This is a genomic window from Chitinophaga sp. RAB17, assembly GCF_052114225.1.
In the GTDB taxonomy this organism is placed as follows: Bacteria; Bacteroidota; Bacteroidia; order Chitinophagales; family Chitinophagaceae; genus Chitinophaga.
Window position 1 is genome coordinate 1 of record NZ_JBFREI010000008.1, and the last position, 115,343, is coordinate 115,343.

Below are 115,343 nucleotides of genomic sequence, written 5' to 3' on the forward strand. Positions count from 1 at the left end.
AATTTGGATTAGATATTACAGGAGGCGCTTCCAGTGGCTTGTTTTCTGGCGATAACATTATCGAGTTTCTGAAATCAAGGCTGATGGTGGAAAAAACTTTACTTTCGCCGGTGAAGGATGGTGGAAAGGTTAAAAGCCTGGTAGATTTGTTTATAGAGTCATATGAACTTAACAAAGGTTGGGCGAAATATCCGAAACTAGTATCTCTTCATTATCCACCAGGAGCTGATAGGAAAAGTTTTACACTTGAACAGGATAGTATTTTAGGCGTGATTTTTACTACGCTTCTGAATGATAATCTTGAAGTTTTTAAGCCAGATAAGAAGTTAAGTTTTGTTACTGCAAAATGTGTTTCCAAGAATGAAGTGTTTTCTAAGTTTTTTGTAGAAAGATTGGTGACAGAGGCTACAGATTTTTATGTTGCAACTAAAATCAAACGCTCAAAGACAAATGTAGATAAGCTACAACTTACCGCGGACTCAATTGAATTATTACTGAATAAAAAAACATATGCTATTGCGGTTAAACAGGATATAAATATGAATCCAGCCAGGCAAGTGGCTTCTGTTGCAACTGAAGTAGCTTCGCGCGACAAAATTGTTTTGCAGACAATGTACACTGAAGTAATAAAAAACCTTGAGTTAAGTAGAATGTCAATGGCGCAGGAGACACCGATTATCCAGATTGTAGATAGTCCTATTCTCCCTTTGAAAGTTAAAAAACTTGGTAAGGCGAAGGGAATTGTTTTGGGAGGGATTATTGGAGGTTTTCTGATATGTGTGGTGCTGATTTTGAGGCGCTTATTTAAAAGCATTATGTTGCGTTAATTTTTATTAGAAATAATTACCTATTATTTGATAATGATAAATTTTTTTATATGACATCTTCACAGCACAAAATTGCTGTAATCGGTTTGGGATATGTTGGCCTGCCTTTAGCGATTGAATTTGGTAAGAAGTATGATGTATTGGGATTTGATATTAATGAAAAGCGCATTAAGGAATTATCAAGAGGAGAAGATCACACTCGGGAGGCAGATATTGATGGTTTGAAAGAAGCAATGAACTATAAAGATCAACAGAATGGGATTGGCTTACATTTTTCAAATGATATTGCATCATTAAAGTCTTACAATGTTTATATCGTTACAGTTCCTACTCCAATAGATCAGTTCAAATCTCCGGATTTAACGCCCCTGTTGAAAGCATCTGCCATGCTGGGAAAGGTTTTATCCAAGGGAGATATTGTTATTTATGAATCAACTGTATATCCTGGATGTACTGAAGAGGATTGTGTACCGGCGTTGGAAAAGGACTCAGGACTGAAATTTAATCAGGATTTCTTCTGTGGCTATTCGCCTGAACGTATTAATCCTGGTGATAAAGTTAATACCCTGACAAAGATTATCAAAGTAACTTCCGGTTCAACACCTGAGATCGCAGAGGTAGTAGATAATCTTTATAAAAGTATAATTATAGCTGGTACTCACAAAGCTCCTTCAATGAAAGTGGCAGAAGCATCTAAAGCTATAGAAAATGCCCAGAGAGATGTTAATATCAGTTTTGTTAATGAACTGGCGTTGATATTTGACCGCATTGGTATTGATACCAGTGATGTAATTGAAGCTRCCGGTACCAAATGGAATTTTCTGAAATACAAGCCAGGTTTGGTTGGTGGTCATTGCATTGGTGTAGATCCCTATTATCTGGCGCATAAAGCCCAGGCTCTGGGTTATCATCCTCAGGTTATTCTTTCTGGCAGAAGGGTAAATGATAATATGGGGATGTTCGTTGCCAATAAAGTGGTAAAGCTGATGATCAGAAAAGGACATAAAGTAGATGGTGCCAAAGCCTTGATACTTGGAGTCACATTCAAAGAAAATTGCCCTGATATTCGTAATTCACGGGTAATAGATATACATAATGAGCTTACTCAGTTTGGTGTGGTGGTAGATGTTTATGATCCACATGCGGACAAAGAACATGTGAAAGAGGAATATGCCATTGATCTTATTGATAAGATTAACGGCAGTTATGATGCCATCATTTTAGCTGTTTCTCACAATGAATTTTTGACGCTGGATTTCAGCAAAATGGGAAATGGACAGAACTCTGTTATTTTTGACACCAAATCTTTTCTGCCAAGAAATATTGTAGACGGACGCTTATAGGTTATGAAAAACATTCAAATGGTTGACCTCAAGGGTCAGTATAATAAAATCAAAACAGAAATTGACCATGCTGTGCTGGATTGTATTCAGAGCACTGCTTTTATCAATGGGCCTGATGTACAAAAGTTCGCAACAGCTTTGCAGGACTACCTGAAAGTTAAAAAAGTGATCCCCTGCGCAAATGGAACAGATGCGTTGCAGATCGCTATGATGGCACTGGAATTAGAGCCGGGAGATGAAATAATAGTACCATCTTTTACCTATATCGCGACGGCAGAAGTAATTGGTCTGTTGGGGCTTGTTCCTGTAATGGTGGATGTGGATCCAATTACATTTAACCTGAGGAAAGAAGATATTGAGGCTGCAATTACATCCAAAACCAAAGCAATAGTTCCTGTCCATTTGTTTGGTCAGAGTGCTCCCATGGAAGCAATAATGCAAATAGCAGATGCACGTCAGCTTTATGTTATTGAAGATACTGCGCAGGCTATCGGAGCTACTTATACTTTTAAAGATGGAAGAAAGCAACGGGTAGGAACAATCGGACATATTGGTTGTACATCTTTCTTCCCTTCGAAGAACCTGGGCTGCTATGGAGATGGAGGTGCTATATTTACAAATGATGAAGCACTTGGCGAAAAGCTGAAAGTTATAGCCAACCACGGTCAGATAAAGAAATATGTACATAAGTACATTGGCGTGAATTCCAGATTAGATACCATTCAGGCCGCTATACTGAATGTGAAGCTTAAGTATCTGGATGAATATGCTGCTGCACGTTTAAAAGCTGCTGATTATTATGATCAGGAACTGGCCGGGCTTCCTGGTATCACGACTCCCGTGAGAGTAGCTGATTCAACACATGTATTCCACCAATATACTTTGAAAGTAGAAAGTAACAGGGATGCATTGAAAGCATTTTTGGAAGCGAATAGTATACCTGCAATGATTTACTATCCGGTGCCACTAAATGAGCAGGAAGCATTCCGTGGTATTGGAAAGGTGATTGGAGATCTGACAGTAACACAATCTTTGTGTAAAACTGTTTTGTCGTTGCCTATTCATACTGAGTTGACAACAGAAGAGCAGGATTACATTATTAATAAGATTAAGGAATTTTTGAAAAAATAGGTTATGAGTTTTTTTGCGCATCCAACTGCAATTATTGATGAAGGTTGTGAGATCGGGGACGGAACTAAGATCTGGCATTTCTCTCACATTTTACCTAATTGTAAAATCGGAGAGAATTGTAACATTGGACAGAATGTGGTCATCTCTCCTGAAGTAGTACTTGGTAAGAATGTGAAAATTCAGAATAATGTATCCATTTACACGGGGGTTACTTGTGATGACGATGTTTTTCTTGGACCTTCCTGCGTGTTTACAAATGTTACGAATCCACGTAGCGCCGTTAATCGTCGTGGGCAATATGCAAGAACTCATGTAGGGAAAGGTGCATCAATTGGTGCAAATGCAACCATTGTATGTGGCCATGACATTGGAGAGTATGCGTTTATTGGTGCGGGTGCAGTTGTTACCAAAACAATACCTCCATTTGCACTTGTGGTAGGAAATCCGGCACATCATATTGGTTGGATGAGTGAATTTGGTCATAAACTGCAGTTCAATGATGATAATGTGGCAGTTTGCCCTGAAAGCGGGCAGGAGTATCAGTTAAGTAACAACACTGTTAAAAGGATTAAATAATGGTAGCAAAAGACGAGAAAATAAAATTTGCCGTAGTGGGTTGCGGCCATATTGGAAAACGTCATAGCGAGATGATACGTCGTAATGAAGAAGCTGAACTGGTGGCATTGATTGACGTGAAGCCCAAAGAACAATTGAATATTGATAACTATGATATTCCATTTTTTAATTCACTTGAAGCGTTTCTCGCTTCCGGAATAAATGTGGATGTTATCAATATTGCGTCTCCTAATGGATTTCATGCAGAGCATGCTTTGGCGGGGTTGGGAGCCCGGAAACATGTAGTAATAGAAAAGCCGATTGCATTAACAAAAAATGATGCTGAAAAGGTGATTTTTAAAGCGCTGCATGTGCATAAACATGTTTTTGCTGTAATGCAAAACAGATACTCGCCCCCATCAGTATGGATAAAAGAAATGGTGGATTCCGGTCGTTTGGGTGATATATACATGGTTCAGTTGAATTGTTACTGGAATAGAGATGAACGATACTATAAGCCAGATAGCTGGCACGGTACCAAAGACGCCGATGGAGGTACATTGTTTACTCAATTCTCGCATTTTATTGATATTCTCTATTGGCTTTTTGGAGATATTGAGAATATTAAAGCTAAGCTTGCCTGTCACAACCATAGCCATTTAACAGAGTTTGAAGATAGCGGATTCGTGAGTTTTGACTTTGTGAATGGAGGGATGGGATGTCTTAATTTTTCTACCTCCGTCTGGAACCAGAATCTGGAAAGTTCAATGACTATTATTGCAGAGAATGGCTCAGTGAAAATTGGTGGTCAGTACATGAATGAAGTGGAGTATTGTCATGTTAAAGACTATACAATGCCAGAGCTGGAGCCTACAAATCCTGGAAATGACTATGGTGCATATAAAGGTTCTGCACAAAATCATCATTATATCATAGAAAATGTAATAGATGTTTTAAAAGGCAGGGCAGCCATTACCACAAACGCACTTGAAGGACTGAAGGTGGTGGAGATTATACAGCGGATTTATGAAAAATGATCTGTTATCCGATAGTAGGTTACCTTGATATTTTGAATTTTTATTTGGATAAAGAGTGGAAAAGTGAGTTTACAGCAAAAAACAATTTCAGGAATATTCTGGACATTCAGCCAGCAATTTAGCGTACAGTTAATCAACTTTATTGTTCAGATTGTTCTGGCAAGATTGCTGCTTCCTTCTGAATTTGGACTGATTGCCATGCTTACGGTGTTCATTGGTATTGGAAACTCTTTGATGGACAGTGGATTGACTACTTCTCTGATAAGAACAGGGGAGCCGGACCAAAGAGATTACTCTACAGTGTTCTTTATGAATCTGATAGGTAGCGCTGTTGTTTATGCGATATTGTTTTTAACAGCTCCATTTATTGCATTATTCTACAAGCAGGACTTGTTAACTAATATTATCCGGGTTTATATGATTTCCATTATTATCCGGGGATTTGTTGGGGTGCAAACAGCAAGGCTGACCAAAGAAATGAATTTCAGGATACAGATGCTGATGCAGATACCGTCTGTTATTATCGGAGGAATTGTGGGAATTGTGTTGGCCCGGGCTGGATATGGTGTTTGGAGTCTGGTATGGATGGAACTGACACAATCTTTTCTTTTTACAATACAACATTGGTTTCGCACTGGTTGGTATCCAGAATGGATCATAGATAAAGAGAAACTGAAGCATCATTTTAAATTTGGATATAAGATTACCTTGTCAGGGTTATTGAATACATTATTCAATAATATTTATAATTTAGTAATAGGAAAGTACTTTAGCGCTACACAGCTTGGTTTCTATAACCGGGCAGATATGATCAGAATGTTACCCGTGCAGAATGTATCTACGGCTCTCAATAAAGTGACATATCCTATGTTTGCAGCTATACAAAACGATAATGTGAAGCTGAAGATGGCCTATAAGAAACTTATGTTACAGGTAATCTTCTGGATAACTCCGGCAATGATATTCCTGGGCATTATTGCAGAACCCTTATTCAGGTTTTTATTAACCGAAAAATGGTTGCCAATAGTTCCTTACTTTCGGATTCTTTGTGTGTCTGCTGCTTTGTATCCGTTGCAGGTCTATAATCTCAACATCCTCTATGTAAAAGGACGTAGTGATCTCTTTCTACGATTGGAGATAATAAAGAAGATCATCATCGCATTGGGTATACTTTGCAGCTTGCCATTTGGTATATATGGTCTGCTATATGTTCAGATAGTTATATCGGTGATTTCTTTTTACATCAATACGTTTTATAGTGGTAGAATGATTGATTATTCTATTAAAGAGCAGGTACGGGATATTATTCCAACTTTTGTATTGGCTATAGCAATAGGTTTTATCGCTTACTATCTGGATCACTTTGCTGTAAGCTATTTACGGGCCAATGATATTTTCAGAATTGCGGGCATCGGCCTGGCATATCTGGGTATTTATTTATGCGCTGGTTATTATTTGAGAATGCCAGCGATAACTGATTTCAGGCAATTAATTTTAAAGAAATGATTCCAGTTACAAAGCCTTTTCTTCCTGCTGAAGAAGAGTATAACAAATATATTCATGCCATTTGGGAGCGGCATTGGCTAACCAACAATGGGCCATTGGTGAATGAGTTGGAAACCAAATTGAAAGAATACCTAAAGGTCTCCAATATCCTGTTCCTTGCGAATGGAACCCTTGCTATCCAGATTGCATTGAAGGCTCTTGCATTGAAAGGAGAGATTATTACAACACCATTTTCTTATGTGGCGACAACTTCTTCCATCGTTTGGGAAAACTGTCACCCCATCTTTGTAGATATTGATGCTGGTACTTTTAATATTGATCCCTCATTAATAGAGGCGGCAATTACTGAAAATACTTCGGCTATTCTGGTTACACACGTTTTTGGAAACGCGTGTGATATCGATGCTATCAAAGCGATTGCAGATAAGCATCAGCTGAAAGTGATCTATGATGCGGCGCATTGTTTCGGGACAAAGTATAATGGGCAGTCAATATTTGAATATGGTGATATCAGCACCAGTAGCTTTCATGCTACCAAGTTGTTTCATACCATCGAAGGAGGGGCTGTATTCAGTAAAGATCCTTTGTTGGCAGAAGCCATGGGATTACTGAGGAATTTTGGGCATACTTCACCTGTGACTTTTGGAAGTGTTGGAATTAACGCGAAAAATTCTGAGATGCATGCTGCCATGGGGCTATGCGTATTGCCCTATATGGATGACATTTTTAAAGTGAGAAAAGAACAATGGCTGCACTATGAAGCGATGTTAAAGGGTAAGACAGGAATCCAGCTGCTTAAACTTACACTTGGTTGCGAGTTTAATTATGCATATTTCCCGATTGTTTTGGAAAACGAAAAAGCATTGCAGAAAGTAACAACAGCACTTAACCTGCAATATGTGCAGCCAAGAAGATATTTTTATCCATCTTTAAATACCCTGGAATACATTGATCAAAGCAAATGTGCTGTTTCTGAATCGGTTGCAGAGAGAGTGCTTTGTCTTCCGTTGTATCACACGCTAAAGAAGGAAGATCAGGATATGATTGTAAAGGTGATTTTAAAGAATTGTTAGTACCAGATACAGTAAACAGCAGCAGGAACGCAATAAAACGATAAGCAATGTTAGTTGTAGGAGCGAGAGGACAYGCGAAAGAAATATTGCAGATATTGGTCTCCCGGTACACCTTGTCGGAATTGAGGTTCTTTGACAATATAAATCCGGAGACACTGCTGTATAAACAATTTAAAGTCATTAAGTCGTTTAATGAACTAAGTATTTTTCTGAAACAATATCCCGATTTTGTTTTAGGAATTGGGGGTCCTACGAACAGAAAGATGTTAAGCACGAAATTAGAAGAATTAGGAGGAAACCTGGTGAGTGTAATAAGCGAAAATGCTTTGATCGGCACCTTTGATGTAAGTCTTGGTAAAGGCCTAAATATTATGAACAATGTATTTATAAGTAATAGTGTAGAGATAGGAATGGGGTCACTTTTAAATTATGGGAGCAATATTCATCATGACGTCAAAATAGGCGCATTTTGTGAAATTTCGCCCAAAGTACAGGTACTCGGTAATGTGGAAATAGGAGATAATTGTTTTGTTGGTGCAGGAGCTACACTACTTCCAAAGGTGAAAGTGGGCAATAACGTTATTATAGGTGCAGGGGCTTTGGTAACCAAAAATATACCAGATAATGTAGTAGTAGTTGGGGTTCCGGCAAGGAGTATCAGAAGTATAGACATCCAGCCAGAACAAGATTAAATAGCCTGATATGAGATATCTCCATTTAATAGATGATACGGTGTTTACAAACTTTGCTATTGCATCGTTTGAGGAATGTAATCCCGGAAATAACCGTGTTCTGATTGGGGTTAAGAATATAGATCAGCCGCTTCGCCATACTACATTATCAGATAAAATTATTGTGGCACAGCGTAGAACAAAAGCGTTTAAAGCAATAGTTGATAGAGCAGATTTTGATGTACTTGTTGTTCATGCAATGTGTATAGATAAGCGTTGGATCGTTAACAGAATAAAGGATGCATCAAAGAAAATTGTTTGGCTTTCCTGGGGAACTGATATTTATAATACACCATTTTATAAAAAGGAACTTTATCAGCCAATTACCAGGGCAGCGGCAATTCAGCAGCGTAAAAGTATTAAAGGGAAAGCAATAGCGGCATTGAGAAATCTGTATTATTTTTCTTATACTGGTATGTTTCCGGCGGCCGCCTACCAAAAGGCAGTAAGTCGTGTGAACTACTGCGCTACTGTTATTCCTTATGAAATTAATATCCTCAGAGAATTTCCATTTTTTAAGGCGGATCAGGTTTTGTTTTCATATGAGTCTATTCAAAATTTATTCCGTGGCAGAGAATATGAACAAGAATTCACAAAAGGGGATGCCATTCTTATAGGGAATTCCGTGGCGCCGGAATCTAATCATCTTGATGTGTTTGAAAAGATAAAGCAGTTCGAAATAGGGGAACGTGAGCTGTTGGTTCCACTAAATTATGGAGAGCCAGCTGATTATAAAGAAGTCGTATTGGAAAATGGGAGGAAGTTATTCGAAAATAATTTTCACCCATTACTTGAATATTACTCCTCTGACGCATACCTTTCTCTCCTGAAGCAATGCAGTACGGCTATTATGAATCATAATAGGCAGCAAGGCGTTGGTAACCTCATTGCATTGTTATGGCTCGGATGTAAAATATTTCTTTCTGAAAAGAACCCGGTATTCTTATATCTGAAGGATAAAGGATTTGCTGTTTATTCTTTTCAAGACGAGTTGAATAATACGAGTATTAATCTTCCATTGAATAATGACGAAAAAGAGCGGAACAGGAGACTGCTGATGTTGGAATACGATCATGAAGCTGTAATTAAGAAAACGAAATCACTGTTAGCGGTAGTGGAGGAAGGAAGAGTGTTGTGATTTGGTTTTTATTAATTTGGTAACAAACAACATCTAATTGCTTTATTATGAGCAGGTTTCAAAGTAAATTTACTGAGCTATTTTTATTTTTTGTTGCCATTGCTGTTTATATAATCAGTTGTTGGTGGACAGAGGACATATTTGTTTATGTAAAACTATGGTCACTGCTCACATTGCTTATTATCTACGGATATCTCCGGCTTCAAACGAAATTGATTATATTTTCGCCTATTAATTTGTTTTGTATATATTATTCGACTATTGTTTTAGTGGACTTTTACTATATGGGAAACCACTTTGACATGACACCGTATCTTGAAAAAGTGACATTGCATCACAATTATATTACACTGTTTAATTGGAGCTCGTTTTACTATTTTGTCGGTTTAATATCTATTATTTTAGGTTTCAGCGTAATAAAGCAACCAGCTTTCAAGCCTATAAAATTTGAAAATAAAGAAGTCATCAATCCATATGTACTCAACCTGGTAGTAATGGCCATGATGGGGCTTGGGATTCTTAACTTTTTCTACAATGTGCTTATATATGCTGGAGGAAACCCACTAACTTACCTGTCTCAAATAGCATTACGTAAACATCAGTTTGAGGAAGCCGGTGCTAATTCAGGCACTACCGTAGGATATATATTCTATTATATGGGAACCTACCTGCTGGCTTTTTCGTATTTGAGAAAAGACAAGAACCCGGATTGGTTATTTTGGCTCTGTGTAATTACAGGTGCCATTTTACAGGGATCAAACGGTAGAATCTATTCCACTATTATCTATTTCGTTTCTTTTATCGCAATTTTTTACTTTAGGAATGTTGTGAACAACCGGCCGCTGAAGAATAAAACATATATTGCTTCTATGGTGTTGATTCCGATACTGGCTATTGCCACCTATTTTCTCAGGTTGTTGAGTAGCCTCAAGGAGATGGGGGTACTGGATAAAGGCAACGCATTGGATATGGCAGTGGAATTTAAAGATACAATGGCTTTCAGTATTATAGATAAAGGTAACATGCCTAATACGGCTATTTTTATTAAGGTGCTGGATTCCTGGAAAACTGATCATGGCTATATGTACGGAGAATCACTCGTTTCATGGATGGTGAACATCCTGCCATCCGCTATAAAGCCGATAGGATATCAACCCAGTGCTATTATAAAAAATTTATGGTATGCCTATGTCCCCACAGGAAATCTGCCACCCACGGGAGTTGCCGAAATGTATATAAATTTTGGGCCGGTAGGACCATTTCTCGGAATGTTTGCATTGGGAGTCGCGATCAAGGCATTTTACGTTTTTGTGATCAAGTCAAGGAATTATTGGAACTATTTGTTGCTGATATTGATTTCGCTGGCTTTTATTATGATTTACCCCAAGGGGGAATTTGATAATTTAAACTTTTTATACGTATTTATAACTTACTGCCCCTTTCTGGTAGCTATATTTATCAGTCTTTTTTTAAGATATTCGGGCGATAGTAAAAAAATGAGATTGATGCATGAGTAGAATTTGTCATTTGACCAGCGTACATCAGAGGTATGATGTACGGATTTTTATGAAAGAATGCATAAGCCTTGCGAAGGAGCATGAAGTCTATTTGGTTGTCGCCGATGGAAAAGGGGATGAGGTGAAAGAAGGTGTGTATATTCGTGATACTGGAGTACTAACCTCAAGGAAGGACAGATTTTTAAATTCCGCTGGTTTGCTGTATAACAGAGCAATGGAAATAGATGCAGAGGTATATCATTTTCATGATCCCGAATTAATCCCTTTGGGGCTTAAATTAAAGAAGAAGGGTAAAAAGGTTATCTATGATATCCATGAAGATGTGGTGAGTGATATTCTTACTAAAAAATGGATTCCTAAACTTATAAGAAAGCCAGTCGCCCTTTTTTTCAAGCAGTATCAATACTATGCAGTTAAAAAATTTGATTACATCATAACAGCCACCCCCTTTATAGAGGGGCTGTTTATCAAGTACAATAAAGCCAAAGTAATCAACAATTTTCCGCAAATTCCTGAGCGGGAGAAATTTGACTATGACACAAAGAATGAACAGATATGTTATGCAGGTCTCATTTCTGAGCGCCGAGGTCTTAATCAGATGGTGGATTCTTTTGAAGAGCCGGTTGGCAAATTTATTATTGCTGGAAGGTTTGAGGAGGAAAGTTTATTGCATGATGTAGAGAAACGTCCGGGATGGAAAAATATAAATTATGTGGGCTCGCTTCCTTTCAGAGAAGCTGAACAGGTAAGAGATACTTCAAAAATTGGGTTACTATTATTTCATCCGGGCCCTAACCATACAGACTCTCAGCCCAATAAGCTGTTTGAGTATATGGAGGCTGGTCTGGCAGTAGTTTGCTCTAATTTTCCACTGTGGCGGGACTTAATAGAGAAAAATAATTGTGGTATTTGTGTTGACCCGTATAACGTATCTGGTATCAGAACCGCCATCAAGGATTTGCTTGGCGATCAGGAAAAATGTAGAGAAATGGGGCTCAATGGCCGCAAATTAATTCTCGAAAAATACAATTGGAAACACGAAGCGATTCAACTGAATAATATCTATAAAACACTTCTGAATTCCTAGTATGAAAATAGTTACTATAGTGGGGGCGAGGCCTCAATTTGTTAAAGCCGCAGTCATAAGTCGTGAGATCTTTAAAAGGAATGATGTTAGTGAGATCATTGTACATACTGGGCAGCACTTCGATCATAATATGACGGATGTTTTCTTTGAAGAGATGGAAATTCCAAAACCTGGATATAATCTGAACATCCATAGTCTTAGTCATGGTGCTATGACTGGACGAATGTTAGAGAAAATAGAAGAAGTATTGATAACGGAAAAGCCGGATTGGTTACTGGTATATGGTGATACTAATTCAACAATAGCTGGTGCGCTGGCTGCAAAGAAACTCCATATTAAAGTTGCTCATATAGAGGCCGGTCTGCGGTCATTTAATATGCGTATGCCGGAAGAAGTAAACCGTATTCTCACCGACCGGATTTCCGATATTTTATTTTGTCCAACAGATACAGCAGTTGAAAATCTTAAGAAAGAAGGGGTATCCGATAGTGTTGTCAGGAAATCCGGGGATGTAATGTATGATGCCGCACTTTATTATTCTGAAAAAATTAAAGGAAGGTCATCTATAGCTGATAGATTTGACCAGGACGGGTTCATCCTTTGTACTCTCCATCGTGCAGAGAACACGGATGATCTTCGGCGGTTGAATGACATTGTAATTGCACTGAATAGGATTAATAAAGAAACTTCGGTATTAATTCCATTACATCCCCGTACGCAGCAGATTCTGAAGAAAAATAATATTATACTGGATTGTGAAGTAATTGATCCGGTTGGATACTTCGATATGATTGCGCTTATCCAGAAAAGCAAACTTGTGATGACAGATAGTGGAGGATTGCAGAAAGAGGCGTTTTTCTTTCAAAAATATTGCATCACCATGCGCGATGAAACTGAGTGGGTGGAGCTGGTGAGTAATGGATTTAATATTCTGGTGGGTGCAAATACAGGCAGGATTAATGAAGCATATAACACATTGAAAAACATGCACACCGATTTCAATAAAGCACTCTATGGAGATGGACAGTCTGCGAAGATGATCGTGGATGATCTAATCGGTATCAGCTAGCTCCGGTATGCCTGTAGGAGGTGAAAAAAATGGCGATTTATTTAAAAATCCTGACTCATTTAATAAAGAATGAGTCAGGATTTTTTATGCATATGAAATTTATAAGCAGGGTAGTCATTTCTGATAATGAGAGAAGGGAAAAATCAGGTAATATATTCTGGCAGCGGTTTAATATTTTCTTGCTAACCAAAGTAATGTACTTGCTTCTACAAAATTGATATTATTGTCCCGGAGATTTTTATCCGAATACCTGGCTGTAATATTTAGATCTGAAGGAAGTATACCTTTGAATTTGTGAACATTCTTTCTTATTTCATCACGGATTACGCCCCCCAAACCATTTTCATACCAGTTTTGTGAAACGTCAAACCCTCTTTTATATCGAGCCAACCTTATCTCATCAGGTATCTGTCCCTCGGTAATGGAACGAAGGGCCCATTTGCCATACCCTTTATTTACCTTAAGCTCATTGGGCATTGAAAACGCGAATTCAGCCAATCTGTAATCCATAAACGGCAGCCGGCTCTCCATGCTATGGTACATAGAATTTCGATCCTCATAACGTAGTAGCGTAGGTAGGCTTGTTTTGTAGATGTCCATTAGTTGAGCATACTGTACATCATTGTTTTTATAATTCATCTGGTAAGATGTTTTTTCAATATCCAATAGTGTTTCCAGTCCGGAGGAATTGAAGTAACGCTTGCTGAACTTGATATACATGGAAAGTCTGTTTTTCTCAATCCAGAAAAGTCTTAGTAGGTTGGTACCTTGTTTGACCGCATCTTTCAACTTTTTATCTTTTAAGAATTGAAACAGCTGATAGAACTGATATTTCCTGTACCCCATAAAGAATTCATCGCCTCCTTGTCCGCCCAGTAATACTTTGATCCCATTTTTAGCCGCAAGTTTATATACCATGTTTTGCGCCATTACAGCAGGACCGGCGTATGGAGCTTCTTGTGCATCTGCGCAGGCATAAAATGCTTCAATTATTTCRTCTCGTTTTGGCCAGCAATATTGGATGTCAATTTTTATTTTCTTAGCTAATTTTGCAACAAGTGGACCTTCTGATGCAGCTGCATCTGGATGGCCATAGTGAAACCCTACTATACCCTTTTGCTGCTTTGCGGCAATAGACGCGAGTATTGACGAATCAAGCCCTCCGCTTAATGATATAGCCACCGGTACATCTGCTCTCAATCGTATTTTTACCGCATCATGTAATAATGCTTCAAGTTGATTGGGATAGTTGTTTGATGAGATCTCCTTATATTTCTTCATACCGCCATCGCGTTGTTCCTGAAGATGGTAATATTGTTGCTCGCAAACGGAAAGCTGCGAATGCTCAAGAGACACTGCAAGAAAATGGCCGGGTTTCAGTGAATAGATATTATTGTATGAAGAAGTGTTGGAATCGTCCTCATAAATATAATATCTGATTCCTTTGGATAAATAGGAGTAGTCAATGGAGGCCTGATATTTTTCTGCTATCACGCGCGTAGTAGATGCAAAAGTGAAAGCGCCTTTACCGTGATGATAGTACAATGGTTTAACTCCAAATCTGTCACGCACTATGAAAATTTTTTCAAGCCTTTTGTCAAATAGTGCGAATGAAAACATACCATTTAATTTACTAAGAAAACTGATGCCCCACATCTTATACGCTTCCAGTAAAACTTCAGTATCACCGCTTGTTTTAAATACAGCATTGTTTTTTAGCAACTCATTTTTTAATTCGAGAAAATTATAAATTTCTCCATTGAAGGTGATGCAAACAACAGATTCATGATCCCATAAAGGCTGATCAGATGCCTGGCTAAGATCAACAATACTTAATCGGTTGTGACCAAAGACTACATTGAAAGGACTTTCAGATACAACTGCTATTTTACTTTTGTCTGGGCCGCGTCTGTATTGATCTGATACAATGGCTTCAATAATTCCTCTAAGGTCTGCAATAGGGTTTGTAGGCGAAATAACGCCTGAGATACCGCACATACTTGGTTCCGCTTTTTAAAACTTATCTAATACTTCTTCCCACTAACAATCAGGCTAATGTTATTTGGCCTCAACTGTTGAATATCTTTTCTTAAGAACGTTATATGATTCATTCCCCTCTATTAGGTGAATGTTTTTTTATCTAACAGGATAGGTATAGTTTGTGGATGTAGGCGATGATACAATGGATTCCTGTAATAGCCGTGTTTTCCTGCAACAGCGTAGTTTAAATAGACTGTGTAACAAGAGATATTGTTTGTAATGAATAGATGTTAAACTGAAGAATAAATTTTTGGATGAGAAACGATTAACCAGGTAAACTATATATTTGTTACAGGTGTATTCACAATTTAAAGGTAGATGTATTCTGTTATAGAAAGAATTAAAAACAGCTTAAAACCTTTAGCGTAAAGATTAGAATTTCATTAGAAAACATTCAGGGTATGTTCTTTGTAGTATATCTATTGCTATTCGGACGTTAGGCGGCTGGATCAATACTGCTGATTATTGTTGGACATTGTGTAACTTCATCATATCGTTAGCCGTAATTATTTAAAAACTAAAACTTGCATCTCAAAAAACATTTTTATGTTATTATTGAAACCGTTAAAACCAAATCCTTTTTTTAGGAAGACCCTTGATGTTGGATTCCTTTTTTTTGCAATTATCATTGTTGTGATATTTTGCTCTCAAACAGCTGTTGCGCAGTCAGGAATGCTAACTGTGGACGGTAATAGTGTAGGAGGAGTAAAGGTCAGTAGTGGCTTAGCCTTGTTATATCCTTCTTATAAAGGAGGTTATACTTCGGGGGACTTTACCGTTAGTGACAAGACTTCGTTACTATCGGCGTTGTCAAAGGCAAAATCTGGACAGGTTGTTTTCGTAAAGGGAAATGCTACAATAGATTTGAGTACGGAGAAAAATGTCATTATTCCAGACGGTGTTATATTAGCCAGTGACCGGGGAAGAAACAAGAGCAAGGGCGCATTATTATTTACAGACAGCTATGACAAATCACCCTTGTTTTCACCCAACAGCAATGCTACGATAACCGGACTCAGGATAAAAGGTCCTGATCAGGAAATAAGAGATAAACCTTATGGTTTACCTGTTTCCGATGGAATTCAGTGTAATGGCGTTAAAAATGTGAAGATTACTAATAACGAGATCTATGGCTGGAGTCATAGTGCCATTTTTGTCAGAAATTCAGCGGTTGCCTTTATCGATCATAACTATATTCATCATAACAGACGCATAGGTTTGGGGTATGGTGTCAGCCTTGATAAAGGATCAGCGCTTATTCGTGGTAATATTTTTGATTATAATCGTCATGCTGTTGCCGGCACAGGGGTGGCTGGCACGGGCTACAGAGCTTCTTACAACCTCGTATTGCCAAATTCTATTCCATTGGAACAAGTGTTTGACATGCACGGAGGGTCAGACAGGAAAGATGGTACTAATTTAGCAGGAGATTCAGTAAACATCGACAATAACACCATCTATCTGAGGGATACTTCGGCATCACCTGCAATAGTTATAAGGGGGGCACCTGCTTTGGGAGGAACAATTGCCAATAATCAAATTATCAGAATTCTCCCTACGGCAGCAAATGCAGGATCAGCCGTATCCGACGTTAGCGCCAGAGCTTCCTCTTCTGTTAATGCCCTGTCGAAGGCGCTTCCTGTCAGTGATTCAAGAATAAAGGCCGTAGGTCAGAGAAATCTGATCCTCAATGAGAGCTCAAGCATCAGCAGAGACGGCTATATTCGTCAATATTATGTACCGTTCAACATGTCTGTTTCGGGGAACAAAATAAGTAGTAAAAAACAATGAAGAATGATGTAGTCCTTGCCCTATAGCGTTAGTGAAGAGTTTATGTTGGCTGAATTCTTAATTTAGTAATTATTAAAAATGAGCTATTTCGCACCAAAAATTGTAATTTTAGCCATTTTATATTCGTAGAAAAAACAATATGTGCGTAGTTTCCCTAATATTGGCTTGTCGGAACGAAGAACGATACATCAGAGAATGTGTTACCAGCCTGCTTAAACAGGATTTCCCCGCTGAATTGACAGAAATTCTCATCATAGATGGAAAGAGTACCGACAACACCGTTGCTATAGTTGAAGAATTGGCAAAGGACCATAAGAATATTTTCTGTTTTAGTAACGAAAAGAAGATTTCGACAACAGGATTTAACATTGGGGCCAGGGAGGCTAAAGGAGATTTTGTGATACTTATGGGAGCACATTGTACCTATCCTGCTAATTACATCAGTAAGCTTGTCAAGTACGGGAAGGATACCGATGCAGATATTGTTGGAGGAAGAGTGTATGTTAAGGCAAAACATGAGACCCCTTTATCGGTGGCCATCCGAACTGCTTTAAGTCACAGATGGGGCGTGGGTGATTCTATGTACAAGATGGAGAATACGGAAGTACAGGAAGTGGATACCGTTGCTTATGGTTGTTATAATCGCCGTGTTTTTACTAAGTATGGCTATTTTAATGAAGACCTGGTGCGGAACCAGGATATAGAAATTAATAAGAGAATTAAGAATCAGGGAGGGAAGATATTGTTGGTTCCGGATGTTTCCGTAGATTATTTTTCAGCAGAGGATCTTAAAAGTTTTTCCAGGAAGAATTATCAAAATGGGTATTGGAATCCGCTCACAGTGTATTATTCTGGTACAATTCAAAGCCTGTCATTGAGGCACTTCGTACCTTTGATGTTTGTGCTGGGATTGTTAGGGGCTTTGATTCTTGGTTTTTTGCATCCTGTTTTTTGGTGGCTTGGAGGGGCAGTATTACTTTTCTACTTCCTGTTTATTGCAACTATTACAAGAGAAATACGTGATAAAGGAACAAACTGGCTTCAGTTGATAAGAGCTTTCGCAACATTACACTTTTCATACGGTTTTGGATCGTTGATAGGTAACGTGAAAGTATTAAAGCTGGCGGTAGCCGGGAACAAAAAATAATTTATATTAATCCTGAAAATTCATACGATATTACTAGGTTATGTCAAGCCAATCAAGAATTATATTGTCAGCACCCCACATGGGTGGTCATGAGAAAGCATTTATAGTAGATGCAGTTGATAACGGATGGGTAACTCCATTAGGCCCTAATGTAGATGGGTTTGAATCCGATCTTTCTGCATTTATGGATACAAATATAAAGGTAACAGCACTGAGTTCGGGCACAGCAGCATTGCATCTGGCACTGATTATAGCAGGTGTTCAGGTGGGCGATGAAGTCATCTGTCAGAGTATGACCTTTGCAGCTTCTGCCAATCCCTGCAGATATCTGGGAGCTACTCCTGTTTTTATCGATAGCGAAAAGTTGACCTGGAATATGGACGTCAATCTGCTGGAAGAAGCGATAAAAGATAGAATAAAATTGACAGGGAAAGTTCCAAAAGCAATTATTCCTGTGCATTTATATGGTATGCCTGCGCAGATGGTCGATATACTGGAAGTTGCGGCACGATATAATATTCCCGTTATAGAGGATGCTGCAGAAGCCCTGGGTTCTTCTATTGACGGCAAGCAATGCGGGACTTTCGGAACAATGAGTATATTATCATTTAATGGAAATAAGATTATTACTACTTCAAGTGGCGGAGCATTGGTTTCCTACAATGAAGATTATACAAACAAGGCTAAATTTCTTGGATCGCAGGCAAAGGATCCCGCACCGCATTATGAGCATACGGAAATAGGATATAATTATAGGATGAGTAATTTATGTGCCGGAGCAGGCAGAGGCCAAATGATCGTGTTGGCAGATCGTATAGAAAAGCGCCGGAGCAATTATAATTTTTATGAACAACATCTTCAACTCGAGGGAGTTAGTTTTCTCTCAGAGCAAGAAGGCGTTAAAAGCAATCGCTGGTTAACCACTATCATTATCGATCCGGTTCAAACCGGAGGCATAACAAGACAGGATATTGCAGCTAAACTACAACAGAATAATATTGAATCCCGTCCTCTTTGGAAACCCATGCATATGCAGCCCATTTACCAGACAAGCCCGTTTTATGGTAATGGTACTTCAGAGCAGCTGTTTGCAGATGGCCTTTGTTTACCCTCCGGATCGGATCTCACGGATACTGACCTGAAAAGAGTTGTTAGTACTATCAGGGAAGCCATTCCTGTTTTAAATGTATAAATACAGCTATTTCAGTCAGCAATAGATTCTTCACTAAAAAGGATATACAGGTGCGTAATTTTGATTTATACAATTTTATAAAGAAGATAACAGGCAGAAAACAAAGTCTGTTGTCTGAAGACATTGCAGCAAACAAACAATTACTTTCAAAAGAGATTGACGGAAAAAATATATTGGTGATAGGCGGTGCCGGCACTATAGGTAGTTCCTTTGTAAAAGCGTTGCTTAGAAACGGAAAACCTTCCCGGCTGATTATTGTAGATATTAATGAGAACGGACTTACGGAAGTTATACGGGATATAAGAAGTAGCAATAATCTGAGCGTTCCGGATACTTTACTTACTTATCCGGTGAATTTTTCAGATCCGATCTTTGACAAAATCCTGTCGAGATATGGACGGTTTGATATTGTAGCAAATTTTGCTGCACATAAACACGTACGAAGTGAAAAGGATGAATTGTCGATTGAAGCAATGATCCAGAACAATGTACTAAAAGCCAAAGATCTACTGGATAAGTTAATGAAGCAGCCGCCATCACATTTTTTTTGCGTTTCCACCGATAAAGCGGCTAACCCCGTAAATATAATGGGCGCCAGCAAAAAAATGATGGAGGATGTGATAATGGGATATGCTGGTAAAATGAAAATTACTACCGCAAGGTTCGCCAATGTTGCTTTTTCTAATGGGAGCCTGCCATTTGGATTTATGGAACGGCTTACCCGGAGACAACCGTTTTCTGCGCCAAAGGACATCAAACGTTTTTTTGTATCGCCCGAAGAATCCGGAGAGATATGCATGATGGCCTGTTTACTTGGTAAGTCAGGTGATATTTTCTTCCCAAGATTGGATGCTGAAAAGGATATGCACACCTTTACTTTTATCGCCGAAGAACTGCTGAAGGAGTTGGGATTTGAAATCAGATATACTAATTCGGAGGACGAAGCAAGAGAGATCGCTGTTAATCTTCGGGACGATAGTAAAGCGTATCCGGTGTATTTCTTCAATTCAGATACATCTGGTGAGAAACCTTATGAAGAATTTTACACGGAAAACGAAAAAATCGACTGGTCGTCTTTCCAAATGCTGGGCATAATAAAGGACGTGCCACAGAAAAATCTGGAGGAATTGGAGCTATTGTTACTGAAATTCCAACAGCTTTTTGAAAATGATCAGCTCTCTAAAAAAGAAATAGTACACCTGCTGCAGGATTATCTGCCCGACTTTCAACATATTGAGACTGGTAAGTCTCTTGACCAGAAAATGTAATTAATAACCATACCATGTACAGAGTTATTAAAAGAATAATTGACCTGATTGTAGCGATTACCATACTATTAATTCTATTGCCATTTCTTATTCCCATCCTGTTGTTACTACGTTTCACGGGGGAAGGTGAAATATTTTATTTTCAGAAGAGAATTGGGTATAAGAACGAATATTTCAATATCTGGAAGTTTGCTACCATGTTGAAAAATAGTCCTAATATGGGTACAGGGTCCTTGACGCTTCGTAATGATCCACGTGTTACACATGTTGGCCGCTTTCTGCGTATCACCAAACTGAATGAACTACCACAAATTATTAATGTACTAATAGGTAATATGTCCATTGTCGGCCCACGACCGCAAATGAAGGTTGATTTTGATGTATACCCGGAGCACGTAAAAGAGCGTATTTACGACGTTCCTCCCGGTATCACAGGAATAGGCTCCATTATCTTTAGGGATGAGGAGAAAATGCTGTCAGAAACCACATTACCACCCAAAGAATATTATGCGCAGGTGATTGCACCTTATAAAGGAGAATTAGAACTATGGTATCAGCGTAATTTTTCTTTTTTGACGGATATGAAGATAGTTTTCCTGACAGCCTGGGTGATATTTTCCCCTGAATCAGACCTTCCGTATAAAGTTTTCAAAGACTTGCCGGCCAGGAGTTTCTAAGGTTATTAATATGGTGAAAAAGCAGTGTGAATAGACGGGCAGTATTTGAGATGCTTTCTTTACCATATGAAATGTTTATTTTTGCCATATTTGAACAGGTTTTACAATTATGAAAAAGGCACTTATAACAGGAATTACAGGGCAGGATGGCGCGTATCTTGCACAATTACTCTTGGCCAAAGGCTACGAAGTGCATGGTATTAAAAGAAGAAGTTCTCTGCTTAATACAGATAGAATTGATCATTTATATCAGGACCCCCATGAAACAAATGTTCGGCTTAAACTGCATTACGGGGATCTGGCGGATTCTACAAATCTGATTCGCATCATCCAGGAAGTACAGCCAGATGAGATTTACAATCTGGGCGCTATGAGCCATGTGCAGGTTAGTTTTGAAACCCCCGAATATACAGCAAATGTGGATGGCACCGGAACATTGCGGTTATTGGAAGCCATGCGTCTTTTGGGACTTACCCAAAAGACCAGATTTTATCAGGCTTCCACCTCAGAACTTTATGGACTGGTTCAGGAAGTACCTCAAACTGAAAAAACACCCTTTTATCCCCGCTCCCCTTATGCAGTCGCTAAATTATATGCCTACTGGATTGTTGTTAACTATCGTGAGGCTTATAATATGTTTGCCTGTAATGGTATACTGTTTAACCACGAAAGCCCGTTGAGAGGCGAAACTTTCGTTACCAGGAAGATTACCCGGGCTGTGGCAAAGATGTCACTGGGGTTACAAGACAAATTGTTTATGGGGAATCTGGATGCCCAACGTGACTGGGGACATGCAAAAGACTACGTGAAAGCAATGTGGCTGATGATGCAACAGGAAACTCCGGACGATTTTGTGATTGCTACAGGTATTACCACCCGTGTGAGAGATTTTATAGAGATGGCGTTTTCTGAAGTTGGTGTTACGCTTGAATTTCGAGGAACTGGTATTGATGAAAAGGGTTTTGCGAAAAGTGTTGCAGATCCTCAATCTAAAATCAAAGCGGGCCAGGAAGTGGTGGCTGTGGATCCAAGGTATTTCCGACCAACCGAAGTAGAGTTACTTATTGGTGATCCAACAAAAGCTAAAAAACAGTTAGGCTGGGAACCAGAATATGACTTGCCTGCATTAGTAAAGGAAATGGTAAGTGCAGATCTGGAATTGTTCAATAAAGAGAAGGTATTAAAAGACGCAGGATACAAAGTTTTGAATCAGTTTGAATAACCTGTTTATGAACCCGTCGGAAAAAATTTATGTAGCTGGTCACCGTGGAATGGTTGGATCAGCGATTCTTAGAAAACTACGTCAAAGTGGCTTCGACAACATAATTACAAGAACGTCAGATACACTGGATCTCCGTAATCAGGCAGCTGTAACTGCATTTTTTGAAACAGAACAACCAGATTACGTTATCCTCGCAGCTGCTAAAGTTGGTGGTATTGTTGCCAATAATACCTTTAAAGGAGATTTTATTTATGAAAATCTGATGATTCAAAATAACGTGATACACCAGGCTTATTTGCAAAAAGTAAAAAAATTGCTTTTTCTTGGTTCATCATGTATATATCCCAAGCATGCCCCTCAACCGTTAAAAGAAGAATACCTGCTTACCGGCGTGTTGGAACCGACTAATGAACCATATGCAATAGCAAAAATTGCAGGAATAAAAATGTGTGATGCTTACCGTGATCAATATGGTTGCAACTTTATTTCTGTTATGCCCACTAATCTTTATGGGCTGAATGATAACTACGATTTAACCAATTCTCATGTATTGCCCGCCTTACTGAGAAAGTTTCATGAAGCAAAGGAAGAAAGAAAAGAAGAGGTCGTGATATGGGGAACGGGTGAGCCGAGAAGAGAATTTCTACATGCCGATGATATGGCTGATGCCTGTTTTTATCTGATGCAAGCGTATGATCAACCCGGTCTGATAAATATCGGAGTAGGTGAGGATATCAGAATCAGTGATCTGGCGCATATGATTGCCGGTATTGTTGGGTATGAAGGAAAACTGGTGTTTGATACCACCAAACCTGATGGCACTTACAGAAAACTAATGGATGTAAGTAAGTTGAATAATCTTGGGTGGCAGGCAAGGATAAAGTTAACGGATGGAATATCAGCAGTGTACAAAGATATTCTGATGCATGGTTGGTCGAGAAAATAATTGACATCATTTTTATTAATTACGAAAAGTGTCTTTGGTTATTTCCATTAGACTTAGGGATCCATTTTTTTATTGCAAACCTCATTATCAATGAAACATTTTCTTTGGACCGCAGTAGTACTTTTACTGGGTATTAAGAGTTACGCACAGGAAAAGCTGCCTGTTCTCAATATGTATAATTCATTGAATATTCGTGAATTGTATATGGATAGTGTGAATCATCACACAGCTGTACAGCCTATTCTGCATGAAGATACTTCTGCCATGTATACCCAACCGGCTACGCAGAAGCACAGTTGGGTATATCGTAAACTGTTGCTGGAGCATTTATTTGAGTTTAGGGAAAAAGATTACAATGTTTTCATCGATTTTCTACCGGATTTCCAGGTAGGGAAAACGAGGGATGGTAGCAAAACTACCTGGCTCAATACCCGCGGAGCCAGAGTACAGGGGAATATAGGGACTAACTTTTATTTCGAAAGTTCATTTTATGAAAATCAGGGCGTATTTCCCACCTATCTCGACTCAACTATTCGCAAAAGAGGAATTGTGCCTGGCCAGGGTGGCACGAAGTTGTACAATAAAGGATTCGATTATAACAATGTTTCTGCTCTCATTTCCTATACACCCAATAAGTACCTGAATTTTACATTTGGATATGGCCAGAACGCTATTGGCGATGGCTATAGATCTTTGTTATTATCAGATATACAGTTCAGTTATCCTTATCTGAAGATAACGGCCAAGTTGGGTCAGTTTCAATATACTGCCATGTGGGCACAGTTTATTAACAGGGCTGATGAGTCATATACACAAGCCTATCAAGACATTGGGTATCCTAAAAAATGGGGTGTATTCCATTTTCTTGATTGGAATGTAAGTAAAAAATTAACGATTGGATTATTTGATGCAGTAATATGGCCGAACTCAGATTCAAGCGGGCGGAAACGAGGTTTCGATTGGAGTTATATGAACCCCATTATTTTCCTGAGACCAGCAGAGTTCTCCGGTGGATCATCAGATAATGCACTGATAGGAATGAACGTAAAATATAAGGTTTTGCCCAAAACTACTGTATATGGTCAATTATTGCTGGATGAATTTATATTGAAACAAATGTTCAGTAGTGACGGTTTCTGGGCAAATAAGTGGGGAGTACAAATGGGATTCCGGAGTTTTGACCTTTTCAAAGTAAGAGGGTTGGATCTTCAGGGAGAGTATAATACAGTAAGGCCCTATACTTATTCTTACAGAACCAATAACACGAATTATGCTCATTTCTACCAGTCTTTAGCGCATCCTTTGGGGGCTAATTTCCGGGAAGTATTGGGTATTGCAACCTATAGGCTAAACCGTTGGTATGCTAAAGGGGAATTGATGTGGTCACAATATGGGATAGATCCTGATCAGAAAACCAACTACGGACAGGATATTTTTAAATCCTATGACACCCGGGTTAACAGTTATGGTAATCATATAGGACAAGGTATCGCTACTAACTTGTTGTATGCACAGGGTACGGTTGCCTATGTGTTAAATCCTAAAAATAACCTTAGACTGGAAATGTCTCTGGCAGCCAGAAGGGAGAACAATGATCTCGCCGATAAAAAAGACCTTATTTTTAGTATTGGCTTAAGAAGCAGCTTCAGGAATCTTTATTACGACTTTTAGTAACATTAGCAGCTCTCATCCGTTTTTAGCTTAAATAGTATGAATGTGTTATCTCAATTGTCTGAATAAGTGATAACATTGTTCTCCGTTGTAAAACATTGAACTTATTTCATTAAATTATTAAGCATATGAAGCGGCGTACGTTATTCCTTCTGATTATCAAAGGATTAATTTTATGCGCATGCAACACAGTTAGCCAGGACCCGATACAGGAAACGAAAAAGTACTATGTTCAGAATCTTAATGATTGTGATAATATTCTTCATCGGTTAAGTGAGCAATTGGCTCAGGTCAATGTAAGCGTGAAATCACTGCAGGAGCAGTTTAAACAAGCAAGGCTGGCCTATAAAAGAAGCGCATTCCTCATTGACTATCATGATACGGCAATGGCACGCTTAATCAATGGTCCTCCTGTACCTGAAGTTGAAATAGAAGATAACCTAAACGAGGTTATCATGCCGCAAGGCTTTCAGGTAATTGAAGCCATTTTATTTGAGGATTCCCTGACTTTACAGGATAGAAAGCTGCTTGTGGCAAAAAGCCAGGCATTGAATAATTTTTTCAGGCGCTTACGTACAGATGCAGAAAATATGGACTTGTCGGATGCACTTATTTTCGATGCACTGAAGAGCAGTCTGATAGAAATGACAACACTCGGTTTTGTAGGTTATGATACCGACAAATCAGGGAATGCCATTATAGAAAGTGGGGAAATGCTATTTTCCCTGAAGAAAGTAACTGAAATATACCGTACACAATTAGCGGCAGTAGCTCCCAATACTTACAAGAAATTATCCCAGCTGCTTTCCAGATCGAAGGTGTATATAGAGAAACATGAGGATTTTTCCGGCTTCGACAGAATGTTTTTTATCATTAATTATGCTAATCCTATTGCCGCTGCATTAAAGGAAGCGGGCGATAAATTGGGAATAGCCGGAACGGATAATAGTAGTCCGTTAAATTCCTCAATAATAAGTGTTTTTGATAGTGAAGCATTCAGGCCCGACTACTTTACCAGTAGTGTTGATGATCAACTGACGGATAAAAAAGTGGTGCTTGGGAAGTTTCTTTTTTTTGATCCAGTCCTTTCAGGTAATAGAGAGCGTTCTTGCGGAACCTGCCATCAGCCGGGAAGAGCATTTACAGATGGCTTGAGCCGCAGCAACGGAATTGTTCACGGTAAAACTACGCAGCGTAATGCACTGACATTAATAAATGCAGGGTTGCAGCCAGCCTTTTTTTATGACAGCCGTGTAACCTATCTGGAAGATCAGATAGCTGATGTTATCTCAAACAAGAATGAGTTGAACGGCAACGTTGATGTTATTATTTCAACACTCAGGAAAAGTGATGCCTATCGAAAGCTTTTTAACGTTGCATTTCCAATGGATGGAGAAGTGGTAACCCCTTACCATTTGCAAAACGCATTAGCGTCCTATATCCGTTCCTTAACAACACTGAACAGTCGCTTTGATAAATATGTGAGAGGTGATCATTCTCAAATGAGTACAACTGAAATTAAAGGATTTAACATTTATATGGGGAAAGCTAGATGTGGTAGCTGCCACTTCGCTCCCTTGTTTAATGGTGCAGTCCCTCCCAGATTTAACAGGAGTGAAATGGAGGTTATTGGTGTACCTGTAGATAAGAATGTGAAAAAGATTGACCCCGATAAGGGAGGTTATTTGCAGCATCCTGCCTGGCCCAATTTATATGCATTTAGAACGCCAACTTTACGAAACATAGCGCTGACTGCTCCCTATATGCATAATGGCGTTTATAGCAGTCTTGAGGAAGTGATTGAATTTTATGATAAAGGTGGGGGAAAGGGTTGGGGAATAGTATTACCACATCAAACTTTATCCGAAAAGCCATTGAAATTAACTAATGAAGAAAAACTGCAATTGATATCATTCTTAAAAACAATTACTGATACTTTAAATACGCAATCCGTCCCTAACCAATTGCCTGCACTTACGTGGATGTCTTCGCCGAGAAAACCAATGTTTTAGGTAAAAGCGCGATGCAGTAATAGGGGGGGATCATTATTCTAACGTTTAGAATATAATTGTATACCCATATATCGGGCTTTGGTTGCTATAGTTAAATAATAAGAAGTATAATGATTAACGGATTACGTTACAGATTAATTCCCTATGTCTGTCTAATATTTGTTGGTTTGTTGCAAGGTTGCTCCAAGTCCGGGTTAGCAAGGGAAGTAAACCCCGGAGTGGGAGGAGAAATAGATGCTCTGGACAGCAAAGCTATACAAAATGGTTACCCGGATAAGCAATCCTACAAAGTAGGAGATAGTGTCAGTTTGTATCTTTCTTCAGACAAGTCATATACAGATAATAAAATCGCTATTTATGATGTTAATGGGGTAAGACAGTTTGATGTACCTTTTAAAAAAATTGGGCACCAGGAACCACAGGGCGAAATACCTTCTCAGGATGGGTATCAATATAGCAACCCTGTGCGCTTTGAAGTGCCAACACTAAAGAGCGGAATTTATCTTGTGGCGAATAGAATACCTATTGTTATTAAAGACAACACAGGAAGTGTTGATTTCACCGTAGTCTATCCCAGTAATACTGAAAATGCATATTGCGAATCAGGGCGAAGAAGTCTTTATACAAAGCCTAACCTTAAGAAGGTATCTTTCTTAAGACCTATTCCTCTCAGCATTTATGCTGACGGATTCCTGAAATGGGTAAACAAACAGCGCTACTCATATAATCTGATCGCAGATGTGGACCTGGAAGACTATTCAAATATAAAAGGTAAAATACTGATTATCATAGGACATAGTGAATATTGGACAAGAACGGCTAGGCGTAACTTTGACAAATGGGTGGATGAAGGAAATCACGCGCTTATATTGTCAGGCAACACAATGTGGTGGCAGATTTCATATAACAATAAGAAAAATCAGGTTATTTGTTACAGAGGGGTTGAAGAACCATCCGGGCCCGATTCACTTAGGAATGTCGTATGGACAAATGCTTTGTTGAAGTATCATACCAATCAGAGTATTGGTTGTAACTTTGACCTGGGCGGGTATGGCAATTCGGGTCAGAATGATGGTTGGAAAGGTTTTAAAATAACCAATCCTTCTTCTCCGTTATTCGCTGGGCTTAGTATAAAGAAGGGAGATATCATTAATTGTCCTACTGTAGAATATGATGGTGCTCCTCTTGAAAGTTTTGATAAAGAGGGATTTCCTGTGATTGATAATAAAGTTCTAAAGTTTAATAAAGTAGAGTTGCTGGCCTTTGATTATGGGTTCAGAGTTTTTAAAACCACCGCTACTGCAATGATTTTTAAGAAGAAGCGCAACAGTGGTATAATAGTAAATTTTCCAACAACGAATTGGTGTTCTGCCAAAAGCTTCTCTGGTAGTCAAATTCCTAAAATTACGGGTAACGCCATTGATGGATTGCTGACGGAAAAGAATCTTTTTAGTAACTGATGATGAGAAGCCAAACATGATTTTTAATTGATAGTCCTTGTATTTATGATAAATACACGCAAGCCCTTCCGCTTTATCAGCGCAAGGGCTTTTTTATTATTTTAACGCAAAGAGGGGGAGGATAATAATGGACAAAGGGCCGAAATGCTGTATTTCTATAAAAAGTTATGAGGTACGGGAAACTCCACTTATCCTATAATGAATATACGAAAAAAAACATAATATCAAATACATAATCCCCGCTTTCCTTACAGTGTTGCTGATAATTTATAACTTCGCGGTATGCATTACGTTACAGTAGAAGGGCTTACCAAATCTTTTGGGACCAAACCATTATTCAAAGACATTTCTTTTCATATAGAAGAAGGAGATAAAATAGCGCTGGTAGCGCTGAACGGCACCGGTAAATCCACCTTGTTGCGGATTTTATTGGGAAAGGATGCGCCCGACAGCGGTAAAGTATGGATACATAAGGATGTTACTGTCGTAATGTTGGAACAACAATCAGATTTCGATATGTCTAAAACAGTGATTGAGAACATCTTCAATCATGACAACCCTGTTCTGAATGCCATTAAAGAATATGAACTGCTTACAGAGGAAGGCCATGAACTGGACATCGCGGACCTTGATAAATTAACAGATGCCATCAGCAGGATGGATGAATTAAATGCCTGGCATTTTGATACCAAGGTAAAACAAATATTAGGAAAACTTAATATACACAATCTGGATCAGCCAGTGGGTTCTTTGTCCGGCGGACAGCAAAAGAGAGTTGCCCTGGCGAAGGTATTGATCGAAATTGGCTTCGAACATAAGCATGTTTTGTTGATCATGGATGAGCCAACCAACCATCTGGACGTATCCATGATCGAGTGGCTGGAAAATTATCTTGACCAGGAAAAAGTGACTTTACTACTGGTAACGCATGATCGTTATTTCCTCGACAGTGTATGTAATGAAGTAATGGAGATAGACCAGGAGCAATTATTTATCTACAAAGGAGATTATGAAAATTACCTGGAAAAGAAGGCCGCAAGGGAGGAAATGGATAAATCCAGCGTAGATAAAGCCCGCAACCTGTATCGTAAAGAGCTGGAATGGATGCGTAAGCAGCCTAAAGCCCGTACTACAAAATCCAAATCCCGGCAGGATGCTTTTTACGAGGTAAAGGAAAAGGCCAGTACCAAAGTAGCTGATCAACAACTGGAGCTGAATGTTAAAATGACTCGTCTGGGTGGAAAGATCCTGGAACTGAAGAAGGTATACAAGTCGTTCGGCGATCTCAAAATTCTGAAAGGCATGGATTATACCTTCAAAAAAGGAGAACGGGTAGGTATAGTAGGTAAGAATGGGGTCGGTAAATCCACCTTCCTGAACATGTTATTGGGTACAGAACAACCAGACTCCGGTAAGATCAACATCGGTGAAACCATTGTGTTTGGTAATTATTCCCAAACAGGTCTGGAGGTGAAAGAAGATATGCGCCTGATAGAGTTTGTGAAGAATATCGCAGAAAATTTTCCGCTGGCAGATGGTACTAAAGTGAGTGCCGCCCAGTTCCTGGAACTATTCCTCTTTCCTCCGGAAAAACAATACACTTATATTTCCAAGTTGAGTGGTGGTGAAAAAAGAAGATTGCACCTGCTGTCTATCTTATTCCGCAACCCCAACTTCCTGGTATTGGATGAACCTACCAATGACCTGGATTTGCCTACACTCAGCATCCTGGAAAGCTTTTTACAGGACTTCCAGGGTTGTGTGATCATTGTAAGCCATGATCGTTACTTCATGGATAAACTGGTAGAACACCTGTTTGTATTTGAGGGAGATGGAGAAATCCGCGATTACCCTGGAAACTATACCCAGTACCGTGAATGGCAGAAAGAGGAAGATAAGAAAAAGACTATCGCTCCCAAAAAAGAAGTAGTGCCAGAACCAGTAGTGGTAGCAGCACCTGCGGCTGAGAACAAAGGCAAAAAAATGTCTTTTAAAGAAAAAAGAGAACTGGAATTGCTGGAAAAGGAAATAGAAAAACTGGAAACAGAAAAGAAAACTATTGAAGCTTCTTTAGCCAATGGAGAACTTGCTTTTGATAAAATGGAACCCATGACGCACAGAATAGGAGAGATCATTCAATTACTGGATGATAAGGGAATGCGCTGGCTGGAGTTGAGTGAAATGAGCGAATAAATCAGTTATTCCATAAACAAAGAAGCAGGTCATTTCTGACCTGCTTCTTTGTTTATGGAATATATCGCTTAGATATACTGGTAGTGAATATTGGTAATCATTCGGGAAAAATGTAATTTAGAATAGTCACTATACTTCATGAAAAGATCAGGTACTTTTTCCGCCGCAATTCCCCAGCCCTGCCAGGAATCCTGGAGAGATATGAGCTCATCAGACGGTGGGAAATTCTGTGGTAGCTGTCAAAAGAAAGTAATTGATTTTAGCACGTTAACCGATGCAGAAATTGTCAATATCTTCAGTGGGCCATCACAAAAAATTTGTGGTCGTTTTAATCCTTCTCAACTGGATCGCATACTGGATAAGCAGGAAAGAAAGGGAAGTGTGCTTTCTGCAGCGGTATTAACCACTTTGCTGGTGATCACTGGTCTTTCAAAAACCACTGCGAGTTCGGTTAAAGTACCTTTTATTCATATACCATTTGCTGCACCAGCAGAACTAACAAAAGCAGCTATACCGCCGCCGTTCGATACATCGCGGGTTATAGTCGGAAAAATAATTGACAGCCAGGACAAAACATCCTTACCAGGCGTTTCTGTTATAATAAAAGGAACAACCTTTGGCACTGCCACTGATGCGACAGGAAACTTCCGGTTGCAGGTTCCGGAAAGTTTGCGTAACAGGGAGGTAACCCTGCAGTTTGCGTACATTGGATATAATAGAAAGGAATTACCGGTACGGGAGAATGGGCCGCTTATAATCGAAATTGAAATGGGCCCACATCTATCGGGCGAGGTAGTGGTCACGTGTATGCGTAAAGCAACTTTTCGGGAAAGAATGAAAAGAAGATGGAAGTGGCTATGGGGGCAACAATAATATTAAAATAAAAGCCGCAAGCGCCTGATATAACGCTTACGGCTATCCGATAATAATTTGTTAGCTACTTTTTGCTCTTCTCCTGCTGCATTTTCCATTCTTCCAATGCGGCTATCTTCTTATTCTGCTCAATAAGGTACAGCGTCAACTCTTCTACCTTTGCCAGCAATTTTTTATTCATGTCTCCTACATCAATGCCATCTTTTTCCACTTCAGCTGCAGAGGGAATTCCTTCCAGGTGTTGATGAGTGGCGACATATTTTTCTACTTCCGGCAAAGTTGGAAGGTGATAGTCTTTATGGAATACATAATCAGCCCAGCCGGTTTGGGTTACTTTTACCCGTTGTGCGGTAATGGTACCTTTGACCGAAAACTCTGACTGAGGACTCGTGGTGCCAATGCCTACATTTCCGGTATTGGTAATATTGATTACGCCCAGCGCCGGAGGGGTTGACCCACCTGTAGCACCAATTTTTAACAGGTTATCACCTTCATTGATCCAGAATCTGCTATCGCCACCAGATTGCATAGTAATAGATGCTTTGTTGTTGCTGGGATCATATAAACTGAATTTTCCGAAGAAGGTGGTGGTACCGATGCCCATGCCTACTTCGTTAATAGTAACACTTGTTTGATTGCTTGACGTTGTTCCCCCTGAAAGTGCCAGCGGAATATATTTGGCTACTCCCGGAGTTCTGTCAAATCCGATAATACTTGCTACTCCATTTGCAACGCCAATTTCCGCCGCAGGTCCCGCGGCAGCCGTACCTGTGAGCCAGCCTTTAAATCGACCCTGTCCTTCCCATTGATTGTTGCCGACACCGTCGATCCGCCCTATCTGATCAGTACCCGCATAGAACTTAAAGCCATTAATATTATTTCTGACATTAATGCTAAACCACATGTGTTGAGATTCAATACCCATGGCATAATCTCCTGATGCTGCCCCCAGCGCGGGATGTAGCGTGATCCTCGTACCTGGGCTTCTTGAAGTAAAGGTAGGCGCACCCAACCCAATGGGATCAAAGCTTATATTATTGGATGTTGGATTGTTTAATCTCAAACCATAACCCATAGTAACAAGTCCATTAGCGTCTATACGCATTCTCTCCGGCTGGGAGGCGCCACTGCCACCAATTCCCGTATGAAAACTCATTTCACCAGGCGTTGTAGTATATGTTCCTCCCCGGAGCCCTATTTCAGCACCGCGGTAGCTGTCTACACCAGTGGCGCCACCGAGGATACTTATAGCACCAGCTGAATTATTGGAATTGATCAGTGGCGTGGAGAAGCCTTTAGGTGCATTCACAAGCCCACTGGCCCTGGCAACACTGAAAGCTGTTCCTATAAAAGTTCCGGCATCATCATAATTCCAAAGCGCGAAATCAGCACCACTATTGGGAGTAGCAGTGGCGGCATTGGTAAGTCCGAGTGCCCAGCGTCGTTTGCCGATTACAAGAGAGTCGTTATATAGGACTAAGTGTGCCTGACCAACAGGAGAATAGGTAGCAGACGAGCGCATGTTACCAATACCATTAATCCAGAAGCTTGCTGGCTGTGCAACAGTTGCCTGGTTTTGAATTTGGCTTTTTGCTGTTAGGGAAAGGATCAACAAACCGGGTAAATAAAAGATACTTTTTTTCACAGATCTACATTTTAGGGATAAGTATTATGGCTACAAAAAACAGGTAAAAAAAACCTCCAATACACACCCAGGCGTTATTGAAGGTTTTAGTTTGTAGCCTCGTCAAGAATCGAACTTGAATCTGGAGCTTCGGAAACTCTTATACTATCCATTGTACTACGAGGCCGGAAAGTACGCAAAACTACATTTTCTAAAGTATAATCCCAAATCACATTAAAGATTGATGTTACTCTTGAATATTTTAACTGCAATGGCCAGCAGAATTACACCGAAAAATTTACGCAGTACCATCAGCCCAGCCTTGCCCAGCATGCGTTCTATATAATTTAAGCAGCGTAATACGATGTACACAATCACCAGATTTAAACAGATCCCCGCCAGGATATTGTACTGTCCGAAGTTAGCTTTTAGCGACATAATAGTGGTCAGGGTACCCGAACCAGCTATTAGTGGAAAGGCAATAGGTACCACACTACCGGCTTTGGCGTCCTGGTCCGTTTTAAAAAACTCCAGCCCCAGGATCATTTCCAGCCCGATAACAAATATAACAATAGACCCTGCTACAGCAAAGGAATGCACATCTACACTCAGTAATTTCAGAAAAGGTTCCCCTACCAGCAGGAACAGGATCATCAGGAAGCCTGAAGCCAGCGTGGCTTTGCCTGCATCTATATGACCCAGCTTTTCTTTCAGGGAAACGAGTACTGGTATGGAGCCTACAATGTCAATGACCGCAAATAAAGTAAAGGTAATAGCCAGAATTTGGTCGATACTGAACATGAATGCTAATTTGTGTAAATATAGGCAGAATGCAGAACGTTTTATGCTAGCGGCTTTCTGCTTATATTTGTTTTAATACTACTTATATGACGGAGGATATTATCATTCAGATCAGTAATAAGATCAAGGAGAAAAGAAAAGGAAAAGGCATTACTATCCAGGAACTCGCAGACCGGGCACAGGTGAGCAAGGGGCTGATATCCCAGATAGAGAACAATAGAACTGTTCCTTCACTTCTGGTGTTGATCAATATTATCAAGGCTCTCCAGCTGGATATGAACGAATTCTTCAATGAAATTGATCAGCAAACCCAGAGCGCCAAAGTAATCATCAAGCAAAAGGCCGCCTATCAGGAGTTTGAAAAAGAACCCGCTAAAGGATTTATATATAAAAGAGTCCTTACCAAAAATGTGAAAAATTTCCCGGTAGACATCGTCCTGCTGGAACTAAAAAAAGGAGCTACCCGCGCCCAGACTGTAAAAACAGATGCCTATGAATACAAATACATCATCAAAGGCTCAGTTGAATACCTCATTGACAACGAAAAATATGTGCTGGAAGAAGGGGACTCCCTGTTTTTCGATGGCCGCCTGGGGCATAAACCCAGCAATATAGGTGCAGAAAATGCACTCATCCTGGTGGTTTACTTCTTCCTCGACAGCGAAAAGTAAACTATACAAATACTTAACATTAAATTTAGTATATGTTAACATTCTGATCACATTAGAGCGCAAACTTCGCATGTAAATAAAATAGTACCAAACCTACATTTACATGCAATCAAATCTACATCGGGCGCTCATAAGGCAGCTATGCGCCTTAATATTGCTGCTATTCACTACCACCACTCTTTATGCACAACAAGCTATTACGGGAAAAGTCATCTCAGGTGACGATCGTCAGCCCGTTATAGGAGCTACAGTGAAAGTAAAAGGAGCTAACCGCGGCGCAGTTACTGATGCCACCGGTAGTTTCGCTATCTCCGCTGCCAGTACCGATGTGCTGCAAATTTCCTTTATTGGCTTCTTGCCCGAATTATACCCGCTTAAAGGCGCTACTGATGTTACCATCACCCTTCAGCCAGATAAAAAAGCGCTGGATGAAGTAGTCGTAACAGCACTGGGTATACGAAAAGAAGTAAAGCGTGTAGGTTATTCTGTACAGGAAGTAAAAGGAGCGGACCTGATCAAAGCCCGCGAACCCAATCCCATCAACGGCCTGGTAGGTAAAGTAGCAGGTCTCACTGTAGGAGCCTCTGCAGAATTACTGTCTGCCCCCCTGGTATTATTACGTGGTAATAATATAGGCCTCTATGTAGTGGATGGTGTACCTATCAACTCTGATACCTGGAACATTGCTCCGGATGATATTGAAAGCTATACTGTACTGAAAGGCGTAACTGCTTCTGCACTGTATGGCTCCCGTGGTCTGAACGGCGCCATTATGATCACTACCAAAAAAGGAACAAAAGATAAACGCGGCCTGTCTATTGATTTTAACTCCAGCACCATGTTCGAAAAGGGGTTTAATGCCATCCCCAAAGTGCAGGATGAGTATGGCCCCGGCGACCATGGAAAATATGCCTTTGTTGACGGTAAAGGTAATGGTACCAATGATGGTGACTACGATGTTTGGGGTCCCAAATTTGAAGGCCAATTGATACCGCAGTACGATAGCCCCGTAGATCCTACTACAGGAGTACGTGCCGGTACCCCCTGGATTGCACGTGGTAAAAATAACCTGCAACGCTTCCTGCAAACAGGTATGCTGAGCACCAACAACATCGCAGTGTCGTCACATACCGAAAAGGCTGACCTGCGCTTCTCTCTGTCGCATTCTTATCAGAAAGGAATTGTTCCCAACACTTCCCTGAATATTACCAACTTCAACATCTCTGCAGGCTACAACTTTTCTTCCCGCCTGCGCCTGGATGCCTATATGAACTACAACCGGCAGTATTCCAATAACTTCCCGGATGTAACCTATGGCCCCAACAGTATTATTTATAACACCCTGATATGGGCCGGCGCCGACTGGAGCATGGATGATATGCGCAACTACTGGCAGCCTGGTAAGGAAGGTATTCAGTCTATTTATGCAGAATACCAACGCTACCATAATCCATGGTTCATGACTTATGAATGGTTACGTGGTCACTACAAAACAGATATCAACGGTTACGCAAAACTGAACTACAAAATTAATGATAAGCTGGAGCTGTTGGCCCGTACACAAATTACCAGCTACGACCTGATGAGAAATGAGAAAGTACCTTTCTCTGCTCATCCTTATGGTCGTGAAGAAGGTAAGGGAGACTACAGGGAAGATAAGCGTTCCATGTTTGAAAACAACACGGACATATTGTTATCCTACACCAACATGTTCCCTCGTAAAATAGGTATTCATGCTTCTGTAGGTGGTAATGCACGTTCCTATAAATACAACTCCAGCTATGTATCTACCAACTACCTGAATGCACCAGGATGGTATGGATTTGGTAACACACGTGATCCATTGTTTGCTACCAATTACCAGGCGCCAATGCTGGTATTGAGTGCTTATGGCTATGTAGATATTGATCTGGGAAAATATGCCACTATATCGTTGACAGATCGTATCGATAAAGCATCGAATCTGCCTATTCAGAATAATGTTTATTCCTATCCGTCTGTAGCCTTAAGTACAGTGGTATCTGATTATGTAGCTTTACCTGCTGCAATATCCTTCCTGAAGCTCAGAGGCTCTTATGCCAATGTGAAGGGAGGCTTTACCCAGGCTACTATCGGTGCTACACCACTGGCAACTTACCCGCTCGGATACGGCTCTGAATACCAGTCTTCCTATGATGGTCCTATTTATAATACGCCATTCTATAACGTAACACCGGTATACCAGAATCAGGCAGGCGCCACACTTTCACAAACTATTGCCAATCCCGATCTGAAACCTTTTGCTACTAAGGTGTTTGAAACTGGAATGGATATACGTTTTCTTAAAAATCGTATAGGCATTGACGCTACCTACTTCACCAGCAAGAATGGTCCACAGATCTATGATGTGATTATATCCAGCACCACAGGGTTTGCTAAAAACCGTATCAATGGTGTGAATACACGGAAAACAGGATATGAAATCTCCCTTAATGGTTCCCCGCTAAGAAACCCCAATGGTCTGAACTGGAACGTTACGGCCAACTGGTCTACCTTCCAGGAAAAGTATGTGAGCATTTATGGTAACGAAACCAAACTGAATGCTTATGTAGGAGTAGGAGACAGGGTAGATAAGATCTATGGTACTAAATTCGTAAGAGCAGCGGATGGTCAGATCATTAATGGTTCCGATGGCCGTCCAATTGTAAACCCTACACAGCAATTCCTTGGTAATGCCAGCGCTGACTGGGTTTGGGGTATCAATAACAACTTCAGCTATAAAGGTATCAGCCTCAGTTTCCAGTTTGATGGCCGCGTAGGTGGCAGTATGATTGATTATATTCAGCAGCAGACTTTCCGCGGTGGACGTAATATCCTAACCACAGAAGGTGCTATGGGAGAAGCCCGCTACCAGGATTACAAAGGTGTGAAATCTTATCAGGGGCAGGGAGTAGTGGTAAGTAACAATGTGGCTATCCAATATGACAATAACGGTAACGTTACCAACTATGATAAACTGCAATACGCACCCAATAACACCAAAGCATTCCTGCAGGATTATATCAGCGTATACTATAAGACCAATGAAGCGAATGTGATCAGTAAAACATTTGCCAAACTCCGGGAAGTAACTATTGGGTATGCTTTGCCACAAACCTTACTGAAAGGTACTTTTATCAGAGCAGCCAGCATATCTTTTGTGGGCAGGAACCTGCTTTATTTCGCGAAGAATAAAGATGTGGACGTCGACCAGTATCCGGGTGCAGATCAGGGATCTTCTACCCTGCAAACACCTACCACTAAAAGATATGGCTTTAACCTGAATGTTAGCTTCTGATCTGTTTCAATTATTAAACACGCTTTGTATGAAATCATTTAAAATATTTACCATCATCGCTTTAGCAGGTGCTGTCCTCAGCAGTTGTAACAAGAAGTATGAGGATTACGCAGTCAATACCAACAAACCTTCTAAAGTGCCGCCAAGCCTGGTGTTAGGTGGGGTATTGGCAGATATGAATGCAGATAAACCCTGGAGCAACATTATGCGCTGGAACCAGTTTGATTGCTGCAATTACAACTACTATGGTGATCAGCGTTATGACTGGGGCGGTGCTGATTTTAACAGTTATTACTCCATGATGAACGTGCAACAAATGGAAGGGGAAGCCAGCCGCCTCGGTGGACAAGCCGTGAATCCATATAATGCACTTGGCAAGTTTTTCCGTGCCTGGTTCTTTTATCGTATGACTAACCTGGTAGGAGATTTACCAATGAAAGATGCCTTACAGGGCAAGTTGGGACTAACCCCTAAGTATGATGATCAGAAGGCGGTGTTTATGCAGATCCTGCAGTGGCTGGAAGATGCAAATACACAACTGGCGCAGCAAATAGCCAATCCAGATAAAAGCATTACCGCAGAAGGACAGTTACTGAAAGGAGATTTCTACTATGGTAATGATATGACTAAATGGCAACGTGCGGTAAATACTTTCCATTTACGTGTACTCATTACATTGAGTCAGAAAACAGCCGATGCTGATTTGAAAGTAGCGCAACAGTTCAAAGCAATTGTTAGTAATCCTACTAAGTATCCGTTGATAGAATCAATGGACCAGAACCTGCAGTTTATCTATAATAACATCAATAAGTACCCCTCCAATCCGGATAATCTCGGCTTTGATGCTACACGTTATAATATGTCTGCTACCTATCTTAATGCGTTGGTAAAACTGAATGATCCGCGTGCCTATGTCACTGCTGAACCAGCTACCGCACAATTGAAAGTGGCGCACAAAACACCGGCAGATATTACTGCTTATGTAGGAGCGGAGCCAGGTATCAGCCAGAGTGATATGTCGGCCAATATGTCTAACGTAGATACAGCGGTATATTCCGTTCGCAGCCGCAGCCGTTACTATAGCAATTATGCTGCGGAACCTGGTGTTATCCTTGGTTTTCCTGAGCTGTGCTTTAATATGGCAGAAGCCATCAACCGTAAATGGGTAGATGGTGATGCAGAGGCCTGGTATAAAAAAGGTATTAAGGCTTCGTTGGGCTTTTATGGTGTTCCTGCTGAAGCACCGGGATCTATCGTAAAAACGTATGGTGGTAAACGTTATGAAATACCATTTGATTTCGAAAACAGCTATTACAAACAGGCAACTGTTAAGTACCAGGGCGACAATGCTCAGGGGCTTGCCCAGATCCTGACACAGAAATACCTGGCCTTCTTTGAAAATTCCGGCTGGGAAGCGTATATCAACTGGAGAAGAACCGGTGTACCTACTTTCAGCGTAGGTGCTGGCACCGGTAACAGTGGTGTTATCCCTAAACGCTTTAAGTACCCTGACTCAGAGCGCTCAGCTAACACTATTAACTGGACGGCTTCCCTGCAAAATCAGTTTAAAGGAACTACAGATGATATCAATGCGAGTATGTGGCTATTAAAGTAACCCATTGATAGCTTTTGGCCATTAGCTTTTAGCTTTTAGTAAAAATGCAGCGTAGATCAACAATTGTTGATTTACGCTGCATTTTTACTAAAAGCTAAAAGCTAATGGCTAAAAGCTGTTAAACTAAACGAAGTTTAGTTTAACTTAACATTAAGTTCAGCTATTGTTAACAATGTGTTTACATTGGACCCTCACCTTTGTCCCAAACCATTCGTTACGATATGCTGAATATTCCCTGGTTACAGAAACGATTGCAGAACGCGCATCACCTTACTTTTTCCTTATATGCTGCCTTAGTAGCTTTTGGTACCTATTCCTGCATGTACGCCTTTCGTAAGCCCTTTACAGCGGGGATCTTCGAAGGCGTAACTTTTCTGGGGATAGATTATAAAATATGGTTGGTGATTACGCAAACCATCGGGTATGCCTGCAGTAAGTTTTATGGTATCCGTTTTATTGCGGAAATGAAGGGGAATAAACGGGCGAGGAGTATTATAGTGCTGATGGCCATTTCCTGGCTGGCATTGCTCTGTTTTGCGGTAGTGCCGGCGCCTTATAATATTGCTTTTCTTTTCTTAAATGGCTTCCCTCTGGGAATGATATGGGGACTGGTATTTAGCTACCTGGAAGGCAGGCGCAGTACGGAGTTTATGGGAGCAGTATTATCTATCAGTTTCATCTTTTCATCAGGATTTGTAAAGTCGGTGGGCAAAATGACGGTAGTGGACTGGCATGTAACAGAGTACTGGATGCCGTTTGTAACGGGGCTGATATTTGCATTGCCCATCGTTATTTGTGTGATATTACTGGAACAAATACCGCCGCCAAGCGAAAAAGATGAGCAATTACGAACCCGGCGTGCACCGATGAATAAACAGGAGCGAAAAGATTTTCTGCAAGCGTTCTTACCCGGTCTGGTACTGCTGATAGCCAGTTATGTACTGTTAACTGTATTGAGAGATATGCGGGATAATTTTGCAGCAGATATCTGGAAGGACCTGGGCTATGGTGCGCAGGCGGGAATTTTTACACAGACTGAAATCCCTATTTCTATTGCCATCATTGTTATTATGGGATTGCTGGTGTTTGTGAAGAATAATTTCCATGCCTTTATGCTGAACCATTTTATTGTGATCACGGGTTTTGCGATCGCCTTTATCAGTACATTATTATACAAGCAGCATCACCTGGATCCTGTGTGGTGGATGACTTTAACGGGCCTCGGTTTATATATGGGCTATATTCCTTTTAACTGTATTTTTTTCGAACGGTTGATTGCTGTATTTAAGTACGTGAGCAATGTAGGCTTTATTATTTACGTGGCAGATTCGTTTGGCTACCTGGGAAGTGTGTGTGTAATGTTATTTAAGAATTTCAGTGGAATGTCGTTGTCGTGGAGCCAGTTTTTTATGGATGCAGTACTCGGTGTATCCGTTACCGGTATTGTGATGATGATAGTGGCAGCCTGGTATTTTAAAAAAAGATTTGAATCAGTGAACAATAAAAATGCTGCAACACTAACAACAGATGTGCAGCTGGCTGCCTGATCACAGGTGTATTAAAAAAGGCAAATCGTTCATGCTATATGAGCGATTTGCCTTTTGTTTTTATAAGAGGAATTCAATTAGCTTTTTGCGTCTGTAGCATCAGCATTGCTTCCTTTCTTTGATGGTTCATCTTTGGCATCTTTGAATTCACGTATGCCGCTACCCAAACCACGCATCAGCTCAGGTATCTTCTTACCACCAAACAATAACAATACTACTAATGCTATCAGCAGCAATTCTTTGATACCTATTTCCTGCAAAAATAAAAGCGGGATATTCAGAAAAGATGTTGTCATTATATCAGATTTAATTGTGTTCTTTTATATACGGTAAATGCAAACATAAAGTTAGCACGATTTACCAGTTTTTTTGTTTTTTGGGAAGATATTTAAATATTTTAACATAATTGACTTACTGGCAATTAGTTACAAATTAGAAAATATCACTTTTACCTCCTCATTTTCCACTTGTAAATGCGAAACCCGGCCATAATCGATTTGAATATCGAAAGCATCCACCAATGCAGTATCGGTCACATGCGCTAATATACACCGGATCACTCCGCCATGTGTCACCAATACGGCATCATTTCCTTTGGCGATTACTTCTTCCAGTAATTGAATGCTGCGGGTATACAGTTCTTCATAGCTTTCTCCGCCCGGAATGTGCTCAAAAACCACGTTGTCGGCCCATTTACGGAGCGCGGTACGACTGATATTATCCCAGGGAAGCATTTCCCAGTCGCCGAAATTCATTTCCTTCAGACGGTCGTCTTTAATGTAATTGCTACCAAACAAGGCCGCAGCCAGCTTTTCGCAACGCTGTAAAGGGCTGGTATATACATCCATTGTTCTGGCAGGCAGCAGGGGCCTTACCCTGGCTGCTTCTATGTCAAAACCAGCAGCAACATCCACGTCAGATGCTCCATAACAAACGCCACTTTCTATTGCCGGTGTGGTATGCCGGATCAGGTATATTTCCATGTGAGAATACAAAAGCATAAATAAATAACGGTTTCCGATACCTGTTGCACAGCTCCCAGGCAATCGCCCGTATAACCTCCTATCCACTTCTGCATTAGCCGCACCAGGTACCAGCGGGCCAGTATCAACGCGGGAATAGTCAACAGCAGGGTGTAGTTATGCAGATAAATAATGGCGCCTATAAAAGGCAGCCAGCCCCATATAGCGGCTATTGCCAGATCAGATAAACTGATGCCCTGTGCAATAGGTTTGGCCTTACTATCGTCGTTTTCGCGTACGTACTGGTGTGTGTACACTACGGTGATGGCCATAAAGCGACTCAGTGGCTGCGCCGTAATAATAGTAATCATGACCAGCGGCAATGATAGCTCCCTCAGGGCTAAAAATTTGAGCGTCATAATCAATAAAAGCCCCAGCATACCATAAGTGCCAATGCGGCTGTCTTTCATGATATCCAGGATCTTTTCTTTTGTCCAGCCGCCACCAAAACCATCGCACATATCAGCAAAGCCATCTTCATGAAAGGCGCCGGTTACCCATACACCCATAATAATAGATAACAAAATGCTGATCATGGGCGGAGCAATGGTGCCCAGAATGTACAATAAGCCAATCATGAAACTACCCGTTATCCATCCTATCAGGGGGAGAAAACGGGTAGCTTTATTAAGCATTTCCGGTGTATATGGAACACTAACGGGAACGTGTATACGAGTATAAAACATGATAGCGGTCAGCAACAACTGCCATTGTTTTTTCATATGGTACGATTTGATACCTGCGCACTGTTAAAGCTGGCCATTTCTGCCAGAAAAGCTACGGCACTTTGTACCAGCGGTATCGCCAGTGCCGCGCCGGTGCCTTCTCCCAGGCGCATATCCATTTGTAATAAAGGTGTTACTTCGAGGTGCTGCAGCATTGCTTTATGCCCTTTTTCTTCTGAGCAATGTGCAAAAATACAATAGTCTTTTACTGCAGGCTGTATGTTGGCTGCTACCAGCAATGCTGCGGTAACAATGAAACCATCTATCACCACCAGCATTTGTAGCGCAGCAGCTTGCTGTATAGCGCCACAAATCATGGCTATCTCAAAACCACCGAATGTGGCCAATGCCTGCTCCGGTGACGCAGGCGAAGCATGTTTGGCTACCACCTGTTGTAATACAGCCCGCTTTTGTGCCAGCTGTTGTGCATTACTGCCGGTGCCTGCGCCCGCACATTCGGCTACCGGTGTTTTGGTGAAATGGCTCATCAGCAATGCTGCTGCAGAAGTGTTGCCAATTCCCATTTCCCCGAAGCCTACAATATTGCAACCCTGTTCGTGTAATAGTTTTACTTCTTCCGCACCCGCCTGCATTGCAAGTTTACACTGATCGAGCGACATGGCAGGCATATGCAGGAAGTTCTGCGTCCCCATGCCCATTTTGCGGTCTTTCAATAGCGGATGTGGTGCAAAAACATGGTTTACACCGGCATCTACGACGGTCAATTGCAGGTGATGCTGACGGCAAAAAACATTGATTGCAGCACCGCCCTGCAGAAAATTATTCACCATCTGCGCAGTCACTGCCTGTGGAAAAGGGTTTACCTGTCCATCAGCGGCAATGCCGTGGTCGCCTGCAAATACAATAATAGATGGGTTTTTGATAACAGGTGTCAGTGTATTCTGTACAAGACCTGCCTGCAATGCAATCCCTTCCAGCTTTCCCAATGATCCGGGCGGCTTGGTTTTCTGATCTATTTTATCCTGTAATGCTCCTCTCAATTCCTGTGACACAGGTGTTATACGGATATTGCTCATCATGCGGGTGAATTTATTACGCTTCCTTTTTTATGACTACGGGGATACCGGATACCATCAGCACTACGGTGTCGGCTATACGTGCAATGTATTGGTTTACCCAACCCTGCAAATCTGTAAACTGTCGCCCGACTGCAGTTTCCGCATGTACGCCCATGCCTATCTCATTGGTTACTACAATAAAAGTACCGGCCTTTTGTTGCAGTGCATGTATTTCTGCTTTTATAGCTTCGAGGGTACTGTTCACATCATATGCCTGTTGCTCAAAGAAATTCGTAAGCCATAAGGTAACACAGTCTACCACTACGGTATGTCCATCCAGTGGCAAACGGCTTACATACAATTCCTGTTCATAGTTGATCCACATGGCGCCCCTCTCTGCCTTGTGCCGCTGTATCCGTTGTGCAAAATCATCATCCCACACTTTGGCGGTAGCTACATATATGGGGTGCGCACTCAGTGATAGCGCCATTTCCTGCGCATACCTGCTTTTACCGGACCGCGCACCACCTGTAATTAGAATCAGCATGTAGCTTTTAGCAGTTAGCTTTTAGATAAGTAATTGTTAAAGCATTTTGTCAGCGTTGTAATATTTAGCTTTTAGCCATTAGTTACCGGCAGTTTCCTGCTAAAGCTAATGGCTGCTAGTTAAATACTGGCATCGCCGGGAAGAAAAAGCCGGTGTAGGTTACGCTTTTCTTCAGGCCACCACTGGAAGCATCATAGATGTAAAGTGCATTATCTTTATAATTGTCGCCATAGCCCGATTTTACATCTGTTACTACCAGCGTGTTATTACCAGGGTTATATCTTACGGCGGCGCCAATCAGTTCGCGACCAGCCGGAATAGTAAGGAATGGAGTGGAAAGGGAGGCGCTATTACCTACGGTATATTTGTAGATTTCTCTGCCACCAGCTCCCCAGCTATTGGTTTTGCCAATGAATAAGGCATTTTCAACAGAAGAGGCAGTCAGCATACCAGCATTCCATGCGCCCCAGGAACCGTTCACGGCAAATGGAACAGCAATGGTATCTACTCCCAGTGTTTGTGCATTAATCGCAAAGAGTGATTGGCCCTCTGCAGCCCAGATACGACCATCAGGTGTTGTGGCAAAACCTACATCTGCCTTATTAAGCACTTGTTTGGCCACACTGAAATCATTGATGTTTAATGCCAATACCCCATCTGTCTGGGACATTACAAAAATATAGGCACCCGCCTTAATCAGGCCGCCTATTTGTCCGTTTACATTGTTTATTTTGCTACCTGCGGTCAATGCGTTCAGGTTGATAGGATACAGACCGTTAGCAGTACCAATAAGACCAGTACCGGTATTTACACCCAGGAAGGAATTGCCATTGGACGGCAGTTGATCGATACGGCCGGTTTCTTTCATGGTGCCGGCATCTGCTACTACTAAACCTGCTCCATCTTTGGATACGAGGTAAATTTTATTATTGAAAACGGCGCCATACTCTGTAGTGGTGCCTAGTGTTTTACCCGGATTATTACGTTGAAATACATGCTGGTAAACGGAATCTTCGCCGTTGCGGTAGAAGTTCACATCACCCGGCTCATGTCCAAACCAGCCTTCATTTACCAGGAAAAATCCATTTTCAAATTTACCCAGCACTTTTACCTGGTAGTAATAGCTAGCCATGGCATTGCCGGAAATTATTTTATAAGAGATGGTATAATCACCTCTTTCTGTTGCGGTAAAAGTAAAAGTTGAGTCAGTACTCTTCTGTACACCATTCACCAGCCATTGGAAGGTTGGATTTTTAACATCTGCCAGCTGAGGATTCAATACCCTGCTGTCACCAATATAGATCGTGTCTTTACCATTTTTTAAACCCGGAGCTACAATCTGAGGAACGACTACTTCTGCCTGGTTATCTTTTGAGCAGGAGGCTAAACCCGCTATAGATATGGCTGCTACAATAAAAGAAAGTTGGAATTTGCGTGAAATGCTGCGCATGTTTAGTTATTTATTTACGTATGTCTTGTTTTCGTATGGGTATTACAGTTAGTGACTGTATTGATGGTGCCTGTACAGAATGCTGATGCAGAAGAGGGAAATCCCTATAATAATTTAGAGATTTGGAATCAGACAAATGTAGTCATCTGCCCAATATCCAAATCTCTAAAAAACAAATTCAAAATATTATTGTGCAAAACGCAGTCTGCGTTTTACCACTTCAAAGCTGCCGAAGAAAATAGTGCTGTAGATAAGATTGCCTACCAGGGTATACCACATGTAAGGGATGGCCTGGATATAGCAACTGCTGAAGCCCGCCAGATCCTTAGTGTAAGGCAATCCGGTCAGCAGATTGGTAGATCCGCTGATCCACACACCAAAGTTGGATACCAGGAAGTGAATGAGTGCAGCGCCGGCAGAACCCATCAGGATATTTACCACACTTGCTTTTTTGATCATCAGTTGTCCCAGTAATACGATCAGCACAAAGCTGGCGTAGTTCCAGATCCAACCCTTGTACAGTAAGCCATCTGCATATTGCTTATGGAAAAACTGCATCAGGATAATATCACTGATGAATAAGGCCAGTAAAGGAAAAGCATATGATTTCCACTTTTGTGAAAAGGAAGCACCGCCAAATAAGGCCATAGCGCCAACAGGCGTGAACATAGCTATTGGTGACATGTTCGCATCAGCTCCCAACAAGACGCGTATTACACCTGCTGCCAGAATGAAAAGCAGCAATACACCAAAGCGCGGATTAAGATTCTTTAAAGACATTATGTTGGTTTTAATGTTTACAAATTGACTGTGATGCCGGTGGTAAAGTTAAACCGACGTGAATTATAACCGGAAATATCAAAATACTGATAATCTGTAATATTTCTAAATCCGGCGAAAATTTTAAGCAAGTTACCAAATTTATATTCACCGTATAAATCCAGGGTATAATAATCCCCCATTGGTACTTTGGCTTCGAACCGCTGTCCGGTATACTTATATGTAGCCGACACATACAGGGCCGGAGTGGCCTGATACCCTAAAGTCGCATTCACCGCATGTTTAGGTATTCTGTACAGGTTGTAGTAAGAAGTATCTTTTTTGTCCTGTGAAACGGTAATACGGCCATCTACATAGGTATAATTGGCAGTTAATACTAATCCCTTTGTAATCAACCAGCTAGCTTCCACTTCGGCCCCATAGGCCTTTTGCTTGTTGGCATTCCGATACTGGCTGACCATGGTGGCCGGATCATAAAAGAAGATGATCAGGTCGCGGGTTTCTCTTGCAAAACCGGTTACCCGGAAGTCTAACCGGTTATGCGCCACATTGGCCTGGTAGCCCGCCTCGTAACTGGTAGTAGTCTCCGGTTTCAGTCCGGTGTTGCCGTACCCGTTTGTATATAACTGATACAGGGAAGGTACACTGTAAGCAGAAGATATATTAACAAATAGTTTATGATGATCATTGATCAGGTAAGACGGGTTAATAGAAATGGTTTGGTTATTACCATATAAGTTGTGGTAGTTAAACCGCCCGCCCAGTTCCAGGTTAAAGCCCCCGAGGTTGTGTAACAGCAGGGAGGCAYAGAGGCTGGTTTGATTGGTATGGGAGCTGTCCGGAGACAAAGAGGTAGTATCCGGCCGGGGGCTGTAGAATGACTGCAGATAGTCCTGTTGCTTCATATTGGAGCGGGTATACGAGGCGCCGCCGATCAGCCGTATCTGGCTCGTCACATCCCAGTTCACATAGGTTTCTACCTGGTGGGTATTAGCCGTAAACAGGGTGCTGTCAAACTTTGCATAGGCAGTGGGCACCTGGAAGGAAGAGTCGTTTACCACTGCGCGTTTGGTGCGCTGATAGCTGTACAGCACGTGCCAGGACCCATTCTTAAAACGGTATTCACTACTGAAGCCATTCAGCAGGTACTTGGAGGTACCGGTATAATCTTTATCATCCACATAGCGATCTTCATCCAGGGAATGATGATAATCGTTCCAGTTCAGCAGGTACTGGAAATTCCAGCGGGAGCCGGCACTCAGTCCCAATTTGGCAAATACGGCGTTTTGCCGGAAGCCATCTTTATCAAAACCAGCCTTGCCGGTAGAGTCATATGCGTCAGAGAAACCATCGGTCTTTTCATGCTTATAGCTTACCAGGTAAGAAAAGCGCTGTATGTTGCCATGTACGTTCACATTGCCCTGGAAATCACGGTAGCTGCCGTAACTGCCGTTTAAGCCCACACCAAATTTCTTATCTCCGCTTTTGCGGGTAATAATATTGATCACACCGGCTACGGCGTTGGAGCCATATAATGTAGACTGGCTGCCACGGAGTATTTCAATTCTTTCTACCTGGTCCGGGGTAATAAAATTAAGGTCAAAGCTGTTGTTGGACTGAGAGGCATCGCTAACCGGTAAGCCATCTACCAGGATCAGCGCATTACCACTGGCAGCACCACGCATAATTACAGACGGTACGGTACCAGCCGTATTTTCCGATCCTATTAATACCAGTCCTGCCTGCTGGTTCAGGATACTGGCAATGCTCTTGCCGCTATTCTGTTGCAGGTATTCATGAGAAAGAATGGTAACTACTTTGCCGGTTTCACTGGCTTTTTGAGGGCCTTTGTTGGCTGTTACAGTAACCTCATTCAACTGACTAATCCGGCTGGAATCCTGTGCAATAGCAGCTACGTATAGCAGCGTAAAAAGAAAAGTAGTGTAAAGTTTTAATTGCATCCGCTAATTTTTTATGTAGAAAAAACTAAAAATGCAGCGAAGATAAAAGTTAGCTACTTCATCTACGCTGCATTTCTAAAAGCTAAAAGCTAACTGCTAAAGCTTATCCCGGCATCCGGGAAATATATTTATCCATTTCTTTAATCTGGCTCACGATCTGTGCAGTGGTCGGCTTTTGTGCCTTGGCTCTGCGGAAGTATTCTTTGGCAGATTTGAAGTCACGGCGGCTCATGGCGATGGAGGCCAGGGTTAACAGGGCCGCAGCCGTGTTTTCCTTGTCAGGCAAACCTTTACGCATGGCGATTTTCAGGTTCTGGTCAGCCGTTTTTAAATCATTTTTCTGATAGGCAATGGTGCCCAGCTGAAAGTATTGCATGCCTTCGTATTCCTTCATCGGACTACCGGAGTTAATACTCTGACGGATAGTAGATTCAGCTTTATCGAGGTCATTGGAATACATGGCCATGTTGCTTTGCATAAAGTAATATACAGAGCGGATAGGTTTGTACAGCAGTTTAGGGAACTTCACCTGGTTCATCAGGGCAGTAGCCCTTTCAATATCTCCGGCTTCCACGGCTTCCTGTACCATTCTCATGGGACCAAACATCACGTGTGTAACCAAACATACCAGTGCCAGCACCAGCACAATGGTAGCTTCCCACCAGCCTACAGTTAAGCCCAGTGCAATACCGCCTGCTAATAATATAATACCTATCGGGAGGCGATATAGAATAAAAAAATTAAATGCTTTCATGAAAAAACAGTTCGTAAATCACTAATAGAGGGTGCAAAGATAAATAAAAAAAACACCTCATGGGTTTTCATTTACGACGTTTCAGATTCGCCATAGCAATAGCACTTAATATGATCACCACCCCCAGTATCTGCAGGGCAGATACGCTTTCATGCAGAAAAATGGTGGCGGCCAGCATAGCTACCGGTAACTCCGCCGCACTGAGGATAGCGCCCAGGGATACCCCTGTTTGCGGCATCCCTTTGGAAAAGAGGAAAGGAGGTAGCACCGTACCAAAGAGTGCCAGGGGAATTCCCCATATCCACAGGTTGGTACCGGTAAAACGGCCGTTAAACAGATAAAGCGGGGGAAAGATCAGGGAGATAATAACAAATGCCCCGGTAACCAGCCACGCGCTTTTCAATACCGGCCCAAGCGATGCGGCTACCCGGCCACTCACCACAATGAATACAGTGTAACATATGGCGGCCAGCATCCCAAAGCCTATTCCTTTCCAGTTAAGGGGCGTTTCTCCCGCGTTGAATACCCCACCTGCCAGCAATGTACCACCCAGGATAAAAAATACCGCCAGCCATTGTATAGGAGTAGGCCGCTTTTTGTAAATAACCCACTCGGCGAGCATGCTCATCCAGGTAAACTGCATCAGCAGTATAATGGCTACACTGGCCGGAATATATTGTACACTCTGATAATAAGTAATACTTACCAAACCTGTGGAACTACCCAGTATAAAACAAGTACGTGCATCTCTATTATTAAGTCCATAGGTTTTACGGCCCGATAATAAATGAAGCATCCATAATGCCAGCATACCGAATCCCGCCTGCACACTGCACAATTCTCCTAATGTATATCCCTGGTGATACCCTGATTTAACGATCGTTGATAATATCCCAAAGCTGCAGGCACCCAATAGTACCAGCAGTATACCTTTCCACATAAACAATTGTTTTAGGGTGCGAAAGTAGATGAATTTTGTGTTACTCCCTTTGAACAGGAGTAACACAAAATTGGTTATTTCTTCTTTTCCAGATTGGGCAAAAGTGCAGTGAGGATTCCTATTAAAGGAAGATACGCACATACTTCATATACATAGGAAATACTGGTGGCATCGGCTAAGCGGCCCAGTAAAGCAGAACCTACACCAGCCATACCAAAGGCAAGACCAAAGAACAGACCGGCAATCATGCCTACTTTACCTGGTACCAGTTCCTGTGCATATACCAGGATAGCAGAAAATGCAGAAGAGAGTATAACGCCAATGAATACACTTAATACAGCAGTCCACATCAGGGTAGCATGTGGCAGCAATAAAGAAAACGGCGCCACGCCCAGAATAGAAATCCAGATCACATATTTGCGGCCAATACGATCACCGATGGGGCCACCAATGAAAGTACCTGCTGCTACAGCAAACAGGAAGATGAACAGGTATACCTGCGCACTTTGTACCGATACATGGAAACGATCCATCAGGTAAAAAGTATAGTAGCTGGTCATGCTGGCCATGTAAAAATATTTGGAGAAAATCAGCACCAGTAATATACCCAGGGAAAAAACAATCCGGGTGTTAGACAGGGTAGGTTGATCCGGCTGCTGTACTACTTTCTTCGGCTTAATGCGATGCGTATTGTTCAGGTACCATTTGCTGATGTTCAACATGATCACAATGGCAATTAATGCGGCCACGGAAAACCAGATCACATGGAATTGACCGAATGGTACAATCACCATGGCTGCCAGCAGGGGACCAAGTGAACTACCGGCATTACCCCCCACCTGGAATAATGACTGTGCCATACCATGCTTACCACCGGATGCCATGTAAGCAAGTCTGGATGCTTCGGGGTGAAATACCGCCGATCCAATACCTACCAGTCCTACGGATACCAGTACCATAGGGAAGCTATGTGCCATAGACAAGCTGACGAGTCCTATCAGGGTAAAGCCCATACCAATGGCCAGTGAATAGGGTTGCGGCTTTTTATCGGTGTACAAGCCTACCAGCGGCTGTAGCAAAGATGCCGACATCTGGAACGTGAGGGTAATTAAACCTACCTGTGTAAAATTTAGTTTCAGTGAATCCTTCAGTACAGGATACATAGCGGGGATGAGCGACTGCATGGTGTCGTTCAGGAAGTGGGTAAAGCTTAATGCCAAAAGGATAGACAGCACCGTTTGCTGTGCTACCTGCTGTGCAGCAGCTTTGGGCTGATCGGTAAATGTTGTTTCCATTTCTGTTCTTTTGAGATCAGATCATCTGATGTTTAAGGGTAAAAAATTATTTAAGCCGGTGATGGTTTTATTTCCAAAACCAGTGCGGTTAAGTTTAAGCATATATCTTTTGTAAGCCGGACAGGCTTGCGTCCAACGCTTTTTAAATAAACAAAAACCAGTTCAAGTTAACCTGGATCCAAAGCAAGCCTTCGTCACTAAATACTTCGCGGTACGTCACTGATTTTGGTGGCCCAAACCAGTGCCCTCTTTGGATCTTTATCTATAATACTTTGCAAGAGCGCATCATGGTAATGCTGGGTTGTTATAAAACTATTAGTGTTGGTATAACGCAACAGAAACGAAGTCTTTAAGTGCTCTGATACGGTTCGGTAAAGGTCGCGCATGATCTCATTCCTGCCCGCTTCTGCAATCGCATTATGAAAATTGATATCCGCCTGTATACAAGGTTCCAGCTGATTACTGGCGGCATATTCAAAGCGCTTCTTCAAAAAGCCCTTCATTTTTTCTATATCCTTGTTATTGCGATGCATCGCTGCCTTCTCCGCAATTTTTACTTCCAGTAAAAAACGCACTTCATTCAGGTCTTCAAAATCTGCCCGCTGCAGCCGCTGCGATAAAGCCTCTCCGGGACCCGACTGAGACAATACAAAGGTGCCGAGCCCCTGCTGTACACGTACCAGTCCTCTGTGCGCCAATATTTTCACGGCCTCCCGGATGCTGGATCGCCCAACGGAAAACTGTGTCATCAGCTCCGGCTCAGTAGGGAGTTGCTGCCCCACTAAGTATTTGCCGGCAACGATTAATTCCTGTAGCCTGTCTGCTACTTCCTCAGCCAGACTGAGTCGCTTTAAAGGAGAAATGTTTAAATTCGTCATATCATCTGATGATTGCAAAGATAAGCGCTTTTTTATTTTTTTTATTTTTTTGAGAAGATTTTTTGGGAGATTGTTTACTGAAAACAGATGGATACACTGCTAAATACCTTGCAAAACTGGCCTTCCTGGCTGCTATGGATTATTTTCCTGGCGGAGAATACTGCTATTTTAGTAGGAGTACTTGCCTGGGGGAACAGATTGCAGCGGAAATCCCATCACATGTTTGCCTATACCCGGAGGCAGTGGCGTATTGCAGCCGTTACCACCATCCTCAATACTGTCATCACCTATGCAGGATACTGGCTATGGACACAGGACGCCATCCGCCTCACCACCGCTTTTTCAGGCAGGATCTTACTCGATGCCTGCTTCCTTTTTTTCGCCATGGATTTCCTGATGTATGTATTCCATTATGTGATTCATAAAACGCCCTTGTATCAGCTGCTGCACACCTTACATCATAAAGCTGTTGACCCGGAACCGATAGATCTGTTTATTTTGCATCCACTGGAAACGCTCAGTTTTGGTGCTTTATGGCTGCTGTTATTATTATTGTTTCCGCTGAATATTTATGGTATTATCATCTACCTGATCATCAATGTTATCTTCGGTATGACGGGGCACCTGGGCATGGAACCATTGCCTGCAAATGTGCGTCAGTGGCCGGTGCTGAAGTATCTTGGTACTTCCACCTTTCATCATACGCATCATCGGAATGAGCAGTGTAATTTTGGATTTTATACCAGCATATGGGACCGTGTCTTTCATACATTTAATCGCTGATAATAACGCATTCATCACTTTCTGCTTTGTTCTCTCTGGCAATAAGTTTATTTTGGCAAACTGCTTATAAACATCAACCGCTATATGAGAAAATTGATTTTATCATTATCCTTATTTATTACTTTCCGCGCCTATGCACAAGATGCGCTGAAGTACCAGACTCCTCCCGAAAGTATACTGCAATTAGCTATGGCAGCGCCTCCACCACAAACAGACTTTAGTAGTAAAGGGGACGTGATGCTGGTAATGGATCGCGCTACTTTCCCAACAATTGAAGAATTATCACAACCGGAATATCGATTGGCAGGATTGCGTATTAACCCGGCGAACTTCGGTCCCAGCAGGGGGAGTTATGTGACAGCTATTCGTGTTAAAGATATCAAAGGCAATAAAGAATATGCTGTATCCGGACTTCCGGCCAATGCGCGCATCAGCCATGTGAACTGGTCGCCTACACAAAAAAGTATTGCGTTTACCATTACCAATTATAACTCCATTACTTTATGGAAAGCAGATATTGCTACCGGCGCCGCTTCCCAGCTAAGTAGCCGCCGCCTGAATGATATAGCAGGCCCGGTGTTTACGTGGATAGACGATAACCGCATACTGGTATTGGCAGTTCCTGCTGCCATTGGCAACGCGCCGGAAAAACCATTGACACCGGAAGGTCCTACGGTACAACAAACCAGTGGTAAGGCTGCACCGGCAGCTACTTTCCAGGATATGCTCAAGAATCCATACGATGAAAAACTGGTGGATTATTATTTTCAATCAGAACCGGTGATCATCAGCAATAACGGAGAACAGGTGATCGGGAAAGCTGCTATTTATACAACAGCTGCTCCATCGCCCGATAAACAATACCTGTTGGTGGAAAGCCTGCATCGTCCGTATTCATACCTGGTGGGCGCCGATCGCTTCCCAACAGAAACAGAGATCTGGAAAATAAATGGCGAACCGGTAAAAAAAATAGCCAGCAACCCGTTGGACGAAGTAAGACCCAAAGGGTTTGATGCTACGAGCAATTATCCACGTCATTTTTCGTGGCGCAACGATGCTGCGGCTACTATCTGGTGGGTGCAAGCCCTGGATGGTGGCGACCCTAAAAAGGACGTGCCTTTCCGTGACGTGGTGAATGTACTTCCGGCGCCATTTACCGCCGACCCAACCGCACTGGTAAAAACAGTAAATCGTTTTGCAGGAATCAGTTGGGCCAATAGCCAACTGGCACTGGTGTCTGATGCCAACAGCACACAACAAAAAACAAAGGTGAGCCGCATCGATCCTTCTCATCCGGAACAGGCCCCGGTGACCATTATTGACCGTTCTGAAAATGATCGTTATAATGATCCTGGAAACCCGGTGATGGTGAAGAATCAATATAACTGGTCCGTATTATACGTTTCTCCTGCACATGAATTGCTGATGACAGCGCCGGGTGCATCTCCTGAAGGAGATCGTCCTTTCCTCTCGGCATTTAACCTGGATAATAGTAAACAACGTATCCTCTGGCGCTCTCAGGCGCCGTATTACGAACAGGTAGCGAGTGTGATAGATCCGGCTAAACTCGTAGTGGTGGTGGCACGTGAGTCTGTTACATCTCCCGTAAACTACTACCTGCAGGACCTGAAGAAAAAAACATCTGTGGCCCTTACGGCATTTCCTCATCCGCAACCGCAATTGAAAGGAGTACAGAAACAATTGCTGAAATATAAGCGTAAGGATGGGGTAGACCTCACCGCTATGTTATACCTGCCGGAAGGTTATGATCCCGCTAAGGATGGTCGTTTGCCTGTGCTGATGTGGGCCTATCCGCGTGAATATAAATCTGCCAGCGATGCCGCCCAGGTACGTGGATCTGCCTATAGATTTACCCGTGTAAATTATGGTTCTCCCATTTTCTGGGTAACCCGCGGTTTTGCGATCATGGATGCCACCGAAATGCCTATTGTGGGAGAAGGGGATAAGGAACCCAATGATACTTTTATTGAGCAACTGGTAATGAATGCCGATGCAGCGGTAAACAAGATCACCGAAATGGGTGTGGGAGATAAAGACCGCATTGCTGTTGGTGGCCACTCTTATGGCGCTTTTATGACCTCTAACCTGCTGGCACATACGAATCTCTTTAAAGCCGGTATTTCCCGCAGCGGTGCTTACAACCGCACCTTAACACCTTTTGGATTCCAGAATGAACAGCGTACCTATTGGCAGGCGCCGGAGGTATATTATAAGATGTCTCCGTTTTCTTATGCTGATAAAATCAAAGCACCTATTCTGATGATTCACGGGGAAGCGGATAATAACTCCGGTACTTTCCCGATCCAGAGCGAAAGGTTATACAATGCCATCAAAGGCAACGGTGGTACTGCCCGGCTGGTATTTTTACCGCAGGAAAGCCATGGATATGCTGCGAAGGAAAGCATCCTGCATATGCTGTGGGAGATGGACGAATGGTTAATGAAATATGTAAAGCCATAGGCTTTTTGTCTTGTTCAGGATTATACTGATTCAGATGATTACAGGAATTTTTAATCATGTGAATCAGTATAATCCTGAACAGGACAAAAAATCACAATAAGTAAAAAGTACCATTAAAGCCCCTAATACCACAACCCCTTTAACAACTTCCGTTGTACCTTTGTCTCATCATGTCAAAGGCACTCATTCCAACATACGATATTTGTTCTCTGGCTATGGGAATGCCGGCATCTGAAGATATCCTGGTGGCCCGGTTTTCTGAATACCTGGCGGCACACAGGGACATTCATTTTCCTCACCGGCATTCATTCTATCATCTGGCGTTTTTTACTGCCGGGGATGGCAGTCATACCATTGACTTTGAACGTTTCCCGGTGAAAACAGGGCAGTTGTATTTTATGGTGCCCGGGCAGGTGCACAGCTGGTTTTTTGAAGGGCAGATAGAAGGCTACGTGATGAATGTATCCGCTGGTTTTTTTAATGCCTTTTTACAGGATGCAGCCTATGTGGAACGATTTCCTTTTTTCAGTGGCGTAAGTGCAGAAGGAGTGGTACAACTACCTAAACCTGCCATTCCTGTAGTAACCGCGCTGTTCGAATCCATGCTAAAGGAAATGGACGGAACGCAGGCGTACAGCCAGGACATGTTGCGACTACAGGTACTGGAAATGTTTATCGCAGTAAGTCGAGCCAGCAGGCAGGGACTATCCAGGCAGGAACCGCCGCACAATTACGTATTACTGCGCAACTTCCGTAAACTGGTAGATCAGCATTATATGCAGCTACGGTTGCCAAAGGAATATGCTGCCCTGCTGTACGTAACACCGAATTATCTCAATGCTTTTTGCCGGCATATGCTCGGAAAATCTGCCGGAGAAATTATCCGCGACCGGGTACTGCTGGAGGCAAAAAGGTTATTGATCAATGCAGATATGAGTATTGCCGCCATCGCCTGGCAGCTGAATTTTGCAGACAATTCTTACTTCACCAAGTTTTTTAAAAAATACGCAGGAGTTACACCGGAGGAATTCCGGAAAAATATTTCCTGATAAATCTTCATTATATGTGTGCAGATAAAAACCATGAAAAACCCAACCTGCTGAAAAGCCTGTTGGGGAACAAGTGTGCCCGTTGCAGACGTGGATCTATTTATACCACCAACAATCCATACGATCTGAAAAACTGTCTGAAGATGCCGGAAAAATGCCCGGTATGCGGACAGCAGGTAGAAGTAGAGGTAGGCTTTTACTACGGTACCGGCTATGTGAGTTATGCACTGTCAATAGCCGTATGTGTGGCCAGCCTTATAGCCTGGTGGTTGTTCATCGGCTTCTCTATTTATGATAACCGTATTTTCTGGTGGTTAGGCGTAAATGCTATGTTGCTGCTGCTTTTACAGCCTATGCTCATGCGTTGGTCCCGCACCATCTGGATGGCTTTCTTCGTTTATTATGATGAAAACTGGCACCAGGGGCCACCGGAAGGCACAGGCAGATCAAATGCTACGTTTAAGAATGCGATATAATTAAAGTCGAACTAATTTTAACAAATTGCGGATTTACAGGTTATATACTGTGGATCCGCATTTTTTATTAAAGTAATCTCACAGGTATGAACAAGCCAATTGATGTATGAAGACGAATAATTCGTTATATTGTATAACTATTTAGCCCCTTATTCCAGTAGTAGCTTTTACTAACATCAATGCTTAAACGATGATGTGGTTCAGACAGCCGGGAATTTTACTTTTCTGTTTATTTTTCTTTTTAGTCAACCCCCTGCTCAAAGCACAGGATAGCAGTACGGTGAATCTCCCCGCACAGTGGACCTTGCAGCAGTGTTTTGACTATGCCATGAAAAACAATATTCAGCTAAACAGTTTACGTCTGAGCCGTATGAGCACGGAACAGGACCAGTTGCTGTCCCGGGCTGCCAGGCTGCCCAACCTGACTGGATCCGGATCCCAGTCGCTCAATGGTGGTAAAACGTCGAATGCTTCCGGTGGAACTCCCTACGAAGTGTATACTTCCGGCAACTACTCCGTGAATTCCAACGTCACCATTTTTCAGGGTGGCTACCTCAATTATGATATCAAACAAAAGAACCTGTTAACACAGGTAGCAGGACTGAACATTGCACAGCAGGTCAACGATATCACCGTCCTTATTACACAGGCCTATCTCAATATTTTACTGGCAAGGGAAAACATTGTATATGTAAAAGATGTGGTAGCCACGTCCGAGGCCCAGGTAAAACAAGGGCAGCAACAATATGATGTAGGTAGCATTGCATTGATAGGGCTGGTGCAATTGAAGGCCCAGTTGTCTAATGATCGTTACCTGCTGACTACCGCAGAAAACCAGCACCGGCAAAATAAGCTGGTATTGAAACAGTTGTTGCAATTACCCAGCGGCTACGACTTTGAAATAACAGAACCGGATACACTTATCTCCAACACACATCTGTATGCTTTACAGGAAGCGCAGGATTCTGCGTTGGCTAACAGACCTGAAATAAAAAGCAGTGAACTGGGCATACAGGTCGCCAACCTGGATCTGGCAAAGGCAAGAACAGGGTATTGGCCAATGTTGACAGCCGGTGGCGCATTGGGCTCGTCTTATAATGGTGGCGGTACAGGTAGTACTTATTTTAAGCAGCTGGATAATAATTTTTATCAGCAGATAGGACTCACTTTATCTGTGCCTATTTTCACCCGCCGTGTAGTAAAAACAAATGTGGAAAAAGCAAAGATAGAAATAGATCAGTCGAGGCTTACACTACAGGATACCAAAACAAATCTCTCGCAAACAGTAGAACAGTCTTATATCAATGTGCTGAATGCACAATCACAATATGATGCTGCAGTGGAACAATTGAAGTACTCACAGGAAGGCTATCGGATCGCGAGTGAACAACTGAAAGTAGGAGCAGCCAATATCGTGGTTTTTTTACAGCAGAAGAATTTATATATACAGGCATTACAATCTTATATACAGGCTAAATACAATGCTGCTCTGAATATCAGGATATATGATTTTTACAGGGGCATACCGGTCAAACTATAAATGCAAATGAGGTATGAGAAAATATAAAGGTGTTATCATAACTATAGTGATCATACTGCTGGTGGTGGCTATCTGGTATTTCTTTATCAGGAAAAAAACAGTGCCGGTTTCTTTTGAAACAGCCCAACCCACCTACGGACATATTGCTACCACCGTTACTGCTACAGGTACTATTCAACCGGTAGATACCGTAGCGGTAGGTACACAGGTGTCTGGTACACTCAAATACCTGTATGTGGATTTTAACAGCCAGGTAAAGAAAGGGCAGCTGCTGGGAGAACTGGATAAAGATTTATTCCAGGCGCAGGTAGATCAGCTGAGAGCGAATGTACAGGTAGCGCAGGCGAATCTCGCGTATCAGAAAAACAATTATGAACGACAGGAACTATTATATAAAACGGGTGCCATCAGCAAAGCAGATTATGATGTAGCCCGCAACCAGCTGGACCAGGGCAAAGCGAATGTAGCCAGCGTAAGTGCACAGCTGGCGTCGGCACTAAAGAATTTTTCCTTTACAGAAATACATTCTCCTATTGAGGGAGTGGTATTAAACAGGAATGTGAGCGTAGGACAAACGGTAGCGGCCAGTTTCAATACACCTACCTTATTTGTAATCGCAAAAGATATTACCAAAATGCAGGTGGAAGCCAGTGTAGATGAAGCAGATATTGGTAATGTCACGGACTCCCAGCGTGTATCCTTTACCGTGGATGCTTATCTGGAAGATGTGTTTGCTGGGCGGGTGCAGGAAATCAGGCTGCAACCTTCTGTTTCTGCCAATGTGGTCACCTACAATACTATCATCAATGCACCTAACGATAACAAGAAGTTAAAGCCAGGCATGACGGCTAACGTAACCATTTATACTGCAGAGAAGGATTCCGCCTTACTGCTGCCTGTAAAGGCGCTCAAGTTCAGACCGGATTCTGCACAGTTAAAGGATTACATCATACAAAGTGCTGTACGTAAAACGCCGGCGGAAAGAAAAGATACCAGCGGCAGAACATTTAAAAGTACTGCGCGCATTGGCTCTTCCAACTATGTATGGCTGTTGCGCGGCGACACACTGGTACAGAAGCGTATCAGAACAGGACTAAATGATAATACACATATCGAAGTACTGGCAGGGATAAACGAAAATGATGTGGTAGTAGTGGGCGTAAATGCTGCTGGTGCTGTAGTAGCGGCGGGAGGTACCAGTAGTCCGTTTTTACCAAAAATGGGAGGGCGTAGACGATGAGCAATGGCAAAATATTAGAATTGCAGCAGATCAAGCGTGAATTTGTGATGGGCACAGAAATCGTGCGTGCGCTGAAAGGGGTAACCTTTGATGTATTTGAAGGAGAGTTTGTCACCATCATGGGCAGTAGTGGTTCCGGTAAAACTACCCTGCTGAATATCCTCGGATGTTTGGATAAACCTACTTCCGGGAATTACCTGCTGGATGGTATCAATGTGAGTAGTTTATCGCGCAATGAACTGGCGCGGTTACGCAATCATAAAATAGGCTTTGTATTCCAGGCATATAACCTGCTGCCCCGTACATCTGCCCTGGAAAATGTAGAATTGCCTTTGTTCTACAATCCGGAGTTGACAACCAAAGAGCGCAGGGAGCGGGCATTGGGAGCACTTGGGTCAGTGAAGCTGGCAGACAGGGAAGGGCATACTCCCAGTCAGCTTTCCGGCGGACAGCAACAGCGTGTAGCGATTGCACGGGCTTTAGTAAATCATCCGGTGATGATCCTGGCAGATGAGGCTACCGGTAACCTCGATACCCGCACTTCCTACGAAATTATGGCGCTGATGCAGGAGCTGAATCAGCAGGAAGGGAAAACGATCGTATTCGTAACACATGAGCCGGATATTGCTGCATTCAGCAGCAGAACGGTGATGTTGCGGGATGGGAAGGTGGTAAAAGACAGTAAGAATGAAAATGTACGTTCGGCAAAAGAAGCCCTCGCATCTTTGCCGCCGGCAGAAGATTATTAATTAACCCGTAAGGATGAGTGCAATTAATCTCATAATGATCGCTTTAAGGGCTTTGCAGCGGAATAAACTCCGCGCATTCCTGACTATGCTGGGCATCATCATTGGTGTGGCAGCAGTGATTGCTATGGTGGCAATAGGAGAGGGTTCCAAGCAAAGTATTCAATCGCAGCTGGGTAATATGGGATCTAACATGATCACGATTTTGCCCAGTAGTAACGTGTCCGGCGGGGTAAGAATAGGTGGCACCAGTTTTCAGTCGCTGACCATCGTAGATGTATTGGCTATACAGAAAAATGCAGAATATGTAAATGGCGTATCGCCGGTTGCCTCCACCAAAGGACAGGCGATTTTCGGCGCACTGAACTGGCCTACTACGCTGCAGGGGGTAGCACCGTCTTATTTTGATATCCGTAAACTTACGGTCAGTGATGGCATCAGCTTCTCCGATGCAGATGTGGCTACGGCCGCCAAGGTATGTTTATTGGGACAAACCGTGATCAACAACCTGTTCCCCAGTGGTGAAAGCCCGGTAGGAAAAGTTATCCGGCTGAACTCTATTCCCTTACAGGTAATCGGCACATTGGCACCCAAAGGACAAAGCTCCTTCGGACAGGATCAGGATGATATCATTCTTACACCATATACGACCGTACAAAAGCGTATCCTGGCTACTATTTATTTTCAGAGTATTTATGCTTCAGCGGTAAGTGAAGGTGCCTCTGAAGCTGCGACAAATGAAATTATAGATATCCTGAGAACCACGCACCGGCTGCGTCCCAGCGATGAAAATAATTTCCAGGTAAGAACCATGGAAGAGTTGATTAAGACATTGAGTTCTACCAGCAGCCTGCTAACTATCCTGTTAACCGCTATTGCCGGTATTTCCCTCGTTATAGGAGGTATCGGTATCATGAATATCATGTATGTATCTGTAACAGAACGTACCCGCGAAATAGGCTTGCGTATGTCTATAGGCGCACGTGGAATTGATATCTTATTGCAGTTCCTGGTAGAAGCGATTATCATTAGTATTACCGGCGGCTTAATAGGTGTGGCATTAGGTATTACTTCTGCCAAAGTAATTACACTTACGTTAGGCTGGCCTACCATGGTATCTGAATCTTCTATTATCCTGTCTTTCGTGGTATGTGCATTTACAGGCGTGTTTTTTGGGTATTACCCGGCGCAGGCTGCATCCAGACTGGATCCTATTGAGGCATTACGGTATGAGTAATGACAATATTTTTCTACTGGTTGCAATCACAAAGTGTAGCGACTCCTTCCGCAATCCATTTGCTGAAAGCACTTTCTTTTTCAAATTGTAAAAGATTCAATGGTTTCCCGGTGATATCTTCCAGGGAAAAGCCGTCTGCATGTGTTTCTACGGCCTGTCTGGTAGCGATTTCCTGTTCCCCGGAAGTGGCGCCGAGTATTTTTCTGAATTCAAATACTACACTGTCTGAAGTATCGTTGGCGTGGATCACCATCACAATAAACTCGTATTCCCCGAATTGTTGCAGTGCAGTGATGGTCCGGGTATTTATTTTGTAGCAGGTGCCAGGTGTGAGTTGCATAAGCGGATGTTTAACGATGATATGAATATACGGAACAATTACTATCTTGTAAACATGGAATTAAGCTCCCTTCGAATGTTGTTAAACCCTGTAACAACCGCAGATATTGCCGCTATACACCGGCTGCATAGTATGCCGGAAACAGATGAATATAATACATTGGGCATCCCCGCATCGGTGGATGTGACCACTGCCGTAGTACATGGATGGTTGAGTGATGCGGATCAAAAAGTATGGCGTATAACGTTAAAGGATACACGGGAATTTATTGGCCTGATTGCGATGAAGTTTAAGGCTGCTCGTTTCAGGAGTGCGGAGGTATCTTACAAGATCGATGTAACCTATTGGGGCAAAGGTTTGGCTACAGAGGCGGTAGAAGTATTGCTGGCGTATGCTTTTGACAAATTACAGCTACATCGCGTAGAGGCTGGTTGTGCGGTAGATAATGCAGCTTCAGCGCGGGTGTTGGAGAAAGTGGGTATGCAACGGGAAGGCTGTAAGCGAAAGGTATTACCCATCAGGGGTAATTGGATAGATGGTTTTACATATGCTATACTGGAAGAAGATTATAAGCAACAAAAAGGCCGGTAGGGTTTCCCTGTTCCGGCCTTTTGTATATTATTCTGATGGAAAAATTAGTCTTTCTTTTTATCATGTATTTGTGATTTCTTCAGATACACTTTCTTTCCCTTTCCGTTCACAATATATTTCTGATCTTTCTTATTGATGTAAACGGTTTCACCGTTTGGCCCTTCCTTGTCTTTGTACACTTTATCTGTTACTGCGGAGGCGCCTTTTACAGCAATAGAAGCGGTTTTGTTGCCTATTTTTTTGGCGGTACTGTCAATGCCCTGAGCAAAAGCATGCTGGCCAGCCAGGGAAATAACTGCACCAAGGGCGGCAGCAAATAAGAATTTTGAGATATGCATTGGAGTTTTCATGTTGTTACTTTTAATGTTTAATAAAATGATTGCCTGTTTGTAGGTTAATTTCAACAATAATGCCATATCATTTGTTCTATGACTGCCAGTTTTTTACAAATATGATTTTTGCTGTATTGGCGTGGCAGACCGGGGATTTTCCCCCCATGGGATCCATTTTATTTTCGTATATTCATGTCCGGTAACCAAATACCTATGAAGTCAACGAATAAAGGTCTGTCTCTATTAGTTCCTACACCTTGCGAGGAGAATTGGACTCAAAATGACCGTACTGCAGCCGGAAGGCATTGTAGTAGCTATAACAAAACGGTAGTTGATTTCTCCTTATTATCCGATGCTGAAATTTTTGCTGTTGTTAAAAAACAGTAAGGGGAGTGTTTGTGGCAATCATTACCGATGATTGGCCGCATAAAAAAGTTTCGCCTGCGATAGCAGTGTGCAGCCAGTTTGTGTCCGCTATGGTGATCACAGCTGGACTTGTGGTGATATTGCAACTTTAGGCTGTAAAAAAATAATTAACGCATATGGAAATGGGGAGTATTCCTGCATCATCTGTTGGAAGTACATCATTTGTTGATACCGCATCGGCTGCTGATGCCACTTCATCTGAAATCCGCAACCTGCCTGAAATAGTAGTAGCGGGAGTATCTCAACATATCAACAGAACCATGGCAACGAAGTCAAAACAAGCATTGTACCTGTCTCTTCCCACTCCGTGTGACCAAAGCTGGAATGAAATGCGGCCTGTATCGGGTGGCAGGCATTGCAGCAGTTGCAGCAAAACCATCATAGATTTTTCTTTATTAACAGATGCAGAAATCTTTGCGGCTATCCACAGCAGCAAGGGGGCTGTTTGTGGAAGATTTTCTGATGACCAGCTGAACAGAAGTATTACAATGCCTGTACCTCCGCGGCATTCATTTGTTCCTGCTATGATTATGACAGCAGGTTTGGCGGTTGGCATCGCAACAGCAAGCCATGCTGAGACGAGAGGACTGGAACAAATTGAAATGAGCATAGTGCCAACACCTTTGGCCGATACCAGCATTGCGGCTAAATCTTATGGTTTACCAGAAGTAGTGGTGGTGGCATATGAGAGTAAGAAAAGAACATATACTACTGGTGTGGTATGCGTAACGACTAAGGAGATTAAACCGCTTGTCCAACCCCTGGTTGCCCAACCAATTACTTATAAAGATGAACCGGTATTGGAAAAAAAGAAAAAGAAAAAACGATTCTTGTTTTTCTGATGAATATAAATGCTCTTTCCTCAGCCATCTTTTTTGCATAACCTGCAGCATGGCAGGTAAATAAAAACCTCCCAGGCTGCCCGTAGCCCGGAAGGTTTTGTCCGTATGTGTGTCTGCCCCCATTTGTAGTTGACAGTTCTTCTCCCAGGTATTAATTACCCCAGAAAATATCTTCCTGCTGTATATCTGCAGCGTATATCTTGGCGGCGATGATCTGGCCGTCTTTCACCGTATATACGTCCACGTTATCAGTGTGTAATTCTGCGCCTGGTCTGCTGGCTTTCCAGGTAAGTACTACAGAAGCCTGGTCGCCATTTACTGCAATGGTTTTGATATCAGACAGGGACATGGTATTCTGTGATACTTCAAACATACCGCCTACCATCTGGAATACTTCTCCACTGGACTTTTTAGTGCCGGAGAACCGGTTGCTGCCCGGCTGATCCCAGTTGATTTCAGGGTGTAATAAGGCGCCTAATTTTTCGAGGTTTACCTGTTGAACTGCGGTTACAAATTCAGTAACTACCTGTAATGTTTGCTTTTCCATTTTTATAAGTTTTTAGTTTGTTGATAAATTGATAATGCAAAGCTACTTCGGTGTACTTCTTTATCATTTACCTTAACACGACAATTACTTACCATTTAACGACACCCTGTTTTTTGTAAGCAGGGAGTTGAATATCTTTATAGCATGAAACAGCTGGTATTAAGTATGATTGCTTATGCGGTGCAGCGGGATGTAGATGCCACACAGTTATGTAAACTGGCAGGCATTGATTTGACGGCACTGAAACGGAAAAATGCGGCGCTGGTAACCGCGCAGCAATTACAGGACCTGTGGTTAAATGCCAGCAGGCTCACCAATGATCCCCTGTTTGGGCTTCATTTTGGAGAGGCGCTGCAACCGGCCGCTTTGGGTACGGTAGGAGAGATCATACAAAGCAGTGCCACCGTTGGAGATGCATTAACGCATGCCGCCGCCCTCACTCACCTGGTAACAGACGAGTGCAGGATAGAAATACAACGCTCCGTCAAAACATTTACCGTGAAACTGTTGCCGGCAACCGACTATGGGGCTACCCCTCCTTATGCTTTCCGGCAACTGATAGATTTACTTATGGTGCTGGTTATCCATGAACTGGATGGATTGCTGCTGGAAAAAATTGTTCCGCAGGCAGTACGTTTGGCCTATACAGTTCCTGATCCGGTGGAGTATGAACGTGTTTTTCGTTGTAAGCCCTCAAAACGGGCTGGAGAGTATGTGCTGGTATTTGATATCAAATATTGGGATGAACCGCTTTTAACGGCTAATTATGAATTACAGAGCCTATTACTGCAAAAGGTCAGCAGTATGCCCCAGCCTTCTGCTCAGCCGCAAACGCTGCAAACAAGGATTTATAACTATCTCCTGGCCAATTCTTACCTGGGAGTTTCTTCGCTGAACGATATGGCTGCCAACTTCAATATCAGCCCACGCAGTTTGCAGCGGAAACTGAAGGAAGAAGGAGTAAAGTACCAGGATATTGCAGATGCCGTAAGGCGTTCATTGGCGGTGTATTACATATCTTCCGGTAATTATCCCTTGAAAGATATTTCGTGGATGCTTGGTTATAATGAGTTAAGTGCGTTTACAAGAGCTTTTAAGCGGTGGACGGGTAGTACACCGGTCAATTATCAGTCGTTGTAGTTCAGGAAGGTATCTTTGTGTACAATGCCCCATTTCTTCACAAAAATATATTCTCCTTTTTCAAGGGCAGTGATGTAGTCCTGCAGCCATTCTTCAAAGGAACCGGCTTCAATAACGCGGTGCCCGTCATCGTGCCACAGTGTAATGATCTGCCCGCGTTTCCCTTCGGGGGCCGGGTCGAGGTCTATACAGAGGTGATTGCCGAAGCCATCGCTGGTAAACGGTATCCACAGAGGATTCCACCAGTCGTTTTTGATCCCCGTGTCTGGTGCGGCAAGAATAGGTTCATCATGCCAGGTGAAATTGCCGGCGTCCAGCTGGTCTTTCCAGTGTTGCCATTGTAGAATAATGTCTTCTACACCCAATAGCTGATCTGCATCTACCAGTCCTGCCCTGGCTTTCTGCTGTCCGTTGTGTATGGAATAAAATGCTTTGAAAGAGGCCGGCAGCGCCGTTCCTATTAGTTTTTCAAGTGTCTCCACCGCCTCAAAGGTAACGCCGGGATGAAGGATGTTGAGCAGTCTTGGGGCATGCTGTTGCATCCAATTCTCCCATCTGGTCCAATATTGCTGCATATGGTATGGGTTTTAACGACTATAAAGATGTGAAATTTTATCTATAATTTTATTCATTCTTCGCAGATGTTTTTTATAAGGTAATTATCAATAATTTTGTAGTTCTTGAAAAGAGTACAACATCATTAAAAGTAAATAACTCCTTTATGGTACAGTTACCTAAATTTCTGATTGCAGACGATCCTGTAACAGATCCGGAAAATGAATATATTTTTCATACCGAAAAACCCCGCTTCTTCGCCAAACGTGTAGAAGAAGATGAAGAAACTGCCTACATCGATATCGTTCACGAAATTGATAATGTAGAAGAGTTCTATAAAAACACACCGGAGAAGAAACAGGAACTGCTGGAACAGCTGGAAGAATGGTACTTCTCTTACATGGAGTGGCTGGAAGATGACGGTGAGGAAGAAGAGGACGAAGAATAGTAACGACAAAGGAATTATAAAAAAGCGTCCGTGCACAACGGGCGCTTTTTTATGTCCGGCTTAGTTTATCGCCGCCTGTAACTCTTTCCTGTAGGCAGAGGGATTTACACCCCTGTATTTTTTAAACATCCTGTTAAGATGACTTTCGTCTGTAAAGCCCAGTTCATCAGCAATTTCTCCTACCCGCATGCTGCTGTACTGCAGCCTTGTTTCTACCAGCTTTAACTTATACTGTGTAATATATTGTTGTAAGCTATCGCCATTATTACGCTTAAAATACTCACTTAGATAAGTAGGCGAAATGTTAAAATTAGATGCAATCTGCTCTGCGCGCAGCTTCTCCGGTGAATAGATATTTTCGTGTATATAATGCAGTATATTCAGGGAGGCTTCGTGCTTCGCCGGATGTTTGGGCTGTTCCGGCATCTGCAGTAATATATTCCTGGCAATGACCATGATCATGGTATTCACGATCTGTTGGGCCATTTCCCGGTGATAAGGCTGCTGATTGACCAGCTCCCGGATCAACGCTTCCACCAGCGACTTTACCAGGGGCTTATCGTTTTTGTTTTTTAAGATGCAACCCGGCATATGATTGTGATTCTGGAAAATGAACTCCAGTTGCTGTATCCATTCTTTTTGCTGATTCTTAAGGTAGATGTTATTGAAGCGGATGAAGAAGAATTTCGTGCTTTCCTTTACATCAAAAGAGTGACAGTCCTGCGGCATTACCAGGAACAGTTTCCCTGGACTGTAAGGCAATTGGTTTTTGTTAACACACTGTATGCCATTGCCTTCTACAATGTACACGAGTTCGAAAAAGTTATGCTTGTGAGGATCAATCGGGCATTCAGCACATTCCCGGTATTCAATCTCAAAAGGCTGATATAAGTTCTCTTGTAGCATACCCGCAAAAATACAGAATGATCCTAAAATTGTACAATTTTATTTGCCAGGTTCCTATTGATCTTTGCTATATAAACTCATACAAATGGAAAATAATGCGATTGTATTCTTTTTGCTCCGTCTGACAGTAGCCGCCAGTATGTTTGGCCACGGGTTGGTAAGACTCCCCAAACTAAACGGCTTTAGTGCCTGGATGGTAAAAAGCTTTGAAAAATCCATGCTGCCCAACCTGCTGGTAGTACCCTTCAGCTATGTATTACCCATTGCCGAATTCATCATCGGTTTATTGCTCCTGCTGGGCTTATTTACCCGTGGTTCTCTGATAGGTGGCAGTGTAGTCATGATAGTGCTGATATTTGGTACTGCTATGATTGAAAACTGGGAAGCAATACCTACTCAGCTGATACATGCTGTTTTTTTCGCCGGGCTACTGGCTTTTATTCAATATAACACCATCGCTGTTGATCATCTTATAAAAAAATAATGGCTACAAGAAAAGAATTCCTGAAAACAGCCGGCCTGGTTGGATTGGCCGGCATGGTAAGTCCGGGTGCAGTCATTGCACAGCCTGACCATCGCCCTGCATCGAAAGCCGGTCCCGGTTGGGCAGATGGCTCCCGCCTCGTAGTGTCCGTATCTATGCAGTTTGAAGCCGGCGGACAACCAGAAGACCGCCCGGAAAGCCCTTTCCCGCAAAATATGCTCAAGGGATACAAAGACCTGCCCGCAAACACCTGGTATGAATACGGTTACAAGGAAGGTATACCCCGTATGCTCGATAACTGGGATAAACACGGCATCAAAGTTACCTCACATATGGTAGGCAGTGCAGTAGAAAAGAACCCTGCCCTGGCCAAAGAAATTGTGCAGCGTGGGCATGAGGCCGCCGCACATGGCCGCGACTGGTCATCGCAATATATGATGCCATACGAAGAAGAAAAGCAATTCATACAGGAAGGTATGGAAGCCGTGAGAAAGGCCACCGGCGTTACTCCTGTAGGCTACAATGCCAACTGGATGCGCCGTAGCGAAAATACCCTCACCATACTCCAGGAGCTGGGATTTCTGTATCATATCGATGACCTGAGCCGTGATGAGCCCTTTATCACAAAAGTGAATAACATTGATTTTGCAGTAGTGCCCTACACTTTACGCTGCAATGATATTCAGCTGGTAGCCGGACAATGGTTTTCTACCGATCAGTTTCTGCAACAGGTAAAGATGGAATTTGATCAGCTGTATGAAGAATCTGCCCGGCGCCGGCGCATGATGTCGATCAGTTTTCATGATCGCATAGGAGGTACCCCTCAGCTGGTAAAGGCCACCAGTGAGCTGTTTGCTTATATGAAACAACATCCGGGCGTAGTATTCAAACGAAAAGACGACATCGCAAAAATGGCATTGTCGGATAAACATACCATCAGAGAGTAAATAAAAAGACAGGCAACGGGCCTGTCTTTTTATTTTGCAATGAATATTGTATTATTTTGTTGCCACGACACATATGCTATGAACGTATTTAAAACACAACCCGAAGGCTTTGCTGTTATTAGAAAACAGGCCCTGCTAAGATTTGCACCGGTGATGTTGTTCGGGGTAATCGTTGTACTGGCAGCAAATTTCAGATCAGCAGCAGCCGGTTTTGATATGGAAACCCTCCTGATCACCTTCCCGGTCATGCTGTTTGCCGTGGTAATAGGCATTTCCAGAGGGATGAAGCGGAGAAGAAAATTATTCGATAGCTTCTCCGTAGAAGTGAATGAAGACGCTGTTATCAGAACGCAGGACGATACACCCGAGCTGGAGTTGAACCGCCTGGAAATTTCCAGCATCAGTAAAGACAGTACCGGCGTGATTACTATCAGGGGAATGGACCAGTATGATGTGATCCAGATCCCCGCCGGCATGGAACGGGCGGATGAATTGGAGGCGGCGCTTTTGCGTATCATGCCTTTCTCAGAAGGAGATCAGCGCTCATTGCTGGAACGTTTTGGCTGGATCACCGGTGTCCTCGCTATCCTATTGATGGTGGTGATCAGATTTGTAGAAAATAAGGTAGTAGTTATAATAAGTGGCGTATTGCTCATTGTACTGCTCATCTGGGGTTTTATGACCGGGTATCGTAACAAAAACGTCCCTGAGCGTTATAAACGCAGTATCTGGATTGCATTGCTGTTGATTGCAGCGGTGATCATGGCCATACTTATGAAGCTGGGATGGGTGAATGATTTTTGGGAGATGAATGCTTAACTTAATATTCCGGAAACTATAATAGCATGAGGAAACCTACACATCGGCCGGACGAGAAAATAATATTCAACAACCTGCTGGATCAGTACATCTATCAGGGGCTGCCTACTGAAAGCATTGACGCTAAAACGGATTTTACCATCCATAACCTCAAAGCTATTCATGAAGAACTGCCTTACACCTCTATTGTATACAGAACCAATTTCTTTTCTTTTGTTTTTGTGAAAGATGCCATCGGCAGGTATACTACCGATGAGCAGGTTTTTAACACGTGTCCGGGGACTATTTACTTTACTAATCCGGGGCATTTCAAATCATTCGAATGGCAACAGATTGAAGATGTACACCTGATTACCCTAAGTGAGTCCTTCCTGAAAGAAAATGTGCATCCGAAAATATTTGAAGAGTTCCCTTTCCTGCTGGCGGAAACAGTACCTCCCAGGGTGTTGAAACCCGAAGTATTTGCCGAATTTGAACAATTATACGGGCAGATAGAGAAGGAGTATTTGTCTGCTTCTCCCTATAGAACACGGATGATAGGGAACCTCTTTGTAGTACTACTGCTCAAAATAAAAGAATATTTCTGGGAAGATTATAATCCTATCTATGAAGGTAACCGCAGCTCCCAGATTGTAAAAACATTTAAAAGGATGCTGGAGCAGCACTACCGTGACCTGGTAAACGGAAAAGCCGAAAAGGTATACCGGGTGCAGGATTACGCCGATGCGCAACACCTCCATCCCAACTACCTGAGCAATGTAATCAAAAGTAAAACAGGCAAGCCTATAGGTACCTGGATAGCCGAAAAAACCATTGCCGAAGCCAAATCCCTGCTGCAAAACTCCACCGCGTCTGTTAAGCAGATTGCGTCACAGCTGGGCTTTACAGAGGCCACCCACTTCAGCAACTACTTCAAGAAACAAACCGATATTTCCCCCGTTTTATTCAGAAAACAACACGGCAACACCGCATCTTAGATATTTGTAACTAATAGTGTAATTCTTATACTTTTCGGCTCCGCGAATATTTCACCTTTGTTCTATCATTTAAAACAAAGAAATATGAGCACTTTAAAAGATAAGATTATCCTGGTAACTGGTTCCTCCAGGGGTATTGGCGCCACTATTGCCCGTCAGCTGTCTGCTGCCGGCGCCACCGTAATTGTTAACTATGCCGGTGGCAAAGAAGCTGCTGAACAGGTTGTAAATGAAATTAAACAACAGGGGGGAGAAGCCATTGCTTTACAGGCGGATGTGAGCAGGGGAGAAGAAGTAAAAGCCCTGTTTGACGCTGCAATTGCGCATTATGGCCGTATCGATGTGCTGGTGAATAATGCCGGCATTATGATTAACAAATTAATCAAGGATACCACCGATGAAGACTTTACCCGTCAGTTCGATATCAATGTAAGAGGTACATTTAATACCATGCGGGAAGCCGCTACCCGCCTGGCAGACAAAGGAAGTATCATCAACTTCTCTACTTCTGTAAATCGTATTATGCTGCCTACCTATGGTACCTATGTGGCTACCAAAGCAGCAGTAGAACAATTAACCCGTGTATTTTCCAAAGAAGTGGGACCAAGAGGTATCAATGTGAACTCCGTTTCTCCAGGCCCTACCAACACCGAATTATTTACCAATGGTAAATCAGAGGAAGTCATTGCCCGCCTGGCCTCCCTGTCAGCTTTTAACCGCATCGGTGAGCCGGACGATATCGCAAAAGTAGTGTTGTTCCTGGCCAGCGATGACGCTAAATGGATCACCGCACAGAATATTGGCGCCAATGGTGGTATGGCCTGATAATAAGTACCACATCAGCAAACAAGTCTCTCTAAAAATTGTTAAAATCAGATCACATGAACAGTTTAAAAAATAAAGTTGCCCTGGTAACAGGATCCGCCAGAGGATTAGGTAAAGCCATTGCAGAACGTTATGCCGCTTTAGGTGCAGACATCGTTATCAACTACTCCCGTGACAAAACTTCTGCAGATGAAGTAGTGAGTAATATAACAGCCATGGGGGTACGCGTTATTGCCGTGCAGGCAGATGTCAGTAAAGTGGCAGACCTGGAACATTTATTTGCCACCGCCAAAGAGGCTTTTGGTAAAATAGATATCGTGGTGGCCAACGCAGGTATTGAAATGGTGGAAGTACCGGTAACCGATTTTACAGAAGAACAATTCGATAAAGTATTTTCTATCAATACCAAAGGCACCTACTTTACTATGCAGCAGGCGGCAAAGCACGTGGAAAATAATGGCAGGATCATTTACGTCGCCTCCAGCACCACGTCTTTCCCGGTGCCCGGCATGGCCGTGTATGGTGGTAGTAAAACAACGCCCCGCTACCTCGTGGATATTTTATCAAAAGAAATCGGACACAAAGGCATCACGGTGAATTCTATTATTCCTTTTGCAGTAGATCATTCCGGTATCTTTGTGGACCCGGCAGCTTATCCTGAACTGAGAAAGCAACTGCTGGACAGCTGTCCTATGGGCAGACTCGCAGAAGTAGAGGATGTGGCCAACCTGGCAGAATTTTTTGCAAGTGATTTATCTTCTTTTGTATCCGGTCAGCACCTGCTGGTAAATGGCGGTGCTACCAACTAAAATTCAACTATCATGATACTCAAAGTACTCAACACTGCACTCATTCTTTTTGCCGTATTTATGGGCCTGAAACAGGGCTGGGCGATGATTGGCAACAAGCCGGAAATGGTAACGATGTTCGGTAAATGGCATTTCAGTCCTACTGCTATTACCATCAATGGGATAGTAACCGTGTTGAGTGCTTTGCTGATCCTGTTTCCCCGCACCTTTCTTTTAGGTAACTTCCTGATGGCAGCTACCATTTTAATGATCATCTGTTTTCACCTGGCTGACCGGGAACTCAAAGGGGCGGCTATTGAACTGCCTTTCTTTCTCCTGAACCTGGTAATCATTTACCTGCAGCATCCACTCGTAAAAACGAATTAAATGAAAACATTGCTTTATATAGCGATATGCTTATTGCCCCTGGCGATGAGTGCACAGCGCAGAACTCCTCCAACTAAAAACAACATGATGAACACAGACAAACTTACCAATGAAACTGTAAAGAAAGCGATTACGGCATTGCAGGCAGGTGATAAGAACGCCTGGTATACATTATTTACTCCTGGCCCGGAGTTGTTTGATGATGGAAATAAAATTGATTTTAAGTCGTTTTCTGAAGGCGCATTAGGGCATGAACGCTTTACCAGTATTGATAAAGTTGAAAATAACGGGTTGGATCTTTATGGTAAATTTCACAGTGATAAATGGGGTGATTTTAAAACCTACTTTAAATTTCAGTTGAATAAGGAGGGTAAGATATCCCGGCTGGAGATAGGGCAGGCGAGTTATTGAGGATGACAAAGTACTTGAGTTTTCAGGACCTTTATTTCCAGAAAAGCAATACTATTGCAGGAAATATCATCATTATGAAAATTGAACTGACTAATATAAATGGGAAAGGAATTGCTGAAATAATATCGGATAATATGGAAGTAAACAATACGGAAGATGCTTTGGATATATTAGGCAATTGCAGCTACCAGGGGGCAGACAATATCATTTTGCATGAGAAAAATATCATTCCGGATTTCTTTGATTTAAAAACAAGGATAGCAGGGGAGATCCTGCAGAAATTTTCTACCTATAATGTTCGGCTTGCCATAGTGGGCGATTTCTCAAAGTATACCAGCCAGCGTTTGAAAGATTTTATCTACGAGAGTAATAAAGGTGGCAGGGTTAATTTTGTTAATACTGTAGCCGAAGCAACGGAGAAATTAAGCCGATGAATTTACTGCTGGAATTGTGATGGTAATTCTTTAATCCTTCTTGCAGGGATGCCTTGGGATATATTAGAATGCTTGTTAAATAGGGAGATTTATCCTGATTAAAGTGCCCGCTCCATCAGGTATAGATCGAGGCCCTGGCCCCAATAATCTTTTTGTGTTTCTACCAACTTGTAACCAAATTTTTCAAAAAATTTATATGCTTTTTGAGAAGTGGTTACCACCAGTTTTTCAATAGTTGGACCTGATTGAAAAATTGTCAGACAGTGTTCGATCGCTTTTCTTCCCAACCCATGCCCCGTATATGCCGGATGGAATAATATCCAGGTGATCTGGCCCACTTTCTTCGCCTCATTTACGTAGTATCCCACACCTCCTGCAATATTATTTCCGTGTTCTATCGTGAAGTAGAGATGGGCATTTTCGTTTAAATATGTGTCATAGTCAACCAGTTCCTTAGGGTCAAAATATTCCGGCGTATTGAGCTTGAAAATAGTGAGTAAATCATTTTTATCAGTTGCTTTGTAGGGTCGTATCATCGTGTTGTTATTGGATGGAGAATATACGCATTCTTATTTACAGAACGATAATTTAAAGCAGATCTTATATCGCCGGTCACCCGGTCCTTTCTTTAGTACCGTAATTTCCTGACATGGAAAGGAGTCTTGATAATTAAAAGCTGACAAATCTATTTTGTCGAAGTCTTCATTGGCGATGGCCCTGGCAATAGTAATATGTGGCGTAATTTTTTTAGACGATCTGGGAAAGAAGGCAGCTAGCAGGTGCATATGAAGCTGGTGAATGGGAGCGGGGTTATTGATCTTTAATACCAGCGATTTGGATTGATCTCCATGCTTGAAAATAAAGCTTCCGCCCAGTACAATGTCGAAACCAGGACAAGACGATAGCACACTTTTTACCTGTTTGCGGATTCGTTCATCATCATCGGGAGCGGTGAACTTCAATAAAGAAATATGTGCAATTGACTTCAGATTGTTTACAGACAAGGAAATTTGGTTGCCAAGTGCCTCTTTTGCCGCCCGCACAACTTCCTTTATCCTTTCAATGGGAGAAAGAATAATAAAGTAAGACGTGCCTCTGACAGGTACCACTTCATAGTGGAATAAGCTTAGTTGGTTCGGATTTCCATGACGCATATAAATGAACATTGAGGCATATAATAACAATGCAGGCATTCAAATGGTTGCGGGTGTAAGGTAATTAAGTAAAGCCAGTAGAGATACTGGCTTTCCAATATTTGTACCATCTTATTTCCTCCCTTATAATGTTAACAGCGTGATACCAGTTACGTCTACATCTCCATTTTTTTTCAGGAACTCATATGTCATCCGATCTGCCTTACAGCCAATAAACCGGACCCATTTTAAGCTCTTGTTTTTAAAGTAGGTGTTAATAAGCGTTGCGTTCTGGAATGTCACCATGTCAAAGGCGCAATTTTCAAAATAACATTCCTCCAATTTGCCATCGAAAACTATATTTTCAATCTGCATTCTACTAAAAGAGGTGCGATTCCAGACTGCATTTGCAATTGTATTATTAATAAAAACCCCGGATTTAAGATCCGCTCCGGTAAAATTGGCCCCGGAGAAATCGCAGCGATTGATATGGCTTCTTGAAAATTCAGCTTCTTTCATGGAACAGTTATGAAATATATTGTTCTCTAAGTGCGAAGTCTGAATATCGCAGCTGCCGATATCGGAGTTTGAGAAGTCACAGCTATCAACATGGTTGCTTTTTAGAATAAGCCCCGACAAATCTGAACCGATAAACTTGCAGCGTTCCATGTGGGAGGAGTTGAATTTTTCATGCAGATTTTTCGCCCCGGAGAAATCTGCATCTACCCAGTGTTCGCCTGACATATTCCATCTGGGCTTTTTGGGCTGGTTTCCGGATGGTGATTCAGTCGATTGCTCAACAAAGAAATCCACAGGTGCTGCCTCAGTGGCTTCAGAGGAGAAGCTTTCTGAAAAATAGTTAAGGTCAACACCCAGAATTTCTGCAAGACGGCTAAAAGTAGTGATGTCCGGCATTGATTCTCCGCGCTCCCACTTTCCGATTGCCTGAGAACTGATGGATAAACGCAGCCCAAGTTGCGCTTGAGAAATGTCTATTTTCTTTCGTGCTTCGGCAATTCTATCGCCAATCGTTTTAGTATTTAGCATAATTTTTTTCATTTTTTTGATATTACGAAGGTATTCTCAGGTATTTCCACGATCAAAAAAATGCAGAAACTTATGGTTGTATGTATGCTACTTGTGGTTGTTATTGACAACTGTAAGTAGTGCGTATCGTAGCTTATTACAATTCATGCGGAAAATGCGGAAGATTTTGAGGGATGTGGTAAAGAAAAATGCTCAATTTAAGTTTTACGAAGATTCGGCGAATATTGGTGTACGAATCATTTCGTATATTATTGGAGCTTTATTATTTACTAACCAATCTCAAATCACCAGGCGATGGACACATCTATGATCTCACGTATTAAAAACATGGAGCGCCAGTTAAGAATATATCGGGCAGGTTGCATTATACTGCTTTTGGTAGTAGGGGGGCATGTCCAGATGATATTTTGCATGTTACCTTTCATTATGTAGACTCCGTCGAGGCTATGCTTAGCACCTGCTTAGCACCTACCGAAGCAGTGCAGCAGAGGTGGACTTGATGCAGGGATGACGTCCGGATGTATAACCGGGATGAAATTGAATCAGCAGACGGATGGTGGTCAGCACTGGCCATAGCAGCGCTGCTTCAGTGTCAACTGTAGCTGTGGGAAAAAGTATACTATTGAAAGGAAGCAGGTATAAAAAGTTTATTTATCAAAATATCTCGCGGAGGCAAGGATCACTTTATTCCAGTTGAATGACAGCTGGATATGCGTGTGTATAGATAAGTTTGGGAAGCAATTTCGTCCGCTTTGGGTAGGTGCGTTTATTCACATATTTGGGTACTTGTGGGGCTGCCACCGCAATGATATCCGCGGCCATATATTGTCTGTTGCCAGATGGGCCATCCCCGTACATCGCTCTTACCTGTAAAACTACTACCAGTGAGCCCTGTCCGGGTACCTCCAGTGAAACATTTGTTTCCTGGAAAGTGGTATCCGGCGCTATCATGAGCGTAACTGTTTCGCTACCCACGACCTGACGTGACGTAAAATCAATACGGGTTGCGATCACTTTTACTTCCAGTGCAGTAATGCCTTTATACCCGGCGATGGGTTGTGCGGGAATATTTAATATCCCGTTAGGGAGAAGCCGGGGAGCCACTGTAAAGAAACGATCTACTCCGGTATGCTGATTGAAGCGGAAGCCAGTGATGGCGGCATGATGATCGCCGGCAGCAATGAGTAGCTTGTTGAGCCGATTGATGTGGCCACCGTCACAATGGATATCCAGGTGGCCGTAAAAAGCATGACGGATAAAAGCAGCTTTCCTGCTGGCGATGCCAAAGCGGCGGGATGCGCGGCGGGTAGCAGCCGTTTGCTGCACGCTTTGAGGCATGGAGCGCAGAAAGTATTGGCCATTGCGCTTATACCCAATGAGATTCCCGAGTTTTCCCGTAAAAGAAATGATAGACATTTGTTTTGCCATGGGAGATTATTTTGATTACTATAAATATAACATAATTCGGGGAACGCGTTTGCGGAGTAGATGGAGGATTAGCCAAAGCTAATGCCATGAGAATTGTATAATATTAAAGGATAATTCTATGAGGATTTGAGAATGGCAAATGCGAGTGTATGGGCATTTAGCGCATATTGAAAAAGGTATTCACCAGGTTTTTACCCTGATCGGTTTTTTGCCCTTGAAACATAATTCAGTAAAGAAAAACGCCCAATCCCAGTAAAGCTGAGATTGGGCGAGTAAGCGTTCTGGTAGCCTCGTCAAAACTCGCCCAACTCCAGTAGCTGAAAATTGAACGAGCTTATAATTTAATAGCTTTCAGTGTTGCTCTTTTAAGTGCGTACATGGAGGACATTTCTACCTAGATTAATGATTTATTTTACTAATGTTTTCTTTAGTTAGTTTAATAAATTTGTCCAGCAAGCGCTGCTCTTCCTTATTAATTTCACTTTGATATGAAACTTCGAAGGTTGTATTGGATGTCACCGAATCTTTTTTGCCGTCAATGGATATACAACTAACCCACCCATCAAACTTTTTATCTAAGAAGCTACTGACTTTAACAGGGAAATTCTTAATGTTAGGGTTTAAATACGCGACCATTTTTTCTATGGTAACTCCATTTTCCTGTATACTGGGAATGCTATCTGTTAATATCTTAAGATGAATATGTTCAATTGTGGTATCCCCTGTATACACAAAGTCTTCAAGATTGTTCTGTAATTCTTTCAACTCTGTCAAGAATAGGTAACCATCCTTTTTTTCTGATAAAGGAAACCTGGCAAGAATACTTGGTTTAGCGGATGCCGTATCGTATTGTAAGACGATTTTTTTAGACATATCCGTCACAGAGTATCCAGTCAAAGTTTTATACCTGGCATCGTCCGGAGCATAGGAAATTACCTTACCTGAAGTGCTATCTAATCCAGACCATGTAATGTTATAGTTCCTTTCTATTAAATAGGGGCCTTGCAGATAGAAAATTTGCTCTAAATCTGGCCACGCTTTACCATTTATTATTGCTTTGGCGATAATCTTTCCCCTAAACGGAAAAGCATTATGCTGCTTCTCATTACATGAAAGTGATATGAAAATGCCAAAAACCAATAGAGCGGCTAAAAAAGATTGAATAAATATTTGAGCCTGTTTGTATCTCATTTTATGTAAGAGGATAATAAATGGGTGCGAGTAACTTTTATTGAATGAGCGGATTGTTAAAAATTACGGGCATTTAAGCTCAATAATCCTCCCGCTGGCGCACTGAATAGACCATATGTTAGCGTGCCTTTTACACTTGATAACGCAACTCTGGGGGTGAAACTGGTCTGAACGATACCCTCTGACCATGAAACTCCAATCGTCGAGTTTGCTATCATGCTACCATTATGGGTAAAACCTGTTATATTACCTTTTGAGATGGTTACTGCTTCAGTTGATTTAACGCTAAACAGCCCTACGCGATTCGCAACAACTATCCATTCAATCGATTCAGTTTTATCTACTTCCATTAATGGAAAGTATGAAATTACATCTGCTATAGGTGAAGTTTCTGAAAGCGCCATAGACTTATTATTTGGGGCCAAAACATTACTTTTACCTGTGCTGTTTAAATCAGATATTTTGATGGGTTGCTCAATTTCTTTTTTACAAGAAATAATCATAGCAGCACAAGCTCCTAAAAGTATTCCATTTTTAAAGTGTCTTGTTGGCAATAGTGAAAACAACGATTTGCTGATTTGTTTCATGTGTTATGGGGTTTTAAATTGTTGAAATATTTATTATTCAATTTAGGATTTCAGCTATGTATTATATCTTATAAATAGGCAAGTCAAACAGATTTGCGGCCATTTAGATAAAATATGGGTTCAATCTATTGATCATTTGGTTGTTGCCTAAAGATTGTGGCAATGATTTGAGATTTCATAGTTCACTTTGTAGCACTCTAAATTTAATGGGTAATCTATTGTAAAACCAAAATAGCTTTTTTTTGGGATTTAATATCTTTTTCCATATTTCTCTTATATCTTGATAACCTGTTAATGGCTTCCGAGATACTGACTTTTTCCAAGTATTTGATGACTCTATAGAACATAATAATATTTCCAACATTAATATCATGCTACGCATCCTATTTGTGTTGCTATACCGCTCGCATAATCGTAATAATCCGTTTTATATGGTCACCGATAGTATTTATACTTAGCTTACTTGATTACCTGCTCGATATTGTCCAATCTGGCGTTAAACTCTGAATATTCCGGAAAATCTTTCCCTTTGATAATCCCGTGTGTTTTCTTATTCCAATAGCAGGGCTGGATTTTTTCCGGTAGGTAATATTTTAAAGCACCCGCTTCATATATGATGCGGGCAAAAATGCTGGTCGGAGTATCAGCTCCCGGCCTTTTCAGATAAAATTGGATATCCATCTCTCAGGGATTAAATTAATAGGTTAACAAAATGTTTTCTGGTGTACCCCAATAGGTTTGGGGGGACACGTTGGGTACACAGGAGGTTAATTTCTCTTTTTCTCTCTTTATGGTCCTTTGCTCTGAAATGCACGTCCAGTAAAGAGAAACGCCCAATCCCAGTAAAGCTGAGATTGGGCGAGTAAGCGTTCTGGTAGCCTCAACAGGGATCGAACCTGTATCTAAAGTTTAGGAAACTTCTATTCTATCCATTGAACTATGAGGCCATACCCCATTTCTGGGATCGGGTGGCAAAAGTAAGGGTTTTAAATTAATATTTAAAGACTTTCTATATCTACTTTCCCGTTGGCAGGGGCATAGATCCCATCGATTTCTTTCTTGAATTTTTCCAGGATCACTTTCCGCTTTGCTTTCAGTGTAGGTGTGAGTTCCCCGGCATCAACTGTCCATTCATGGGGGAGCAGTACAAATTTTTTAACCTGTTCAATATGGCTGAAAAACTGGTTGTACTTATCTACTGCCTGTTTGAAGAGGTCCAGTACTTCGGTATTTTTCACCAGTTCCTCGTTGGAGGTGGTTGAAATGCCATGTTTGGTGGCCCAGTTACGCAGGTTGCCAAAAGAGGGGACAATCAGTGCTGCAGTGAATTTGCGGTCTTCACCTACTATCATGATCTGTTCAATGAAAGGCGATTCCTTGAACTTGTTTTCAATGGGTTGCGGTGCCACAAACTTGCCACCGGAGGTTTTGAACAGTTCTTTTTTGCGGTCCGTTATTTTCAGGAATTTATTATCTATCAGTACGCCTATATCGCCGGTATGGAACCAGCCATCTTTGATGGCATCAGCGGTGAGATCGGGGCGTTTATAGTATCCAATAGTGATATTAGGGCCTTTACAGAGAATTTCTCCATCTTCAGCCAGCTTAACTTCCACATTGCTGATAACAGGACCTACAGTGCCAAACATCCTGTCTTCAACATTATAGCGGTTTACGCTGATAACGGGGGATGTTTCTGTGAGGCCATAGCCTTCCATGATAGGAATGCCTCCCGCGGTAAATATTTTCAGTAAGCGCACCTGGCAGGCGGCGGCGCCATTCACAATGCACTGTATATTACCTCCCAGGGCAGCGCGCCACTTGCTGAAAATCAGTTTGTTAGCCAGTTTAAGCTGCAGGTTATACCAGGCTCCCTGGTCTTTGTTGATCTCATATCGTTTGCCGATGTCTACTGCCCAGAAAAACAAGGCTCTTTTGATGCCTTTGAGTTCCAGACCGGTAGTCATAATCCTTTCGTATACTTTTTCCAGGAGTCGTGGCACTGTAGTAAAAATGGTCGGCTTTACCTCTTTCAGGTTATCACCGATGGAGTCCATGCTTTCTGCATAGTAGATGGGCACACCGGAGGTGAGATACAGGTAGGTGACCATTCTTTCAAATATATGATTCAGCGGAAGGAAGCTGAGGGCCTTTGCGTTGTTATTTACAGGCAAATAAGGCTGACAGGCCAGCACATTGCTCATGATATTATGGTGACTGAGCATTACACCTTTAGGCGTACCTGTGGTGCCGGATGTATAAATAATCGTCACCAGTTCTTCGGGAGATATATTTTTCTTTACGGTTTCTATCTGTTCAAAATCCGCTTCGTCGCCCAGATCCACCACTTCTTTCCAGTGTCTGGCGCCTTCGACTTTATTAAAGGTGAATATTTCCCGGATGGTAGGGAACTTATCACGCATGCCATTGATTTTGGTTAAGAGTTCTTTGTCGCTTACAAAGAGAATTCGTGCTGCTGCATCGTTTAGCACGTAGGCCAGTTCGTTTTCACTGATCGTTGGGTAAATAGGAGTGAGCACAGCTCCCAGTTGCTGACAGGCCAGGTCCGTGATTATCCATTCTGGTCTGTTGGGTGAAATGATCGCTATTTTATCTTTTTCTTCGTTGTGTTTGATTCCCGCCCGGATGCCCAGTTTGAGCAGGCCAGAACTGAATTTGAGGGTAATGTCCGCTACTTCTTTTGTACTATATTTTTTCCATTCCCCGTTTTCTTTGCCGGCTAACATATCTGTTTTAGGATAGTTAGCTAATTGGTAAGAAATCACATCAAATAGTCGTTGCGGTTGGTCCGTCATGCTGCTGTAATTTTGTTTTGGCTCAAATATGTCAAATGCGCGTGTGTTGTTGTTCTTTCAGCTTTTCATATTCTTTCAGTGTATCTCCGAAAGGGTCTTTATGATAGGCATTAAAGTATTGAAAAGATAACGCTATTCCCCAGCCCAGTGCTGGCCATACAGGCCATGGTGTGCCATTTGTTTTATCGCTGTCAGTAAGAAACCAAACAGCCCATAACCCCATATTAATAACGAGATATATGATAAGATGTGATTTGAATCCAGCCCTGGCCTTCGCTATACGCCAAAGTCGATCGTCTCTTTCTTGTGTAGTTTCCATTGAAGTCAGTTTTAGGTAATAGTGGTTGTACTAAATTTAAAATATTTTATTGGCTTCAGGGAGAAAAAAACGAAAAAAAGCAGACTTAGCGGGTGGCCTTGATACTAAAGGTGATATTCACCTGAGAGTTGATCAGTTTGTCCTGCAGAGATTTATCTGCTCTGTAACTGATACCCCATTGGGTACGGTCAATATTGAAGTTGGCTATGGCATTGAGCGCCTTACTGCTGAAGGTTACCTGCGCAGGAAAGGAGATGTTTTTGGTAATGGACTTCAGTGTCAGGTTGCCGTTAATAATATGGGTGGCATTTTTTAAGGTGAGATCATCACCCACCGCCTGATGGAAAGGTGCTACACTGGTGATTTCAAAAGTGGCAACTGGATATTTTTTTACATCGAAAAACATTTCGCCTTTCAGCTCCGTTTCCAGTTTGCGTTGCATGGCGGTATCTGCTGCGAGGTCGAGGTCTTGCAGGGAATTCATATTAATAATGAATTGTCCGCCTGTAATGTTACTGTCTTTGACGTAAAGGGCGCCACCGGCCAGTTTCAGGGAACCGTGATGTTTACCGGTTGGTTTGGTACCTGTCCATGTCACCAGGCTGCTGACGGTATCTGGCAAATAAGCGTTGCCAGTACCTGCCTGTACGGTCTGTGCTTCCGTAATCTTCGCCTTGTCAGCTTTAGGCGCCTGTTCGCAGGCAATAATGCCAACGACAAAAAGTAATATTACACATAGCAGTTTTTTCATAAATACATGTATGCTTTAAAAAACAAGCGCCCCTTAAAACCGGGACGCTTGTTAATAGTTTTTACTATTCAGCCAGTTCCCGGTTGCCTACCCACACAAATCGCTTCACTATAAATTCCTGGTTGGTAAAACTGGCATTGCCTGCCGGATTACCGCCGGTAACATGAAAATCAGAAAATGCAGCATGCTGATTTACCCATATAAAGCCAGTGAGATTGAAAGATACAGGGGTAAACACGCTGTTCATCTCTTCCGCAATCTTTTCTTTTGTATCTCCATTGGTGGTATAAGCACCGCAGGTAATAGCACCATATTTCAGGGCCATTTGTCTGGCCAGTTGAATGCTGTGATCTGTATCCCTGGTTTTAATCAACAGGATGACCGGTCCGAAAAGTTCTTTTTCATAGATGGCCGTATCTGCACTGGTGACCTCCAGAATGGTAGGGGCGCATACCCTGGCATTGGCGAATTCTTCATTCACCACCGGCGTGCCTTCCAGTATTACTTTTCCGCCCAGGTGATGGGCTTCTTTAGCCCTGGCAAGGGTACTATCGTTTTGTATGGCACCTAATGTGCCGGCGCCCATCTTAGGATGGTTGACCAGGCCTACTACAGCATCTTTAAATTTCTGCACTACTTCGTTAAAGGGTACCTGCCCATTATCGGTACTTACCCCGTTTTCGGGGATGAAGAAGTTTTGTGGCGCAGTACACATCTGCCCGGAATACAGGCTAACAGAAAATGCGAGATTCTGGATAACAGCATCCAGGTCTTTCACACTGTCGAGTATCACAGAGTTCACCCCGGCTTTTTCTGTAAATACGGTTTTGCCGGGTAGTGATTCTATATAATTACCAAAGGGGCTACCTCCGGTATAGTCTATTAATCTAACTTCCGGGTGCTCACACAACTCTTTGGTGATCAGGTGTTCAGAGCTGTCTGCTGCCAGCTGGCACAGGTTCGGGTCATATCCGTTTTCCTGTAATGCCTGTTGAATGGCACTAACAGCAATGGCTATAGGAAGTATTGCCCTGGGATGTGGCTTTACGATTACGGCATTGCCGGTAATCAGATCAGCATACACGCCGGGCAGGGTATTCCATACCGGGAAGGTAGAACAGCCTATTACGAGGCCGGTGCCTTTCGGAATGGGTTTAAACGTTTTGTATAGTTTGATACTGGTTTTGCCCATTGGCTTTTCCCAGGTAAGATTAGGCGGGTAGCGCTGTAACTCATGATAGCCGGTGGCTACCGCCTCCAGTGCACGGTCGTTGGCATGGGGGCCGGAAGCCTGAAAGCTCATCATAAAGCTCTGGCCGGTAGTATGCATGGTGGCATTGGCAATATCAAAGAAGTAGTCTTTTACCCGTTCCAGTGTTTCCGTAAGAATACCGGCTCTTTCTGATACGGCTACTTTGCCCCAGCTTTTCCCTGCTATGGCTGCTTTTGCGAGCAGGTCATTAACGGCAAAAATGGGATATGTAACGCCCAGCACTTCGCGGGTATAAGGAGATACCTCTTCTCCGCTCCAGCCGGTTTCACCGGTTTGCAGTAGTTGTTTGAAAGGTTTTCCCAGCAGTTGCTGATAGCTCTGAACGCCCTTGGCATGGGCATCTTCGCCGTAAGCTTTAGGATGCTCCGGATATTGCGAATAGAAAGTTCGTTCGTGGTTCGCTTTTACAGCGTTGTCAATAATGTTTTGGTGTTTGTTAACGAGCATATTCAGAATTTGAGATTTACAATTTACGGATTTAGTCATTCAGTTGCTACAGCAACTAAATGACTAAATCTATAAATCAAAAAATGTCTAAATACTAATATCCCGAATTTATCAGCGTAAACCTTCCGTCGTTATAGTATTCGTCTGGTCTTGGCTTTAAAGGATTGTTACGTTGGTAGTTCAGGAATGCATCATAGTCCTGTTTATGTAATCCTATCCATGCTTTATAACCGGCCTGGTTGGCAGCAGGGCCAAACAGCCACTGGTTGTAAGATTCAAACATCCCCTCCCGCAACAGGCTGCGTTGAAAATCGAAGAGGGCAAAAGGATATTTCATGCCATAAAAGCTAAACCAATCCAGCAGAAAACGGGTGCGCACCATTACCAGTACTTCCGGGTCTATTCCTCCCGTTACCACACTCATCTGCTTGCCCATGCTCGTTTTGTAAGCTTCTACAAAGTCAGCGTTGCTTTTTTTGCCCTTTTTATCGTCCGGTAGCATGGCATCAAACAGCGATGGGTCATTGAATAATTTCTTATAAGATTCCAGCACAATGTTCCTTATTTCAGCTGTGCGGGTGGTAAAACTTTCCATATTCATGAAGGTTTCGCCGTATAATATGCACCACAGCGGGTTGTTGCTGAAATCGTATGTTTTGGTGGCGTTGTAGTAGTTGCCCGGAAATGCAGGATCCTGTTCAATGCCTTTGATCCAGCTGCGTAATGCACCATCGTACATTTTAAAGTTCATCAGCAGGGTGCCGTTGTCGTTATATAACTCACCACTGTTGGGAAATTTCTTAAGTGCCCGTTCATACATACGCTGAGCGGTTTTCCATTCTTCCCTGCCTACATAGATATTACCGGCAATCTGGAAAGCCTGTACATCCACGTCCCGGTGGTTCAGTAACGGCTCTACTACACTTTTCGCTTTAATCAGGTCACCTTTCAGATAGAAGGTGAAAGCCAGCTGTTTTTTATATTCATAATTATCCGGCTCCAATTGTAAAGCCTGGTTCAACACCAGGATGGCATTAGAATAGTCTCCACTGCGAATGAAGCCAGAAGCTGTATTGTACAACTCTTTGGCATCCTGTGCAACCACTACCTGTGAGAATAAAACTCCTGCAACTAAAAAAGCTTTCAATAAAGATGACCGTTTGTTCATTCCTTGTCTGTTCGTTTGTTGTAAAAGTAAGGAAAATGGGGTAATGTCCCACGGATCAATCGATGGGTAGGCGAGGCGGAGAAAATATATTTTTTATATTAACTTATTTGTTTATTTGATTCGATGATGTCTTTATTGAAGAAAATAGTCGTTACCCCGAAAATAATGACAGCCATGGCTATCACCGGCAGGAAGCCTGCCACCCGTGTTAACTCGCCCAGTATATTCAAATTATCTTTTTCGCTCATGCTAAGGAGTAAAGAAATAAGACTGAGCATGGCGTTGGAGATAAAAGTAAAGATCAGGCTGCGGGACCGGTAATAAAGCCAGCCGAGGAAAAGGGAGATGGGCAGGTAAAGTAGAATGGACGTAGGATAAATATAGGGAAGCGCAGCTATCAGCGTAATGGCTCCCAAGGCCTTATTAACAGGATATCTTTTTAATAACCCATTCAGAATGATTCCACGGAAAACGTATTCCTGCAGGGCGGGAAGAAGGAATATGAATATTACGCAATAGATCAGTGGATGACGTCGGGAGTATCCATACCCCGTCCAGTCGAATGGACTGGTTTCAAGAAAATATTTTAGGATCGCCACGATCACATATAAAGCCGGCACCATCAGTAGCAACATCCATAAATTATTTCCCTGGGGAATACTTAAAGAGAGTGGGGGCTCGTTCCGCTTTCTTTGTTGGTTATACAGGTATAAGGCTAACAGCGCAACAGGTAGCATTACATTCAGCAAATATGCGGGGCGTACTAATGCCAATAGTAGGAAAGAGGCATAATTAGCAAAAAATAAAAAAAACGCCAGGTTGGCGAAAAAGAGCGCACCGCCAAAGACGAATGCTTGTTTCATGGAAGGATAAGGAGTTACGGTCAACTCAAAGTCATCCTTCAGGAGATCAGGTTGCTGTATAACAGACATAGGTAATGGCGATATAGGTGATTAAAAAATGCCCCTGCCGGGATAAGCAGGGGCCATAAAGATATTAAATAATATGTGTAATCAACCCATCTCTCAGCTTGGGTTCAAACCAGGTACTCTTTGGTGGCATTACGTTTCCGCTGTCGGCAATATCAAACAGTTGTTGAATTGTAACCGGGAATAATGCAAATGCTACTTTCATTTCGCCACTGTCAACACGTTTTACCAGTTCACCTAATCCACGGATGCCGCCTACAAAGTCAATGCGTTTATCGGTGCGCTGGTCTTTGATACCGAGCAATTTATCAAGTATGTTGTCAGAAAGAATGGTCACGTCCAGGATGCCAATGGGATCAGTAGTATAGGTACCTTCTTTGGCTACGAGGCGATACCATCTGCCATCGAGGTACATGCTGAATTCATGCAGCATGGAAGGTTGTTGTGGTAAATGACCAATTTCTTCTACTGTAAAGTCATAGTCCAGCCGCGATAACAGCGCTTCTTTGCTAAGGCCGTTCAGGTCTTTTACCACGCGGTTATAATCCAGTATAGCCAGCTGGCTGGCGGGAAATATGGTGGTCAGGAAATAGTTGATTGGATTTTCTACCGATGTAATTTTCCCGGCTGCTTCAAATTCTTTTTGCACCAGGCTGGCAGAGGCGGCACGATGATGCCCGTCTGCGATATAAGTGCAGGGAACTTTTTCTGCAAACAGGGAAGTGATATCAGTTACGGTTGCAGGTGAGTTGATCACCCATACGGTATGTTGGATCCCATCTTCAGCAGTGAAGTCGTACACCGGCTTATTATGTTCCTGCCAGTGATCTACCAGGGCATTGATTTCCGGCACATCGTTGTAGGCCAGGAATACGTTGCCGGTTTGCGCTTTGGTGGTTTTAATATGGTTAATACGGTCCAGTTCTTTGTCCGGGCGTGTAAACTCATGTTTTTTGATGATGCCGTTATTATAATCGGCAATGGAAGATACGCATACCAGTCCTGTTTGTGCACGGCCGTTCATGACCAGTTTATAGATGTAATAAGCTGGTTGTGCTTCCAGGGAAAGTACTCCTTCGGTTACAAGGCGATGCAGGTTTTCTGCTGCTTTGTCATACACCTGCTGGCTGTGGGTATCTATCCCTTCCGGCAGATCGATTTCGGATTTAGAAACATGATAATATGAATGCGGGTTACCGGATGCTGCAGCTTTTGCCTCTTCCGAGCTAAGTACGTCGTAGGGCCTTGATGCTACTTTTGCTGCCAATTCTTCTGTTGGCCTTAATCCGTTAAAGGGTCTGATAATAGCCATGATGAATGATGTATGAGTGAGGGGTAAATGTAATAATAAAAAACAATGAATGATCATTAACGAATTACGGAGCTGCAGCCAGATATCAGTGAGATTATCTATCCGCAGCTCCGTAATAACCGGGTGTGTAAAATTTTTTACGCCTTCTTCAGGGAGAAGTATTTCATGGCTTCTACCATTACTTCTACACTCTCATAAGGCAGGGCGTTATACATCGATACGCGGAATCCGCCGGAGAGACGGTGTCCTTTGATACCTACAATGTCTTCTTTTTTACAGAATTTCAGGAACTCATCCTCCATTTCAGGCTTATCCATAATAAAGCAGGCGTTCATTTTACTACGGTCTTCCTTTACCACGGTGCCGCGGAACAGCGGGTTGTGGTCAATTTCATCGTAGAGTAATGCTGCTTTCTTATCATTGATTTTTTCAATGGCTGGAATACCTCCCTGCTCTTTTAACCAGCGGAGTGTCAGCATTGAAATGTATACTGCAAAAACAGGAGGGGTATTCAGCATGGAGCCATTTTCTATATGGTTCCTGTAGTCGAGTATAGCGGGTATTTTGCGCGATACCTTGCCCAATATGCTTTTGCGTATGGCCACCATGGTAGCACCGGCGGCGCCCATGTTTTTCTGTACACCTGCATAGATCAGGGAGTACTTGTTGAAGTCCATGTTGCGGCTCATGATGTCACTGCTCATATCTGCTACGAGGGGAACATCAGTAACAGGCGTCATATGCCACTGTGTACCATAGATGGTATTGTTAGTGGTAATGTGCAGATAACTAGCCTGGGGCGGGATGGTAAACTGCTTGGGAATGTGATTGTAGTTGCTTTCTTTGGAGCTCGCCACAACGTCGGCGAAGCCAAACAATTTTGCTTCTTTGATAGCCTTGTTAGACCATACTCCGGTATCTACATAAGCGGCGGTTTCACTGCTTTCCAGCAGGTTCATTGGCACCTGCATAAACTGCGTGGTGGCTCCGCCATGTAAGAAGAGTACTTCAAAGTCGTCATCAAGCTGCATCAGTTCCCTCACCAGGTTGCGCGCCTCGTCCATCACCGCTATAAACGGTTGTGTTCTGTGGCCAATTTCCAGTATAGACATCCCTGACCCTTCAAAGTCAATCAGAGCTTTACTGGCCTTGTACAATACCTCGTTGGGTAATACAGAAGGACCTGCGTTAAAATTATGCACCTTCATGTTGCGATTCAGATTAAATTCATTTTTTGATCTTTCCACTTTGTTTTGGTTTTTCTAAGGAAACGGAAAAAAAACGGCACGGGTATTTTAAAACCTAAGGTGCGTGGTGTAGGATAGGCTAAAAGATGGTATGGGCAAAGATAAAATTTCTTTTCTAATTATTAAGTATTACCCTAAATATTTTAGCCGGATTACTCTTCCCGTACCCGTAGCTTACCCTCCAGCCATTGCTGTTGCAGCTTTTCCACCTCCTGTAACTCTTCCGTAGTAAGGGTTGTATGCGTCAGCTCCCGTAAAGATGGCTGCCCTGCATTTACCCAGGCAGTATACCAGGCAGCAGCTACCCCTGCAATGGCATTTTTCATTCTCCTTTCTACCATGTCTCCCATAGAAAGATAATAAGCTTTCGTATAGTCATCGGCGTAAGTACGTACCAACACCCCATTTCGGTTTTCATAAGCAAAACGACGGCCCGGAGAAAATTGTTGACTTAATCGTTTTTCGTATAACAGTACTGTGTCTGCCTCCATTCCGCTTACCCGGATAATATCCCAGATAAACTTGCGCGGCTCCGGAATATATTCCGCTTTGCCAGCCCAATAATCAAACTCCTGATCAGCCAGCAGCTCAGGAATGCGCGACTCCCATAAACCATGAATCCCCTGCTGACCGGTAAGCTGACCGTTGTGATTGGAGCATACATGCAGGGGTACATGCGCATCTGCAATATAGTGCCCCAGCTCAGCCGATAATCGCAAAATGCGCTGCTGGTCTTTTTCCCGGAAAGCTTTGGTGAGCATGGCCATCATCTTTTCCAGATGCCACGGTAATATGCCATTTCGGTTCAGCGAATCAGCCGTATACCGTGCTACTGCGTCTGTCCAGGCACGGGGAATATGATCATACGGAGGTTTGTCAAATAAATCAATATCGATGAAGTGCCGGGCCCCTTCTGCAGCTACCGCATAGCGGCGCTTATCCGGATCCGTGGCATGCACGGTAATGTACTCCAGCTGCGGCTTGTACAATACCAGCATTTCCGGCGGCAAACAAAATACTGCCAGCCGGTTGATTCGCTGATGCGCAAAGAATCCCCAGGCACGGGCTTCTGCACATGATAATATCATTACAACAAATAATACGGAAATACGTACGTAGGCGTGGGTTAACATATGGCTATATTTTTTGGGAAGACGAATATAGCCATTTTCGCTTTTTCAAACCGACGGATAACCAGATTTTTTCCAACCGGAAAAACCATTTGTCATCCGCCGGGAACGCGTATTAAATATTTGTTACGCCACCGCTTACGGCAAATTTCATCGCCTCTCCGGCAGATACATTGGTCAGTGCTTTGACCCTGTCTTTAGGCACCATAAATACTTTGCCGGTAATAGCATAGGCATGCGGCACATATACTGCCATATATCCCTCCAGACCAAAATTGCTCACATCCGCCTGGGTGATGAATCCCATCTCCCAAACATCTACTCCGTAAATCTGCACCAGCACCGGATGGTCAAATTTTTTCTTCTCACCTACAAACGCATCAAACACATCTTTGATAGAAGTGTAGATGTATTTGATAAACGGTGTCCGTTCCAGCAGATGATCAAATAAGTCAAAAATCCGCCCTATGATAAAGGAAGAACTGAGGTAACCTACTCCAATGATCAACAGCAGCACCGCCGCGAATCCTACCCCTTTATATTTCAGAAAACTAAAAGAAGCGCCTTCCGGAATTAACTCTTTAGGAATGATATTATCTATGGTAACAAACGCCCAGTACAATGTAAGCGCCGTAATCCCAATGGGCGCCAGTATGAGCAGTCCCTGAAAGAAGTAACGCAACAGTCTTGATGCAAATACTTTAAATCTAAGCTTTGGCGACATGGTTCATAATTAGAAGCGCAAATTAGTCAATAATGCGCGGAAAGTATAAAAGCCATGCATCCGCGCAATCATATCACACCCCGTCCTGATCATTTTCCGCTAAACTTTTAACTGTTAACCTTTATAATATCAGTTTATTATTGAATGTTGCCACATGTAAAAAATAATTACTGGAAACTTTGGAAGTTTGGAAAGTTTCCATAGTTTTGTTGTGCATAACAACAGGGTTATTGCTGTAAAACTATGGAAGCACAGGAACGCATTATGGACACGGCTTTCAGCCTGTTTCGTCAATTTGGTACCCGCTCAATTACCATGGATGATATCGCTGAAAGAATGGGCATCTCCAAGAAAACATTGTATGCCCACTTCACCGATAAGGATGATATGGTCACTCAGACCATCAGCCGGTTCATACAAGTGGTAAATGAAGAATGCCTGGCAGATCGCCAAAAATCCAGGGACGCTATCGAGGAGCTTTTCCTGGTAATGGATATGATCGACCGCCGGCTGCGCAATATGAACCCCGTCATTATGCTGGATCTCCATAAATTTCATACAAAAGCTTTCCAGGCTTTCGAGGAGTACCAGAATAACACACTCGCTACCATGATCCGGGAAAATATGGAAAGAGGCATCAGCGAAGAGTTATACCGGCCGGATATCGACATCAGAATATTAACACATTACCGCATTCATGCCTGTATGATCTGTTTTAAACCGGAACTCTTCCCGGGTGGATATGATATGAATAAAGTACAGAGAGTGTTGCTCGAGAATTTTTTATACGGCGTGGCTTCTCTGAAAGGATATCAGCTTATTGAAGAATATAAACAACTATCGCAAAATAAATAATACTATGGTATCAATCAAAAGGCTCACCAGTATGGCTTTTATGGTGTGGCTGCTGTCAGTGGCCATCAACGTCAGGGCCAAGCAACAGCAGCATCTCACTGAGCCAATCAGCCTGTCTGCCAAAGAAGCGGTAGACTACGCGCTGGCTAATCAGAGCTCCGTGAAAACTGCCAAACTGGATGAACTGATACAGCTGGCTAAAAATAAAGAGATCAGTGGTTTGGCATTGCCTAACATCGCAGGAGCGGGTTCTTATCAGTATAACCCAATGGTGCAGAAACAAATGTTTAACGCCAAGAACTTTGGTTCTCCCGTTGATTCCTTTACTGCCGTATCATTCCAGCTCAAACACAATATGCTAGGAGAAGTAAAGCTGACGCAAACTCTCTTTGACCCCAGCGTACTGGTAGCATTGCAGGCCCGGAAAACACTGGAAATACTGGTGTCACAAGGTGTTACAAAAAGCCAGATTGATGTAAAGTCAGAGGTATATAAAGCATACTACAATGTACTCTCTGCCAACAAAGCATTGACCATCCTTTCTGAAAACGTTAGCTCACTGGAAAAAATCCTTGGTGAAACCAAAGAGATTTATAAAAACGGGTTGGCGGAAAAACTGGATGTAGATCGTCTCGTAGTGCAATACACCAATCTACAGACAGAACAAACCAAACTCCGCAACCTGATTGAATTGGGGGTTGCCTCTCTGAAATACCAGATGGGAATGCCACTCAAACAGGCTATTATATTGAAGGATACACTGTCCACCCAAAAAATTGTGGAAGATGTACTCGACATGGATAAATTCGATTACTCCCAACGTATCGAATACCAGTTGCTGGAAACACAGAAGAAGGCGAATGAATACGATCTGAAAAGATATAAGATGAAAGGTTTGCCATCATTGCAACTGTTCGCATCTACCGGTGCACTCAGGGGCAGTGATAAATTCGATTACTTTCAGAGCCCGATGTGGTATGGTTACGTAAATACAGGACTCAATCTCTCCGTACCCATCTTTACCGGCCTGCAACGTAAGCGCCAGGTAGATCAGGCATGGCTGACCGTTAAGAAAAGTGAAGTGGCTATTGAAAATGCCAAGTTGGGAATAGACCTGGAAAGAGAACAATCAGCTTCTACTTTCCGCAACAACGTACTCACCCTGGAAGCACAGGAAAAAAATATGGGACTGGCGCAGGATGTGTATCATACCACCCAGATCAAATACAGGGAGGGCGTAGGTTCCAGCCTGGAAATGACGACTGCTGAAAACGATCTGCTCACTGCACAAAATAATTATTTCACTGCTTTGTTCAATGCGATCGTTGCTAAAATAGATCTGCTGAAATCATACGGCAAACTATAAGCTCAACTATTTCAATCACCATTCACTACTAATAACATGACCAAAAGATATTCTTTCCTGATCCCCTTCATCACACTTGTACTGGCTGCCTGCGGCGGTGGTGGCGGAAATAAAGCGGAACAGCTGCAGCAGTTGAAACAGGAAAAAGTAAAATACAATGAAGACATCGACAAGAAAATTGCTGCACTTGAAAAAGCGGTAGGCAAAACAGACTCTGTGCAGAAAATGAAAGATGTCACCGTTACTGAAGTAACTGATACTTTATTTGAACATTATATTGACGTACAAGGTAGTGTCGACGCCCGCGAAAACGTGAATGTTTCTGCCCGCGTACCAGGAGTGATCACCAGCATATCCGTAAGAGAAGGACAAGCTGTAAGTCAGGGACAAACATTGGCCCAGGTAGATGACCAGGTGTTGAAAGCTAACATGGCAGAACTCCGCACACAGATGGAACTCGCCAACACCCTGTTTGAAAAACAAAAGAATTTGTGGTCGCAGAAAATAGGATCTGAAGTACAATATCTGAATGCCAAAAATCAGAAAGAAGGTCTGGAAAGGAAAATGGCTACCCTGCAGGATCAGCAATCACAAACCCGCATCATTGCACCCATCAGTGGTACAGTGGATGCCGTAATTGCTAAAGTAGGTGATAATGCTGCGCCAGGCAATCCCGCCTTCCGCGTAGTAAACGCCAATAACCTGAAGATTACTGCCAACGTAGCAGAAGCATATGCAGGACTGCTGAAAACAGGCGACGCTGTAGTGATTGCATTCCCGGATATTAACCGTGAAATACGCAGCAATATCAGCTTCGCTTCCAGAACCATCGATCCGCTAAGCCGCACTATTAAAATTGAAGTGCCGCTGAAACCAGATAACGGCCTGCGTCCCAACATGATTGCACACATCAGGATCGTAGATTACACCGCCAAAAATGCAGTAGTGATTCCCGTAAGCGTGATCCAGTATACTTCCGGTAAACCATATGTAATTGTTGCACAAAATGCCAACGGTAAACTGGTGGCACAGCGTAAAACAATTGAACTGGGCCGCACCTATAATGACAGGGCAGAAATAAAAACTGGTTTGGGTAAAGGGGATAAAATTATCACTACAGGTTTTCAGGGGCTGAACGATAACGACCTGATTAAATTATAAAGCTGCTTCAAACAGCTAAAATCAAGTGTATGCAAGATAATCTCAATAAAGAATTTAAGCCTACCAGTTGGGCCATTGATAATAAGGTGAGCATTTACGTGGCCACCATTATCATTGCGCTCGCAGGTATCCTTTCCTATAATAGCCTGCCGAAGGAACAGTTTCCGGAAGTAGTGTTTCCGCAGTTCTATATCAATACTGTCAATGCCGGTACTTCTCCGGAAGATATGGAAACAACGATAACGAAACCTATTGAAAAGCAGTTGAACGGTATCTCCGGTGTGAAAAAAATCAAGAGTACATCCATGCAGGATTTCTCTGCGATCACCATCGAGTTCAATGCCAATGAAGATATTGAAGCTGCCCGTCAACGGGTGCGTGAAAAAGTAGACGATGCCAAAAAGGATCTGCCAACGAACCTTACACAGGAACCGCAGATCGTAAAAATCGATGTGTCGCAGATTCCTATCATGAACGTAAACCTCTCCGGTGACTTTGACCTGCAAACCCTGAAAAAGTATGCAGATGATATGAAAGATCGTATTGAGGCACTCAATGAAATTACCCGTGTAGACCTGGTAGGTGAACTGGAACGTGAGATCCAGATCAACGTGGACAAATACAAAATGGATGCGGCTAAAATCAGCTTCGATGATATCATTCTCGCCATACAGGGTGAAAACATTACCATCTCCGGCGGTTTAGTGGCAATGGATGGTCAGAAACGTACCCTCAGCGTAAAAGGAGAATATAAAGATCCTGCACGGATAGGTAATATCGTGGTGCGCGGACAGTCAGGTGCTACAGTATACCTCAGAGATATTGCCAGTGTGGTAGATGGCTTCCTGGAGCAGGAAAGCTACGCCCGTTTGGCAGGTAAGAATGTAATCACGCTGAACGTGATCAAACAGAGTGGTAAAAACCTGATCGATGCATCTGATAAGATACAGGCGATTACGAAAGATATGCAGGAAAATTATTTCCCTAAAAATCTGAATGTAACCATCACCGCAGATCAGTCTAAATCTACCCGTGTAACCTTGCACGATCTGATTAATACCATCATCATCGGCTTCCTGCTGGTAACCCTAATCCTCATGTTCTTCATGGGAGCAGTGAATGCGATCTTCGTGGCGCTGTCGGTACCTATCTCCATGTTCATTGCATTCCTGCTGATGCCCACGTATGGCTTTACGCTGAATATGATGGTACTGTTCTCTTTCCTCCTGGCATTGGGTATTGTGGTGGATGATGCCATTGTGGTTATAGAAAACGTGCACCGCATCTATAATGAGCGAAAAGACCTGGGTATTGTGAAGGCGGCCAAGATAGCCGCGGGAGAGGTCTTCCTGCCGGTATTTTCGGGTACGCTTACCGTATTGGCGCCTTTCGTCCCATTACTTTTCTGGCCTGGCATCATCGGTAAATTCATGTTTTACTTACCGGTAACGCTTATTACCACACTGGGTGCTTCACTGGTTGTAGCTTATATCATCAACCCCGTTTTTGCTGTTGATTTTATGGACCGGCATGAAGGGGAGAATCATCCCAAGCCGAAGTTCGATAAGAAATTCACGATTCTCTCTGCTGTGTTTGCAGTATTTGCGCTCATCGGATATGCCAATGGTAGTGTGGGAGTAGGGAACTTTGTAATTTTCCTTTACCTGGTCATTTTGCTGGAACGCTTCTGGTTAGGTGGCGTGGCTCGTCGCTTCCAACATGGTTTCTGGCCTAAAGTGCAGGAGCGTTATAAAATTATCCTGAAGTGGTGCCTGCTGGGATGGCGTCCTGTATGGATTGTAATAGGTGCTTTCGGCCTGCTGTTTTTCAGTATCGTGTTAACGGCTATACGAAATCCGAAGGTGGTATTCTTCCCGCAGGCAGATCCTAACTTTATATACACTTACATAGAATTACCGAACGGTACTGATCAGAAATACACGGATTCTATTACCAAGATTGTGGAGAACCGCATTACCAAAGTGGTAGGAACGAATAACCCTATCGTGGAATCTATTATTTCCAATGTGGCCAAAGGCGCCGGCGATCCTTCGCAGATGGACATGAGTGTACAACCACAAAAAGGTAAAGTAACGGTTGCCTTCGTGGAATTTGGCGCCAGAAATAATCAGTCTACTGTACAGTATCTTGACAAAATCAGGGACGCTGTGAAAGGGATACCGGGTGCCAACATCACGGTAGAACAGGAGCAGGGTGGTCCGCCAACAGGTAAGCCCGTGAATATCGAAATCACCGGTGATAACTTCGATGAGTTAACCAATACTTCGTTCAGACTTAAACGTTACCTCGACTCCTTACAGATTGGTGGGGTGGAAGAACTGAAAAGTGATTTCGAAGATAACAAGCCGGAGATAGTGGTGAACATTGATCGTGAAAGAGCCAATGCAGAAGGTATTTCCACCAGACAGATTGGAGGAACCCTCCGTACTGCCTTGTTTGGTGCGGAAGCATCCAAGATCCGTGATGCGAAAGATGAGTATAAGATCATGGTAAGGTTAAATGAGGCTCAACGGAATAATATCAACAACCTGATGAACCTTAACCTGGTATACAGGGATATGAATATGGGCGGGGCTATTCGCCAGGTGCCACTGTCGGCGGTAGCGGACATTCATTATTCCAATACCTATGCAGGTATCAAACGTATAGATCAGAAACGTGTTATTACGCTGTATTCCAACGTATTGACGGGCTTCAATGCCAACGAGGTAGTGCAGCATATCGAAACATCCCTGCATGACTTCACGCATCCTTCTTCGGTATTGATTAAGATGACAGGAGAGCAGGAAGATCAGCAGGAAACGATGAACTTCCTGTTGATGGCGATGCTGGGTGCATTTGGCCTGATCCTGATGATCATGGTGACCCAGTTTAACTCTATTGGTCGTCCGATGATCATCTTAATGGAAATCCTGTTCAGTATTATCGGGGTGTTCCTGGGCTTCTCCATCTTTAAGATGAGTATTTCCATAGTAATGACCGGGGTGGGTATTATGGCGCTGGCGGGTATCGTGGTGCGTAATGGTATCGTACTGGTGGAATTTACAGATTTGCTGATTCAGCAAAAGATGCCGGTAAATGAGGCGGTAGTGGAAGCGGGAAAAACCCGTATGACACCGGTGGTCTTAACAGCTATTGCTGCGATATTGGGGCTTATTCCGCTGGCAGTGGGCTTTAACATTGACTTTGCGTCATTGTTCAGTGAGTTCAAACCACATATTTTCTTTGGGGGAGATAACGTAGCGTTCTGGGGGCCTTTGGCCTGGACCATGGTATTCGGGTTGGTGTTTGCCACTTTCCTGACACTGATTATGGTGCCGGTAATGTATGCCATGAATAAGCGTTCTATAGATGTATTGGATAAGTATAACATGCCACGGTGGCTCAAGTACGTGCCATTCCTGGTGTTATTTATAAAAATATTCATGAAGCGGTCAGACGTAAGGATGTTACACGATCCTAAATATTTGTCTGCCAAGCCATATGATTTCTTTCCGGAACCTGAAGTAGAAGAGGAGCCGGTGAATGGGAAGAAAGTGGGTGGAATCTCCGTTAATTAAGTTTTTTTTCAATACAGTGTAACAGTTGTAGGTTAACAGTCTCCGTCCCGATTCTTCGGGACGGATTTTTTTTGTATATTGTAGCCGAATTGGTTTTTTTTATTCCATTAACAAATTTTAACATTTGGAATGAGTGGCATTTGAATAGCCTTTATTACTTTTGACCCTTCAGACAGTTACACGTTACTAGCCATATACAGCCTTAGCCTTATATGCCATATGATAAATAAGATCTAAAATATTAAAAGACAGTCTGTTTTGAACACTTAGGCCATTTGCCTGTAATAGTAATAGTAGAAAGAAGATAGATATACATAAGAAGTTCAGCTTTTCTTGACAAACAGCAGAATCGCCATTAAAAGATAATACCAAGGCGCAAGATTGGAAGACCATGGAGTACGTAGCATCGTTAGCATTTGCTAAAGAGAGGGACCAACAGGATCCATTAAATAAATTCAGAGACCAGTTTTATTTCCCACAGCGTAACGGAAAGGATGCTATTTATTTATGTGGCAACTCGCTCGGATTACAGCCAAAGAACGTGAAAGCGGCTATAGAACAGGAATTGACGGATTGGCAACAATGTGCGGTAGAAGGTTATTGGGCGGCTAAGAATCCATGGTTATATTATCAACAATATTGCAGTAAGCCGTTGACAGCCATTTTAGGGGCCAGCCAGCAGGAGTTGACAGTAATGAATACGCTTACGGTAAATCTGCATCTGATGATGCTCAGTTTTTACCGGCCAAACAAACAGCGGTTTAAAGTGTTAATGGAAGCAGGAGCTTTTCCCAGTGACCAATATGCGGTTGAAACGCAGGTTAAGTTTCACGGTTACGATCCTGAAAGTGCGATTATAGAAGTTTCCCCGCGACCCGGAGAACATTTGATAAGATTAGAAGATATTTTAGAGATTATTAACAGAGAAAGTGATAGCTTAGCATTAGTTTTATTTGGAGGTATAAATTACTATACCGGACAGTTTTTTGATATACCCGCTATAACAGTTGCTGCTCATAAGGCAGGCGCTTACGCAGGTTTCGACCTGGCACACGTAGCTGGAAATATACCGGTAAGTTTGCACGATTGGGAAGTAGATTTTGCCGTTTGGTGCTCTTATAAGTACCTGAATGGCGGTCCCGGCGCAGTAGGAGGCGCATTTGTGCATGAGAAACATGCCAGTAACCGCGATTTTCTTCGTTTAGGTGGCTGGTGGGGCAATGAAGAGAGTGCACGTTTTAAAATGGAAAAAGGGTTTGTGCCTAAAAAAGAAGCTGAAGGATGGCAACAAAGCACCGCTCAGGTGTTCAATATGGTTAGCCTGAAAGCCTCCCTGGAATTATTTGAAGCGGCCGGTATCGGCGCTTTGCGTATCAAAAGTGAAGGAATGACCAATTATCTTGAATTCCTGTTACGACAGTTAAAGGGCATAGATTTCCAGATTATTACACCGGAAAAAATTAATGAAAGAGGCGCTCAATTATCTTTATTGTTCCTGGACAAGGGTAAAGAAATACATCAACGAATGACCGATGCCGGAATAATCGTTGATTGGAGAGAGCCTGGAGTTATCAGGGTATCACCGGCACCCTTATATAACTCCTATCAAGACGTATTTCATTTTTATGAAATCATAGCTAATATTGCTTCAAACGCTTAATTAAGTAAGATGACTTTTGAGAGAAACGAACGCCCCCGCAGGCCTTATTCTTCTGATACCAACAAAGAGAATGATCCCAATAAGGAGAAAGGCGATGACAAACCCAATGTAAATAACGAGCGGGAAGGCGGCAAACCCGACTACAACAGTGGAAGCTCTGAGGGGCGCCCTGGTTACAATCGAGAAGGCGGATATCGTCCGCGCACAGACTACAATCGTGATGGCGGCACTGGTGGCGGCTACAACCGTGAAGGCGGAAGTGGTGGTTACAACCGTGATGGCGGTGGCGGCGGCTACAACCGTGATGGTGGTAGCGGTGGTTACAACCGTGATGGCGCAGGTGGCGGCTATAGCGGCGGCGGTGGTAGTGGTTATGATCGCGGCGGAAGCGGCGGTGGTGGCTACAATCGCGGTGGCGGCGGCTATGGTGGCGGCAGCGGTGGTGGTGGATACGACCGCGGTGGCGGCGGTGGTGGCTATAATCGCGGCGGTGGCGGCGGTGGTGGTTACGATCGTGGCGGCAGTGGCGGTGGTGGATACGATCGCGGCGGAAGCGGCGGTGGTGGATACAACCGTGGCGGCGGTGGTGGTGGCTATGATCGCGGCGGCAGCGGCGGTGGTGGTTACGATCGCGGCGGTGGCGGCGGCGGATACAATCGCGGCGGTGGCGGCGGTGGTTACGATCGCGGCGGCGGCGGTGGTGGATACAATCGCGGCGGTGGCGGTGGTGGATACGATCGCGGCGGTGGCGGCGGTGGTTACAACCGTGGCGGTGGCGGCGGTGGTTACGATCGCGGCGGTGGTGGCGGTGGTTACCGTGGTGGTGGAAGCCCAAGACAGGGTGGAAGACCTCAACGCTTTGAACCAAAACCTGATAACAAAATTTACTTTATCGCCCTCCTGCCAACAGCAGAAGTAGGTAAAGAAATCATAAAAATCAAACAGGAATTTGCAGAACAATACGGTCCTATGTACGCACTGAAAGTGCTTCCGCATATTACCCTGCAGGTTCCTTTCACGGCTGATCCGGCATTGGAAAAAGCTTTCTGTGATGAACTGACGGATTTTGCCAAAACACAGGCACCTTTCGAAGTTTCCCTGAAAGGCTTCGGTACTTTCCCGAACAAACAAAACCGTGTACTCTTCATCAACGTGGAAAAAAGTGAAACCATGTCTGCAATGCACCGTCAACTGATCAACTTCCTGCGTAAGGAATTTGGTTTCAGTACGATGCTGGCTCGTACAGGATTTACACCTCACGTTACCGTGGCCTTTAAAGACCTGGAAGATGATCAGTTTAATAAAGCATGGCCCGATTATGAAAACAAGGAATACGAGGCTACCTTCAAGGTAAATAACCTCTACTTTCTCCGTCACAACGGTAAATCATGGGAAGTGCTGCAGAAATGCAAATTAGGTGGTGCCTGATAAAAGCTCCTCCTGTAAAATAAAAAAGGCCTCCGCTGATGCGGGGGCCCTTTTCGTTTTATAAACACAGACAGTATAACAGTGTAGGTTATACGAAGTTAATCGCTCATTGTTTGACCACTTTGCCGGATCCTACTATATTACTTACTACAATAGGTTCACCCTTGTAATGAACCTCCCCGCTGCCGCTGATATCCACATCCAGGTACTGACGCACAAATGCTTCATGTTCACCGGAACCGCTGATCGCGATATTGGCTTTTTGTACTTCCATATCAATACCCGCTATGCTGCCACTGCCATTGATTTCGCTATTGTGCGTATCGGCATTGCCCTTCAGCACCATATCCCCTGAACCGTTAATTGTGGTAGTCAGATTGGTAGTAGTCAATGTAAGCCATCCTTTACCACTGCCATTAATTTCATACTTGAAAAGAGAACTACGTATGGTGTCCTGATTATCTGCCGTACCTGATCCGTCAAACTGCAACCGCTGAAAAATCGGACTCTGTATATATACTTTTATAGGTAGATGATTCTTGATATATGTCCGCTCCCGGATACGCACATACAACGTATTACCGCGTACACCTGTTTCTACCACACCTATAATATTATCTTCTGCTTTTATTTCCAAAGCAGTCACTGCAGCCTGTTTCAGGTGTACTTCAAAATCCCCTGATACTTCCACATCCGTGAGCGCACTAATACTGCGGGTTTCAGACACTACGTGGCCGGAACCGCTGATATTATCTTTGGTACAGCTGGAAAGTATAATGCTGAAGATCGCTATCATCAAAAGCAGCCATCCAATACTTAAGCTGGTGTATGTAATTATAAATTGCTTTTTCATATCGTCACTTTTAAGGAGCTTTAAGAAATGACGTGTATGGAAGAACATACCCCTATGCAGGAAAATATTTTCCGGAGAAGAGAAGGAGGGAGGAAGACCGGGATTGGCCATCCGTACGGAAACAGGTATAAAAAAATAAGCCGGCCGTACAGACGTACGGAACCGGCTTTTGATTAACCCCTATGAAAACAAACTATTGCTCTTATTTAATGTGCTAATTTAATTTCTCCCAAATCAGTGGACTTTCCTTCGTCCACCTTTACATCAGTCACAGTTGCAGGCTTAAAAGGCGCTTTCGCTCCTATAATAACGGTGTATGCACCCACTTTCGCATGTTCAAAACTAAAGGCACCATCGGTAACGGGTGATGTTAATGTATCTGTTCCCTGAATGGCCCAGGCTTCAGTGGCTCCCTCTGCCGGTGTTACTTTTCCTGCTATGGATCCACCATCAACGCCCTTAAATGCGAATGCTCCAAACGCTACAGCTGCAAGTGCTAACATGCTTACTTTTATCTTCTTCATAGCTTACAATTTTAAATGGTTTAACAATAAAGGTTATATGGTAAGTAAAGGTGTTAGCATTGTTTTATTCTGTTTTTTAAAGATGTAAAAGAACTTTCTGTTTGAAACCCAATTTTGCAATTACGATGCCATAATATTTTGAACACCTGCCATTTAACATATCTTTTGGAAGACATTAACAAAAAGAATTCGCAGCAGCTGCATAAATAAAGAAGCCGTCACAGTTACTGTGACGGCTTCTTAGCGCTGAATGAACAACTAAAATTATCTTCTGTTCAACTTACTCAGGAGTCGTAGTATTTCCAGGTATAACCATACCAGGGTAACCATTAAACCAAAGGAAGCATACCACTCAAAGTATTTTGGAGCTCCCTGTGCAGCACCCTGCTCTATCATATCAAAATCAAGAATCAGGTTCAGTGCAGCTATGGCTACCACCACGAGGGAGAATACGATACCAAATGTACCACTGCTGTGTATTAAAGGCATCTCAATGTTGAAAAGACGCAGCACTATTGCTATCAGGTAAAAGATACCAATACCCAATGTAGCAGTGAATACGATCGATTTAAAACGCTCTGTTGCACGGATTACTCCCGTACGGTACAAAATCAGCATTGCGATGAAAGTACCGAATGTAAGACCCACCGCCTGCAATACGATACCATTCCACTGCGATTCAAACATCGCGGAAATAGCACCAAGGAATAAACCCTCCGCAATTGCGTAAGCAGGAGCGAGATACGGAGACCATTCCTTTTTGAAAATAATGACCATCGCCAGTATAAAACCGCCAATGGCTCCACCTATCGCCAGCGGCAACACAGCAGTGCCACCTCTTGAAAATTCACCCCAGGAAAAAACAGCTGCTGCCATTAACATCAGCAACATGAAAGACATTTTGTTAACAGTACCACGGATAGTCATGGCCTCACCTGCAATATGCGGTGCTTTATCAAATACACTTTGCTTCAGTACAGGATTGTTCGATTGAAATAATGCCATAAAGTATAGTTTAAATTTATGGGTTAAAAATACGATTTGATTTGATAAAAGGACATTAGAATCCGGTAAACACTGCCAAAATTAGCATTTCTATAACCAATAACTACTAGTTATCACCCATAACCAGAAGTAATGGGAATACGCTATTTATACCGTAATAGTCTACTGAAGTTGTGTACTTTTGTGATCGGATCGGGAATAATATTCGCGGGTAGCATAATACTACCGCCCGATTACCTAAATTTACATCTTTAAAAAGAATACCTTAAAAGAATAAATAGATGCCTAATACTTCGATTCAACAGCTGGAGGATGTAGTGATAAAATTTGCAGGCGACAGTGGAGACGGGATGCAGTTAACAGGTACCCAGTTTTCAAACAACACCGCTTTGTTCGGCAATGACCTGAGCACATTCCCGGATTTTCCGGCGGAAATACGTGCCCCAATAGGTACTTTGCCCGGCGTGAGCGGATTCCAGCTACATTTCTCTTCTAACAGAATATTTACCCCGGGTGATGCCTGTGATGTACTGGTAGCCATGAACGCTGCTGCGCTGAAAGCTAACCTGAAAGGACTTAAGAAAGGAGGGATCATCCTGGCCAACACTGATGGTTTTGACTCCAAGAACCTCCGCCTGGCCAACTATCCGGAAGGCGTTAATCCGCTGGAAGATGGTTCCCTGGCTCCCTATCAGCTCCATACCATGGACGTGACCAAAATGACGCGCGAAGCGCTTAAGGACATGAACATGGGTATGAAAGAGAAAGACCGTGCAAAAAATATGTTTGTACTGGGATTCCTCTACTGGTTATACGACCGCAACATGGAGAATACCGAGGTATTCCTGAAAGATAAGTTTGGTAAAAAACCAGATATCCTGGAAAGTAACCTGAGAGTACTGCACGCCGGCTACAACTTTGCCGATACGGTAGAAGCCTTTACTACCCGCTACCGGGTGGAAAAAGCCCGCATGGAACCAGGTACCTACCGCAGCATCACCGGAAATACGGCCCTGTCATACGGACTGGTAGCAGCTTCCCAGAAAGCTAACCTGCCCCTGTTCCTGGGAACTTATCCTATTACACCGGCTTCCGATATCCTCCATGAACTGAGCCGCTTTAAGAATTTTGGTATCCGCACCTTCCAGGCAGAAGACGAAATTGCAGGGATAACCTCTGCTATCGGTGCTTCCTATGGCGGACATATGGGGATTACCACTACTTCCGGCCCGGGCATGGCATTAAAAGGTGAAGCCATGGGACTGGCAGTAATGCTGGAAATTCCGTTGATAATCGTTGATATTCAACGTGGAGGCCCTTCTACCGGCTTACCTACCAAAACAGAACAATCCGATCTGTTACAGGCCTACTACGGCCGTAACGGAGAGTGCCCAATGCCAATCGTTTCTGCATCCACCCCGGCAGATTGTTTTGAGGCGGTGTTTGAAGCATTCCGCATTTCCGTGCAACATATGACACCCGTTATTTTCCTCAGCGACGGGTACATTGCCAACGGTTCTGAACCATGGCGCTTCCCTAAAGCTGCCGACCTTCCGTCTATTGAAGTTAAATTCAAGAAAGGACTGGAAGAAGGAGAAGAACAATTCCTGCCTTATCACCGTGATGAAAACCTGGTACGCCCCTGGGCTGTTCCCGGTACACCCGGCCTGGAACACCGCATCGGTGGTCTGGAAAAGCAAAACATCACAGGTAATGTAAGCTACGACCCGGAAAACCACCAGCTGATGGTGAAGATCCGCCAGGAGAAGGTAGATAAGATCGCGGATCATATTCCTTTACAAAAAATTGAACTAGGCCCGGAAAAAGGAAAAGTACTGGTACTCGGCTGGGGATCTACCTATGGTGCTATCAAAAGTGCCGTACTGGACCTGATAGCAGAAGGACACGAAGTAGCGCATGCACACATCCGCTATATCCGTCCGTTCCCTAAAAACCTGGGCGAAATACTCCACAGCTACGATAAAGTACTGATCCCGGAAATTAATAATGGTCAGCTGATCAAAATTATACGTGATCAATTCCTGATCGATGCACAGGGTTATAATAAGATTATGGGTGTTCCTATTACCAAAGGTGAACTGATCACTAAGATCAAAGAAATGCTGGCGTAGGCTCCTCCACAACATATTATTTTATTGCACAATAAAAAATCCTGTCCGTTGTGACAGGATTTTTTGTATTTTCCTGTATCGGCAGACTATTCACAGCTACTTCTGCCAGGATTTTTTTTAGTTTAAGTTTACTATTATGTATAGCCTTTTTCGTGTATTGCTAACCGTTGTAACAGTAGCTGTATTGTATTTGCAGGCAAATGCCCAAACTAATACTTTTGAAGTGCGGATCGCAAACCATGCGGTAGGTACAATAGAAGCTAACCGGAAAACAAACGGACCGGTAAAAAGTATCATTATCAAAACGCGTATCCAGGTGATGCTGTCTAAAATTAACAGCGATATTGCCAATGAATACAGTAACAATGTGCTCTCTTCTTCTAAATCTTCCCGTATATCCGGTAAAAACGGGGAAGATAAAAATACCACGACCATTCGTAACGGTAAAGAATATACGATTATAGTGAATGGGGAAAAATCGGTGATCAATAATGCCGAAATAGAAGAATGTGTGGCAGACCTTTACTTTGCGGAACCCAAACAGATCACCCGTGTGTTTTCTGAAACATTGGGCAGGTTTCTGCCGCTGAAATCTATCGGAGGAGGAATGTATGAGCTAATACTGCCCGAGGGGAAAAAGAACGTGTTTAAATACGAAAACGGTACACTGGTATTGGTAGAGGTGAACCACACTTTCGGCAAAGCTTTCTTTGTGAAAGTCAGCTAACACTTTGTTTGCCAATGATGGTGATTTCCCCGATGGGCGAAGAAGGTGGCAGGCAATGCTATCATCTTCGCACACCAGGTTTATCATAAAAGATCTATACTGTTTGCTCAATAATCTGCCCGGACGCTTTATCTTTCAGGATCAGTTTCTTCGCCCCAAAATGCGTCATTTCTTCTTTTACCAGGTAGTATTGATCGTTATAATCTGTTAATGTTTTGATTTTGGTAACACCTTCCTGTCCACGCCATATGTCTAATTGTACCGGTTCCCATTGCTTGGTAGCGGCACTTTTGTAAGCGGCATCCAGGATCGCATTTACCACATAACCATCATAGAAGGTTTCTTTGGCAGCATGTCCACTCTCCATCGCGTTAAACATATCTGTGAACATGTGATTATATCCCAGTTCATTGAGTTCATCACCTACCGGAAATAGCCAGCCGGTGTTGCTCTCTGCTTTTTCTGCTACATAATCAGCACCTTTGCCGGTGGTGAACATATCAAAGCCGGTGCGTAAAAAACTATTCGTCCAGATCGTTCCTTCTGTGCCCATGACTTCATCACGGAGATCCAGTCCGCCGCGGAAAGTCCAGCTCACTTCAAACTGCCCGATGGCGCCGTTTTCATATTTTACCAGTCCGATCGCATGGTCTTCTGCATCAATCGGCTTTACCTGAGTATCAGCCCAGCACATCACTTCTACCGGTCGGATATCTTTCCCTATAAAATTGCGGCCAATTTCCACGCAATGGCAGCCCAGGTCAAGGATACAGCCGCCACCGGCTTGTTCCTTATCCCAGAACCACTCGCTGTGCGGGCCAGGATGCGTTTCCCTGGATTTGGCCCACAGTATCCTGCCCAACGCGCCACTCTGTACGCTTTCTAATGCTTTCAGAAATTTGGGGGTATATACCAGGTCTTCCAGGTAACCATGGAAGATACCGGCTTTTTCAACGGCTTCCAGCATTCTCCTGGCTTCTGTTGCATTGCGGCCCAGTGGCTTGGTACAGATGACCGCCTTTTTGTGTTTGCAGCAAAGCAGCACCGCTGCTTCATGCAAATTATTGGGCAACGATATACATACTACTTCCACTTCCGGATTGGATACCGCAGCCTCCATTTCTGTTGTTTGGTATGCTACCTGGTAATCTTCCGCAAATTTCTTTGCGCTTTCTTCCCGGCGGGAATACACACTTACTATTTTATCGCGGCTGCGCTGTCCCTGCAATGAATCTGCATAAAACCGCGCAATAAAGCCTGAGCCAAGCATTGCTATTTTTGCCATAGAAACCGTTTTGCCGATGATTAATTTTTAAGAACCTTCTCTTTATTGCTATCTCTGAAAAATAACATAAACAGTACTAATACGACTGCTGCAATACCAGCAGGTATCAGCCAGATAGTATGCCAGTCGTGCATGGTTTCACTGGTTTTATAAGCCGCTACGATAGGACCGGAAATAATAAATCCTATTAGCATACCCACACCATACGTTGCCAGTGTAACAAAGCCCTGGGCCGAACTTTTGAATTCTTCACCGGCTACTTTATCGGTGTAAATCTGACCGGTTACAAAGAAGAAATCATAACAGATACCATGCAGTACGATACCCACAATCAACATCCAGTAATTGGAGTCAATGTTGCCGTAAGCAAACAAAGTATAACGCACTACCCATGCCAGCATGCCTAAGGCCAGCATCTTCTTCACACCTAACCGAACAAAGAACAACGGCATTATCAGCATAAACAGGAATTCAGACATCTGTCCCATGGATTGCTTGCCGGCAGCGGCATTCATGCCTATTTCATTCAGGAATGGATTGGTGAAATTATAGTAAAATGCCAGCGGAATACAGATCGCAATAGAGGCCAGGAAAAACAGCAGGTAAGAACGGTTTTTCAGCATACGGATGGCATCCAGTCCCAGAATTTCTTTTACAGATATCTGTGTGCCTTTTTTAGCAGGCGGTGTTTTCGGTAAGGTAAAACTAAATAGCCCCAGCAGTAAAGACGCACCTGCAGCCATTTTAAAGGTGAGATCCAATGAATTTGTTTTTTCCCATTGCAGCCAGCCAATCAGCAAACCTGCAATGATCCATCCTACAGTGCCGAATACACGAATAAAGGAAAATTCTTTGCTGGGATCACTCATCTGTCGGAAGGAAATAGAGTTCACCAGTGCCAGTGTTGGCATGTAAAGGATCATATATACCAACAGTACCGGATAGAAGCTATCAAAACTGGTCATACCCGAACACGTCCATAGCAATGCAGCTCCCACCAGGTGTATTACGCCCAGGATCACCTGTGCAGAAATGAAACGGTCGGCAATAATCCCCACAATGAAAGGAGCAATCACGGCCCCGATGGACTGCGTAAGGAAAGCTACACCCACCTGGCTATCGGTGGTGCCTTGCAGATTTTTTAGCACAAACGTGCCCAATGTTACAAACCATGCTCCCCAGATAAAGAACTCGAGGAACATCATAAACGATAGTTGTATCCTGACAGCTGATTTCATAACGACTAATGCTTTATTGATTGAATCTTAATGCACCGCTTAAGTTAATAAAAATTGAGAATTGCCTATTAAATTAATGATGGACAAAAGAAACTTTTCGCGTTCACAAAGTACTGGTCCTGATCTTTGTGCCGGGCATTACCGAAATTTCGGAACCTGCCGCCAGCAAGGCGCTGCGGGGAGGTTGCTGCAGCATGTTTTCAAAATCTGCACCATAGAGCGCCCGGGTGCTGCAATGATAATCGAAACTGGTAACCGGATGTGTATGCCACTGAGGATGGGTAACCTGGTATTCGCCGGTAGTAAGGTCATCTACCCGCGTATAACCCCAGTAATGTTCTGTAATAAATTCTTCTTCACTGCCGGTGATGATAGGTTGAGTAGCTTGTAATGCAGTGGCTGTTAAATGATTCCATTCATTATTTACTTTCCATTTATATGCTACTTTCAACGTATCTGGATCCGGGTATTCCCAGCTGTGTTCCATAACATGCGTCGCGTATTTTTCTTTGTAAATAGTATTGGCTACAAACGTAATAAATGGTTTGGGTACCAGCTCTTTTACAAATACCACCCCTCTTTTCCATATTCCGTTTTGTTTATAGCGGACATAGAAACGAAGATTTACTTCTTCAAAAGTACGGTGTCCGGGTAAACTCAGCCCTTTTACCCGTGTATCCTGGAACAGGAAGCCTACCAGGCTTACATAGCTGGTATTATTCCATGTATCGAGTTCTGTATGTGCAGGTAAATATGCTTTGAGTACTGCCGGGTCAGCTTCAAAGTTGATCATCAGTAAGTTTCTCCAGGCAGCAGTCAGAAATGGGCGCATGGTTAACTGGCTTTTATAAGTTTGGCATAATACTTACACGCCGGTCTTAGTCCGCATTCACCGCATTTGGGGCTTCTGGCCACACAAATATATCGGCCATGCAAAATGAGCCAATGGTGTGCAATATGTACTTTCTCTTTTGGAATATGTTTCAGCAGTTGCAGCTCAGTTTGCAGGGGTGTTGTTGCATTGGTGGTAAGGCCAATGCGGGCGGATACCCTGAACACATGGGTGTCCACTGCCATATTGGGCTGATGATGTACCACAGAGGTGATCACATTGGCCGTTTTGCGGCCCACGCCGGGCAGCTTGATTAGTTCAGGTACCGTAGCAGGTATTTCCCCGTTGAAGTCTTCTACCACCATTTGGCCCATTCCTATGAGGTGTTTGGTTTTGTTGTTGGGGTAGCTGATACTCCGGATCAGGGGAAACAGGTCATCAAAGGTGGCCTTACTGAGGGCATATACATCCGGATACTGTGCAAAGATGGCAGGAGTGGTCATATTCACCCGTTTATCGGTGCATTGAGCAGACAGGATAACAGCTACCAGCAATTGGTAAGGATTGTCGTAAATGAGTTCCGTTTCGGCATTGGGTGCATGTTCCTCAAAGTACTTGAGAACAAATGCATAACGCTCTTTTTGAGTCATGCCATAAAGATAGGAAAAATGAAAAAAGTAAGGTCAGCTACTACTTTTCTTCCTGAGTTTGTTTGTTGGCAGCATAATCAAAGATTAGCTGAAGGGTGGCTACCCGGGGAGCATAACGTACTGTGTTAAGGGCGGCTTTGGTATTGTCAAAACAAGCCTGCTCTTCCTGGGTTAAAGAAAGTTCCTCCTGGTGATGTTTGATGTCGCTTTTTGTAACAAGACACAGGGTTGATAGTACAGAAAGTGTAAAATTACTCATGCATTATTATTTTAATACTAAAATAGGTTCTGTTTTATAACGAAATAAGCGCGGAATCTATTGTTAATTTAAGATAAATTTTTAAGAAATGCAAGGGCAGTGCGTGCTTAAGGCTTAGGGGCAGGGGCGATAATGAAGAGGTCTTCGTTATCTTTTTTCATATAATATTTCTCGCGGGCAAACTTTTCCAGTTTTTCAGGGCTGGAAAGCAGTTCCTGTTGCTCTTCTTTGGTTTGTTTGATTTCCTGGATAAAGAATTCCTTCTGACTTTCCAGTTTATTTACTTCCGACTGGAACTGATATTGAGACATCAGGTTGGTTTTGTCCAGGAAGGCGATCCATATTACAAAGGCAGCAAAAGCTATGAAGAACTTATTCTTCAGGAAACTCGGCACTTTTTTGATGGATGTAGACCAGGACATATGGCAATTTACTAAAGAATTACGAATTACAAATTACGAATTACGGGGAAGGAATGATCCCCGATGGTTCGTAATTCGTAATTCGTAATTTGAAATTTATTTTTTAACGCTGATAGAGTTGGTAGGATAAATCGCTACTTCACCCAGTGCTTCTTCGATACGGAGTAACTGGTTGTATTTCGCCATACGGTCAGTACGGGAAGCGGAACCGGTTTTGATCTGACCGCAATTCAGTGCTACTGCGAGGTCAGCGATGGTAGTATCTTCAGTTTCGCCGGAACGGTGGCTCATGATGGAAGTATAACCAGCTTTGTGTGCCATGTTTACTGCATCAATTGTTTCCGTTACAGTACCGATCTGGTTTACTTTTACCAGGATGCTGTTAGCGATACCTTTGTCGATACCTTCTTTCAGACGCAGTACGTTGGTTACGAATAAATCGTCACCTACCAGCTGAACGCGGTTACCGATAGATTCAGTCAGTTTTTTCCAGCCATCCCAATCATCTTCAGCCATACCGTCTTCGATAGACACGATAGGATATCTGTTAGCCCAGTCAGTCCAGAAAGCGACCATTTCATCGCTGCTGATTACTTTTTGGGAGCTCTTGTAGAATTTGTAGCTCTTGGTAGCTTCATCATACATTTCGCTGCTGGCAGCATCCAGGGCAATAGCTACCTGGGTACCTGGTTCGTAACCAGCTGCTTTGATAGCTTCCAGTACAGTTTCGATCGCTTCTTCGTTGCTCTGGATTTCAGGAGCAAAGCCACCTTCATCACCTACGTTGGTGCTGTAACCTTTCTTTTTCAGTACAGATTTCAGGTGGTGGAATATTTCCACGCCCCAGCGCAAACCTTCAGAGAAAGAAGGAGCACCTACCGGTACGATCATGAATTCCTGGAAGTCAATTTTATTATCCGCATGCGCACCACCATTGATGATGTTCATCAAAGGAATAGGCAGGGTGAAAGCGTTTACACCACCGAGGTAACGGTAGAGTGGCTGGTTGCTTTCTTCTGCGGCAGCTTTAGCTACGGCCATGCTCACTGCCAGGGTAGCGTTAGCACCCAGTTTGGCTTTATTTGGAGTACCATCGAGTTGAATCAGCATTTTATCGATGCCGGCCTGGTCTGTAACTTCCCAGCCAATCAGCTCTTCAGCAATGATGTCATTTACATTATTAACGGCCTGCAGTACGCCTTTGCCCATGTAAACACTTTTATCATTATCACGCAGTTCTACCGCTTCGTGCTTACCTGTGGAAGCACCGGATGGAACGGCTGCACGACCAAAATGGCCGTCTTCTGTGGTTACATCAACCTCAATTGTAGGATTACCACGGCTGTCGAGAATCTGCCTGGCATGGATTTCTGAAATAGTACTCATAATTCGAAAAGTTATTATTGTTAGCGATTTATATAGCGGGTTAGCTGTTAGCCTTTAGCAGTTAGCTTTTAGCAAATGCAGCGAAGATTAACATATGGTAGTCTTCGCTGCATTTGCTAAAAGCTAAAAAGCTAACTGCTAAAGGCTAATCGGAGCTTTTCGTCATTTCCCGGAAAATGGTTTCCAGGCTTTGTGAATTGCTCTGCAAAGAAAGTATGTTCCTGTTATTAATCAAAGCAAATTGTAACAGGTTTTTTCTCACTTCGTCTACCTGGCTGGTAAATAATTGCCAGCTATGGTCTTCCCGGCCCACTACGCGCGTGATTCCACCGATGGTCAGCAACTCGGTTTCCGTAACAGGTTCCGCAAAGGTAACCTGTAAATAACCATTGGTCGTATTGTTTTGCTGTAGGATGGATAATTTATCGTCTGCTACGATTTTTCCTTTGTTGATGATGATTACCCGGTCACAAAGTGCCGCTACTTCCTGCATAATATGCGTGGAAAGGATCACCGTCTTGTTGGCCCCCAGCTCTTTGATCAGTTGCCGGATATCCGCCAGCTGATTAGGATCCAGGCCCGTGGTGGGTTCATCCAGGATCAGTACTTCCGGGTCGTGTAGTAATGCCTGCGCCAATCCTACCCGTTGTTTGTACCCGTTAGACAATGCGCCAATCTTTTTGTGACGCTCCGGTTGCAGCCCGGTGAGCTGCATAACCGTTGCAATCCTTTCTGCTCCTGCTTTTCCCAACTGGTGAATACCAGCTACGAACTCCAGGAACTCCCGGATATACATATCGTAATACAAAGGATTCGATTCCGGCAGGTATCCCACTCTTTTGCGTACTTCCAGCGACTGGGTGACAATGTCAAAACCACATACACTGGCCTTTCCGCTGGTAGGCGGCAAAAAACCGGTAATCATTTTCATGGTGGTGGACTTTCCGGCGCCGTTGGGCCCCAGAAAACCAGTGATTTCGCCCTTTTTGAGTTCAAAGGAGATCCCATCTACCGCCCGCTGTTCGCCATATACTTTACTGAGTTCTGATACCTGGATAGACATGTATGCTTGCACGTTTTGCGGGAACTAATGTACTATAAAAAGAGGATAAACTATAACGCTGCCGCCAGCAGGGGATTGAGTGGACTTTTCGTGGTAAAAATACAGCCGTTGGTACGGTTTTTACCGGATCCGGAACGGTTTTAAAGCCTTCCGGCACGCTTTTACACTAATATGGTACTACTTCTCTTAAATATATATATATTTATAGCCAAATTAACTAGCACATATATGTGAACAGAAATACCTGCACTGACATTGGCATATAACTTGCATTTAACCTGATACCTATACGTTATATAACCTATACAGGCAAAGCACTACATATAAAATCACTTTCATGCTTCAACCCAATACTTGATGTCAAACTTTCTAAAAAAAGCAATGGGCCTTTTTGTGGAATTTGAACCCGACGAAAACAGCGATGTCAGGAGGCCGGAACAGCCTTCCCTGTCGCAAAAATTCCCGCTTAGTAATCCTTCAGGATCTGCGCCGGCTCGGCCACCAGGACCTGTTGCCCTATCTACCGCAGATATGGACAAATTTGAACAGCATTTCAGCGCGCTGTTTGAAAAAAGCAACTTTCCCGGACCTGATTATTACGAGTTCTGGAAAATGATGGACACACTGGAAGCGCATGTAAAGGACGAAAACGCCCGTATGGCGGCCGTGTATGCTACACTCAGCATTCAGGGCCTCACCAAAAACAGGCTGATTGAAAGCGCTGCCCAGTACAAACAAATCATTGAACAAGATAAGGCTGAATTTGAAAAAGCTGCCAGCGACAAAGCTGCAACGGAAGTAGATGGTCGTCATCAACAACTGAAGGACATGGAAAAGAAAATGGCTGATAACGCCGCTCTGATCCAGCAACTTACCAAAGAAATCACCGAAGCACAGGCTAAGTCAGAACAGCTCAAGGCGCAAATGGCAGAACAGGAAGAGAAAATAGTAGCGAACCGCCAGGGTTACCAGGTGGCTTGTGAGGCTATGGTTAGAAAAATAAACACAGACATTCAAAAAATAGAAACATCGCTTTAACGCTATGGAAACGCAAATCTTTCCTGCCGCTGAATCGGGGCAGAAACTGAAATCTTACTGGAACAGACCGGGTGGTAAATTTGGACTCCTGATTGGATTAGGACTCCTGGTAGCCATCGGGTATTATGTAATCCCCATCCTCACCGCTGTTGTCTGGAACACACTCAACTTCGG

Annotated in this window: 107 protein-coding genes and 2 tRNA genes (1 of these 109 running past the window's edge); 59 read left to right on the plus strand and 50 right to left on the minus strand. The window is 42.9% G+C overall.

Annotated elements, in window-relative coordinates; genetic code table 11:
* The 12 genes from AB4Z08_RS23950 to wecB all read left to right on the plus strand — a co-directional run.
* Positions 1 to 827 (plus strand): hypothetical protein (locus AB4Z08_RS23950; protein ID WP_441576321.1); only part of this gene is annotated, 827 nt, incomplete at its 5' end.
* 50 nt (positions 828 to 877) lie between these two features.
* On the plus strand, positions 878 to 2,170 hold the full coding sequence (locus tag AB4Z08_RS23955; RefSeq protein ID WP_441576322.1) for a nucleotide sugar dehydrogenase: 1,293 nt from the start codon (positions 878 to 880) through the stop codon (positions 2,168 to 2,170).
* A gap of 18 nt (positions 2,171 to 2,188) precedes the next feature.
* Complete coding sequence (locus tag AB4Z08_RS23960) at positions 2,189 to 3,301, plus strand: DegT/DnrJ/EryC1/StrS family aminotransferase (protein ID WP_441576323.1); 1,113 nt, start codon at positions 2,189 to 2,191, stop codon at positions 3,299 to 3,301.
* A gap of 3 nt (positions 3,302 to 3,304) precedes the next feature.
* Positions 3,305 to 3,877 carry an acyltransferase gene (locus AB4Z08_RS23965; RefSeq protein ID WP_441576324.1) on the plus strand — a complete coding sequence of 191 codons (573 nt, stop codon included), beginning with the start codon at positions 3,305 to 3,307 and terminating at the stop codon, positions 3,875 to 3,877.
* Positions 3,877 to 4,893: a Gfo/Idh/MocA family protein gene (locus AB4Z08_RS23970; RefSeq protein WP_441576325.1), complete on the plus strand. Its 1,017-nt coding sequence runs from the start codon at positions 3,877 to 3,879 to the stop codon at positions 4,891 to 4,893. Before AB4Z08_RS23965 ends, AB4Z08_RS23970 begins: the two co-directional genes overlap by 1 nt.
* A 63-nt stretch (positions 4,894 to 4,956) precedes the next feature.
* Positions 4,957 to 6,399, plus strand: a complete 1,443-nt coding sequence (locus tag AB4Z08_RS23975; protein ID WP_441576326.1) for a lipopolysaccharide biosynthesis protein — start codon at positions 4,957 to 4,959, stop codon at positions 6,397 to 6,399.
* Positions 6,396 to 7,472, plus strand: coding sequence for a DegT/DnrJ/EryC1/StrS family aminotransferase (locus AB4Z08_RS23980; RefSeq protein WP_441576327.1), 1,077 nt, complete (start codon positions 6,396 to 6,398; stop codon positions 7,470 to 7,472). Before AB4Z08_RS23975 ends, AB4Z08_RS23980 begins: the two co-directional genes overlap by 4 nt.
* Before the next feature lie 47 nt (positions 7,473 to 7,519).
* Positions 7,520 to 8,164, plus strand: a complete 645-nt coding sequence (locus AB4Z08_RS23985; protein WP_441576328.1) for an acetyltransferase — start codon at positions 7,520 to 7,522, stop codon at positions 8,162 to 8,164.
* 10 nt (positions 8,165 to 8,174) lie between these two features.
* A complete protein-coding gene (locus AB4Z08_RS23990) occupies positions 8,175 to 9,341 on the plus strand; it encodes a TDP-N-acetylfucosamine:lipid II N-acetylfucosaminyltransferase (RefSeq protein WP_441576329.1) in 1,167 nt (388 codons plus the stop codon).
* Between the two features lie 47 nt (positions 9,342 to 9,388).
* Entirely contained in the window at positions 9,389 to 10,858 is a 1,470-nt protein-coding gene (locus AB4Z08_RS23995; RefSeq protein ID WP_441576330.1) for an O-antigen polymerase, read from the plus strand.
* Entirely contained in the window at positions 10,851 to 11,945 is a 1,095-nt protein-coding gene (locus AB4Z08_RS24000; protein ID WP_441576331.1) for a glycosyltransferase, read from the plus strand. The genes AB4Z08_RS23995 and AB4Z08_RS24000 overlap by 8 nt, the downstream gene beginning before the upstream one ends.
* A gap of 1 nt (position 11,946) precedes the next feature.
* On the plus strand, positions 11,947 to 13,014 hold the full coding sequence (wecB, locus tag AB4Z08_RS24005; protein WP_441576332.1) for a non-hydrolyzing UDP-N-acetylglucosamine 2-epimerase: 1,068 nt from the start codon (positions 11,947 to 11,949) through the stop codon (positions 13,012 to 13,014).
* A gap of 168 nt (positions 13,015 to 13,182) precedes the next feature.
* On the opposite strand, the gene asnB is transcribed toward wecB, so the two are convergent.
* Complete coding sequence (gene asnB, locus AB4Z08_RS24010; protein ID WP_441576333.1) at positions 13,183 to 15,012, minus strand: asparagine synthase (glutamine-hydrolyzing); 1,830 nt, start codon at positions 15,010 to 15,012, stop codon at positions 13,183 to 13,185.
* A 588-nt stretch (positions 15,013 to 15,600) separates the two neighbouring features.
* Between asnB and AB4Z08_RS24015 the strand changes: the two genes are divergently transcribed.
* The 12 genes from AB4Z08_RS24015 (at position 15,601) to AB4Z08_RS24070 (ending at position 31,506) form a co-directional block, all read left to right on the plus strand.
* A complete protein-coding gene (locus tag AB4Z08_RS24015; protein WP_441576334.1) occupies positions 15,601 to 16,845 on the plus strand; it encodes a right-handed parallel beta-helix repeat-containing protein in 1,245 nt (414 codons plus the stop codon).
* 139 nt (positions 16,846 to 16,984) lie between these two features.
* A complete protein-coding gene (locus AB4Z08_RS24020; RefSeq protein ID WP_441576335.1) occupies positions 16,985 to 17,992 on the plus strand; it encodes a glycosyltransferase family 2 protein in 1,008 nt (335 codons plus the stop codon).
* A 40-nt stretch (positions 17,993 to 18,032) separates the two neighbouring features.
* On the plus strand, positions 18,033 to 19,184 hold the full coding sequence (locus AB4Z08_RS24025) for an aminotransferase class I/II-fold pyridoxal phosphate-dependent enzyme (RefSeq protein ID WP_441576336.1): 1,152 nt from the start codon (positions 18,033 to 18,035) through the stop codon (positions 19,182 to 19,184).
* A gap of 50 nt (positions 19,185 to 19,234) precedes the next feature.
* Positions 19,235 to 20,452: an SDR family NAD(P)-dependent oxidoreductase gene (locus tag AB4Z08_RS24030; protein WP_441576337.1), complete on the plus strand. Its 1,218-nt coding sequence runs from the start codon at positions 19,235 to 19,237 to the stop codon at positions 20,450 to 20,452.
* 14 nt (positions 20,453 to 20,466) lie between these two features.
* Positions 20,467 to 21,129, plus strand: coding sequence for a sugar transferase (locus tag AB4Z08_RS24035; RefSeq protein ID WP_441576338.1), 663 nt, complete (start codon positions 20,467 to 20,469; stop codon positions 21,127 to 21,129).
* Between the two features lie 109 nt (positions 21,130 to 21,238).
* A complete protein-coding gene (gmd, locus tag AB4Z08_RS24040) occupies positions 21,239 to 22,351 on the plus strand; it encodes a GDP-mannose 4,6-dehydratase (RefSeq protein ID WP_441576339.1) in 1,113 nt (370 codons plus the stop codon).
* Positions 22,352 to 22,358: 7 nt separating this feature from the next.
* On the plus strand, positions 22,359 to 23,297 hold the full coding sequence (fcl, locus tag AB4Z08_RS24045; RefSeq protein ID WP_441576340.1) for a GDP-L-fucose synthase: 939 nt from the start codon (positions 22,359 to 22,361) through the stop codon (positions 23,295 to 23,297).
* A 90-nt stretch (positions 23,298 to 23,387) separates the two neighbouring features.
* Positions 23,388 to 24,968: a hypothetical protein gene (locus AB4Z08_RS24050; protein WP_441576341.1), complete on the plus strand. Its 1,581-nt coding sequence runs from the start codon at positions 23,388 to 23,390 to the stop codon at positions 24,966 to 24,968.
* Between the two features lie 128 nt (positions 24,969 to 25,096).
* Entirely contained in the window at positions 25,097 to 26,980 is a 1,884-nt protein-coding gene (locus tag AB4Z08_RS24055) for a cytochrome-c peroxidase (protein WP_441576342.1), read from the plus strand.
* A 110-nt stretch (positions 26,981 to 27,090) separates the two neighbouring features.
* The gene (locus AB4Z08_RS24060; protein ID WP_441576343.1) at positions 27,091 to 28,440 is read left to right on the plus strand and encodes a N,N-dimethylformamidase beta subunit family domain-containing protein; all 1,350 of its coding nucleotides are present in this window, start codon (positions 27,091 to 27,093) and stop codon (positions 28,438 to 28,440) included.
* Positions 28,441 to 28,722: 282 nt separating this feature from the next.
* The gene (locus AB4Z08_RS24065; protein WP_441576344.1) at positions 28,723 to 30,633 is read left to right on the plus strand and encodes an ABC-F family ATP-binding cassette domain-containing protein; all 1,911 of its coding nucleotides are present in this window, start codon (positions 28,723 to 28,725) and stop codon (positions 30,631 to 30,633) included.
* Between the two features lie 138 nt (positions 30,634 to 30,771).
* Positions 30,772 to 31,506: a carboxypeptidase-like regulatory domain-containing protein gene (locus AB4Z08_RS24070; protein ID WP_441576345.1), complete on the plus strand. Its 735-nt coding sequence runs from the start codon at positions 30,772 to 30,774 to the stop codon at positions 31,504 to 31,506.
* Between the two features lie 64 nt (positions 31,507 to 31,570).
* Here the strand turns inward: AB4Z08_RS24070 and AB4Z08_RS24075 are convergent, their stop codons facing one another.
* From AB4Z08_RS24075 to AB4Z08_RS24085, 3 genes are all read right to left on the minus strand, one after another.
* Positions 31,571 to 33,151 carry a hypothetical protein gene (locus AB4Z08_RS24075; protein ID WP_441576346.1) on the minus strand — a complete coding sequence of 527 codons (1,581 nt, stop codon included), beginning with the start codon at positions 33,149 to 33,151 and terminating at the stop codon, positions 31,571 to 31,573.
* A gap of 94 nt (positions 33,152 to 33,245) precedes the next feature.
* Positions 33,246 to 33,317, minus strand: a tRNA-Arg gene (locus tag AB4Z08_RS24080).
* 47 nt (positions 33,318 to 33,364) lie between these two features.
* A complete protein-coding gene (locus AB4Z08_RS24085) occupies positions 33,365 to 33,931 on the minus strand; it encodes a MarC family protein (RefSeq protein ID WP_331960556.1) in 567 nt (188 codons plus the stop codon).
* Between the two features lie 86 nt (positions 33,932 to 34,017).
* On the opposite strand from AB4Z08_RS24085, the gene AB4Z08_RS24090 reads away from it, so the two are divergent.
* The 4 genes from AB4Z08_RS24090 (at position 34,018) to AB4Z08_RS24105 (ending at position 41,080) form a co-directional block, all read left to right on the plus strand.
* Positions 34,018 to 34,602 carry a helix-turn-helix domain-containing protein gene (locus AB4Z08_RS24090; protein ID WP_133807488.1) on the plus strand — a complete coding sequence of 195 codons (585 nt, stop codon included), beginning with the start codon at positions 34,018 to 34,020 and terminating at the stop codon, positions 34,600 to 34,602.
* Between the two features lie 103 nt (positions 34,603 to 34,705).
* Complete coding sequence (locus AB4Z08_RS24095) at positions 34,706 to 37,918, plus strand: SusC/RagA family TonB-linked outer membrane protein (protein ID WP_441576347.1); 3,213 nt, start codon at positions 34,706 to 34,708, stop codon at positions 37,916 to 37,918.
* Positions 37,919 to 37,946: 28 nt separating this feature from the next.
* Complete coding sequence (locus AB4Z08_RS24100; RefSeq protein ID WP_441576348.1) at positions 37,947 to 39,533, plus strand: SusD/RagB family nutrient-binding outer membrane lipoprotein; 1,587 nt, start codon at positions 37,947 to 37,949, stop codon at positions 39,531 to 39,533.
* Between the two features lie 221 nt (positions 39,534 to 39,754).
* Complete coding sequence (locus AB4Z08_RS24105; RefSeq protein ID WP_441576349.1) at positions 39,755 to 41,080, plus strand: DUF5690 family protein; 1,326 nt, start codon at positions 39,755 to 39,757, stop codon at positions 41,078 to 41,080.
* 77 nt (positions 41,081 to 41,157) lie between these two features.
* On the opposite strand, the gene AB4Z08_RS24110 is transcribed toward AB4Z08_RS24105, so the two are convergent.
* The 12 genes from AB4Z08_RS24110 to AB4Z08_RS24165 all read right to left on the minus strand — a co-directional run bounded on the left by AB4Z08_RS24110 (position 41,158) and on the right by AB4Z08_RS24165 (position 52,451).
* Entirely contained in the window at positions 41,158 to 41,376 is a 219-nt protein-coding gene (locus AB4Z08_RS24110) for a Sec-independent protein translocase subunit TatA/TatB (RefSeq protein ID WP_441576350.1), read from the minus strand.
* Between the two features lie 129 nt (positions 41,377 to 41,505).
* A complete protein-coding gene (gene cobC, locus AB4Z08_RS24115) occupies positions 41,506 to 42,081 on the minus strand; it encodes an alpha-ribazole phosphatase (protein ID WP_441576351.1) in 576 nt (191 codons plus the stop codon).
* On the minus strand, positions 42,048 to 42,824 hold the full coding sequence (locus tag AB4Z08_RS24120) for an adenosylcobinamide-GDP ribazoletransferase (RefSeq protein ID WP_441576352.1): 777 nt from the start codon (positions 42,822 to 42,824) through the stop codon (positions 42,048 to 42,050). Before AB4Z08_RS24120 ends, cobC begins: the two co-directional genes overlap by 34 nt.
* Positions 42,821 to 43,867, minus strand: a complete 1,047-nt coding sequence (gene cobT / locus AB4Z08_RS24125; protein WP_441576353.1) for a nicotinate-nucleotide--dimethylbenzimidazole phosphoribosyltransferase — start codon at positions 43,865 to 43,867, stop codon at positions 42,821 to 42,823. The genes AB4Z08_RS24120 and cobT overlap by 4 nt, the downstream gene beginning before the upstream one ends.
* A 13-nt stretch (positions 43,868 to 43,880) precedes the next feature.
* Entirely contained in the window at positions 43,881 to 44,393 is a 513-nt protein-coding gene (cobU, locus tag AB4Z08_RS24130) for a bifunctional adenosylcobinamide kinase/adenosylcobinamide-phosphate guanylyltransferase (RefSeq protein WP_441576354.1), read from the minus strand.
* Positions 44,394 to 44,508: 115 nt separating this feature from the next.
* Positions 44,509 to 45,843, minus strand: a complete 1,335-nt coding sequence (locus AB4Z08_RS24135) for a DUF5074 domain-containing protein (protein ID WP_441576355.1) — start codon at positions 45,841 to 45,843, stop codon at positions 44,509 to 44,511.
* A 186-nt stretch (positions 45,844 to 46,029) separates the two neighbouring features.
* Positions 46,030 to 46,623, minus strand: coding sequence for a DUF6580 family putative transport protein (locus tag AB4Z08_RS24140; protein ID WP_441576356.1), 594 nt, complete (start codon positions 46,621 to 46,623; stop codon positions 46,030 to 46,032).
* Positions 46,624 to 46,640: 17 nt separating this feature from the next.
* On the minus strand, positions 46,641 to 48,584 hold the full coding sequence (locus AB4Z08_RS24145) for a TonB-dependent receptor (RefSeq protein WP_441576357.1): 1,944 nt from the start codon (positions 48,582 to 48,584) through the stop codon (positions 46,641 to 46,643).
* A gap of 103 nt (positions 48,585 to 48,687) precedes the next feature.
* Positions 48,688 to 49,338, minus strand: a complete 651-nt coding sequence (locus tag AB4Z08_RS24150; protein WP_370908523.1) for a tetratricopeptide repeat protein — start codon at positions 49,336 to 49,338, stop codon at positions 48,688 to 48,690.
* A gap of 67 nt (positions 49,339 to 49,405) precedes the next feature.
* A complete protein-coding gene (locus tag AB4Z08_RS24155) occupies positions 49,406 to 50,278 on the minus strand; it encodes an EamA family transporter (RefSeq protein WP_441576358.1) in 873 nt (290 codons plus the stop codon).
* 74 nt (positions 50,279 to 50,352) lie between these two features.
* On the minus strand, positions 50,353 to 51,573 hold the full coding sequence (locus AB4Z08_RS24160) for an MFS transporter (RefSeq protein ID WP_441576359.1): 1,221 nt from the start codon (positions 51,571 to 51,573) through the stop codon (positions 50,353 to 50,355).
* 197 nt (positions 51,574 to 51,770) lie between these two features.
* Entirely contained in the window at positions 51,771 to 52,451 is a 681-nt protein-coding gene (locus AB4Z08_RS24165) for a FadR/GntR family transcriptional regulator (RefSeq protein ID WP_441576360.1), read from the minus strand.
* Between the two features lie 87 nt (positions 52,452 to 52,538).
* Here AB4Z08_RS24165 and AB4Z08_RS24170 point away from each other — a divergent pair, with 87 nt between their 5' ends.
* The 8 genes from AB4Z08_RS24170 to AB4Z08_RS24205 all read left to right on the plus strand — a co-directional run bounded on the left by AB4Z08_RS24170 (position 52,539) and on the right by AB4Z08_RS24205 (position 62,003).
* Complete coding sequence (locus AB4Z08_RS24170) at positions 52,539 to 53,234, plus strand: sterol desaturase family protein (RefSeq protein WP_441576361.1); 696 nt, start codon at positions 52,539 to 52,541, stop codon at positions 53,232 to 53,234.
* Between the two features lie 84 nt (positions 53,235 to 53,318).
* A complete protein-coding gene (locus tag AB4Z08_RS24175; RefSeq protein ID WP_441576362.1) occupies positions 53,319 to 55,715 on the plus strand; it encodes an alpha/beta hydrolase family protein in 2,397 nt (798 codons plus the stop codon).
* Positions 55,716 to 55,885: 170 nt separating this feature from the next.
* Positions 55,886 to 56,764, plus strand: coding sequence for an AraC family transcriptional regulator (locus AB4Z08_RS24180; protein ID WP_441576363.1), 879 nt, complete (start codon positions 55,886 to 55,888; stop codon positions 56,762 to 56,764).
* Between the two features lie 14 nt (positions 56,765 to 56,778).
* On the plus strand, positions 56,779 to 57,240 hold the full coding sequence (locus AB4Z08_RS24185) for a DUF983 domain-containing protein (RefSeq protein ID WP_441576364.1): 462 nt from the start codon (positions 56,779 to 56,781) through the stop codon (positions 57,238 to 57,240).
* A 190-nt stretch (positions 57,241 to 57,430) separates the two neighbouring features.
* Positions 57,431 to 58,780: a TolC family protein gene (locus AB4Z08_RS24190; protein WP_441576365.1), complete on the plus strand. Its 1,350-nt coding sequence runs from the start codon at positions 57,431 to 57,433 to the stop codon at positions 58,778 to 58,780.
* 13 nt (positions 58,781 to 58,793) lie between these two features.
* Positions 58,794 to 60,020 carry an efflux RND transporter periplasmic adaptor subunit gene (locus AB4Z08_RS24195; protein ID WP_441576366.1) on the plus strand — a complete coding sequence of 409 codons (1,227 nt, stop codon included), beginning with the start codon at positions 58,794 to 58,796 and terminating at the stop codon, positions 60,018 to 60,020.
* Entirely contained in the window at positions 60,017 to 60,769 is a 753-nt protein-coding gene (locus AB4Z08_RS24200) for an ABC transporter ATP-binding protein (RefSeq protein WP_441576367.1), read from the plus strand. Before AB4Z08_RS24195 ends, AB4Z08_RS24200 begins: the two co-directional genes overlap by 4 nt.
* A 13-nt stretch (positions 60,770 to 60,782) precedes the next feature.
* Complete coding sequence (locus AB4Z08_RS24205; RefSeq protein WP_441576368.1) at positions 60,783 to 62,003, plus strand: ABC transporter permease; 1,221 nt, start codon at positions 60,783 to 60,785, stop codon at positions 62,001 to 62,003.
* Between the two features lie 13 nt (positions 62,004 to 62,016).
* Here AB4Z08_RS24205 and AB4Z08_RS24210 read toward each other — a convergent pair whose 3' ends face one another.
* Complete coding sequence (locus AB4Z08_RS24210; protein WP_441576369.1) at positions 62,017 to 62,343, minus strand: hypothetical protein; 327 nt, start codon at positions 62,341 to 62,343, stop codon at positions 62,017 to 62,019.
* Between the two features lie 75 nt (positions 62,344 to 62,418).
* On the opposite strand from AB4Z08_RS24210, the gene AB4Z08_RS24215 reads away from it, so the two are divergent.
* Complete coding sequence (locus AB4Z08_RS24215; RefSeq protein WP_441576370.1) at positions 62,419 to 62,934, plus strand: GNAT family N-acetyltransferase; 516 nt, start codon at positions 62,419 to 62,421, stop codon at positions 62,932 to 62,934.
* Between the two features lie 44 nt (positions 62,935 to 62,978).
* On the opposite strand, the gene AB4Z08_RS24220 is transcribed toward AB4Z08_RS24215, so the two are convergent.
* Entirely contained in the window at positions 62,979 to 63,284 is a 306-nt protein-coding gene (locus AB4Z08_RS24220; protein WP_441576371.1) for a hypothetical protein, read from the minus strand.
* A gap of 524 nt (positions 63,285 to 63,808) precedes the next feature.
* Between AB4Z08_RS24220 and AB4Z08_RS24225 the strand changes: the two genes are divergently transcribed.
* Positions 63,809 to 64,534, plus strand: a complete 726-nt coding sequence (locus AB4Z08_RS24225) for a hypothetical protein (protein WP_441576372.1) — start codon at positions 63,809 to 63,811, stop codon at positions 64,532 to 64,534.
* A gap of 151 nt (positions 64,535 to 64,685) precedes the next feature.
* Here AB4Z08_RS24225 and AB4Z08_RS24230 read toward each other — a convergent pair whose 3' ends face one another.
* Complete coding sequence (locus AB4Z08_RS24230; RefSeq protein WP_441576373.1) at positions 64,686 to 65,081, minus strand: nuclear transport factor 2 family protein; 396 nt, start codon at positions 65,079 to 65,081, stop codon at positions 64,686 to 64,688.
* 144 nt (positions 65,082 to 65,225) lie between these two features.
* Here AB4Z08_RS24230 and AB4Z08_RS24235 point away from each other — a divergent pair, with 144 nt between their 5' ends.
* Positions 65,226 to 66,221: an AraC family transcriptional regulator gene (locus AB4Z08_RS24235; protein WP_441576374.1), complete on the plus strand. Its 996-nt coding sequence runs from the start codon at positions 65,226 to 65,228 to the stop codon at positions 66,219 to 66,221.
* On the opposite strand, the gene AB4Z08_RS24240 is transcribed toward AB4Z08_RS24235, so the two are convergent.
* Positions 66,209 to 66,796 carry an SMI1/KNR4 family protein gene (locus AB4Z08_RS24240; protein WP_441576375.1) on the minus strand — a complete coding sequence of 196 codons (588 nt, stop codon included), beginning with the start codon at positions 66,794 to 66,796 and terminating at the stop codon, positions 66,209 to 66,211. The genes AB4Z08_RS24235 and AB4Z08_RS24240 overlap by 13 nt on opposite strands.
* 146 nt (positions 66,797 to 66,942) lie before the next feature.
* Between AB4Z08_RS24240 and AB4Z08_RS24245 the strand changes: the two genes are divergently transcribed.
* Positions 66,943 to 67,224 carry a hypothetical protein gene (locus tag AB4Z08_RS24245; protein ID WP_441576376.1) on the plus strand — a complete coding sequence of 94 codons (282 nt, stop codon included), beginning with the start codon at positions 66,943 to 66,945 and terminating at the stop codon, positions 67,222 to 67,224.
* 60 nt (positions 67,225 to 67,284) lie between these two features.
* Here the strand turns inward: AB4Z08_RS24245 and AB4Z08_RS24250 are convergent, their stop codons facing one another.
* On the minus strand, positions 67,285 to 68,130 hold the full coding sequence (locus AB4Z08_RS24250; RefSeq protein ID WP_441576377.1) for an AraC family transcriptional regulator: 846 nt from the start codon (positions 68,128 to 68,130) through the stop codon (positions 67,285 to 67,287).
* Between the two features lie 85 nt (positions 68,131 to 68,215).
* On the opposite strand from AB4Z08_RS24250, the gene AB4Z08_RS24255 reads away from it, so the two are divergent.
* The 9 genes from AB4Z08_RS24255 to AB4Z08_RS24295 all read left to right on the plus strand — a co-directional run bounded on the left by AB4Z08_RS24255 (position 68,216) and on the right by AB4Z08_RS24295 (position 74,202).
* On the plus strand, positions 68,216 to 68,614 hold the full coding sequence (locus AB4Z08_RS24255) for a DoxX family membrane protein (protein ID WP_441576378.1): 399 nt from the start codon (positions 68,216 to 68,218) through the stop codon (positions 68,612 to 68,614).
* Positions 68,614 to 69,561 (plus strand): polysaccharide deacetylase family protein, encoded by a 948-nt coding sequence (locus AB4Z08_RS24260; RefSeq protein WP_441576379.1) that lies wholly within the window; start codon positions 68,614 to 68,616, stop codon positions 69,559 to 69,561. Before AB4Z08_RS24255 ends, AB4Z08_RS24260 begins: the two co-directional genes overlap by 1 nt.
* A gap of 78 nt (positions 69,562 to 69,639) precedes the next feature.
* Positions 69,640 to 70,380 (plus strand): hypothetical protein, encoded by a 741-nt coding sequence (locus tag AB4Z08_RS24265; protein ID WP_441576380.1) that lies wholly within the window; start codon positions 69,640 to 69,642, stop codon positions 70,378 to 70,380.
* Between the two features lie 26 nt (positions 70,381 to 70,406).
* Entirely contained in the window at positions 70,407 to 71,357 is a 951-nt protein-coding gene (locus AB4Z08_RS24270) for a helix-turn-helix domain-containing protein (RefSeq protein WP_441576381.1), read from the plus strand.
* An 84-nt stretch (positions 71,358 to 71,441) separates the two neighbouring features.
* The gene (locus tag AB4Z08_RS24275; RefSeq protein WP_441576382.1) at positions 71,442 to 72,182 is read left to right on the plus strand and encodes an SDR family oxidoreductase; all 741 of its coding nucleotides are present in this window, start codon (positions 71,442 to 71,444) and stop codon (positions 72,180 to 72,182) included.
* A gap of 56 nt (positions 72,183 to 72,238) precedes the next feature.
* The gene (locus tag AB4Z08_RS24280; RefSeq protein ID WP_441576383.1) at positions 72,239 to 72,991 is read left to right on the plus strand and encodes an SDR family oxidoreductase; all 753 of its coding nucleotides are present in this window, start codon (positions 72,239 to 72,241) and stop codon (positions 72,989 to 72,991) included.
* Positions 72,992 to 73,003: 12 nt separating this feature from the next.
* Complete coding sequence (locus AB4Z08_RS24285; RefSeq protein WP_441576384.1) at positions 73,004 to 73,357, plus strand: DoxX family protein; 354 nt, start codon at positions 73,004 to 73,006, stop codon at positions 73,355 to 73,357.
* The gene (locus tag AB4Z08_RS24290) at positions 73,358 to 73,768 is read left to right on the plus strand and encodes a hypothetical protein (RefSeq protein ID WP_441576385.1); all 411 of its coding nucleotides are present in this window, start codon (positions 73,358 to 73,360) and stop codon (positions 73,766 to 73,768) included.
* 74 nt (positions 73,769 to 73,842) lie between these two features.
* Complete coding sequence (locus AB4Z08_RS24295; RefSeq protein ID WP_441576386.1) at positions 73,843 to 74,202, plus strand: DUF4180 domain-containing protein; 360 nt, start codon at positions 73,843 to 73,845, stop codon at positions 74,200 to 74,202.
* A 98-nt stretch (positions 74,203 to 74,300) separates the two neighbouring features.
* Here AB4Z08_RS24295 and AB4Z08_RS24300 read toward each other — a convergent pair whose 3' ends face one another.
* The 18 genes from AB4Z08_RS24300 to AB4Z08_RS24385 all read right to left on the minus strand — a co-directional run bounded on the left by AB4Z08_RS24300 (position 74,301) and on the right by AB4Z08_RS24385 (position 91,704).
* Positions 74,301 to 74,738, minus strand: coding sequence for a GNAT family N-acetyltransferase (locus tag AB4Z08_RS24300; protein WP_441576387.1), 438 nt, complete (start codon positions 74,736 to 74,738; stop codon positions 74,301 to 74,303).
* A gap of 33 nt (positions 74,739 to 74,771) precedes the next feature.
* Positions 74,772 to 75,356 (minus strand): 2'-5' RNA ligase family protein, encoded by a 585-nt coding sequence (locus tag AB4Z08_RS24305; RefSeq protein WP_441576388.1) that lies wholly within the window; start codon positions 75,354 to 75,356, stop codon positions 74,772 to 74,774.
* Between the two features lie 123 nt (positions 75,357 to 75,479).
* Positions 75,480 to 76,394 (minus strand): helix-turn-helix domain-containing protein, encoded by a 915-nt coding sequence (locus AB4Z08_RS24310; protein WP_441576389.1) that lies wholly within the window; start codon positions 76,392 to 76,394, stop codon positions 75,480 to 75,482.
* Between the two features lie 672 nt (positions 76,395 to 77,066).
* Positions 77,067 to 77,810 carry a hypothetical protein gene (locus AB4Z08_RS24315; protein WP_441576390.1) on the minus strand — a complete coding sequence of 248 codons (744 nt, stop codon included), beginning with the start codon at positions 77,808 to 77,810 and terminating at the stop codon, positions 77,067 to 77,069.
* A 399-nt stretch (positions 77,811 to 78,209) separates the two neighbouring features.
* Positions 78,210 to 79,001 (minus strand): hypothetical protein, encoded by a 792-nt coding sequence (locus AB4Z08_RS24320; RefSeq protein ID WP_441576391.1) that lies wholly within the window; start codon positions 78,999 to 79,001, stop codon positions 78,210 to 78,212.
* 56 nt (positions 79,002 to 79,057) lie between these two features.
* Complete coding sequence (locus AB4Z08_RS24325; protein ID WP_441576392.1) at positions 79,058 to 79,588, minus strand: hypothetical protein; 531 nt, start codon at positions 79,586 to 79,588, stop codon at positions 79,058 to 79,060.
* Between the two features lie 459 nt (positions 79,589 to 80,047).
* A complete protein-coding gene (locus tag AB4Z08_RS24330) occupies positions 80,048 to 80,269 on the minus strand; it encodes a hypothetical protein (RefSeq protein WP_441576393.1) in 222 nt (73 codons plus the stop codon).
* A 191-nt stretch (positions 80,270 to 80,460) separates the two neighbouring features.
* Positions 80,461 to 80,535 (minus strand) — tRNA-Arg (locus tag AB4Z08_RS24335).
* Between the two features lie 51 nt (positions 80,536 to 80,586).
* Positions 80,587 to 82,404: an AMP-dependent synthetase/ligase gene (locus AB4Z08_RS24340; protein ID WP_441576394.1), complete on the minus strand. Its 1,818-nt coding sequence runs from the start codon at positions 82,402 to 82,404 to the stop codon at positions 80,587 to 80,589.
* Positions 82,405 to 82,435: 31 nt separating this feature from the next.
* Positions 82,436 to 82,723 (minus strand): 2TM domain-containing protein, encoded by a 288-nt coding sequence (locus tag AB4Z08_RS24345; protein WP_133807442.1) that lies wholly within the window; start codon positions 82,721 to 82,723, stop codon positions 82,436 to 82,438.
* An 85-nt stretch (positions 82,724 to 82,808) separates the two neighbouring features.
* On the minus strand, positions 82,809 to 83,474 hold the full coding sequence (locus AB4Z08_RS24350; RefSeq protein ID WP_441576395.1) for a YceI family protein: 666 nt from the start codon (positions 83,472 to 83,474) through the stop codon (positions 82,809 to 82,811).
* A gap of 64 nt (positions 83,475 to 83,538) precedes the next feature.
* Positions 83,539 to 85,194 (minus strand): phenylacetic acid degradation protein PaaN, encoded by a 1,656-nt coding sequence (gene paaN / locus AB4Z08_RS24355; protein WP_441576396.1) that lies wholly within the window; start codon positions 85,192 to 85,194, stop codon positions 83,539 to 83,541.
* Positions 85,195 to 85,288: 94 nt separating this feature from the next.
* Positions 85,289 to 86,362: a tetratricopeptide repeat protein gene (locus tag AB4Z08_RS24360; RefSeq protein WP_441576397.1), complete on the minus strand. Its 1,074-nt coding sequence runs from the start codon at positions 86,360 to 86,362 to the stop codon at positions 85,289 to 85,291.
* 98 nt (positions 86,363 to 86,460) lie between these two features.
* Complete coding sequence (locus AB4Z08_RS24365; protein ID WP_441576398.1) at positions 86,461 to 87,294, minus strand: CPBP family intramembrane glutamic endopeptidase; 834 nt, start codon at positions 87,292 to 87,294, stop codon at positions 86,461 to 86,463.
* 64 nt (positions 87,295 to 87,358) lie between these two features.
* Positions 87,359 to 88,603 carry a DUF1015 domain-containing protein gene (locus tag AB4Z08_RS24370; protein ID WP_441576399.1) on the minus strand — a complete coding sequence of 415 codons (1,245 nt, stop codon included), beginning with the start codon at positions 88,601 to 88,603 and terminating at the stop codon, positions 87,359 to 87,361.
* 137 nt (positions 88,604 to 88,740) lie between these two features.
* Positions 88,741 to 89,850 carry a 3-phosphoserine/phosphohydroxythreonine transaminase gene (gene serC / locus AB4Z08_RS24375; protein ID WP_441576400.1) on the minus strand — a complete coding sequence of 370 codons (1,110 nt, stop codon included), beginning with the start codon at positions 89,848 to 89,850 and terminating at the stop codon, positions 88,741 to 88,743.
* Positions 89,851 to 90,002: 152 nt separating this feature from the next.
* Positions 90,003 to 90,983, minus strand: a complete 981-nt coding sequence (locus AB4Z08_RS24380) for a zinc dependent phospholipase C family protein (RefSeq protein WP_441576401.1) — start codon at positions 90,981 to 90,983, stop codon at positions 90,003 to 90,005.
* 112 nt (positions 90,984 to 91,095) lie between these two features.
* Entirely contained in the window at positions 91,096 to 91,704 is a 609-nt protein-coding gene (locus tag AB4Z08_RS24385; RefSeq protein WP_441576402.1) for a DUF502 domain-containing protein, read from the minus strand.
* A 243-nt stretch (positions 91,705 to 91,947) separates the two neighbouring features.
* Here AB4Z08_RS24385 and AB4Z08_RS24390 point away from each other — a divergent pair, with 243 nt between their 5' ends.
* From AB4Z08_RS24390 to AB4Z08_RS24415, 6 genes are all read left to right on the plus strand, one after another.
* Positions 91,948 to 92,559 carry a TetR/AcrR family transcriptional regulator gene (locus AB4Z08_RS24390; protein ID WP_441576403.1) on the plus strand — a complete coding sequence of 204 codons (612 nt, stop codon included), beginning with the start codon at positions 91,948 to 91,950 and terminating at the stop codon, positions 92,557 to 92,559.
* A 4-nt stretch (positions 92,560 to 92,563) separates the two neighbouring features.
* Positions 92,564 to 93,925, plus strand: coding sequence for a TolC family protein (locus AB4Z08_RS24395; RefSeq protein WP_441576404.1), 1,362 nt, complete (start codon positions 92,564 to 92,566; stop codon positions 93,923 to 93,925).
* A 36-nt stretch (positions 93,926 to 93,961) separates the two neighbouring features.
* Positions 93,962 to 95,086 carry an efflux RND transporter periplasmic adaptor subunit gene (locus tag AB4Z08_RS24400; RefSeq protein ID WP_441576405.1) on the plus strand — a complete coding sequence of 375 codons (1,125 nt, stop codon included), beginning with the start codon at positions 93,962 to 93,964 and terminating at the stop codon, positions 95,084 to 95,086.
* 29 nt (positions 95,087 to 95,115) lie between these two features.
* Positions 95,116 to 98,667 (plus strand): efflux RND transporter permease subunit, encoded by a 3,552-nt coding sequence (locus tag AB4Z08_RS24405; RefSeq protein ID WP_441576406.1) that lies wholly within the window; start codon positions 95,116 to 95,118, stop codon positions 98,665 to 98,667.
* A gap of 391 nt (positions 98,668 to 99,058) precedes the next feature.
* Positions 99,059 to 100,327, plus strand: coding sequence for a kynureninase (gene kynU / locus AB4Z08_RS24410; protein ID WP_441576407.1), 1,269 nt, complete (start codon positions 99,059 to 99,061; stop codon positions 100,325 to 100,327).
* A 9-nt stretch (positions 100,328 to 100,336) separates the two neighbouring features.
* Entirely contained in the window at positions 100,337 to 101,755 is a 1,419-nt protein-coding gene (locus tag AB4Z08_RS24415; protein ID WP_441576408.1) for a 2'-5' RNA ligase family protein, read from the plus strand.
* Positions 101,756 to 101,861: 106 nt separating this feature from the next.
* Here AB4Z08_RS24415 and AB4Z08_RS24420 read toward each other — a convergent pair whose 3' ends face one another.
* The 3 genes from AB4Z08_RS24420 to AB4Z08_RS24430 all read right to left on the minus strand — a co-directional run bounded on the left by AB4Z08_RS24420 (position 101,862) and on the right by AB4Z08_RS24430 (position 104,137).
* Complete coding sequence (locus AB4Z08_RS24420) at positions 101,862 to 102,608, minus strand: head GIN domain-containing protein (RefSeq protein WP_441576409.1); 747 nt, start codon at positions 102,606 to 102,608, stop codon at positions 101,862 to 101,864.
* A 206-nt stretch (positions 102,609 to 102,814) separates the two neighbouring features.
* Positions 102,815 to 103,132 carry a carboxypeptidase-like regulatory domain-containing protein gene (locus AB4Z08_RS24425; protein WP_441576410.1) on the minus strand — a complete coding sequence of 106 codons (318 nt, stop codon included), beginning with the start codon at positions 103,130 to 103,132 and terminating at the stop codon, positions 102,815 to 102,817.
* 264 nt (positions 103,133 to 103,396) lie between these two features.
* Positions 103,397 to 104,137 carry a Bax inhibitor-1/YccA family protein gene (locus tag AB4Z08_RS24430; protein WP_441576411.1) on the minus strand — a complete coding sequence of 247 codons (741 nt, stop codon included), beginning with the start codon at positions 104,135 to 104,137 and terminating at the stop codon, positions 103,397 to 103,399.
* Between the two features lie 281 nt (positions 104,138 to 104,418).
* On the opposite strand from AB4Z08_RS24430, the gene AB4Z08_RS24435 reads away from it, so the two are divergent.
* Together AB4Z08_RS24435 and AB4Z08_RS24440 are read left to right on the plus strand one after the other, a co-directional pair.
* Complete coding sequence (locus tag AB4Z08_RS24435) at positions 104,419 to 106,269, plus strand: 2-oxoacid:acceptor oxidoreductase subunit alpha (protein WP_441576412.1); 1,851 nt, start codon at positions 104,419 to 104,421, stop codon at positions 106,267 to 106,269.
* Between the two features lie 136 nt (positions 106,270 to 106,405).
* Positions 106,406 to 106,996 carry a DUF6134 family protein gene (locus tag AB4Z08_RS24440; protein ID WP_441576413.1) on the plus strand — a complete coding sequence of 197 codons (591 nt, stop codon included), beginning with the start codon at positions 106,406 to 106,408 and terminating at the stop codon, positions 106,994 to 106,996.
* A 94-nt stretch (positions 106,997 to 107,090) separates the two neighbouring features.
* On the opposite strand, the gene AB4Z08_RS24445 is transcribed toward AB4Z08_RS24440, so the two are convergent.
* The 8 genes from AB4Z08_RS24445 to gldA form a co-directional block, all read right to left on the minus strand.
* Positions 107,091 to 108,281 carry a Gfo/Idh/MocA family protein gene (locus AB4Z08_RS24445; RefSeq protein WP_441576414.1) on the minus strand — a complete coding sequence of 397 codons (1,191 nt, stop codon included), beginning with the start codon at positions 108,279 to 108,281 and terminating at the stop codon, positions 107,091 to 107,093.
* A 20-nt stretch (positions 108,282 to 108,301) separates the two neighbouring features.
* Positions 108,302 to 109,519, minus strand: coding sequence for a nucleoside permease (locus AB4Z08_RS24450; protein ID WP_441576415.1), 1,218 nt, complete (start codon positions 109,517 to 109,519; stop codon positions 108,302 to 108,304).
* A gap of 103 nt (positions 109,520 to 109,622) precedes the next feature.
* Positions 109,623 to 110,351 (minus strand): YqjF family protein, encoded by a 729-nt coding sequence (locus AB4Z08_RS24455; RefSeq protein WP_441576416.1) that lies wholly within the window; start codon positions 110,349 to 110,351, stop codon positions 109,623 to 109,625.
* 2 nt (positions 110,352 to 110,353) lie between these two features.
* Entirely contained in the window at positions 110,354 to 111,001 is a 648-nt protein-coding gene (nth, locus tag AB4Z08_RS24460; RefSeq protein ID WP_441576417.1) for an endonuclease III, read from the minus strand.
* A 40-nt stretch (positions 111,002 to 111,041) separates the two neighbouring features.
* The gene (locus tag AB4Z08_RS24465; protein WP_331969349.1) at positions 111,042 to 111,260 is read right to left on the minus strand and encodes a hypothetical protein; all 219 of its coding nucleotides are present in this window, start codon (positions 111,258 to 111,260) and stop codon (positions 111,042 to 111,044) included.
* 107 nt (positions 111,261 to 111,367) lie between these two features.
* On the minus strand, positions 111,368 to 111,682 hold the full coding sequence (locus AB4Z08_RS24470) for an FtsB family cell division protein (RefSeq protein ID WP_441576418.1): 315 nt from the start codon (positions 111,680 to 111,682) through the stop codon (positions 111,368 to 111,370).
* Positions 111,683 to 111,778: 96 nt separating this feature from the next.
* Positions 111,779 to 113,068 carry a phosphopyruvate hydratase gene (gene eno, locus AB4Z08_RS24475; RefSeq protein ID WP_441576419.1) on the minus strand — a complete coding sequence of 430 codons (1,290 nt, stop codon included), beginning with the start codon at positions 113,066 to 113,068 and terminating at the stop codon, positions 111,779 to 111,781.
* Between the two features lie 145 nt (positions 113,069 to 113,213).
* Positions 113,214 to 114,131, minus strand: a complete 918-nt coding sequence (gene gldA, locus AB4Z08_RS24480; RefSeq protein WP_441576420.1) for a gliding motility-associated ABC transporter ATP-binding subunit GldA — start codon at positions 114,129 to 114,131, stop codon at positions 113,214 to 113,216.
* A 357-nt stretch (positions 114,132 to 114,488) separates the two neighbouring features.
* Here gldA and AB4Z08_RS24485 point away from each other — a divergent pair, with 357 nt between their 5' ends.
* Together AB4Z08_RS24485 and AB4Z08_RS24490 are read left to right on the plus strand one after the other, a co-directional pair.
* Entirely contained in the window at positions 114,489 to 115,169 is a 681-nt protein-coding gene (locus AB4Z08_RS24485; RefSeq protein WP_441576421.1) for a hypothetical protein, read from the plus strand.
* Between the two features lie 4 nt (positions 115,170 to 115,173).
* Positions 115,174 to 115,343: the 5' portion of a hypothetical protein gene (locus tag AB4Z08_RS24490; protein WP_441576422.1), read on the plus strand. It continues 820 nt past the right edge of the window; 170 of the gene's 990 nt are visible here — the first part of the coding sequence; its start codon is at positions 115,174 to 115,176; its stop codon lies beyond the right edge, outside the window.

Bases quoted from the DNA above. Each gene is read 5' to 3' on its own strand.
- AB4Z08_RS24195 (WP_441576366.1), top strand. From the start codon at position 58,794: ATGAGAAAATATAAAGGTGTTATCATAACTATAGTGATCATACTGCTG.
- eno (WP_441576419.1), bottom strand. From the start codon at position 113,068: ATGAGTACTATTTCAGAAATCCATGCCAGGCAGATTCTCGACAGCCGT.
- AB4Z08_RS24120 (WP_441576352.1), bottom strand. From the start codon at position 42,824: ATGAAAAAACAATGGCAGTTGTTGCTGACCGCTATCATGTTTTATACT.
- AB4Z08_RS24265 (WP_441576380.1), top strand. From the start codon at position 69,640: ATGAACGTATTTAAAACACAACCCGAAGGCTTTGCTGTTATTAGAAAA.
- wecB (WP_441576332.1), top strand. From the start codon at position 11,947: ATGAAAATAGTTACTATAGTGGGGGCGAGGCCTCAATTTGTTAAAGCC.
- AB4Z08_RS24165 (WP_441576360.1), bottom strand. From the start codon at position 52,451: ATGACGAATTTAAACATTTCTCCTTTAAAGCGACTCAGTCTGGCTGAG.
- AB4Z08_RS24435 (WP_441576412.1), top strand. From the start codon at position 104,419: ATGCCTAATACTTCGATTCAACAGCTGGAGGATGTAGTGATAAAATTT.
- AB4Z08_RS24455 (WP_441576416.1), bottom strand. From the start codon at position 110,351: ATGCGCCCATTTCTGACTGCTGCCTGGAGAAACTTACTGATGATCAAC.
- gldA (WP_441576420.1), bottom strand. From the start codon at position 114,131: ATGTCTATCCAGGTATCAGAACTCAGTAAAGTATATGGCGAACAGCGG.
- AB4Z08_RS24190 (WP_441576365.1), top strand. From the start codon at position 57,431: ATGATGTGGTTCAGACAGCCGGGAATTTTACTTTTCTGTTTATTTTTC.
- cobC (WP_441576351.1), bottom strand. From the start codon at position 42,081: ATGCTTTTGTATTCTCACATGGAAATATACCTGATCCGGCATACCACA.
- AB4Z08_RS24385 (WP_441576402.1), bottom strand. From the start codon at position 91,704: ATGTCGCCAAAGCTTAGATTTAAAGTATTTGCATCAAGACTGTTGCGT.
- AB4Z08_RS24450 (WP_441576415.1), bottom strand. From the start codon at position 109,519: ATGAAATCAGCTGTCAGGATACAACTATCGTTTATGATGTTCCTCGAG.
- AB4Z08_RS24250 (WP_441576377.1), bottom strand. From the start codon at position 68,130: ATGCTACAAGAGAACTTATATCAGCCTTTTGAGATTGAATACCGGGAA.
- AB4Z08_RS24345 (WP_133807442.1), bottom strand. From the start codon at position 82,723: ATGGAAACTACACAAGAAAGAGACGATCGACTTTGGCGTATAGCGAAG.
- AB4Z08_RS24290 (WP_441576385.1), top strand. From the start codon at position 73,358: ATGAAAACATTGCTTTATATAGCGATATGCTTATTGCCCCTGGCGATG.
- AB4Z08_RS23960 (WP_441576323.1), top strand. From the start codon at position 2,189: ATGGTTGACCTCAAGGGTCAGTATAATAAAATCAAAACAGAAATTGAC.
- AB4Z08_RS24015 (WP_441576334.1), top strand. From the start codon at position 15,601: ATGTTATTATTGAAACCGTTAAAACCAAATCCTTTTTTTAGGAAGACC.
- AB4Z08_RS24295 (WP_441576386.1), top strand. From the start codon at position 73,843: ATGAAAATTGAACTGACTAATATAAATGGGAAAGGAATTGCTGAAATA.
- AB4Z08_RS24380 (WP_441576401.1), bottom strand. From the start codon at position 90,983: ATGTTAACCCACGCCTACGTACGTATTTCCGTATTATTTGTTGTAATG.
- AB4Z08_RS24240 (WP_441576375.1), bottom strand. From the start codon at position 66,796: ATGCAGCAATATTGGACCAGATGGGAGAATTGGATGCAACAGCATGCC.
- AB4Z08_RS24035 (WP_441576338.1), top strand. From the start codon at position 20,467: ATGTACAGAGTTATTAAAAGAATAATTGACCTGATTGTAGCGATTACC.
- AB4Z08_RS24365 (WP_441576398.1), bottom strand. From the start codon at position 87,294: ATGTCTGTTATACAGCAACCTGATCTCCTGAAGGATGACTTTGAGTTG.
- AB4Z08_RS24420 (WP_441576409.1), bottom strand. From the start codon at position 102,608: ATGAAAAAGCAATTTATAATTACATACACCAGCTTAAGTATTGGATGG.
- AB4Z08_RS24360 (WP_441576397.1), bottom strand. From the start codon at position 86,362: ATGAACAAACGGTCATCTTTATTGAAAGCTTTTTTAGTTGCAGGAGTT.
- AB4Z08_RS24280 (WP_441576383.1), top strand. From the start codon at position 72,239: ATGAACAGTTTAAAAAATAAAGTTGCCCTGGTAACAGGATCCGCCAGA.
- AB4Z08_RS24220 (WP_441576371.1), bottom strand. From the start codon at position 63,284: ATGAAAACTCCAATGCATATCTCAAAATTCTTATTTGCTGCCGCCCTT.
- AB4Z08_RS24055 (WP_441576342.1), top strand. From the start codon at position 25,097: ATGAAGCGGCGTACGTTATTCCTTCTGATTATCAAAGGATTAATTTTA.
- kynU (WP_441576407.1), top strand. From the start codon at position 99,059: ATGGAGTACGTAGCATCGTTAGCATTTGCTAAAGAGAGGGACCAACAG.
- AB4Z08_RS24200 (WP_441576367.1), top strand. From the start codon at position 60,017: ATGAGCAATGGCAAAATATTAGAATTGCAGCAGATCAAGCGTGAATTT.
- AB4Z08_RS24405 (WP_441576406.1), top strand. From the start codon at position 95,116: ATGCAAGATAATCTCAATAAAGAATTTAAGCCTACCAGTTGGGCCATT.
- AB4Z08_RS24100 (WP_441576348.1), top strand. From the start codon at position 37,947: ATGAAATCATTTAAAATATTTACCATCATCGCTTTAGCAGGTGCTGTC.
- AB4Z08_RS24095 (WP_441576347.1), top strand. From the start codon at position 34,706: ATGCAATCAAATCTACATCGGGCGCTCATAAGGCAGCTATGCGCCTTA.
- AB4Z08_RS24395 (WP_441576404.1), top strand. From the start codon at position 92,564: ATGGTATCAATCAAAAGGCTCACCAGTATGGCTTTTATGGTGTGGCTG.
- AB4Z08_RS24340 (WP_441576394.1), bottom strand. From the start codon at position 82,404: ATGACGGACCAACCGCAACGACTATTTGATGTGATTTCTTACCAATTA.
- AB4Z08_RS24155 (WP_441576358.1), bottom strand. From the start codon at position 50,278: ATGTGGAAAGGTATACTGCTGGTACTATTGGGTGCCTGCAGCTTTGGG.
- AB4Z08_RS24150 (WP_370908523.1), bottom strand. From the start codon at position 49,338: ATGAAAGCATTTAATTTTTTTATTCTATATCGCCTCCCGATAGGTATT.
- AB4Z08_RS24210 (WP_441576369.1), bottom strand. From the start codon at position 62,343: ATGCAACTCACACCTGGCACCTGCTACAAAATAAATACCCGGACCATC.
- AB4Z08_RS24305 (WP_441576388.1), bottom strand. From the start codon at position 75,356: ATGCGTCATGGAAATCCGAACCAACTAAGCTTATTCCACTATGAAGTG.
- AB4Z08_RS24070 (WP_441576345.1), top strand. From the start codon at position 30,772: ATGAAAAGATCAGGTACTTTTTCCGCCGCAATTCCCCAGCCCTGCCAG.
- AB4Z08_RS24235 (WP_441576374.1), top strand. From the start codon at position 65,226: ATGAAACAGCTGGTATTAAGTATGATTGCTTATGCGGTGCAGCGGGAT.
- AB4Z08_RS24225 (WP_441576372.1), top strand. From the start codon at position 63,809: ATGGAAATGGGGAGTATTCCTGCATCATCTGTTGGAAGTACATCATTT.
- AB4Z08_RS24110 (WP_441576350.1), bottom strand. From the start codon at position 41,376: ATGACAACATCTTTTCTGAATATCCCGCTTTTATTTTTGCAGGAAATA.
- AB4Z08_RS24000 (WP_441576331.1), top strand. From the start codon at position 10,851: ATGAGTAGAATTTGTCATTTGACCAGCGTACATCAGAGGTATGATGTA.
- AB4Z08_RS24465 (WP_331969349.1), bottom strand. From the start codon at position 111,260: ATGAGTAATTTTACACTTTCTGTACTATCAACCCTGTGTCTTGTTACA.
- AB4Z08_RS24215 (WP_441576370.1), top strand. From the start codon at position 62,419: ATGTTGTTAAACCCTGTAACAACCGCAGATATTGCCGCTATACACCGG.
- AB4Z08_RS24180 (WP_441576363.1), top strand. From the start codon at position 55,886: ATGTCAAAGGCACTCATTCCAACATACGATATTTGTTCTCTGGCTATG.
- AB4Z08_RS24245 (WP_441576376.1), top strand. From the start codon at position 66,943: ATGGTACAGTTACCTAAATTTCTGATTGCAGACGATCCTGTAACAGAT.
- AB4Z08_RS24065 (WP_441576344.1), top strand. From the start codon at position 28,723: ATGCATTACGTTACAGTAGAAGGGCTTACCAAATCTTTTGGGACCAAA.
- AB4Z08_RS24020 (WP_441576335.1), top strand. From the start codon at position 16,985: ATGTGCGTAGTTTCCCTAATATTGGCTTGTCGGAACGAAGAACGATAC.
- AB4Z08_RS24230 (WP_441576373.1), bottom strand. From the start codon at position 65,081: ATGGAAAAGCAAACATTACAGGTAGTTACTGAATTTGTAACCGCAGTT.
- AB4Z08_RS24325 (WP_441576392.1), bottom strand. From the start codon at position 79,588: ATGAAACAAATCAGCAAATCGTTGTTTTCACTATTGCCAACAAGACAC.
- AB4Z08_RS24430 (WP_441576411.1), bottom strand. From the start codon at position 104,137: ATGGCATTATTTCAATCGAACAATCCTGTACTGAAGCAAAGTGTATTT.
- AB4Z08_RS24140 (WP_441576356.1), bottom strand. From the start codon at position 46,623: ATGTCTTTAAAGAATCTTAATCCGCGCTTTGGTGTATTGCTGCTTTTC.
- AB4Z08_RS24285 (WP_441576384.1), top strand. From the start codon at position 73,004: ATGATACTCAAAGTACTCAACACTGCACTCATTCTTTTTGCCGTATTT.
- AB4Z08_RS24135 (WP_441576355.1), bottom strand. From the start codon at position 45,843: ATGCGCAGCATTTCACGCAAATTCCAACTTTCTTTTATTGTAGCAGCC.
- nth (WP_441576417.1), bottom strand. From the start codon at position 111,001: ATGACTCAAAAAGAGCGTTATGCATTTGTTCTCAAGTACTTTGAGGAA.
- AB4Z08_RS24400 (WP_441576405.1), top strand. From the start codon at position 93,962: ATGACCAAAAGATATTCTTTCCTGATCCCCTTCATCACACTTGTACTG.
- AB4Z08_RS23995 (WP_441576330.1), top strand. From the start codon at position 9,389: ATGAGCAGGTTTCAAAGTAAATTTACTGAGCTATTTTTATTTTTTGTT.
- AB4Z08_RS24485 (WP_441576421.1), top strand. From the start codon at position 114,489: ATGTCAAACTTTCTAAAAAAAGCAATGGGCCTTTTTGTGGAATTTGAA.
- cobT (WP_441576353.1), bottom strand. From the start codon at position 43,867: ATGATGAGCAATATCCGTATAACACCTGTGTCACAGGAATTGAGAGGA.
- AB4Z08_RS24275 (WP_441576382.1), top strand. From the start codon at position 71,442: ATGAGCACTTTAAAAGATAAGATTATCCTGGTAACTGGTTCCTCCAGG.
- AB4Z08_RS24175 (WP_441576362.1), top strand. From the start codon at position 53,319: ATGAGAAAATTGATTTTATCATTATCCTTATTTATTACTTTCCGCGCC.
- AB4Z08_RS24315 (WP_441576390.1), bottom strand. From the start codon at position 77,810: ATGGCAAAACAAATGTCTATCATTTCTTTTACGGGAAAACTCGGGAAT.
- AB4Z08_RS24310 (WP_441576389.1), bottom strand. From the start codon at position 76,394: ATGAAAAAAATTATGCTAAATACTAAAACGATTGGCGATAGAATTGCC.
- AB4Z08_RS24160 (WP_441576359.1), bottom strand. From the start codon at position 51,573: ATGGAAACAACATTTACCGATCAGCCCAAAGCTGCTGCACAGCAGGTA.
- AB4Z08_RS24330 (WP_441576393.1), bottom strand. From the start codon at position 80,269: ATGGATATCCAATTTTATCTGAAAAGGCCGGGAGCTGATACTCCGACC.
- AB4Z08_RS24270 (WP_441576381.1), top strand. From the start codon at position 70,407: ATGAGGAAACCTACACATCGGCCGGACGAGAAAATAATATTCAACAAC.
- AB4Z08_RS23965 (WP_441576324.1), top strand. From the start codon at position 3,305: ATGAGTTTTTTTGCGCATCCAACTGCAATTATTGATGAAGGTTGTGAG.
- AB4Z08_RS24425 (WP_441576410.1), bottom strand. From the start codon at position 103,132: ATGAAGAAGATAAAAGTAAGCATGTTAGCACTTGCAGCTGTAGCGTTT.
- AB4Z08_RS23980 (WP_441576327.1), top strand. From the start codon at position 6,396: ATGATTCCAGTTACAAAGCCTTTTCTTCCTGCTGAAGAAGAGTATAAC.
- AB4Z08_RS24440 (WP_441576413.1), top strand. From the start codon at position 106,406: ATGTATAGCCTTTTTCGTGTATTGCTAACCGTTGTAACAGTAGCTGTA.
- AB4Z08_RS24260 (WP_441576379.1), top strand. From the start codon at position 68,614: ATGGCTACAAGAAAAGAATTCCTGAAAACAGCCGGCCTGGTTGGATTG.
- AB4Z08_RS24320 (WP_441576391.1), bottom strand. From the start codon at position 79,001: ATGAGATACAAACAGGCTCAAATATTTATTCAATCTTTTTTAGCCGCT.
- paaN (WP_441576396.1), bottom strand. From the start codon at position 85,194: ATGCTCGTTAACAAACACCAAAACATTATTGACAACGCTGTAAAAGCG.
- AB4Z08_RS24445 (WP_441576414.1), bottom strand. From the start codon at position 108,281: ATGGCAAAAATAGCAATGCTTGGCTCAGGCTTTATTGCGCGGTTTTAT.
- gmd (WP_441576339.1), top strand. From the start codon at position 21,239: ATGAAAAAGGCACTTATAACAGGAATTACAGGGCAGGATGGCGCGTAT.
- AB4Z08_RS24185 (WP_441576364.1), top strand. From the start codon at position 56,779: ATGTGTGCAGATAAAAACCATGAAAAACCCAACCTGCTGAAAAGCCTG.
- AB4Z08_RS24060 (WP_441576343.1), top strand. From the start codon at position 27,091: ATGATTAACGGATTACGTTACAGATTAATTCCCTATGTCTGTCTAATA.
- fcl (WP_441576340.1), top strand. From the start codon at position 22,359: ATGAACCCGTCGGAAAAAATTTATGTAGCTGGTCACCGTGGAATGGTT.
- AB4Z08_RS24350 (WP_441576395.1), bottom strand. From the start codon at position 83,474: ATGAAAAAACTGCTATGTGTAATATTACTTTTTGTCGTTGGCATTATT.
- AB4Z08_RS24300 (WP_441576387.1), bottom strand. From the start codon at position 74,738: ATGATACGACCCTACAAAGCAACTGATAAAAATGATTTACTCACTATT.
- AB4Z08_RS24415 (WP_441576408.1), top strand. From the start codon at position 100,337: ATGACTTTTGAGAGAAACGAACGCCCCCGCAGGCCTTATTCTTCTGAT.
- cobU (WP_441576354.1), bottom strand. From the start codon at position 44,393: ATGCTGATTCTAATTACAGGTGGTGCGCGGTCCGGTAAAAGCAGGTAT.
- AB4Z08_RS24105 (WP_441576349.1), top strand. From the start codon at position 39,755: ATGCTGAATATTCCCTGGTTACAGAAACGATTGCAGAACGCGCATCAC.
- AB4Z08_RS24470 (WP_441576418.1), bottom strand. From the start codon at position 111,682: ATGTCCTGGTCTACATCCATCAAAAAAGTGCCGAGTTTCCTGAAGAAT.
- AB4Z08_RS24390 (WP_441576403.1), top strand. From the start codon at position 91,948: ATGGAAGCACAGGAACGCATTATGGACACGGCTTTCAGCCTGTTTCGT.
- AB4Z08_RS23990 (WP_441576329.1), top strand. From the start codon at position 8,175: ATGAGATATCTCCATTTAATAGATGATACGGTGTTTACAAACTTTGCT.
- AB4Z08_RS23970 (WP_441576325.1), top strand. From the start codon at position 3,877: ATGGTAGCAAAAGACGAGAAAATAAAATTTGCCGTAGTGGGTTGCGGC.
- AB4Z08_RS24205 (WP_441576368.1), top strand. From the start codon at position 60,783: ATGAGTGCAATTAATCTCATAATGATCGCTTTAAGGGCTTTGCAGCGG.
- AB4Z08_RS24370 (WP_441576399.1), bottom strand. From the start codon at position 88,603: ATGGCTATTATCAGACCCTTTAACGGATTAAGGCCAACAGAAGAATTG.
- AB4Z08_RS24085 (WP_331960556.1), bottom strand. From the start codon at position 33,931: ATGTTCAGTATCGACCAAATTCTGGCTATTACCTTTACTTTATTTGCG.
- AB4Z08_RS24170 (WP_441576361.1), top strand. From the start codon at position 52,539: ATGGATACACTGCTAAATACCTTGCAAAACTGGCCTTCCTGGCTGCTA.
- AB4Z08_RS24090 (WP_133807488.1), top strand. From the start codon at position 34,018: ATGACGGAGGATATTATCATTCAGATCAGTAATAAGATCAAGGAGAAA.
- AB4Z08_RS24025 (WP_441576336.1), top strand. From the start codon at position 18,033: ATGTCAAGCCAATCAAGAATTATATTGTCAGCACCCCACATGGGTGGT.
- AB4Z08_RS24050 (WP_441576341.1), top strand. From the start codon at position 23,388: ATGAAACATTTTCTTTGGACCGCAGTAGTACTTTTACTGGGTATTAAG.
- AB4Z08_RS24255 (WP_441576378.1), top strand. From the start codon at position 68,216: ATGGAAAATAATGCGATTGTATTCTTTTTGCTCCGTCTGACAGTAGCC.